Raw genomic sequence first — 115,343 nt, 5'->3', positions numbered from 1 at the left:
GTTTTGAGCTTTTGTGCCATACGAAATACTGCAATGGTATCTTCCCTACTGGCATTAGTGGGAAATTGAAGCAGAATATGGCTGGCTTTTACGATTTCCTGCATGCGGTTATAAGCTTTCATTAGCTCGCCTTCTTGTAGGGAATTCTTAATCAAAAAAGGTCTGATTAGATCTTCTTTGAACATGGAGAATTCCCTGTCAAACTCCTCAGTCTGGTCAAGTCCTCTATTTTCCGCTTCCTTCACCTTAAGTTTGAAATTAACAAAGAGCTCAAAATTCTCTTCGAATACAGATTGATCCAAGAGCCCCTCCTTTTCTTGGAAAGCCCTGTTTTTGGAAAGAATATGAAGAAATTCGTCTGCAAACACCTCTTCATTTCCGATAGTCATCAGAGGAACAGGAGTAGAAGGCTGATTGTCCTCAGGCTGAATGATTGTTTTGGGACTACACGCAAATGCAAAAGCCAAACAGCAGAAATAGAAATATTTGATATTCATATCGATGGCATGCCGAAAATTACAATGCAATGTTACAAATTTATAGGAACAAATATTCGGCTAGAAGCATTAAAGAATGACAAATTAACAATTATTTGGATTTGAGATTTTTAAAAAGTCTGCAAGTGTTTTGAGAACCTATTTTTTCAAATTCAATTTTGTCCATGATTCTTTTGACCAAAATGATGCCTAAGCCTCCTTTTCTTTTGGCTTTCTTCACTTGTGTGATTTCCGGTTCTTTATATTCAATGATATTAAAGCCCTCACCCTGATCTCTAATTTCGATTTTCAAGATACCATTCTCTTTTTCAACTTCCACCTGGATATATTCCTGTGGATTGCAGCCATGGGAGTGGATGATAAGATTGGCACATACTTCATCTACAGCCAAGGTAACTTGATGCTGTTCGATATCAGACAGTGAGGTATCTCTAAGAATATCATTCAAAAAAGCCCTCAGATCTGTTAGCCTTGTGGTATCACAATATAGTTTCAGCTCGTGCTTCATCATATCTCTTGCAAGGCATCTTCTTTATTGGATTTGATAATGATTAATTGATCCAATCCTAAAATTCTAAATACTTGATAGACTCTTTCATTCAGCCCATAGATGACCAAGGAAATATTTTTCTCTTGAAAATCTTCAATATAGGACATAAAAACCCCCAATCCTGCAGATGAAATATACTGAAGCTCAGTGCCATCTACTAGGATATTCTTCTCACCACTTTCCATCAGAGCAATGATGCTTTCGTCTAGTTCCACGGAATTGCTGGCATCCACCTCTCCTATAAGGTGAAGTGTTACGTGATTTGACTCTTTTGTAGTTTCGATCTTAAGCATGTTTTAATATACGCTTTTAAAGCATTGTGGGTTATTGTATAAATTTGATTACGAGTAATGAATAATCATCATCCGGCAAGGTGGACTTTCCAATGTAATCGTAGAGCTCTTCAATAATTTTTTGCTGAAGTTGATCTGCATTGAGATCCTTGTATTTGTTGACTGTTTTTTTCAATCTTTCATAACCAAACTCTTCATTTTGATCATTTTTAGCTTCTACAATTCCATCTGTAAAGAGGATGAGAATATCCCCTATGGAATAGCCGACTTCTTTTTCTTGGACGTATTTTTCATACAGCTTATTCCTGACTATGCCCAAGCCCATCCCATCAATACTTAAGTATTCAGAATTATTTTTCTCAGCATTAAAAAATAGCGTAGGACAATGGCCTGCTCTGGAATACTTAAAGGTTTTTGTTTTGGTGTTGAGGACAAAATAGGAGGTAGTGATGAAGTGATTTTTTTCTAAGCAATGGCTTAAGGCGGCGTTTGCTTTGATCAGAAAATCTCGCGGACTAGGATTGAGCTGAACCAAGCTATGAAATACACCTTTCATTTGAGACATGTTGAACGCTGCTGAAGTTCCTTTACCCGAGACATCTCCTATGATGATGGCAAATTGATTGTCACCTAGCGCTTGAGTTTCGTAGTAATCTCCCCCAACTTCATCGGCAGCTTCAGAAAATCCATGAATTTGAAACGTGCTATCCTTGTGTAGCATGGATGGGAGAAGACTTCTTTGTACTCTTTGGGCGATTTGAAGTTCTTCTTTGTAACGTTCATTTTTGATCGCTTCGTTGAGCAAGCGGTAATTTTCAACTGAGATACAGGCTTGACCAACAAAAGTCGAAATGATGTTGGTCATTTCTTTGTTGAACCCATCTTTGACTTCTTTTAGAAGAAAAATCCTCCCCACAGTATCTTTATTGACTACCAATGGGATAACCATTGCAGATTTGTATTTGAAATCTTGAAGCTTACCTACATAGGTTTTGTTGTCATTAGTATTGATCTCCCATGTAAAATCTGAGAAAGGCTTGGTATCTTGGATGATTTCTTGAACGATCTTCCGCTCTTTGTTATTGATGAATCTTTGATGAATGATATTTTTATTGCCCTCCGTATCTTTCAGTTCTAGCCAAGCGGCATCTACATAAGCCGCGCTCATGCAGGAATCCATCAGGATATCTAATACCTGATTTTCATTTTCCCCGGGTTTTATGGATTGACTGAGACGTTGGAAATTGATGGCCTCTACCAGCTTTTGCTCAAATACAGAGGAGGTTGGTAGATTAAATAGGGTCACCAAGAAACTGAATATCGAATAGATAAATACAAACCCAAATAAGGAAAGTAGAAAAAGATTATCCGTTAAGTTGAGGTAGGGCGTGATGCTACCGCTATAAGAGAGTACTTGTACAAATAGGTATGCGGAAGAAATTTGAATAATCACTAGAAAAAGAATTGATTTCCATTTCTCTTTGAACGTCAAATAAGGAATCCATTTCAGATTGACTGAAAGGGCTGCTCCGAAAATTATCAGTACAGAAAGTCCGAACAAAAAACTATAGTCGAGCGTATTCTGATTGAAAAACACAAAAAACATACTGATTAATAGCCCTATTTCGAATCCTTGCCACTGATTGACTACGCGCTTGGTTCTCTGATATAGAATCAAATGCTTCCACAAGAGCGTGCAGGAAACCAAGAATAAAGTAATAAAGGCAAAGTCTACATGATAAAAGAAGTTTCTCAAAATAGGGTCTGATGCCAATCTGCTATCGCCCAATAGGTAATAGAAAATTGAAATAAAAATAGAAACGCTGGTTGCTACTATACCTGTACTAGCACCTCTCCAGATCAGATCAAGAAAATTACTCTTTTCACTATTATTGATGGAGTAGTTGTAAAAAAGATATACCATGATAAAAAATAAAACCTGTAGGATATAAGATATCTCAGGTGCTATCCCTGACTCCATTTGATTGACTGTGCCAAATAGTCTTGTAATATCAACGAAAAGTAGGGAAAGCCAGGTCATTATCGCGACCAAAAGACTTATCTTGCCGATATTTAAGTTCGGGAGTTTGAACATTTTGTTTTGTAGGTTACAATTATACACAATACAATGCAAATTTCCCGATAGAAAATACCTGCATAAGTATAAATTAATGTTAAAATCTTTAAAGAATATGATGCGATTTACTCTCCGCTTTTCATTGATCACCATGATCATCCTTTCTTCATGTACTGCTGCCGATGTCAATAGGATATTGCAATCAGCAGGTGGGCAAGGACCACTTACGCAAACAGAAGTGTCAGCGGGACTCAAAGAAGCTTTGATCCAGGGGATTAGTAAGGGCGCTGACCAAGCTTCCATGACAGATGGTTTTTTTAAAAATGAGCTTATTAAAATTTTACTTCCTGAAGACGCAAGAAGAGTGGAGTCTACATTGAGACAGATTGGTCTGGGTTCAGAAGTAGATCGTGCACTATTGGCTATCAATAGAGGCGCGGAGAAAGCTGCTCAAGAGGCAAAACCAATTTTCATCAGCGCTATAAGACAACTTACCATCCAAGATGCATTTAATATTTTGAGAGGAGAGCCAGATGCTGCCACGCAGTTTTTAAGAAGAACGACGGAAACACAGCTAATTGAATTGTTTCAACCAAGAATACAAGAATCTCTAAATGAAGTGGGAGCAACAAAATACTACGGAGACATTGCTAGTACTTACAATGCCATTCCGCTGACAAATAGAAAGATCGATCCGGATTTGAATGCTTATGTGACCAATCGAGCAATAGACGGACTCTTCAAATTAATTGCAGAAGAAGAACAAAATATTAGAAAGGACCCCATGGCGAGGACAAGTGCTTTGATGCGCCGGGTTTTTGGTGCTCAAGATTGATGGTTTAACAAAAAATTCTAAAGGTGTGATTAAAGGAATACAATATCTGTAATCACACCTTTTTCAAATTTCTGCTCTATAATTTCTATGATTTTTGATCGATTCATAGACATCTCATTCTTAATAGCGCCTGAAGTAACTTTTACGAAAAGTTTCTTATCCTTGATGTAGACAGAGGTAGTTCTACTGGCCACAGTTTTGCCCATCATCTCAGGCCAAGCTTGTATCAGCATACGCTCGTCATACTTGTCTTTTAATCGATATGTCTTGAGCAACTCCTCAAATGCCTCTTGGAGAGGCGCTATCTCCTTCTTTCTTCCTGAATTGTCTCTGTATTTTTCCATCTTGATCCAAAAGTAAACCTTTTCATCAAATAAACAGAGCACTAGCAATACTATCCGCCAATAGCTTGCCTTTCGCTGTAAGGATCAAACTAGTATTATTTACTTCAAGCAGTTTTTCCTGAATCAATTTTTGGATCATAGATGATTTGACTAGGAACAAGTCCACGTGATAAGTCTGTAAAAGGTAGTGCAGGTCTGTTCCCCAGATGGTTCTCAAAGAGGTAAGTATATACTCATTGACTAAATCTTCGTGGGATAAGTAATCAATCTCAAAAGGAGGTTTGTATGCATTTAGACTCTCAATGTATTTATTGTTATTTGAAATATTGGCACCGCGCTCTTTTCCATCAAAAGAGTGTGCGCTAGGCCCCACACCTAAATAGGGTATTCCTCTCCAGTAATTGGTGTTGTGAATAGCAAAATGTCCTTCTTTTCCAAAATTCGATATTTCATATTGGACATAGCCAGCAGATTGCATTGCAGCCTGTAAAATTTCAAATTGTTCTGCTGCAAAATCCTCTGTAGCAGGGCGAAATTTCCCTTTTGCCACCCAATTTCCCAGAGCTGTTTTTGGTTCTACAGTCAAGCAATAAGAGCTGATATGTCCTGGATCTTGGTTGATTGCTATTTCTAAATCCTTTTCCCACTTCTTATGGTCAGGACTTGGGAAGCCATATATCAGGTCTATAGATAACATAGAAAAGCCAGCGTCTTTTGCTAAGCTTATAGCCTGTAGGGATTCACTAGCTTTGTGTGCTCTATTATAAAACTTTAGAATATCTTCTTGAAAACTCTGAATGCCGATGCTCAATCTATCAAAACCCAAATGTTTCAATGATTTAAGTTTTTCTTGACTCAAATCATCAGGATTAGTCTCAATGGTAAGCTCTTCTATATCCAAAGTGAAATTTTTGTGGATGGTATTCAATACAGAATCAAGCTGTGATTGCGATAGAAGAGATGGCGTCCCTCCTCCAAAATAAATCGATTTGATTGTGTCTTTCTCAGGCAGATAGTCTTTTCTGAGGAGTAGTTCTCTGTTGATCATTTGAATCATCTCCTCGGATCGATTCAAGTTGGTACTAAAGTGGAAATCACAATAGTGGCAAGCCTGCTTGCAAAACGGGATATGAATATAAATACCTGCCAAAGGAAAAAGATTGAGTGGATAAAGATAGAGGAGATGTTCTGAAGTTTCAAAAACTACCTTAATTTTAGCTGATCATATCCAAAAAGGTTTTGACTAAGTACCAAAGTTTCATATTGATTTTCGCCAGCTTATTTTTTGCTTGCTTCCAAAGTCTTGGACAAGATAAAAATAGTATTCTGTCCTATAAGCTGACAGGTGAAATTAGTAAATCTGCCATTCAAATATCAAAAGACAGCTTGTCAAGAGAAGGACAGCTCAATTCGCTATTGGCGGAATTGTATAATGAAGGGTATTTGGGTGCAACCATATATGAGCGTAAATATTCCAATGACACGCTCTATGTGAGCTTTGGAACAGGAGCCAAGTTCAATTGGATAATATTAGATAGAGGTAATGTCGATCCAGTCTTATTGCTCAAAGCTGGATTTGATCAGAGGAGGTTTCAAAATAAACCTTTTCAATATAAAGAAGTCGCAACCCTATTTGAGCAATTGATCGCACAGGCTGAAAATGAGGGTTTCCCTTTTGCATCGGTCAAATTAGATAGTTTGGAAAGAGTAGAAAACGATTTTTCGGGAGTTTTGATGATGGATTTGGGGCCTAAAATTACATTTGATACCCTGAAAATCAGTGGCAATTCTAAAACAAATAGATTGTACCTTGCCCGATTTCTGCAGATTCTTCCTGGCGAGCCTTTTTCACAAAAAAAGATAGAACAAGCTGTAAAACAAATCAAAAATCTTCCTTATCTAAGATGGTCTGGAGAACCCGAGATTAGTTTTCAAAATGAAGAAGCTACACTTTATTTGCCTATCAATGATAGAAAGATCAATACCTTAGATGGGATCATTGGATTCTTGCCAAATGAATTCGAAGAAAGCAGGCTTTTAGTTACAGGTCAGTTTGACTTAGGACTTTTCAATGTAGGTGGTAAGGGTCGAAACTATCAACTCAATTGGCAGCGATTGAGTCAATATTCCCAAAACCTGCGGGTTTCAGCTATTGAGCCGATGGTCTTAGGGTCAATGATTGATGTAGGGGCGAGTTTTTTCTTACTTAAGGAAGACACTACTTTTCTTAACAGAGATTTTAGACTAGATTTTGGGTATAGATTCAAGTCTGATAATTATTTGAAATTTTTTGGGAGAAGACAGGCTGGTGATCTTTTAGCGACTTCGGGCTTTAGAGAAATAGAAACCTTACCTCCTACAGCTGACTTCAGGTTCAATAACTACGGGATTCAATATCAGCTTTTCAAGCTAGATGATATTTTTCTTCCTAGAAGAGGGTACTTTGGTGAGATGGAGTTTGCTATTGGGAACAAGGTAATCTTAGAAAATACAGGACTTCCACCTGTCATTTACGAGGGAGTCGAACTTAGGACTATTCAATATTATATCCGGGGGGAGCTTATGAAGCATATCTACTTCAATTCAAATTGGGGTTTGATGGGAAAAATGTCTGCTGGCATGATGGAAAATAAAAATCTCTTGGTCAACGACCTTTATCGATTAGGAGGCTTGAGAAGCATTCGTGGGTTCAACGAAAATTTCTTTTTTGCAAATAATTACGTCTATATTAATATTGAGCCAAGATTCTATTTTGATACCTATTCATATTTTATGATTTTTGTCGATGGAGGAAGGTTAGAAAATAGGGTTCAGGGTTTGAACACTGACTATCCTTATGCTGCGGGGTTGGGATTCAGTTTGGAAACTGGAAGTGGCATATTTAATTTTATATATGCTATGGGAGGTGCAAATGGTCAAGATTTTGCCCTGAACCTCTCAAAAATCCATTTTGGTTATACAGGAAGATTCTAGATTTATGAAGATATATTTTCAAGTTTTTTTATTCAACATATTTTTAATGTGCTGGAGCTTAGCTGCGCAAGCACAGGTTTTAGAGAATTATCAAAATGATTTAGCTTTTGCCAAGCAAGAAGGTTGGTTCAAGTCTTCAGAAATGATTCAAGCCACTTTGGATGTTTCACTTTTCCCTACTTCAAGTTTTCAATTTGAGTTTCCTGAAGGAGCCACAGTTTTTATTGATGATATACTTTGGTTTTTTGCTTCTCAAGACACCCTTACCACTATAGAGTTATCTGATTTGAAGTCCAAGTTTGGCTTGGAAGGTAAGAGTAGTGTCTTGATATCTGTACTCAATAAAGGTATACAGACTTCAGATGTGAGCATTCGCAAGGGGTACTTTGGTGAGAATACAAATTATTCGATTGTAGTAAAAACTGAGACAGGAATCGAGGAGCGCGAGATCAGCCGATTTTACGATTTTTTCTTTATATCACTGGTCCTTATTTTATTGTTGGTAGGATTGTATAAGCTGATCTATCCATTGGTACTTTACTATATAATTGATCCACAGTCCCTGCTTACCGCTGAAGATTTTTCGGAGACCAATGCGCTTCAGAAATTCTTCTCGTTGGATGTGATTTTTTATGTCATAATAATCAATCTATTATCATCCTTGATAGTAATGGTAGGAATTAAAGTGTTTGATTTTGCCTTATTGAAGCCAATGGTATCTAGTGGACTTAATGGGCTTTTCTTTTACTGGCTAGTTTTGACTTTGATTTTGTTTGGAGTGACTATTTTAAAGTTTCTTTTTATCAAGTTCATGACTTTTGTTTATGATTTGGGGAAAAACGAGTTTTCACATTTCTTTTATTTGCTGAGGATAGTATCCATTCTCTTGGTAGTGATCACTTTATTGATTGCTGTTTTTGCTTTGAATAGACCAGAAAATCTAAATACTATTATGACTTATGCATTCACTGTTTTTTTCTGGGCGTACATCGCAGGTGTATTTTTCCTGATGCTCATCATGATGAAGCGGATGTCATTTAATAATTACCATTTATTTGCTTACATTTGCACCGCGGAATTAGTGCCTTTTTTGATAATTTCGAAATTTATCATGGGGTAGTAAGATTCAAATTCGGATAAATAAAGAATTACAAAAGATGAGTAAATCTACTAAAGACAGATTCAGCCAGGTAAAAAGTATTTTAGTTTCCCAGCCTAAGCCGAGTGACGAAAAATCACCTTATTTTCAATTGGCAGAGAAATACCATCTCAAAATAGACTTTAGACCTTTCATTCAAGTAGAACCAGTTTCTATCAAGGATTTCAGAAAGCAAAAAATTGAGATTCTGAAACATACAGCTGTTATTTTTACTAGCAGAAATGCCATCGACCATTTTTTTACAATTTGCAAAGAACTCAAAATAGAAATGCCAGCTGATATGAAATACTTCTGCATATCTGATCAGACTGCTCACTATTTACAGAAATACATTGTTATCAGAAAGAGAAAGTTATTTGTTGGTACTAAGACAGCCTCAGATTTATTTGATTATTTCAAGAAGCATAAATCCGAAAAATACTTGTTTCCTTGCTCGGATATTAGAAAGGATGAGATTCCAGCATATTTAGCTAAAAACAATATTGAGTATACAGAAGCGGTTATTTATCATACAGTAGCAGCTGATTTATCTGACCTTAAGGATATCAAGTATGATATATTGGCTTTCTTTAGTCCTTCAGGTATCAAGTCATTGATGACAAATTTTCCAGATTTCAAGCAGAATAATACTAGAATTGCGGCATTTGGGCCGACTACAGCAGAAGCTGTGAGAGAGCAAAACTTGATTTTGGATATAGAAGCACCTATGCCAAATGCGCCAAGTATGACAGGTGCTTTGGAGCTATATATTAAGAAGGCAAATAATTTATAATATCTTTTTAATCTTTTGTGGGGTTTTTCAGTTTAAATGTGTAGAATAGGAATTGAAAAGATAAAATCTTTTAATACATGGTTAAGCTGAAAGACTTCACACTTAGATTTTTACCATTTTTGGTTTTGGTTGTTTTGTATAGCCAAGAGACCAAAGCTCAACAAGATGCCCAGTTTACACAATATATGTACAATGGGCTTTTTTATAACCCAGCCTTTGCAGGAAAAGAAAAGGGCTATAATTTCTCAGCGCTACATAGAACACAGTGGGCTAATTATTCTGGCTCCAATGGACCAGCACCGATTACACAATTATTGACAGCATCAGGTTCATTGGATAATACAAACTTGGGTTATGGGCTATCCTTTGTCAATGATAATATCGGCCCGACCACCAATCAAGAAATCAATCTTTCTGTAGGGTATCACTTCAGGCTTCGTAGAGGTGTATTAAGTTTAGGCGCTTCTGGAGGTGTCTTTTCTAGTACGCTGAAATACGACGAATTGAACTTAGTCAATCCTGATCCAGCAGTACCAGCAGCAGGAAGGGAGACACAAATGAACTTGAATGTCGGTTTTGGAGCTATTTATGATCAGAGAAATTTTTATGTAGGTATAAGCTCCAGGCATTTGAACGAGCCGAGCTTTGATTTTGGTGATGGTGCTATAGGTAATCAGTTGAGGAATCACACTTATTTGAATGCAGGATATAGAATAAGAACATTTGCATTTTGGACATTTGAGCCAAGTTTTCTTTTAAAAACAGTTTCTTTTAATAATTTTTCCTATGACCTGAGCGTTATAGCCACACATAATCAAAAAGTAAGTGCAGGTCTTGCGTATAGAGGAGAAGAATCAGTATCATTATTAGTAGGATATAGTCTTTTGAGAGACAATTCATTGAGAATAGGTTATGCATTTGACCTGGTAGTAGGAGGGCTTGAAGCCAAGTCCCCAACTAGTCATGAGTTTATGTTGACCTATAATCTACCACAGGTTTCAAGGGAATTTCAGAGAGCAATACAACGTACACCTAGATTTAGGTTTTAAAGAAAATATGTAAAATTTGACAAATGATTAGTGTTTTTGTCAAATTTTCGTTTAAATTTCGCTTTCGTTGTAAGTAAAAAATTATCAGTTATTTACATAACTTAATTACTGTCATTTATGTATAAAAAAATGATTTCAAGGTTTTTTCCGGTGATTGCGATGCTTTTAACAGCCTCGTTTTTACAAGGTTGTGGACTTTTTGGGAAGAAAGGATCTGCAAGTGAAAAGGACAATAGAAGGGGGGAAGTCACCGGTGTCGCCAAGCGTGTCGGCTGGCAGCAAAATCTTCCGATCGATATGGTAGCTGTTAAGGCAGGGACTTTTTGGATGGGACAGGCGGATGAAGATATCGCCACCACTCAATCAGCCTTCAATAGACAAGTGACCATTTCTGAGTTTTATATGGACAAGTATGAAGTGTCCAATAATAAGTACAGACAATTTGTAGAAGCAGTTAGGCTTGGAGAATATTCTTATTCTACCCCTACTACTTTGAAGGATCCACCACAATTCAATTTGGATGAAGTGCTTCCTGACACTACTGTTTGGACTTCTAGTTTCTCTTATCATTATGGTGACCCATTGATGGAGTTCTATTTTGACCACCCAGCTTTTGACAATTATCCTGTAGTCGGTGTGAGCTGGGAGCAGGCTAATATGTATTGCGAGTGGAGGACTTATCATATGAATGCGAATGATAAATCTAACTACGAGATGCCTCCTTTTAGACTTCCAACAGAAGCTGAATGGGAATATGCTGCCAAAGGAGGAAAAGATGTAGCCAAATATCCTTGGGGTGGTCCTTACCTTAAAAATAAGAGAGGTTGCTTGATGGCAAACTTCAAACCAGGCAGAGGGAATTATATTGATGATGGATTCTCCTATACAGCACCAGTAGATGTATATGCTCCAAATGGCTTTGGTTTGTATAATATGGCAGGTAATGTTTCTGAATGGGTTCTGGATGATTACAGTGAAGTAGGTACCGCTTTGACATGGGATTTGGATCCTAAGTTTACCAAAGAAGGTGAATCAAGAAAAGTAGTAAGAGGTGGTTCTTGGAAAGATATCGCACATTATCTCGAAACAAGCACTAGGACTTATGAATACCAAGATGTGAAAACAGCTCACATTGGTTTTAGAACTACTATGACCTTCATTGGCAGATCAGGTTCCATGAATGTCAGCAATAACAGAAGAAGACAACGCTAATAAACAACTCTAAAATAACTTAATCACGTACAATTACACTTTTAATTAAAATGGAACAGAACAAACAATCATTTAAGTATAAGTTTTATGGCTCTATTATGCCAAAGATTTATGGTATCGGTGCAGCAGTCGTTATCCTTGGTGCGATGTTCAAAATCTTGGATTGGCCTTTTGCAAGTTTGATGATCGGTGTCGGTCTTTCAACAGAAGCTGTTATTTTTTTCCTTTCTGCCTTTGAGCCAAAACATGAAGAGCTAGATTGGACTAAAGTCTACCCAGAATTAGCTGGTGACACTCCAGCAGAGCGTAGGGCAGCAGCTAAAGTTGCCGCTGGTCCTAGCTCTACTCAAAAACTAGATGAAATGCTTGAAAATGCTAAAATTGGACCTGAATTAATCGAAAGCTTAGGTAAGGGAATGCAAAATCTTGCTTCTTCTGCCGAGAAAATGGGTAAGTTGTCTGATGCGGCAGTCGCTACCAATGAATATGCGGAAAATGTAAAAACAGCATCTAAGACCTTGGTTGATATTAATCAATCTTATGGTAAAACAGCTGCTGCCTTGACTGAAATGTCTTCAGCTTCTACAGACGCCAAAGAATATCATACACAAGTAGTAGCAGTAACCAAAAATTTGGCTGCTTTGAATAATGTCTATGAAATGGAGTTGCAAGATGCAAATTCTCACGTGAAGACTTTGAATAAGTTTTATTCAAATATGACTTCTGCTTTGGAAGGTCTGAATGAAGCAGGTAAAGAGACTGAAGCCTTCAAAAATGAATTGGCGAAATTGAATGCCAATGTGAGTTCATTGAATAAAATATATGGTGGTATGTTATCAGCCATGAAAGGTTAAGCCCCATTTTGTATAAAAATGTTTAATCTTTTAGAGAAATAATATGGCCGGAGGTAAAGAAACCCCTAGACAACGGATGATCGGGATGATGTATCTTGTGTTAACGGCATTGTTAGCACTACAGGTATCTAATCAAATCCTACAAAAATTTGTATTGATTAATGATGGTCTAGAAAGAACATCTAAGAACTACATACAAAAGAACGAGTTTGCTGTGCAGTCCATTGCTGGTACTGTAGAGCAACAAGGTAATAATGAAAAGGATGTTCCAAAAGTAAAAGTAGCTCAAGAAATCCGTAAAAAGTCTGCTGAAGTATTCACTTACTTAGAGTCTATGAAGCAAGAATTGATCACTGCGTCCAATGCTGTAGATGATCAAGGACAATTCAAGACTTCTGCATTGAAAAACGTAGATATTCCTGGAAATATATTCAACAATAACCGCAAAGGATATGAAATGCAGGAAATTTTGAATAAGTATCCTGAGGAAGTTTCTGCAATGTTAAAGGAAATAGGTATTGAAATGAATTTTCAGCCAATTGCCAAAGATGCAAAAGAAATAGATTTGTTCAAGAATGACCCTGACGTAAGAACAAAGGACTTTGTGAATTTGACATTCGTCAAGTCTCCGATTGGTGCTGTGTTGACTTTGATTTCTCAGTTTCAAAATGAAGTTTTGAATGTAGAAAGTGAGTCATTAGTAGCAATTACTAACACTATTGGTTCGTTCTATTACAAAGCAGATATCGTTCAAGCAAGAATAGCTGCATTGTCTAATGTAGTAGCCGCTGGGACTAAATTTGAAGCCGATATGTTCATCGCTTCAAGTTCATCATCAGATGTCCCAAAAATGCTTGTGGACGGTAGAGAAGTGCCAGTAACAAACGGTTTCGGTAAGATTGAATTTACAGCTAGCCCTGGATCATACGATGATAGAGGCTTGTCTCGAAGAGTAATCAAGGGTGAAATCATCACCAATGTAGGTGGAGAAGATCAGGTATTGGATATTGAATACGAATATTTCGTTGCTCAGCCAGTTGTAAAAGTAACATCTGAGGTGGTCAATCAGCTCTATGCAGATTGTGCTAATGATTTATTCATTGATGTTCCTGCCTTAGGAAATAGCTATTCACCTTCATTTTCTGTATCTAATGGCACTGCAATTGCAGGCACAAGACCTGGACAAGTTACAATTATCCCTGGACCTTCTGGCAAGACTGTGATCGGTGTAAGTAGTGGAGGCAATAAAATTGATGATGTGAGCTATGATATCAAGCCAGTACCTATGCCAACCATAGTTCCTTCTACCACACAAGGTCCGATAGACATGAGTCAGGGTATCTCTCCGATTCAAAGTATCTTGATTAAAGCTGTAGCTGAGCCTACTTTTGCAAGAACTATGGCAAGAGATGCAAAATTCGAAGTGACTGGTGGAGAGATTACCTTAGTTAGAAGTGAAGTTCCAAGAGGTTCTGTGAGTATAGCTGGTGAAACAGTTAGTATTAGAAACCTAGCAGAGCAAGCTAGACCTGGAGATCGTTTGGTGATCAGAGTAACAGAGATTACCAGAACAAATTTCCAGAATAGAAAAATTAAAACGACTTTGCCTGCTCCACAGATTTCAAATGTTATTATCAAGTAATCATACGCTTCGGCGTGAAACATACAGCATATGAAAAAGCATGCTAAATTAATCGGGTTGTTGGTCTTCTTGGGATTGTATCTCAACACTGATCTGATGGCTCAAGTGCCTACGAGCATGAATCCATCAGGTGGAGGTGACAGGCAATTCAAGAAAGACACCGTATTTTCAATTAGACCAATCCGCGAAGATGATAAAATGTATCAGATTGCGGTTTGGAGACGAATTGATCTAAGAGAGAAGTACAATTTGCCGCTCTACGGTTCTGGGGATGCCAAGTCTAACGGGATCATGACCAATATTTACAAAGCTGTAGTAGAGGACAATGCTTTGGAGGTATTCGCAGATGAGGACTTCACTAAGCCACTATCTATTGCAGAATTCCAGAATAATTTCTGGATTGCAGCAAATGGCGATAGCATCTTTATGAAGAATCTGTATTACTTAGATTTCAGAGAAGATTTTCTATTTGATAGGCATCATTCTCAGACGAAATTTGATGTGAAGTATATAGAGCTTGTAATGCCTTCTGAGACTAATTCAAATGCTGGTCAGAAAACCATTGCTTTCATTAGATTCAAGGATTTCTACAATCATTTCCAAGATCATCCGGAGGCTAAATGGATAAATTTCCAAAATTCATCAAAAGAACTAGGTTATGATCAGGCCTTTGATTTGAGATTGTTCAGGTCAGTGGTTAGGAAGTATGCTAATAAAGATGACGCCTTGATTGTAGATATGGTAAATCCAAATCATCCAAATCAAGAATTACAAGCCTTTTTAGATGCTTTAGATTTTGAATATAGACTTCTCGATTGGGAAAATGCCCTTTGGGAATGGTAAAATAAAAGCGGCGATTGGTTTCAATCGCCGCTTTTTTTATTCAATCCTTTAATCAGAATTGCTGCTTTATTTTTACCGATCAATTGCTCGATTTCTTCTGGCTTAGCTTCATTGATTTTTTTAATTGATTTGAAATGTTTCAAGAGCTTCTCAGCCGTACCAGATCCAATTCCATCTATTTCAGTAAGCTGAGTCCCAAAGGCATGCTTACTTCTTACTTCCCTATGAAAAGTAATTGCAAAACGGTGTGCCTCGTCTCTAATTCTCTGAAGTAGCCTTAGAGATTCTGATTTTTTATCGATATGAATTGGATAGGAATCCTCAGGAAAATAGATTTCCTCTAGCCTTTTGGCTATCCCAATGATAGGGACTTTCCCGTAAATACCTAGAGTTTTTAAAGCCTCAACAGAAGAAGATAACTGACCCTTACCACCATCGATCACAATCAACTTTGGAAGTGGCTTATCTTCCTCCAGTAGTCTTTTGTATCTCCTGCCTACCACTTCTGTCATGGAAGCGAAATCATTGGGCCCTTCTACTGTTTTGATATGGTAATGTCTATATTCCTTATTGGCTGGCTTGCCATTAAGAAAACAAACCATTGAAGCAACAGGGTTGGTCCCTTGAATATTGGAATTGTCAAAACATTCTATGTGGTCGGGAAGCTCCTTGAGTGAGAGATCAGATTGAAGTTGCTTGAGTACCCTGAACTTCTTGTCTTGAACATCTCCTGCAGCCAAAGCCTTTTCTTTCTTATAGTATTTGGCATTTTTCAAAGAAAGATCTACTAGGTGTCTTTTATCTCCTATTTTAGGGACTGCAATATTGAGCCCTTCCACAGCTTCTTCGAATTCAATATTGACGAGAATTTCTGGCGATTCGCTATTGAATTGGTCCCTAAGTCTGATGATGGCTGTAAGGAGTAGTTCAGATTCTGTTTCATCTAGTTTCTTTTTTAACTCTACTGTCTTGGTCAGGTTGATACTACCATTTTTGATTTTCAAAAAGTTAACAAATGCTAGCTTCTCATCAGTGACAATTGTAAAGACATCCAAGTCTCTAATACTTGGATTGACGACCATAGACTTGGCTTGATATTTTTCAAGCAAGTCTAATTTATCCTTGAATCTTTGTGCCTTCTCAAACTCGTACTTTTCTGCAGCCTCCTGCATTCTTTGCTTGAAATAACTCTTGGCAATACCCAGATTACCTTTGAGGATATGTTTGGCTTGTTCTATATCTTTCATGTAAGCATGTTCACCTTGCAGCCCTTCACAAGGGCCAAGGCAGTTGCCAATGTGATACTCTAAACAAACCTTATATTTCTGTTCTGCAATTTTGTAAGGGCTTAGATCAAGCTTACAAGTTCTGATTGTGAATAGTCCCCTAATCAAATCTAAGACATTGTTCATAGCCTTTACACTTGCGAAGGGACCAAAGTATGTTCCTCGCCCTTTGATCATTTTCCTAGTAGGAAAGATTTGTGGGAAATTCTCCTGAGTCAATATCAGGTAAGGGTAGGTCTTATCATCCCTTAATAGGATGTTGTATTTGGGTTGTGTTTTTTTGATTAAGTTATTTTCTAATAGAAGCGCATCAAATTCAGAGTTTACTAGAGTGATTTCAATCTGTCGGATCTCTCTGACCATTCTACGGGTTTTATGATTGACACCTGCGTTTTTGACAAAGTAGCTGGCAACTCTTTTCTTTAAGCTTTTTGCTTTCCCTACATAGATGAGTTCTTTGGAATCATTGTAGTATTTATAGACTCCAGGTTGGTCGGGGAGTAAATTGTATTCTTCAGGAGTGTAAAAAGATGCTTCCATAGATTTACAAATATAAAAAAACAGCCTCACTAGAGGCTGTTAATTTGAATTGCTAAATTATTTATTTTTAGAAGTCGTTCTTCTTAGCATCATAGTCAAAGTCACTGAATCTATTGCTTTGTCTTTCATACTGATCACAGTCGATTTCTATGCTGAGTGGTCTTTCGGGTCTAGGGAAAGGCCCCTTGGTAATTCCCAAAGATTGATCTGCATAGACTTTTTCCATGTACTTTACCCAGATTGGCCTAGCCGTCCTACCGCCTTGCCCATTGACCCAGCTTCTGAAGTGGATGGCTCGATCATCACCACCTACCCATACGCCAGATACTAAGTCTTTGCTGATACCCATGTACCAGCCATCAGATGCATTTTGGGTAGTCCCTGTTTTACCGCCTAGTTCATTTCCTTCACGTAGCGCATAGGGCACGCCCTGTGAGGTACCTTTCTCTTCTTCAAATCCCCCTCTGAGCATATAGACCATCAGATAAGCATGCTCCTCTGACATGGCTGGTCGTTTTCTTGGGGTGAATTGATGAAGTAGGTTTCCATTTTTATCCTCTATTCTATCGATAAAGAAAGGTGTGATGTGCTCTCCCTTATTGACAAATGTGCCAAATGCTCCTATCATTTCATAAATTGAGACATCATTTGTACCCAATGCTAATGCAGGTACTTCTTCTAGATCACTGGTGATTCCAAGTCTTCTAGCAGTTTCCACCACTACTTTTGGACTGAGCTTTTTCATCATATAAGCTGTCACGGAGTTGATGGATTGAGCCATCGCTAGACGGATAGTCATTTTTTCATAGGTAAACTTGCCGTCGGCATTCTTTGGACTCCATGTGGGCTGACCTGGAATGTTGATTTCCACAGGTTGATCGATGACTGAGTAGCATGGGCTGTATCCGTTTTCTATTGCAGCGGCATAAACAAATGGTTTGAAAGTAGAACCAGGCTGTCTTTTCCCTTGTCTTACGTGGTCATATTTGAAGTATTTCTGATTGATACCACCAACCCATGCTTTGATATGGCCAGTCTCTGGATCCATGGATACAAAGCCAGTCTGAAGGTGCTTTTTATAATGTCGAAGTGAATCCATGGTGCTCATCAAGGTGTCTATTTCACCTTTTTCCCAAGAGAAGATCCTCATTCTTTTCTTTTCATTCAGCTTAATTTGAATTGAGTCTGGGTGTGATTCAAATCGACGCGCGAGGTTTCTATACGCTTCTGTTCTTTTGACTTGTGTCTCAAGGAAGTTTGGAATTACTCGTCCATTTTCATCAATCCAAGGGTCTCTATTGCCCATTTCTTGTTCGAATCTTTTTTGAAGATCTCGCATGTGTTCGTCTACAGCCTCTTCGGCGTAGCGCTGCATCCGACTATCTATGGTTACATATATTTTCAGCCCATCACCATAGAGATCATAGCTAGTCCCATCTGGTTTGAGATTTTCTTTGGTCCATTTGATCAACTCAGCTTTGGCAACTTCTCTGAAGTATTGAGCCATACCTTCATTGTGGCTTTGGACTTTGTAATTCAATTCTATAGGTAGTGCCCTTAAGGAATCAAATTCAGCTTTGTTGATGAAATCGTACTTTTCCATCTGTGCCAAAACCGTATTCCTTCTTCTTAAAGAATTTTCTGGATTAAATACAGGGCTGTAATAGGTGGGTGCCTTAAAAAGGCCGACTAAAACAGCAGATTCCTGAATATTGAGATCATTAGGTGTTTTGTCAAAAAACGTCTTTGCAGCTGTTTTGATCCCATAGGCATTGCTACCAAACTCGGAGGTATTGAGGTAAAGGGTTAATATTTCATTTTTAGTGTAAGCTCTTTCCAACTTGGCCGCAACTATCCATTCCTTGGTCTTGATGATCAACATGCGTAAGCCAGGAACTCTGCTGAGTAGCCCTTGGGACTCTGAAGTCCTCGTTTTGAATAGGTTTTTAGCAGTCTGTTGGGAAAGTGTACTACCACCTCCGGCACCTTGTCTTAGGATAATAGATTTGAAAAGTACTCTCCCCATACTTTGGAAATCGATTCCCGAATGCTCCTTAAAACGAATGTCTTCAGTAGCTATTAGCGCATTGATCAAGCTGGGAGCTAGGTCATTGTAAGTTACAGGACTTCGGTTTTCTCTAAAATATGTCCCTAGGAGAACCCCATCTGCTGAATATAGCTCTGAGGCTAGCTCGCTTTGAGGGTTTTCAAGAGATTTGAAATTTGGGAGTTCGCCATAAAGACCTAGGAAATTGATACTCACAGACCATACAAAAATGATAAAGCCTAAGAGGCTAGCTGCAAATATGATCCAGATATACTTAATTAATTTTTGGGTCATTATTCAATAAAATGAAGGTGTTTACTTTTATTTGTATGTTTTCTTGTAGAAGTTTCTATACTCTTCTATGTTTTTTCTTTTGTTGAGCTCTTGGAAGTTTTCGATTGATATCAAGAAACTATTTGCCTTATCTTCATTATTAATAGATTCAGTGGAGAAGACTTCCATGAATTTATCTCTGTATTCCAAGGCTTTTTCGGCATTGTTGAATGGACTCACGATGTAAATGGCATTTTCCCGATTCAAGTTCATATTGCCAGTTCTAAGTCTTGAATTGGAGAAATTGCTGTTATGAAAGCTTTCTAAGTCGCCAAGTAGACTCTTGGCATCTCGAGACTTTTCTGGTTCTAAGACGATCACAAAGATATGTGTTTGATTAGGATTTTCTTTGTATGGTGACTCTCCGGCTTCATCATCTTCTTCTGAATCAGGCTCAGCAATAGGCTCGGTTTCGGAATCGAGGTCTTCAGCTTCTTTCTCTACTTCTGGTTTTTCTCCAGTAAGTGCTATTAGCATATTTCTTGCCATTTTTGACAGCTCCGGATTTTCTGTATTTTGAATGTAGTTTTCGAGCCTAGTTTTATATCTGTCCCTATCATCGAGCTTTCCAGAAATCATCACATCTAATAAAAGAATTTTATCAGTATTTCTAGTGAGCGGGTATTCTTCTAAAGTACTGCGAAGGATTTTTCTAGCTTCAGTATAATTTCTATTCTGGTACAATTCATAGGCGATTTTATACTGATTGGAAGAGGCTATGTAAGCTCTATTTCCAGACACTCGGTCGGGGTTATTGACCGAGAAAGTAAATGGTGACTCTGGGAATTCACGGTTGAGTCTTTGGCTATAGAGTTCAGGATTTCCTCTCCCTTCTTTTTGCGCTAGATAGAGTATATAATATGCCTCTGGCTTCTTGATTGTGTTGGGATAACTGGTAATCAAGCTTTCGAGATTTTCAATTGAAAATTCAGGTTCTTTGAAATCAAAAAATAGTAGCTTACCAAGCTCAAAGTAGGCTATTTCCAGCTCATTGTTGAGTCTGTTAATGTCTTCCTCAGAGTTTGGGATTTGTCCGAGTAAGGCTTCTTTTGTAGGAATTTGCTCAAAGATGCTCTCTTCTGTGCTCTCCTCTTCGGCTATCTCAGGGTCTTCCTCTACCTCACCACTGCTTGTGGCAAAACTTTGGTTACTCCTCCTCCAGTTATCCTGGAGGGGACGATTGCCCCAGTTGCGGGTAAAGTCAATTGCTCCTTGTTGCATAGCGACGGCATTGTCAAAGTAGAAGCTTTCCCCACTACCTCGACCGCCAAATGCCAATAAATTATCAAAAATCCCGCTGTTACTTTTGCTTTTTTCTTTTGCTGCGGCTTCTTTCATCAGTCTTTCTTCTTCTGACTTGATAAAATTGGTTGCTATCAGATCTTGTTCCTCTGGACTGAGTTTACTGATTCTGATCAGACTATCATTTTTAGTGATTGTCTCAAAATGGGTGACATAATCATCTAAAATGCCTTTTTGAGCTTGAATTTGATCAAAGGCAGAATCTATTGGCCTGAAATTCATCAAGGCACTATCCAGATAGTACTTAGCCGCTCTATAATCCTTGTCAAAGTCCAAGCTGATTTCAGCCAATTTTTGATAGATATAGCCTTTCTGAATAGGGTTGTTTCCTTGCTCTTGAGCTGCTCTAATCAGTAGGTTGACAGCCTCTTCTTTTTCATCCTGCTTCAACTCAAATAGTGCTTTTTCATAAAGCACCACATCTTTTAGCTCTTTGTTTTTACTATCCTTATAAAGGTCATCATAATAGCTTCTCACTCTCCGTACATCTTTCGAGCGGTTGAGTTCGGCTACTTGTTGGGCATACAGTTGCGCAAAGAAACTTCTTTCATAAGGTGGATTTCCTTTTTGAGCTTCATTGTAGAGATTATATGCTTGAGCATCCAACCCTTCTCTTTGATAAAGTTGCGCAAGGATAAAATTGATTCTAGATTTTTCCTTTTTGTCTTTGGTATAATTCAAAGCCCTATCTAAAGCACCAATTTTTCCTTCCACGTCTTGTTGACTATCATAGTAATAAGCCAGAGTTTTGAAGAGGTGAAATCTATTTTCTTTGTTGATTCTTGATTCTTTGGAAAGGTAATCGATGACGAATACCACATCATCATAGCTTTTGAGATCGATAAAAATCCGCATCAACTGGATCAAACTGCGATGTCTCAAGTTCCTGTCTTTACTGTTGACATTGAGGTATTTGAAAGTATTGATAGCATCATCAAAATCAGCTTGATAATAATCTACCATGCCAATGAGGAAATAATTGTCATCTACCCATTTGCTTATCCTATGCCAATCAATGGCTTTTGAGGATAGTTCCCTTGCGTCTTTTAATAGTTCTCTATGCTGATCAACGGTAGCACTATCTATAGGATAAAAAATTGGCAGGACTTGACTGAAATCTTCTTTGTGATTTTTCTTGATTATATTTTCCAACTCTTGAATTTTAAGATTCGAGAGGTAGTATGCATTGTATCTTGAAGTAGTATTATGATAAAGCCTATTAGTAAAAGTATTTTTTTCAGAGGAACATGCCGAAAAAAGCAGGGTCAAAAATAAAATAATGCAGGCGAATTGCGTTTTCATTGCTGAGATCTCAAATATAAGTGTCCAAAATAAAGGATTTGGATCAATTTATTAAACGGTTTAGATTAATATTATATTTTTGGGAATTCGAATTACTTCAAAAGAGTTTTGGCAATCTATAGATTGCAGGCAGTTTTTGCCTCGTAAAATCCATTTGAAGATCTAATTTCAATCATCATAATATTCAAAAGTTGGGACTAAGAGAAAAAGCAAAGAGTTGGATAGACACGAAATTTCTTTTTGTAATCAGAAAAGAGGAGGATTTTTCTGTGATTACATCGTTGAGTATAACCAAGCTGAAAATTGGATTGATATTCATTTTGTTCCTGTTTTTTTGTTTTGCACTATCTTTATTTGCTTCGAGAACTTTTCTCAGAGCCTGGTTTGATCCAGAGTATTTGGAAACGGAGAACACTGCTCGAATTTTAGAATTATCGGATAGTATTGACTCCCTTATATTGGAAGTAAGACAGAGAGATCTGTATGTTCGAAATATTCAGATGGTCATCGCTGGAGAGACTGAGACGGGTATTACAGTCGATGATTCTGTTACATTAGAGAGCGGGGGAGGAAGGGAAATTGACCTGTTCAAGAAGAGTGAATCCACCAAAGCCATCGAGGAAGAGTTTAGAGGAGTACCTATGGATTTTTCAAGTCCGACAGTGATGATGTCAAATACTTTTACGGAAACTTATTTTTTCCCACCTATCAAAGGAGTAGTAGTAGCTGTATTTGAGCCAAATGCCAACCATTTTGGTGTAGATATAGTTGCTCTAGAAAACGAACCTGTCAAAGCTATTGCTGATGGTACAGTTATCATGTCTTCATGGACGCTTGAAACAGGTTATGTAATAGGGATACAGCATTCTAATGAATTGGTTTCCTTTTATAAGCATAATTCCGTATTATTGAAATCTGTGGGTGAACTGATCAGAGGAGGTGAGATAATATCAATCATCGGAAATACGGGTGAATTAACCACAGGTCAGCATTTGCATTTCGAGCTTTGGTATAAAGGAAGCCCACTAAATCCCCAAGAATTTATAACGTTTAATTAGTATGTTCAAAAAACAAGACGACAAATCCGTGGTGGAGATGGTCAATTCCAGCAATGTGATTTCCAAAGAGACCGTCATCAAAGGTGATATCAAAGCACAAGGTAATATCAGAATTGAAGGTAAGGTAGAAGGTATAGTAGATTCCAAAAACAAAATTGTCATTGGGGATTCAGCCTTGCTCGTCGGGAATCTCCTAGCTGTGGAAGCTGAGATTTCGGGAAAGATAGAAGGCGAAGTTCATTGCTCAGGTGTGCTATTTTTGAAAAAATCAGCAATTATTGATGGAGATATCTATACCCAAAAACTTGTGGTAGAAAGTGGAGCTACTTTCAATGGCAGATGTCAGATGGGGGAGCAAACAAAAGGATTGAACGGAAAAGCTAAAAGTGCAGCATCTGAAAAAGAAGTCATCGCAGGATAGTTATCCTACCTATATTAAATACATTGGATTATCCTTTCAGCTCTTTGCCGTAATTGGCCTAGGTACTTGGTTAGGATGGTATATCCAAGGTAAGAGCCAGCTGATATTTCCAGTCTGGCTTTTGCTTTTTTGTTTCTTATCTATCATCCTAGCTTTCTATCAACTTTTTCAATCACTTAAAAATGATGAGAAGGTAGAAGATAAAAGAAAAAAACCTTAATTTTGCGCCTTCATTTGAACGGCATGTCCAGCATAAAAATATTTACGATAAGAATTCTTCTTCTGACCTTAGTTTTGGCAGGTGTAATCTATATGTTTCAAAATTACATACAACCCGCTTGGATTCATGACTCCATTTGGAAGATTCTTTCTTTTTTTGCTTTATTGACGTGGGTCACAGGAACTTTTGTTCATTATTTAATAAAATTAAGCAAAGAAAATTCTCCAAATATTCTATTGGGAGCTACAGCCATTAGATTTTTGGCAAGCTTAGGCTTTATAGTCATCTATCTATTCTTAGATGTTGAGAATATAATTCTGTTTGTAATAAATTTCTTTATCATTTATTTGTTCTACTTAATATTTGATATCTACGGGTTAATAGCTAATTTGCGCCCGCATTCAAAATAGGTCATAAAAATACGATTTGATGTTCCGTAAGTTTCTTTGCTTAAGTGTTTTATTTTCAGCGTTTTTGCTGACATTCTCCACCCCTACTTTCGCGGCAGGTGATGAAGAAGATAAGACTGGTTTTATCATGCATCACATTAAGGATTCCTACGAGTGGCATTTCGCTACCTTAGGTCATACCCATGTGACGCTTCCTTTGCCGGTGATTTTGTATTCATCTGATAGAGGACTTGAATTTTTTATGTCATCAGATTTTCAGGACCCTGAGACTCACAAATTTGGTGAGGCTTTTGGCCAAGATGTGTATTACATAGATGATCACGAACACCTTCACAGAGCAGATGGGGGAAGTTTTATAGATTTTTCCATCACTAAAAACGTAGCTATGTTATTTTTGGTTGTGATTGTAATGGGGTATTTGGTGCTTTCTGCTGCATCCCACTACAAAAAGAATGGTGTAAGTGCACCAAAAGGTATCGCCTCCTTCCTAGAACCAATTATAATCTTTGTAAGAGACGAAATAGCGCAGAAGTCTATAGGTCCTAAATACAAAAAATTTGTTCCTTATTTGTTGACGCTATTCTTCTTCATTTGGATAGGCAACTTGATGGGCTTGTTGCCAGGTGCAGCCAACTTGACAGGTAACATTGCTGTCACAGCTACACTTGCTGTATTGACATTCATCATTGTCAATGTCAATGGAAATAAAGAATACTGGAAGCACGTATTCATGACACCTGGTGTGCCTGTGCCTCTACTTCTTGTAATTGTACCAGTGGAAATCATTGGTTTGTTTACAAAGCCATTTGCTTTGATGGTCCGTCTCTTCGTGGCGATCACAGCGGGTCACATTGTGATCTTGGCATTCATTGCATTAGTATTCATCTTTGAGTCTTATGCAATAGGCGTAGTAAGTACCTTGATGGTGACCTTCTTGAATGTAATAGAACTCTTGGTAGCTACTATTCAGGCTTATGTATTTACACTCTTCACCGCGATGTATATCGGTGGAGCCGTAGCAGAGCACGAGCATCATTAATTAGAAATTTCTTTGTTCAATTTATAAATAATACACACGTATGTTAACTTCATTATTATTGTCTGCTGGATTGGCACTTATGGGTGCAGGTATCGGTGCTGGAATTGTAGCGATAGGCGCAGGTCTAGGTATCGGTAGAATTGGTGGTCAGGCTATGGAATCTATTGCTCGTCAGCCTGAGGCTGCTGGTAAAGTTCAGACTGCCATGTTGATCATTGCAGCTCTTATTGAAGTAGTATCCCTGTTTGCAGTAGTAGTTTGTCTACTTATTGCTTTGAACGCAGGTGGTCTTACTTTCTAAGAACAACAGAAAAGAGGGATTGGCGCTAGGCCAGTCCCTTCTCTTGATTTGAACAAACACGAAATTATAACACCTACATATAATGGATCTTATACTACCTAGTTCTGGGCTTATATTTTGGCAACTGATTGGATTCCTTGCCTTGTTGTATATTTTGATCAAATTTGCTTGGAAGCCAATTCTTAGCTCTTTGGAAGAAAGGGAAAACAGCATTGATAGTGCCTTGAAGGCAGCCGAACAGGCAAAAGCTGAAATGGCTAACTTGAAAGCTGAGAATGAGAAATTACTTCAAGAGGCAAGATTAGAAAGAGATAATATCTTAAAGACTGCCAATGAAGCATCTGCAAAAATGATTGAGGATGCAAAGCAAGCCGCAATCTCCGAAGGTGCTAAAATGATCGAAGCTGCTAAAGCAGTGATCGAGAATGAGAAGAAAGCAGCCTTGACTGAGGTTAAAAACCAAGTTGCTCAGTTGACATTAGAAGTAACTGACAAATTATTGAGGAAAAATCTTTCATCTGATGCTGCTCAAAAGGCATTAGTAGATGAAATGGTCAAAGATATTAACCTGAACTAAGATGTCTGAATTCAGAGTTTCAACCAGATATGCCAAGTCTATTCTAGAGCTCTCTATAGAAAAAGGAGTCCTAGAAGAAGTATTGGTCGACATGAAGCAACTTTCGGTAATTGCAGCGACTAATCATGAATTGGTTCTTTGTTTGAAGAGTCCAATCATCACCTTCGATAAGAAGCTAAAAGTGATGAAGGCTTTGTTTGATAAAACAGGCAATGCATTGACACTTGCTTTTTTCGAGATTGTTGCTCGTAAAAACAGGGCGGATCTTTTGGTGGATATTGCAAGAGAATTTCAAAAGCAATATAACCTGCATATGGGAATCCAAGTAGCCGATGTAACTACAACTTTCCCAATTACAGATGAAATGAGAAATAAGTTTATATCAGTTGTCAAAGATATCTCAGGCTTGGACAAAGTTGAACTCAATGAGAAAATCGATGCTGATATCATAGGAGGTTTTGTGCTGAAAGTAAATGATCGACAGTTGGACGAATCACTCAGCAGTAAGCTAAGGGCCTTGAAGCTTGAGTTTTCTTATAATCATTACGAAAGTAAAATCTAAATCAAAGCAATAACATTTAATCATATTCAATAATGGCAGAAGTAAGACCTGACGAAGTTTCGGCAATATTGAGAGAGCAACTCTCTGGTGTCAGAACTGAGGCTGAATTGGAAGAAGTGGGAACCGTCCTTCAAGTAGGTGATGGTGTAGCCCGTATCTATGGACTTTCTAAAGCTCAGGCTGGTGAATTGTTAGAGTTCGAAAACGGACTTAAAGCAATGGTGCTTAACCTGGAAGAAGATAATGTGGGTGCCGTATTGTTCGGTGACTCCAAAGAAGTAAAAGAAGGCGATACTGTTAAGAGAACCAAGAAAATTGCTTCTATCAATGTGGGTGAAGGCATGCTTGGTCGCGTTGTGGATACTTTGGGTAACCCAATCGATGGTAAAGGTCCTTTGGTAGGTGAGCTTTACAATATGCCATTGGAGAGAAAAGCTCCTGGTGTTATCTATAGACAGCCTGTAAACGAGCCACTTCAGACAGGTATCAAGTCTATTGACTCCATGATTCCAATCGGTAGAGGTCAGCGTGAATTGGTGATCGGTGACCGACAGACTGGAAAGACTGCCGTTGTAATTGATACGATTATCAATCAAAAAGAATTCTATGATAGAGGAGAGCCTGTTTTCTGTATCTATGTAGCGATCGGACAGAAAGCTTCTACAGTAGCTGGTGTTGTTGCTGCTTTGGAAAAAGGTGGTGCCTTGCCATACACTGTTGTGGTATCTGCTTCTGCTGCTGATCCAGCGCCAATGCAGTTCTTTGCTCCATTTACTGGTGCAGCTATTGGTGAATTTTTCCGAGATACTGGACGCCCTGCTTTGGTAGTTTATGATGATTTGTCTAAACAAGCTGTTGCTTACCGTGAAGTTTCTCTTCTATTGAGAAGACCTCCAGGACGTGAGGCTTATCCAGGGGATGTATTCTACTTGCACTCTAGATTGTTAGAAAGAGCTGCAAAAATCAATGCATCAGATAAGATTGCAAGTGAAATGAATGACCTTCCGGACTCTATCAAGCATTTGGTAAAAGGTGGTGGGTCTTTGACTGCACTTCCAATCATTGAGACACAAGCATCTGATGTTTCAGCTTATATCCCTACTAACGTGATTTCTATTACGGATGGTCAGATCTTCTTGGAGACTAATCTCTTCAACTCAGGTATCAGACCTGCGATCAACGTCGGTATCTCCGTATCTAGAGTAGGTGGTTCTGCGCAGATCAAGTCTATGAAGAAAGTAGCAGGTACCTTAAAGTTAGATCAAGCTCAATTCCGTGAATTGGAGGCTTTCTCTAAATTTGGATCTGACTTAGATGCTTCTACTAAGAGAACAATCGAAAGAGGTAGAAGAAACCAAGAAATCTTGAAGCAAGCGCAATATGCTCCAGTGGCAGTAGAAAATCAAGTAGCGATCATCTATGCTTCCACCAAAGGTTTGATGGATGCTGTTCCTGTAGAAAGAGCTAGGGAGTTTGAAAAAGAATTCTACCTACTTCTTGCAGCTAGCTACCCAGAGGCGCTTACAGCGATCAAGAAAGGTGATCTAGACGCAGCTGGTAAATTGCTTGAAGCAGCAGCTAAGGAATTGTCTCCTAAATACGCTAAATAATTATTGATTTATCATCAATCTTGGAGGCTTCTGTCTCCAAGATTGTGCTTATAAATAATACCCCTCCATATCAATCTAAAGTATGGCTAACTTAAAGGAAGTAAAGGAAAGAATCAACTCGGTAGTCTCTACCCAGCAAATCACCAAAGCCATGAAAATGGTGGCTGCGGCGAAGTTGAGAAGAGCACAGGACAAAATCACTCAGATGCGTCCTTATTCTCAAAAGCTGACTACAATTTTGAATAATGTATCTGCTGCTAGTGAAGGACAAGCTGACATCGTATTCGCAGAAAAGCGCGAGGTGAAGCATGTCTTGGTGGTAGCTGTTACTTCTGACAAAGGGCTTTGTGGTGCTTTCAATACCAATGTATTGAAGGCGGCTAGTCATGCTATCTCAAATGATTTTGCTGGGCTGAATGTGACTGTACTTCCTTTGGGTAAAAAAGCTTATGAATTTTTTAAGAAGAGAGAACAAAATGTTATTGCTGATTATTACCAAGTTTTCTCTGATGTGAGTTTTGACAATGTCAAATTTGCGGCTGAATTCGCAATGAATGCGTTTGTGGATGGCACCTTTGATAAGGTAGTATTGGTATATAACCAATTCAAAAACGTAGCTACGCAGGAAGTGATGACGGAACAGTTTCTTCCTATGACTTCTGAAGAGCTAGAAAATGGAGCGAAGAAGTCCGAGATTGATTATATTCTTGAGCCTTCTAGAGCTTATATCATTGAAGAGTTGGTACCTACGTCCTTGAAGATCCAATTCTACAAAGCAATTCTTGAATCCAATGCCTCAGAACATGGGGCAAGGATGACAGCCATGGACAAAGCGACTGAAAACGCTGGTGAGCTTTTGAAAGATCTAAGATTGATGTACAACAGAACACGTCAAGCTGCTATTACCAATGAAATCCTTGAGATCGTAGCCGGTGCAAATGCACTAGGAGGGAAGTAATTTCAGAATTAAGATCTAAGATTTTAGATTTACAGATATAAAAAACCACAAGCTGCGAAGTTTGTGGTTTTTTTGTGGTTAGCCATCTTCTTTTGCTGGAGGATTGGAAAAATTCATCAGCTTTAGAGGCTATAGCCAAAGAGTAGGAGGTAATAATAAATCCATATAAAACCATATTTTATGAATTATTTAAAAGTAAATATTAATTTTTGAGCGTAATTTTCAAAAATAAATTTAAATTTTTTAACTAAAAATTTGCTTCTTTCTTTCTTTCTTGGTATTACCTTAATTAGTAGGGATACATTTTAAGGTATTTTCATTATTCACAACAAAACCAAAAACACAATGAAAAACCAATTCAAAACAAGTAAAGTGGTACGTTTGGTAGCAACAGGTGCATTAAGTTTAATGCTGGTACTAAATGTTATGATTAGTCTGGAATTCGATAAGGATAATATCCTCCCATCTATTGCCTTAATTGAATTAGGAAATAAAGCAATGGCAATTGGGGAAGGAGAGCCTGATGGAGGTGGACTTTATAAAGAATGTTGGGTAACAATAACATCTGTGAAGGGTTATCCTGCTAGGTATTGCGGGACGTGTACCTGGATTGCAAATAGTAAGGGGTCAGGCCAGGGTGTTTGTCAAGAAGATCCAGTTATAGAGTAATTTTATTTGCTTATTACAAATTACCTGCTTTGTGATTGAATTCCCAAAGCAGGTGTTTTATTCGAATTTAAACTTTTAATATCCTTCAAATGAATAAAATCAAATACGGATCAATCTTATTATTAATACTTTTCATTAGTTGTAATACTAGTAATGAATTGGACAGAACGAGATTTATGGTGTTAGATTCTGTTGTCTACGCAACCGAATTTCCGAATGAATTTATTCTTGAATATAAGATAGAGACAGGTCTCGATATAGTAGGAGCATGGAGTTTTACAATTCAAGATAGTATGATGATTTTTTCGACTAGAAACAATAAAGGGTTATGGAAGTTCATTTCATTACCTGAACAAATTGAATTAGGAAATTTTTTAAATTTGGGGGAGGGTCCTTTAGAATTTTCTTCTACCCTGAGTGTGTCTGATAATGTAAGGTTTGTTAAATCTGATGGAGTGTTGTATTCCTATATCTATCATTTTGAAAATGGCAAATTATTAAAACTAAATATCACCGAATCTTTGAAAGCTAAGGAAACTATTGTCTCTGTTATTGATGATTCTTTACCTAAATTTCTATTTGATTTTGTTATGCTTGATAGTGGTAAGTATTTCTATCGGGAAATTTCAGACACGGAGACACAGCAATTGAGATATCTAGAAAAGCATGGAGATATATCTGTAAATTCAAATATGGCAAAGCTTAATGAAGCAGCTTTATTGGAAGGTGGTGATTTCGGTATAATGGCAACTATGACAAGATATAATGATCGTCATGATAAGATTGTTGAAATGAATTTTGGGCTAAACTATATCAACTTATATTCAGTCAATAATGATTTTGGCAAAACTATTTGTGTTGAATCCAAATTAGATGATATTGGACAGATTGAAAGTAAAGAAAATGTTGACAGAATATTTCGATTCAGTGCCGTAAGAGTATATGATGATTTTTTTGGAGTATTATATGTTAACGAGAAAAATGAAACATATTTTACATCAAGAGAAAAATATCCAGAGATTCTGTTGTTCGATTGGGGGGGAAATCCATTGGCTAATATTAAACTTCAAAGCCACATTACATCATTCGATATTGATTTCATTAGTAAAGAACTTTACAGTTTTGATAGTAGGACTGATGAATTTGCTAAATATGATATTGGAGAAATACTGTCAGTGATACAAAAATAGAAGCTGCCTAACCAAGACAGCTTCTATTTGATTTAACATCTTCAAAATCAATTTTACTACTTCATCCCAACCAACTTCACATCCAAGGTCACCTCATCATAGATCAACCTATCAGCAAGATTTTCGAAATAGTTTCCAGATCTGTACTTGATATCATATTTGGTTCTATCAAAAGTGATCTTGCCTGTCGCAATGACTTTATTTCCCTCTTCTGATACAGTTACTGGGAAAGTGACAGGGTTGCTGATACCCTTGATGATCAGATTAGCTTTGATTTCGTAATCCTTACCATTGCTGGTTTTGGCTTCAGTGATGGTCATGGATGATTTGTTGAATTTTTCTACCGAGAAGAAATCATCCGATTTCAAATGATCTACCAGCCTCTTGTTCGAGTTGGCATCTTTGATGTCTTCTACTGTGATGGTAGTCATGTTAATCTCAAAGCTACCACCTTGTATTCTGCCGTTTTCATAATCTAATTTTGCATCGGAAATAGAGACTTTTCCCCAATGCTCTCCTGTAACTTTGGCAGCTTTCCAGCCAACCGAACTTTCTGTTTTGCTGATATTGAGTAGTTCTCTTTCAGCTTCACTTACACTAGTGGTCCATAGCATTCCGACCAGCCCTAGTACTGTCATGATTATTTTCATAAGAAATGGTTTGTTTGAATGCTATTTAGACCTCTTTTTTGCTCAAGTGTTTAATCCAGCGCATGACTTTTGTATAAGCGGTAAAAAATCAAAGTTTTTTAGCTTCTTCCCAATATACATCCATTTCGGCTAAGCTCATATCTTCGATTTTCTTGCCTGCTTTTTTGGCAGCAGTTTCCAAGTATTGAAATCTTTTGATGAATTTTAGATTGGTTTTTTCCAACGCTTCCTCAGGATTGATTTCGATGAATCGAGCGTAATTGATCAGCGAAAACAACAGATCACCAAACTCTCCGGTGGCCTTCTCTTTGTCAATACTTTCCTCACTACTTGCATTAAATTCAGCTTTGAATTCTTGCATCTCTTCTTCTACTTTTTCCCAAACCTGTTGCTTTTCCTCCCAGTCAAAACCCACACCTCTTGCTTTTTCTTGGATGCGCATGGCTTTGATCAATGCAGGCAGAGACTTAGGCACACCTCCAAGTACAGAAGTATTGCCTTTTTCTTGGAGTTTGATTTTCTCCCAGTTTTGCTTCACAGCTTCTTCATCATCTGCTACTGTGTTACCATAGATATGAGGATGTCTCCTGATCAATTTCTCACATAAGCTATCGATAACAGCACTGATGTCAAAAGCCTCTTTTTCCGAGCCGATTTTGGCGTAAAAAACAATATGAAGCAGGATATCACCGAGTTCTTTTTTGATTTCCTCCATGTCATTTTCCAAGATGGCATCCGAGAGTTCAAAGGTCTCCTCAATAGTCAGGTGCCTGAGGCTTTCGATGGTCTGTTTCCTGTCCCAAGGGCACTGTTCACGCAATTCGTCCATGATGGTCAAAAGTCTATCAAATGCATCTAATTGGGTTTTTCTATTCGGCGATTCGGACATGTCAGGGAAACTAATTAGAATGTGTGGACGTTTGGAAAGTAATCTGTAAATTTGTGCAAATTAATTTGATATGGCAACTCTGTATTTAACATTAGGTTTCATCGCATTATTCTTTATCATGATGTCTGTGAGGCTGATATTTCTAAAAAACGGCGAATTCAAAGGTACCTGTGCTTCGCAAAACCCATACCTTAACAAAGATGGTGGAACATGTACTTACTGTGGTAAAACTGTAGATGCCAACAGCAGCTGCGGTAATCCAGACAACGAGGTAGATAAGGTACTTGCCAAATTCAAATAAACTTAGAAAAAAGTTTTTCACTCCCGGTTTAGCCGGGATTTTTATATACTAACTAAAAACATTCCCAGTGGCTTTAATTAAATCAATTTCTGGTATTCGTGGTACCATTGGAGGCAAACCAGGTGAAGGACTGACTCCATTGGATGTTGTTAAATTCACTTCAGCATATGGAGCCTGGGTGGTACAAAACACTGGCAATCCAAAAATTATTATTGGTAGAGATGCAAGGATCTCAGGGGAGATGGTGTCCAAATTGGTTGCAGCTACTTTGCAAGGTCTGGGTATTGACGTCATTGATCTAGGTTTGAGCACGACGCCTACCGTAGAGTTGGCTGTTCCATTGGAGCAAGCTGGCGGAGGAATTATCCTCACTGCAAGTCACAATCCTATTCAGTGGAATGCTTTGAAGCTACTCAATAGCAAAGGTGAATTTATCTCTGATTCAGAAGGCAAGGACGTACTTTTGCGTGCAGAGAATGATGATTACAGCTTCGCCGAAGTTAAAAAGCTTGGCTCTTATACGGTGATTGATGATTACATTGATAGGCATGTAGAGCATGTATTGGGATTAGAATTGGTAGATAGAGCAGCCATTGCAGCAAGGGACTTCAAAGTAGTGATAGATTGTGTCAATTCTACAGGAGGGATTGCTCTACCAAAATTACTCAGAGCTTTGGGTGTGGAGCATATTGAAGAAATGTATTGTACCCCTGATGGGCACTTCCCGCACAATCCAGAGCCACTCCCTGAGAATTTGAGAGATATCTCCGAAAAGCTCAAAAAGGGAAAATATGATCTTGGAATCGTAGTAGATCCAGATGTAGATAGACTTTGTTTTATGAATGAGGATGGTTCTCCATTTGGAGAAGAGTATACCTTGGTGGCTGTAGCAGACTATGTACTTTCCAAGACTCCTGGCAATACTGTTTCCAATCTCAGCTCTACAAGAGCATTGAGAGATGTGACAGAAAAGCGCAAAGGACAATATCAAGCAGCCGCAGTAGGGGAGGTGAATGTTGTCAATAAGATGAAGGAAACCAATGCTGTCATTGGAGGAGAAGGTAATGGAGGTGTGATCTATCCTGAGTCACATTATGGAAGAGATGCCTTGGTTGGCATAGGATTGTTTTTGACACATTTGGCTAAATTCGGGAAGTCTATCTCTATGTTGAGAGCGACCTATCCAAACTATCATATTTCCAAAAATAAAATTGAGCTTACCCCGGATATCAATGTGGACCAGGTCCTGGAGGCTATCAAAAAGAAATACGCCAAGCAGCCTATCAATGACATCGATGGAGTAAAGATTGAATTTGATAAAGAGTGGGTTCACCTGCGCAAGTCAAATACAGAACCGATCATTAGAATCTATTCTGAATCTGAAAGCTTGGCTACTGCTGAGCATTTGGCCAATAAGATCATCACAGATATCAAAGAAGTAGTGACTGCTTCCTAAATCTAGGCTCAGCCCTGACTGATCCTATTTATATTTTCAAACCCAGCCCAAATATTAACAAAGATCATGAGAGTTTACTTCGACAATGCGGCCACTACGGCGATGGATGACAGGGTGATAGCAGCCATGTTGCCATTTATGAAAGAGCATTATGGTAATCCATCTTCCGTACACAGTCATGGACGTGAAGTTCGTACCGCCATTGAGCGATCGAGGAAAAAGGTAGCGGAGCTTTTGAATGCTACTCCTGCTGAGATTTTTTTCACGTCTGGAGGAACTGAAGCAGATAATACGGCCATCGTTTGCGGTATTCAGACTCATGGGATTCAGCATGCGATTACCTCTCCACTTGAGCATCATGCAGTTTTGCATACACTAGAAGAATGTGCTAAAAAGGGAATGGTCAAGCTAAGTCTACTGGAAGTAAATGACCAAGGAGATATCAACTTAGATCACTTACAAGACCTTCTCAGAGCGAACCCAAAAAGCTTGGTCTCTGTCATGCATGCCAATAATGAAATCGGGAACATCAATGACCTCACAGCAATCGGTAATCTCGCAAGGGAGTATGATGCGTTTTTTCATTCTGACACCGTTCAGACCATGGGACATTATGTGCATGATCTCAAAAACTTACCTGTAGATGCGATAGTCGCTGGCGGACACAAGTTTCATGGACCAAAAGGCTCTGGATTTCTTTATGTCAAAAAGGACAAGAAAATCACCCCATTCATCTATGGAGGTGCTCAGGAGCGTAACATGCGTGGGGGTACTGAAAATGTCATTGGTATCATAGGAATAGCCAAGGCATTAGAGATTGCTTATGAGGACATGGATGGACATCGCAAGCATGTAGAAGATATCAAAAGTAGGTTTATCGAAAAGTTGAAAGCTGACATTCCTGGGGTGGAGTTCAATGGCCTTTCTGCTGAAATGGATAAGAGTCTCTATACGGTCTTGAATGTGAGCCTTCCTCCATCAGAGGAAAATGGAGGTATGCTACTCTTCAATTTGGATCTTCATGGTATTTCTGCCTCTGGAGGATCTGCTTGTAGCAGTGGTGCTACGGTAGGTTCACATGTACTCAGAGCTATTGGAGCCAAGGCTGACCGTGACTCGGTCAGGTTTTCATTCAGCAGGTTCAATACAGTAGAAGAAGTAGACTACACGGTTGAGAAATTGAAGGAACTCTACGGGGTGATAGCTTAGATTAGCCTTTTAAAAACCTGACAGGTTCTGTGTTATAACCCTTATAATCAAAATATTGGTTATTTGATTATACGCTCATTTGTCAGAAGTCAATTTATTGGTTTAATGGTCTGTTATTGGTCAATATCAATTAGTATCTAATATCTATTAATATCAGAGTTAAGTTAATAGAGATTTTTACTCAAAAAGTCAGTATTAATTCCCAGCATAAATAATAAAGACCGTAGGGATTTTGTGAAGGTCGATTTTAGACTTTTTCCAATCCTGAATAGTTTTTGTGACAATGACCTCATCGCTAGCGGTTAGGTTTTTTGCTATACAAAGCTTGGTGTTTGGGTGAAGTTGAGTCTTGAGGTCTTCAAGTACCTGATTGTTTCTAAAGGGTGTTTCCATAAAAATCTGCGTTCTATTCATCTTGGCAGATTCAGCTTCCAGGTTTTTGATGGCTTGTGCTCTGTCCTTTTTGTCTATGGGCAGATAGCCGTGAAAAGCGAATGATTGCCCATTGAACCCTGAGCCCATCAAGGCTAAAAACATGGAGCTAGGCCCAGAAAGGGGGACTACTTGGATGCCTTTTTCATGGGCCCAAGCTACGGCCACTGCTCCTGGGTCTGCGATTCCGGGACATCCTGCTTCGGAAATGATTCCCATATCCTCACCATTTAGAATGGGCTGCATGAGTTGTTGGAGTTGAGCAGTGCGGGTTTTTTTATTCAAAATCTCAAAGTGTAAGTCCTCGATTACTAATCCTAACTTCAAACTACTGATGTATCTTCTGGCAGTTCGAAGTTCTTCTACGAGATAGTATTTGGTGTTTTTCACCACTTCCTTGATCTGTGGAGACATGATGGTCAAAGAGGTATCAGCTGCAAGAATGGAGGGGATCAAATAAAGTTTGCCTTTCATGCCTCAAAGATGGCTATAATATAGTCAGCGGTCAACTTTAACTTCAAAGCAATGGCTATGATTCAATGTTTGGGATTTCTAAAAGTTAAGAGCGTAAAGGTCGGTACTATTGGCTGATAAAAAAATACAAAATAGCAGTCAACTGCTCCAGTAATTATCTCCTGTCCGTTGACTGCTGATGTTTCCTACCTAAAAGTGTACCTCAAGCCTATACCAGCTCTAAAGTAAGTCCCGTATTCAGTTGGGAAAATCGGCGATGCCTCCATTAAGAAGCCAAAGTTTCTGGTATTGGCAAATGGCTTTACCAAAACGCCAAGTGGTACGCCCAAGTACAGCCCATCTCTATTGCCTTCTGTACCCAAATGGAAACCACTGTAGAAGTTGACCTCTTCTTTCTGCACAAAATTGTACCCGAAGGTGCCTTCTATTCCTACTCGCCCTCCTGTGGATACACGCGCTTCACCAAAGATTTTGTTGTCTGGATCAGAGCCGATTGAAGCAAAAGTTGCGGAACTCAATCTGTACACTCCTGCGCTGATTTGTGCTTGTGATTCCATCACTACTGCGAAAAAAAGCAGCATCGAAAATAGCATTAACTTTTTCATAATATTTGAATAGTTGGTTTCCCCTCACTTTTCAAATACTTTGCCAAAATCAATGTAGAAGGATTCTTTGACCAGTTTTATTGCTTTCAAAGGCTGCCTCTATGATTTGTAGGACCACTATGGCTTCTTCCATCTTTACCGAGAGTGGAGCTTCATCAAGGATGGACTTACCTACATTTTCATAAAACTCCCTGTAATCTCCTCTTTCGGTTGGATACTTTTGGATTTTGTCAGCGAGGTAGACTGTACCCCAGCTTCCTGCTGCTTCCAAACCCCAATCATCTCCTACTGGAAGTGTATCAGCTTTCAAAGCCTTTTCTTGAACATCTAGGCCATACTTGCTATATGAACCTTGCTCTCCCATGAGCAAAAATTTAGGCACGGGCGCATTGCTCATTATTGATGCTGTCAATCTAACGTAAGGTTTGTCATAACCCAAGATGATATCGAAAAAATCGTCTGCAAGCGCTCCCTTCCTTTGTTTGAGGATATTGGCTTGTACCCACTTGGGCTTACCGAAGAGTACCAATGCCTGATCGATCAAATGTGTTCCCAAATCATAGGTGATGCCATTACCTGGTACAACCTTTTCCCTCCAATTATCCGTGATCTCAGGTCTAAATCGATCAAAGTGTGATTCAAAATGTGCTAACTCCCCCAGGATACCTTCTTTCAGAATTTTTTCAACCGTTCTGAAATCCCCATCCAATCGCCTATTTTGAAATACAGTCAGCATCAAGCCCTTTTCCTCTGCAAGTGCTTTGAGCTGTTCTGCTTCATCACTGTGTATGGTGATCGGCTTATCTACAACCACGTGTTTGCCATGCTCCAGGCAGAGTTTGGCCTGCGCAAAGTGGTATTCATTGGGTGTGACGATCACAATCAGCTCAGCAGCATCAGCGGCGAGTAGTGCCTCAAGACTTTTGTATACGGAGACTGACGGGTACTTTTCTTTTGAATGCTCTCTGTGGCGTTCTACCACTGCCGTCAACTCTAAATATGGGCAAACATGGATGAGTGGGGCGTGGGTTTTTTCTCCTACATTCCCATAGCCTACGAGAGCTGTTCTGATCTTTTTCATGCTAGTTTAAAAATTAAAGCTTCATTTCTATGGCTCGCTTGACCAATTCTATGGCAGAGCTGACCCCTAGTTTAGAATGGATTTTCTTACGGTGTGATTCTACCGTCAATTGACTCAGGTGCAATTCTTCGGCTATCTCCCTATTGATTTTTCCATTTTTGATCATGGTCAAGATTTGTAGTTCACGTTTGGAAAGCTTATACCTGTCTTTGAAGCCATCATGAGCATAATCATCATTACTCTGCTGTATGGCTTTCTGAAAACTCATGACATGTACACCTTCATGAACTTCTCTGATGGTATAAATCAATTCATCAGGATCGGCATCTTTGAGCACATAGGCATCTGCGCCGAGTTGTTGACACTTTTTGAAGATGGATTCTTCATCATACATGGAGAGGACGATGACTTTGGTATCTTCTTTTCCTTTTTTGATAGCTTTGATGACCCCTTCTCCATCTACCACAGGCATATTCATGTCTGTGATGACTACATCTACATGTTTTTTCGAAATAAATGCTAGGAGGTCCTGACCATTAGTGAATACATCAAGTACATCGAAATCCTCTTCTTCAGAGAGCATTCCTTCGATTCCTTTTGCGAATAATTTATGATCGTCAGCGAGGGCTATTTTAATCTTAGGTGGCATAATCATCCAAAAGATAGCTTATGCAATCGAATTAGGCAAAATAAGTTTGACCAAGGTGCCTTTGCCTAACTCAGAAGTGATTGAAATAGAACCACCTATTGTCTGCATTCTTTTCTGCAAATTATACATGCCAGAGCCATTGGAGGCCTTTTCGGTATCAAAACCTACTCCATCATCCTCAATATGGACTTCAAGATGCTGTGGATTTTGCACCAAGTTGATGCCAAGCCTTTTGGGCTTGGCATGCTTGATGACATTATTGAGACACTCTTGGATTACTCGAATCAGAACCAGTTTTTTGGATTGGTCAACCCCTTCTGGCTCGCCGATTCTCTCAAATTCAATTTGGCAAAAATTCAAGTCTTCTAGCTTTGAAAGCTCTCTTTTGATAAAAGCTTCCAAGTCGATGGCGTTGACCCAATCTAGGTTTAGGTCTTTGGAAAGGGTACGAACTTCCTTGATCACTTGGTTGACAAGTTGCCTGCCTTCTTGGATTTTCTCTGGCTTGCTACTATTCAGGGTGAGCTTCGTGAGTGAGAGAAGCTGACCGATATTGTCATGCAGCTCTCGCCCTACATGGGAGAGTGTTTCTTCTTGGATTTCTTTTTCTGCATTGAGGATGGTTTTGTCAAACTCCGCCTGTAATGCTTCTAGTCTCTGTTTGTTTTCGATCTGACGCTTACGATGAAGCAGGACCATCAAGATGATAAAAGAACCCATCAAGAGCATCAAAATAAATCCAGAGAGGATTATCACAAAAACGCTAGGCGTATCTTGAACCATATACAGTTGATCTTAAAAGCGCTGTGAATATACAGAATTTTGTCAAGGGGCTTGGCTATAAGAAACTGAAATGTGTCTAAAAAATTGTTTCAAGCTTTCGGTGTATTTTTAGTAAGAAAGGGAAGATAAAAAGCCAATCCCATTCCGAGATACATGAATATGGACATGGTTCTTTTTAAGGAGCCTAAAATTAAAATTAGATTTCGATCTAAATCAGTTACAAATGTTATTGAAGAAAAGTAAAGGAAAGTGCTCGTGTAAAATAAAAATATGCAGGTAGTAATCCAAAACAGAGGATTCAAAGGCAGTTTTTCATCAATAAACCAGTCTTTTAAGAAAATAGAAATAAAGAAATAGATACAGCATAGAATAATCATAAAGCTCCCTAAAGAAAAAGAATAGGTATGAAAAGTATATAAGTCTTCGATGAAAAGGGTATAGATAACTCCCCAAACCAGAAATAAAAGGGAGGCGATTTTGATCAGGAGTTTTGCCTTTTTAGATTCAAAAAAACTTTCGAAAAGCCATAGGATCAATAAAGTCTCTAAATAAACGAAGAATATGTTGTAGACATCAATGTTATTTATTTTTCTTGGAACTGTATAGGATCCATATGACTCAAGACTGAATGCTAGTAGTAAAATAATAAATGTGATAAGATGTTGTTTCTTAAAGCTATTTTTTAAAAAAAAGAGAGGTACGCTTAAAAGCAACCCCAATAGAATAAATCCAGTATACCAATTAAGTATCTCCATTCTTTTGTTTGTCAACAACTAGGAGGGCAAATTCTTCCTCCATTCCATGCATCTTCCTCATCTTCATCAGAATCATCAGAATCTGATGCGCTACCGATATCTTTTGGTCCTGCTTTGGTCATATCAGCAGGAACCAAAACTAATGAAATTCTTCTAATATATTCTTTCCAAATTAACTATGGTGAATGGAAATGAAATAACCATCTAAATCTTTTGCTCTGATCTATAGAGATAAGGAACATAGAAGGCAAGCCCCATGATCAAATACATAACTACTGCTAATATTCGTTTAAAATCTCCTAGAATAGTAATTAGAGACATATCTAGATCAAAAAGTAAATCAAAAAAAGAAAAATAAAGAAATGTAGTTGTATAGAATAGGAATATACTTGTTATAATCCAAAAGATAGGATTAATCACTAAGTTTTCTCCTAAGTAATTATCTTTTAAAATTATTGAAAGGAAAAAATAAATACTACAAATAATAATAATAAGACTTCCTAAAGAAAAGGAAGATGTGTGAAAAGTTTCCATACTTTGAAAAAAGAGGCAAATAATACTACCATAAATTAGAAATGAAATTGAAGCTATTTTGAGTAATAATTTTATTTTTTTCTCTTTAAAAATAATGTAAAATAAACTAAGTATAAGAAGTGTTTCAACGTAAACAAAAAATATGTTATAAGCTAAATTATTGTTTATTTTTCTCAAATAGGTGTAAGTCCCGTATAGCTCAAGCAGGCAAGCTGTCAATAGAATAATAAAAGTAACCAAATGTTGACTTTTGAATGTCTTTGATAAAAAAAAGTGGGGAATGCTCAAAATAAACCCCACCAATATTATTCCATTGTACCAATCTAGTAGATTCATATAATTTAATGTCAGCATTCAGGAGGACAAATTCTACCTCCATTCCAACCATCTTCCTCCTCTTCATCAGAATCATCAGAATCTGATGCGCTACCGATATCTTTTGGTCCTGCTTTGGTCATATCAGCAGGAACCAAAACTAATGAAATTCTTCCAATATATTCTTCTTTTTCTGGCCGCTCCTTAGGTAACATTGATATGGTTTCTTTATCATATTGTCCGATGTACATTTTCAGTCCACCAACCTTTCCATCGGCGTCAGCTTTTTTTAAAGCCTCTTCTATGGTCTCTCTGTCAAACCAAACCCAGTCGGTTTGTTTTTCGATTGGATTGTTATCCTTATCCCGACCTGGAATGTGGATTTGTCCATGTTTGCTGTAGTACGCTCTGAATTTTTTGATTAATCCTTTTTTCATGTTACGCTTGGTTAGGTGGTTATATTTAGTAAGCTTGTGAAGCTCTTTTATTAATAAACAAAGGGATAAAAAATGAAAGTCCAAAAGTCAAATACATGAGGCCTGCAAGAAATCGGTTGAAGGAAAAAAAGATGTCCACATGAGTCACTACGACACTGGGATAAAACTGATAAGTTCCAAACAGAACGATGGCCTCAGCATAAAAAAATAGAATAGAGCAGGTGATCCAGAAGTGTGGGATTTGCACTAGATTTTTATCAGGATAAAGTTTGAGATTGAGAATTCTATATAAAAATAATCCTGTCAGGCCAATGATAAATAGCGCAAAGGGTAAGAATGAGAAATATTGGAATGTGTTGGTCATGTCCTGGTAAAGGAAAGAATTGAGAATACCCCAAAGAAAAATCAATACAGTCATCCATCTGATACCTGTTTTTAATTGTTGACTTTGCTCCAAAGAGTAGAAGTACAGAATCAGCAAAAGTGATTCTAAGTACACCCAGCCAATATTATAGAGTAAAGCATTGTTGATCCGCCTGGCAGCAGTGTAAGATCCTGCCGACTCCATACCAAAAACTAAGAGAAGAATCAGTAAGATGATTCCGTGACTTTTGATCTGAGGCTTGTTTTTGATCCCCCAATAAATCAGAGATGCAAAAAGTCCCAACCCTATAGAAATCAAATAAAAATCTGCGCTCATGTTGCCAATTTTGATTACAACAAAGCTAAAGCATTAAAAACCTCTAAAAAATACCCTGTTGAGGGTATTTTTTGGGGTTATATTTCTACTTCATCGAACTTAGCCAATGCCACTTGAAGATGCTTAAAAGTTTCCTCCCGAAGAATTACGACTTACATTATGAAAAGAGCCTGATATGTAGAGCTAGACCCAATATTCCCGAAGGGAATAAATATAATTAACCCTACGTGCCAATGTGGAAAAAAGGTATGCCCCACTCCACAACACCGAAGGTGTTGAATTTCTATTCTTTGTAAACTTGAAGTTATAGGAAATAAAAGGCAAGGATGATCGACCCCAAAATGGTAACCCCTGTAAAGATAATTTTACTTTTCTTGATACTACCATCTTTATGTTTAACAAAAAACGCCGAAATAGCGACTAATAATATGAATCCAAGTAAGGACCATTGAACCAAAATCGATTCATTCAACTTTCCTTTCAAACTCATATAAAAAAGGAGTAAGATGAATGTCAAAGCACTTAATGATTTGTGAAGCTTCATTTGATAGGATTTGATTTTCTTTATAAGGTAATATATTAAATGCACAAAAAAAGGGAGTCGATTGCTCAACTCCCTTTTTGAAATTCAAATTAACTTTTCATTATCAAGCAGGCTTCTTCGCCGTTTCAGTAGACTCGCTTTCAATCTCACGCTTCATTAAGTCCACCACAATTGGAGTAGCGATGTAGATGGAAGAATAAGTACCAACCAATACACCTATAAGCAATGCGAAAGAAAATCCTCTCAGTACCTCTCCACCAAAGATCAACAACACCAAGACCACTATCAAAGTAGTGAAGGATGTAATCAAGGTTCTAGCCATTGTTTGGTTGATTGCATCGTTGAACATTTTCACTAGCTTAGAAGTACCTCTATTTTCAATATTTTCTCTGATTCTATCAAACACAATCACGGTATCATTGATAGAGTAACCAACCACAGTCAAGACTGCGGCAATGAATACCTGATCGATTTCAAATGTAGCACCCAAAGCACTCGCAATAGCAAAAGCTGCGATCACAAAGAAAACGTCATGCACCAATGCAATGATGGAACCAAGTGAGAACTGCCACTTGCGGAATCTCAATAGAATGTACAAGAAGATAGCGACTAAGGCAAAGAACATCGCCTCTGCTGATGAAGTCTTGATATCGTCTGCCACAGTCGCACCAACTTTAGATGTACCAGTGATGGCAAACTGTCCTTCTTTCATATTCTCAGCATCCCTCGTAAATTCTAAGCCAGTTACTGATGCAATTCCTTCTTTTACCTTTTGTTCAACCTCTGCATTAGAAGTATCATCGTCTTCAGTAATTAAGTAGGATGTTGTCACTTTAAGGACATTATTTGCACCGAAAGTTTTAACTTCTACAGATCCGTCAAACTCACCATCAAGTCCTACTTTCAAGTCCGAAGTAGCTATTGGCTGAGTGAACTGTACGATATAAGATCTACCACCGGTAAAGTCCACTCCGAATTTAAGACCATTGATTGCAGCAACTCCAAGACCGATTATAATGATACCAGTTGAGAATAAATAAGCTACTTTTCTCTTGCTCAAGAAGTCTATATTCAATTCGCTCAATACATTTTTTGCAAGTGGAGAAGAGAATGAAATGCTCGCCTTATCACCTTTTTTCTTGCTCATCCAGTACACTATCACTCTGGTAATGAATACCGCTGAGAAGAAAGATGAAGCAATACCAATCATCAATACGATTGCAAAACCTTTTACTGGTCCCTGACCTAATGCATAAAGAATGGCACCTGTCAAGAATGTGGTCACATTGGAGTCAAGGATAGCAGAGAATGCTTTTCCATAACCTTCATTGATAGCAGCAAGTAATCCAGAACCATTTCTGAGTTCCTCTTTGATCCTTTCAAAAATCAAGACGTTGGCATCGATAGACATACCAATGGTCAAGACGATACCAGCGATACCAGGCAAGGTCAATGCAGCACCCAGCTGAGCCAAGATTCCCAAGATAAAGAAGATGTTGAACACCAATGCAGCGATTGCTACAAATCCACCTTTGGAATAATATGCTACCATGAACAATACTACCAATACCAAACCTGCGATCATGGAAATCACACCTTGATTGCTCGCTTCTTTACCTAATGTAGGACCAACAAACGCCTCTTCTACGATTTTGGTTGGAGCTGGAAGGCTACCTGATTTCAGGATGTTTGCCAAATCTTTAGCTTCTTCTAAAGAGAAGTTACCTGTGATTTCAGACTGACCAGAAGGAATTTCACCTTGTACGGTAGGAGCAGTATACACATAGTCATCAAGTACCACAGCGATTCGCTTACCAATATTTTCACCAGTTACTTTTCTCCATTTTCTGGCACCGTCTGCATTCATCTGCATGCTCACAGCAGGTCTTGATGTTTGATCCAAAGTCTGTCTTGCATCAGTCACTACATCACCTTCTAATAATGCTTGGTCTGAGTTTCTGGTCAATTTAATACCATAAAGCTCAAGCAATTCCATATTGTCGACTTTTTGTGGTTTCACTGACCACAAAAACTTCACATCTCTTGGAAGTAAAGACCTAATATCTTCTCTTGCAAAAATCCTGTTGATGGTAACAGTATCTCTGATTTCATATACCAAACCGTAGTTAGCTTTGGTCAATGCGAAAATTGGGGATACTTCAGAGGAGAAGTCATCACCTTCGCCATCCGCTAACTGTCTCTCAAGGTCTGTTGACTCTTCTTCTTCTTCCGTGGTATCTGCATCTGCAGGAGTGGTTTCACCTTTTTTAGCCTTAGCTTCTGATACTAGAAGTGCATTTATAGCTTCTAACTCACCTAAGTAATCATTGACCTCTGCTACTTCCCAGAATTGTAGCTTAGCTACACCTTGCAGAAGGTTTCTAACACGCTCCTGATTATCTACACCAGGAACTTCGATCTGAATTCTTCCAGAACCTTGGATTCTTTGAATATTAGGCTGAGATGTACCAAATCTATCCACCCTTGTTCTTAAGATATTGAAAGAACGTTCGATGGCGTTCTCGATTTCAGTATCGATAATACCAAGAATATCCGCATCTGATGACTCCAGAGAGATTCTTCCTCTGTTGGCTGCTGTTGCAAAAATGGTATTTAAGTTTTTACCACCTGCTTTTGACTGCCAAGCAGCGTAGAATAAGTCTACGAATTTTTGGTTTGAAGTCTTTGCAGCTTGAGTGGCATCTTCCAACGCAGCATTGAACATAGGGTCTTTGCTATTGCCAGATAGCCCTTTGACAATTTCTATTGGAGACACCTCCAAAGTCACGTGCATACCTCCTTGTAAATCAAGACCAAGACCCAGTTCAGTTTCTTTGATTTCTTTGTAGGTAAACTTAGCACCCAAAAAGTTGTATACTGGCTCTCTGTAAATAGAGTCCAAATATGCTTGCTTCTTACCGAAGTCTACATTGCCTACTTCGTCAGTGGCATATTCAACAGCCTTCTGCTGAATGTTGTTTGATACAAATGTGAATGACAGATAGTACAGACATAGCGCTGTAACAATCACCGTCAAAAACACAATAACACCTTGGTTACGCATAGTAATTGTATATTATAAATTGATTTTTTGAAATGGATAAATGATAAAGCCAATGCAGATTGGCATTTGATTCAATGTACTAATGGAGAAGATTGTCGGTTAGGGAGCGTTGGTCGAAATGATTCTTTCAAAAAGTATTTCCCTAAATTCAAGGTTGCTTAAGAGTTGAAAACTGCTCTTGAATGTTGTGATTCTTTCAAAATCGAATATTTCATAGATGATGTAAAAAGTGGATTGCGCTACAGTAGTAATAAATGGAACCACTGCGTCTACTGCTACATCTAAGAAAGTTTGGTTTTGGTTAGTTCCTTCCTTATCTGTCTGAGCTTCTTTATTGGTAGTTTGATCAAGTTCAGGTTGAGGGAAATATTCTACACCAGACACGAGCATACAAAAAAACATCACCATCACTAGTGTGATGCGTTGTTTGATGATGTTATATCGTCCTTCGTGTTTTCTCATGGCTGGCAAATATAGAAATATTTGTAGATTTCCCCTACTTCAATAGGGAAAATTGAAAATGAAAGTAAGCTAAGCTGCTGTGTGCGATTAGATTCTGGCTCTCAAATACGTTTTGATCACATCTAAAGCTTTGTCAAAATTGCGATTATTAGGCACAATCAGATCTGCGTCGTGTTTGAATGGTTCTATATACTTTTCATAAGTAGGCATCACATGACTTTCATAGCGATAAAGTACATCGTCGAGGTCATAGCCTCTTTCCACTTTATCCCTGACGATTCTTCTTTTCAGTTTGATGTATTCCTTGGCATCAATGAAAATCTTCAAATCTAGCAAATTAGCCAGTTCAGGATAATACAAAACAAAAATACCTTCTACCACGACAACTGGAGAAGGAGCAAATTCTAAGATTTTTGGTTTTTTATTGGGATTATTGAAGGTGTATTCTTGTCGATAGACCGTTTCTCCAGCTTGAAGTTTTTGGATGTCTAAGGCGTATTGTTCGAAATCAATGGAGTTAGGTGTGTCAAAATTATGAACGCCTTTATCATCTATCGGCTGCAAGTGTCTGGGCTTGTAGTAGTTGTCCTGAGAAATTAGACAAACTTGATGTGGTTCAAAAGAATGGAGGAGTTTATCTAGAAACAAAGTTTTTCCAGAAGCACTTCCACCGGTAATTCCAATGATAAATGGCTTGCTCATGGGGGACAAAATTAGTGATTTATTCCAAAAAACTGGACAAGAGCTCTTACAGCTTTGCCGCGATGACTGATTTTGTTTTTCTCCTCCATACTGAGTTCAGCAAAAGTTTGATGATAACCTTCTGGTCTGAAAATAGGATCATATCCAAATCCTCCTGTTCCAGTTTTTGCTTCTAGAATCTCTCCTTTGGCCACTCCTTCGAAGCTATGCTCCTGGCCTTCTAGGATGAGCGCAATGACCGTTCTAAACCTCGCTTTTCTATTTTTCTTACCTTCAAGCTTATTCAAAAGTAAATCTATATTTCTCTCGTCGCTTCTTGGTTCTCCTGCAAACCTACCTGAGTAGACTCCTGGTGCGCCTTCCAAAGCCTCCACTTCCAGACCAGTATCATCAGCAAAACAGTCAACGCCATAATTATCTTTTACATAACGTGCTTTCTGAAATGCATTGTGATCTAGGGTGTCCCCAGTTTCTGGGAGCTCTTCTTTACAGCCGATTTCTTCCAATGATACTATCGTAAAATCCTTCCCAAGAGCAGCTTTTACCTCTTCGATTTTCTTTTTGTTGTTCGTCGCAAAGCAAATTTTCATACGACAAAAGTAAGGGATTTTATTGAGGGTTGGAAAACTGAAAAATTGAGGATTGGAAGTTTTGTTGGAGAGGTTAAAGTTATAAAGTTAACGCTTGGCGAGAGACATGATGTAACAATCCCTAATTCCCTCAAAACTTATATTGATTGAACCCTGATTCTAAATTACTTGCAAAGTTAGTGGGCTTGTAATTTTCGAGAAAAAAATTCCCGGTCAACAAAATCTCTAAACTCCTAATCTCTTACTAATCAACCCAATTTGCTTAACTTTTTAACTTCCCCAACCTTACAACCTTCCAACTCCTTTTTCCTAACTTTGGACAAAATAAAAATAGAATGAAGAAGATAACAGTTTATTGTGGATCTAATAAAGGGAAGAATCCTATCTATGCTTCAGCAGCCCAAGATTTGGCTACCGAAATGATACGAAGGGATATGGCTTTGGTTTATGGTGCAGGAAATGTAGGGTTGATGGGAGTGATTGCGGACAGCATGCTTTCAGCTGGTAAAGAAGTCTATGGAATCATACCACAGAAGCTAGTCGATATAGAAGTGGCGCACCAAGGTTGTACAGAACTGACGGTAGTAGAGACCATGCGAGACAGGAAATGGCTGATGGCTGAGCGTGGTGATGGATTTATCGCTATGCCAGGTGGGATTGGGACTTTCGAAGAGCTTTTTGAGATCATGACCTTGAATCAACTTGGTTACATTCAAAAGCCATTAGCGCTCTATAATGTGAATGGATATTATGACAAGTTAATAGACTTTTTGCAGCATAGCGCTGAGCAAGGGTTTCTTCATCAAGCTCAACTAAATCTTTTGATTATAGCTAGTGATCCTATAGTCTTACTTGATAAAATGTCAGTTTTTAAACCCAAGCATATCGATAAGTGGGAAGTCAAATAGGTTATAAAGCTCGCATCCCAAATACTTTCAAAAATGCTTATCCTGAAGCTTCCATTCAGGTTATTTACCATGATAACTTCGAGGAGTTTATTCTCTAATCGCATAATTTATATAAAATTGGCGATCGTAATCGCTGAATTTATATAAATTTTGCGATTATAATGTCTTTTCTAGAATCTGCATTAACCTTTCCAAGTATTCTTGGTCTATTTCATCAAAATCAGCCAGTTGGTCGGAGTCTACGTCTAGCACGCCGGCCACTTTTCCATTTTTTGAAAAAGGAACGACAATTTCTGATTTAGAAGCTGAGCTACAAGCAATATGCCCAGGGAAGGCGTCTACGTCTGGGACAAGTTGAGTTTTATTCTCTTTCCAAGCTGTTCCACAAACCCCTTTTCCTAGATTAATTCTCGTACATGCGATTGGGCCTTGAAATGGTCCAAGTACCAATTGATCACCTTTTACCAAATAGAATCCGACCCAAAAAAAGCCGAAAGATTCTCTCAAAACGGCTGAGATATTGGCCAAGTTGGCGGTCAAATCAGATTCGTCTGTGATAAGCGCCTCTATCTGAGGTAGGATTGCTTCGTATTTACTTGCTTTGTCGGCGTCTGTTGGAATATATAGTGATTCTGCCATTGTATTGTTAGTCTTTTTGCCAAAACTCAAGTTTGTCACCTAAGATATCGATCTCTTCTTGAAGTCTTCCCTTGAATTTAGGTGCTGATATGCCTGTTCCGAAATTAGTTTGCCCAGTAAACACCCTTGCTTCGTCCCAAAGTTCAGCGTTGATGATTTTATTGAGTAAAAAAGTGCCTCCTTCTACGATGACACTTTGAATTTTTAATTCGTAGAGTTTTTCGAATACCTGCTGTATTTCAAAGTCTGGATTTAGTTTGATAAATTCCAGATTATCGTATTTTTCTTCCTTGATGATATTGAAGCAAATGGTCTTTTGGCTCCTATCGAAGAGCGATAGGCTTGGATCAAGCTGAAGCATTCTATCTATGACTATGCGGATAGGATTTTTTCCAGACCATTCCCTCGTATTGAGTTTGGGATTGTCATAGCGAGCGGTATTGGTTCCGACCATGATCCCGTCTTCTTCTGTTCGCCAACGATGGACAAGCTGTCTGCTATAGGAGTTACTGATCCACTTTGAATCAAAATTATCCCTGGCAACAAAGCCATCCCTTGTCTGTGCCCACTTGAGGATCACATAAGGCCTTTTTTTCTCGATAAACGTAAAAAACCTGCAATTCTGTTTTCTAATTTCGCTTTCCAGAATACCATTAATCACCTCAATCCCAGCTTTTCTTAAAATGGATATTCCTTTCCCACCTACCAAGGGATTGGTGTCTACCGCGCCGATGACTACCTTTTTGATATTTTTATCAACCAAAAGGTTGGCACATGGAGGTGTTTTTCCGAAATGTGCGCATGGCTCTAAGGTAACATAAACGGTACTCTCTTTTAGCAGCGATTGATCCACTACGCGAGTAATAGCGTTAGGCTCGGCATGTGGACCACCATAATATTCATGGTAACCTTCTCCGATAATTTCATCATTATTTACGATCACGCAACCCACCATAGGATTGGGGCTGACCTTGCCTCTCCCCAATTCGGCAAGCTCCATGGCTCTCTGCATATAAAGATGATGATGATCCATTATCAAGGTTCTTGTCTTGGGCGAAGGGTGATATTTCCTAGTTGAGTTCTTTGTTGACTTTGTACGATTACAGTTCGGATCGTGTCGGGAAGGTATTCAGTATTTTTTGGGATAATAAAAATCGTATAGGTGCCCTCCAAACCTCTAAAAACGAATTCTCCGTTGGCTCTCACATTCACCCCAGTTGTAATCGTATCATTTTGTTGGATAGCATAGAGAAATGCGCGTTCGGTACCAGGTCTTAGGCTTCCTGAGATTTCACCAGTTGCAGCTTTGGAGAATCCTCTAAGGCTTGGACGAAATGTAAAATCTCTAGGGCCATTTTGAATTAAGGATTTGAGCAAGTCAAAGTCAATATAAATATCATGGGATATGCCGGGTCTCAAAGAGAAATCGACATTGATATTGAGTCCTGATTCATTTGGAGTACTTAGATTGAGGTTTGTTCTGACATCATTTTTGATGACATAGTTGTCATTGCCTAGACTCAACCTCATTTTAGACAACCTTCCAGAAGGTACGATACCCCTGCCTATAAGTAGTTCTTGATTTCCTACTAATTGTGCTATGTCTACCATCTTGATTCCTGATTCATATTCCAAAAATTTGGAAAATGGACTCGTAGAACCTGCTTCGCTTTCGACCTCTACATCTACTCCTAAAAGTTCCACCCAAAGCGCATCTACATCTGCAGGTGCATCCACCAAGAAGATATTAATTAATGAATTGCTCCGCTCTTCCTCAGTAGCACAAGAAAAGAGAGAACTTACGAAAAGAGTTATGATGAAGTATTTTTTCACAGTCCAAAATTATAAAAAGATAAATGAATCAAGAATCTTAATTTAGGTGAAGGTAAAAAAATAACCCGAAGCCTTAGGCCTCGGGTTCGAAAAAATCAGGGAGTTTTTTAGTCATCACCGTCTCCATCACCGTCTCCATCGCCATCACCGTCTCCATCATCTTCAGGAACTAATTCTAATTCAATAGTGCCTACATTGGTAACTTGACCAAGTGTAGTCTCTACATCTTCTACCAATAATTCTTGGTATTCTTCATTTGGCGTTACAAAAAGGCTGTAATTTCCAGCTCTTAGACCCCGGATCATAAATGAACCATTGTCAGAAGTAAAGGTAGAAACTGTATCTTCTCCTATGATAGCTGCTACATTAACAGGTCCAGCCTCAAGTGGCAATACAGCACCTTCAATCGTCGCGGATTCCTCAGCAATAGCCCTCAAAACAGGTTTTAATATATATTGTCCCGAATTACCTGCTTTTACAACTGACCTTCCTGCATCAAAATCAATGACTAAGTCGTAAGAAATACCTGCCTGTAGTGGCTTATCAACTTTAATTTTTAGACCGCTTTGTTGAGCACTTGGTGTTTTGAGTTCGATTTGATTATCACCTTGTATTAAATAATTATTGTCTCCAAGGAGTAATCTAATCTGTGAAATCTCACCAGCTGGCACTTCCACTTCACCTAGGTTAGCAGAATTACCTCCAGTAAGCTCCAAAAGGTTGATCATGTTGTCTTCAGAAGCTTCATTGGCAAGGTTGATCCATGCCGAACCATTATCTTCATTTTCACCTTTAGGGAGAATTTCTACCCCAAGTACCTCTACCCACACTGCATCATAATCTGCAGGGGCATCTACTAGAAATACATTGACTCTTGCCATTCCTTCTGAGATACTGGCATTGTCGTCTTCCATGCTACAAGAGAATGCAAATATTGCTAGAATCGCTAGCCATAGAGCATTAAGAGTTTTAAGTTTAGTTTTCATGATATTTGTTGGTTAATTATTTTCTTTCGCAAATTTTTCAATGATTATGCCAAAATGGATTCATTTGGTGGATTTTAACAGAAAGCAAGGGTTGAATTACCTGATTTTGTTGAATTGATTGTATTTTTGACCATGATGCAATGGGAAAAACTACTAACCTCCGGGAGATTTGATCCGAAAATATCTGGACAGCAGACTGATAATCAATTCAGGAGTGAGTCTGAAAGGGATTATGATAGAATTATTTTTTCAGCTCCATTTCGGAATCTTCAAGATAAAACACAAGTATTCCCTTTGCCTGAGCATGATTTTGTTCATACGAGATTGACGCATAGTTTAGAGGTATCTTCTGTAGGAAGGACGCTGGGTAAGTCAGCGGGAGACTTTCTTATTAAAAAATATGCGCACCTAGGAGAAAAAGGTATTACAGCTTCTGAAATTGGAGCCATTGTAGCTGCCGCTGCACTGACACATGATATTGGTAATCCACCTTTTGGACATGCTGGAGAGACGGCTATTTCAGATTTTTTTAGGTTCCACGAGTATGGACAAGTGTGGCAGAAACATATCACTCCAGAGCAATGGGAAGACCTCTGCAATTTTGAGGGAAATGCCCAAGGATTCAGGATGCTTGTAGCTCAGAACAATGGATTGAAGTTGTCCTATGCTACTTTAGCGGCTTTCACAAAATATCCGAGACCTGCTTACATTTTTGAAAAAGAGCCTGGCAGGAGAAGTCAAAAGAAGTTCGGGTACTATTCAGATCAATCTAAAGATTACAAGCAGCTAGCCATGATTCTTGGAATTGAAAAGGCGACAAATGGCTGCTGGTTGAGGCATCCTTTGGCTTTTTTAGTAGAAGCTGCAGATGATATTTGTTATAGTATTATTGATTTGGAGGATGGCTGTACTTTAGGTCTGGTAAACATTGAAGAGACGATTATACTTTTTGGAGCAATTTTAAAAGATAGATTGGATAGAGAAAAGCTAGATTCCTATCCTACACAAGCACAAAAGCTCGCGATCCTCCGTGCTATGGCGATTAATCAATTGATACAAGAGACTGTGGAAGCTTTTGAGCTACATGAAGAAGCTATGTTAAGTGGGGATTTTGATCAAGCTTTGACAGAAGTGATTCCTTCAGCTGATGCACTTGAGAATATTTCCAAGATTTCTGTCAAAAAGATCTATCGTTCCAAACCTGTACTTGAAAAAGAAGCAGCGGGCTACCAGGTTTTGGAAGGGCTACTGGAGGTATTTTCTCGTGCTCTCAATCACAAATATTATCAGACAGACCTATATTCAGGTAAGGATAAAAGTATTCTGAGATTGCTGCCTGAAGATTTTCCATTGGCTGGTCTAGACGCTAGTGTCAATCCATATCCTATGTTGAGGGTTTTGATGGATTTCATCTCTGGCATGACGGACAAATATGCTTTGAGTCTCTACAGAAGAGTGAAAGGAATTGCATTGCCTGGGGCTTGATGCTTTCTGATCTATAGTTCCAGCATAATTCTCTTTTACTTTACTTCCTCTTGGACTTCCTTGTTTCTGCAATCAATTCAAATATTAAAAACTTTTCATTCTTGAAAAGCGTTTGCATGATTTTTTAAGATATTTTATTTGTTTTTGAAAAACTCCTCCATCCAAGCTAAACTTAAATTTGGCCATTGAGCCACATTACCATGCATATCGGGATTACCCATACCATAGCCATGCCCGCCTTTTTCAAATAGAAGAAGCTCTACTTTGATGCCTTCAGCTGCTAGGGCTTTTGCATAGATTATCGAATTCTCAACCACCACTGACTTATCATCCCAACTATGAACCATAAATGCAGGTGGAGTACTTGGCTTTACCTGTTTTTCATTGGAATGGAAGATTTCCCATTCACTATTTAATTTGCTTCCAAGTAATAATTTCCGAGAACCTTGGTGAGCTAATCCATTTTCCATAGTGATGACTGGATAAATCAGAATGCTAAAGTTTGGCTGGGTTCCTTCTTCTTTGCTTCCATGAACTGCTAGCGATGAAGCCAAATGGCCCCCAGCAGAAAATCCTAGCGCTCCAATTTTTTCTGGGTCAATTTTCCAACTTTTTGCATTTTTTCGCATCACTTGGATAGCCTGTTTGGCATCAATTAAGGGCACAATCCATGGTTCATCCATGTATGCAGGATCTGGCAATCGGTATTTCAAAACCGCTACTACATAGCCATGGCTGCTGTAGAATTCCCCAATTTGATTCCCTTCATGATTGAATGCCAAATTTGAATATCCACCACCCGGCATTACCAAAAGTGCTCTTCCATTTGCTTTATTTTCAAGAGGAAAATGAACTATAATTTCCGGATGAGCTACTGTCTGTACGTTATTTCGCGCATTATAAATATCAACATCTATTTGTTTGATAGTCATAGGGGCTTGTTCTTCCCAAAGTCTAAGTGTTTCGATTTTTTGAGCAAAAGCTGAAGAGCAGAATGCTAAACCTATTAAAATGATTAATTTTTTCATTGATATGACTTTTGAAAATAAGTTGATTTTTAGGGTTGATTCAACTTTTTGATCATACCCCAAACTGTTTCAGATGATGATCTAAATGCTTCCAGACAAACCTACCCCAATAATAATGATTCAGCGAACCAAAGACAGGATGGCCGCCTTGAAGCTTTTTGTTTAAATTCTTGAATTTTTCTACAAGTTCAAAGTACTTCGTTTTTTCAGTATCAAATGCAACTTGATCGATCTGGCCTTTGACATCAAATCTTTTTGCGGCTCTAGCTCCCTTTGGAAAGTCCTTTTTGATGTGAAAAAATGTAAGCTTCAATATGCGCTGCTTGAAAGTTGGTTTTTTTGAGGACTTAGGGGCATTCAAGATAGCCTCGTTGGCAAGGTTACAATGATGTAGCATTTCAGTGGCATTCATACTTCCCCAATAGGGGATTTGATCCGGGCTCAGCCTCTGAACCCGACGGATCAATGCATCTACTGCACCATATTTGTAGATTGATTTTGCCATATTTTTTTCCTTTGATTTATCTAAATATAAGCTATTTGGACAAGAATAGGTGATCAAGTATTGACTTATAGATAGGAAATTCGAATTCTACAATAAATTATCTCTATTCCTGCAAAATCTCTTAACTTTGCGCCTGAATTATAAAACGGAATGAATCGATCTCTTGTACTTGATGCATTACTTTCCTTAGTGGAAAGTTTCTGTTTTAATAGGGGTTTATGAATATTCCCCAAATCAATTAAGATCAAATTTGTGGTGTACAGTACCACGTCAAACCCATAGGAATACGGTGAAAAAATATCAGGAGTTCAAACAAGTAGATTACCCACAAATAGGGGAGAGTGTACTTCAGTACTGGAAAGAGAATCAAATATTCAATAAATCTGTAGCTAATAGAGAGGGTGCAGAAACCTTTACTTTTTTTGAAGGACCACCTTCAGCCAATGGCACACCTGGCATCCACCACGTGATGGCGCGGACGCTCAAAGATATTTTCTGTAGATACAAAACGCTCAAAGGCTTTCAGGTAAAAAGAAAAGGTGGTTGGGATACCCATGGTCTTCCTGTTGAACTTCAGGTGGAAAAGGAACTTGGAATTACCAAAGAGGATATCGGAAAGAAAATCACCGTAGAGGAATATAATCGCAAATGCCGTGAAACGGTCATGCGATTCAAGGATGAATGGGATGATTTGACAGAAAAAATCGGCTATTGGGTTGATTTAGATGATCCTTATATCACTTTCGATGCGAAATATATAGAGACACTTTGGCATTTGTTGAAGAGACTCTATGACAAAGATTTACTGTATAAAGGGTATACAATTCAGCCCTACTCTCCTGCTGCGGGTACAGGTCTGAGTTCCCACGAACTCAATCAACCGGGCTGCTACAGAGATGTGAAGGACACTTCCATCACAGCACAGTTTAAGCTTAAAGGAGAAGAGAATACATACATTTTGGCATGGACCACCACTCCTTGGACCCTGCCTTCTAACTCCGCTTTGGCAATTGGAGAAAAATTGGATTACGTGAAAGTGAGGACTTTCAATCCCTATACTTTTGAGCCACAACAAGTGATTTTGGCGAAAGCTAGAATTGGTTCTTACTTCAATGCAAAAGCACAAGATTTAGCTATAGCTGATTATACAGCAGGGGATAAATTGATTCCTTACGAAGTTGTCGAGGAGATGAAAGGAGCGGATTTGCTTGGATTGGAATATGAACAGCTCTTCCCAATAGCTGATTTGAGTCTTCCAAATCCTGCTTTTACTGTCATTTCTGGGGATTATGTGACCACTGAAGATGGCACAGGAATCGTCCATCTTGCAAAAGCTTTCGGCGCAGACGATTTTAGAACTTTGGTTCAGAATAATATCCCTGGAGTATTTGTGCAGGACGAAAAAGGGAATGAAATCCCTGTGGTAGATAAGCAAGGTAAATTCTTGCCGGTGGTAGGAAAATACCTAACAGCCAAAATGAAAGAGCATGGAATCACAGCTCATAAAGAGTTTGGTGAAGATGATTTCTTTGTAAAAAATTACACCAATGATGATGAGGAGAGCAAGGATTACAAAAACACGGATATCATCATCACCATTATTTTAAAGAATGAAAATAAGGCCTTCAAGGTCGAAAAATACGAACATAGCTATCCACATTGCTGGAGAACTGACAAGCCTATCCTCTATTATCCATTAGAAAGCTGGTTTATCAAAACTACCGCTTACAAGGATAGAATGGTAGAATTGAACAAAACGATCAACTGGAAGCCTGAGGCAACTGGAATCGGTCGTTTTGGAAATTGGTTAGAGAATTTGGTGGATTGGAACTTGAGTAGATCGCGTTTCTGGGGTACTCCACTTCCAATTTGGAGAACAAAAGATGGGTCTGAAGAAATCTGTATCGGATCTATTGATGAGTTGAAATCAGAAATCAAGAAATCTATTGAAGCTGGATTGATGGAAACTTCTCCAATCAATGAAGAAGAAATTGATTTGCACAGACCTTATGTAGATGATGTGGTTTTGGTTTCTCCAAAAGGTGAAGCCATGTATCGTGAGCCAGATTTGATTGATGTTTGGTTTGATTCGGGAGCGATGCCTTATGCACAATGGCACTATCCATTCGAGAACGAAGAAATTTTCAATGCGAATTATCCTGCTGATTACATTGCTGAAGGAGTAGATCAGACTAGAGGTTGGTTCTTCACATTGCATGCATTGGCTGTGATGTTATTTGATTCAGTTTCTTTCAAAAATGTCATAGCCAACGGTTTGGTTTTGGACAAAAACGGCAACAAAATGTCCAAGAGATTGGGCAATGCTGTAGATCCATTCAAGACTTTGAAAGAATATGGACCAGATGCTTTGCGTTGGTACATGTTGAGCAATGCCAACCCTTGGGACAATTTGAAATTCAATTTGGAAGGGGTAGCAGAAGTGCAGAGAAGATTCTTTGGGACATTGCAAAATACTTACAACTTCTTTGCCCTATATGCAAATTTAGATGCTTTCGCTTACAACAAGGAGCAGAGTATCAACATCTCAGAAAGGGCAGAGCTTGACCAATGGATCATTTCTAAGCTTCAATCTTTGATCGTAGAGGTAGAGACTTCTATGGACAATTACGATGCCACCAAGGCAACTCGTGCTATCATGAATTTCACAGTGGATCATTTGTCAAACTGGTATGTGAGGTTAGCTAGAAAAAGGTTCTGGAGAGGAGAAATGAATCCAGATAAGCAGGCTGCGTATGAGACGCTGTATGAATGCTTGATGACCTTATCACAGCTAATGTCTTCATTTGCTCCGTTTTATGCTGATTGGATGTACAAGAACCTGACAGCCTCTAATGCAACAGCTGCTGAATCAATTCACTTGACAGACTGGGTTCATGCTGACCACAATTTGATCAATATAGATTTGGAAGAAAGTATGGATATGGCACAGCGTATTTCTTCCTTGGTACATTCACTTAGAAAAAACCCAAAGATTGGCATCAAAGTAAGACAACCCCTGCAGCGAATACTCGTTCCCGTATTGAATGAAAAAGCACGCGCTCAGATTCAGCATGTGGAAGATCTTATTAAGTCAGAAGTAAATATTAAATCAATAGAGTATATAGATGATGCTTCTGACGTCTTGGTGAAAAGTGTCAAGCCTAATCTTCCCCTCTTAGGTAAAAAACTAGGTCCAAAAATGCGATTTGTGGTAGCTGCAATCAATTCTTGGGGTAAGGAGCAGATTTCAGAAATAGAGCGCAACGGTAAAATCAATGTTGATTTAGATGGTGAGAATTTAGAGTTATTGCTTGAGGAAGTTTTGATCAGTTCACAAGATATCCCAGGATGGTCTGTGGCTACAGATCAAGGTCTCACAGTTGCTTTGGACGTGACATTGACTGAAGAGTTGAGGCAGGAAGGGATTGCAAGGGATTTGGTAAATAGAATACAAAATCTCCGAAAAGACATGGGGCTAGAAGTTCAGGATAAAATCCAGATTGAAATAGCCAGGTATGATGAATTGACAAGTGCCGCTTTCGAGAATTTTGGTACATATATCAAGACAGAAACGCAAGCCACATCCTTGACTGTAAGAGGATCATTAGATGATGCTAAAGTATTGGATATGGATGATTTTGAATTGTCTGTAAAAGTAACCAAAGTATAGACCTGATAAAAAATAACAGCCACAGATGGGAAGATTAGTAAAAATTCCTTAAATCTGTGGCTTTAATATGACTCAATGAAATATCTAAAATATTTTGGAATAGCCCTAGCGGTAATCATTCTGGATCAAATCGTCAAAATGCTCGTCCATTATCAAATGGATTTTGGCACCCCTGGTCAGATCAAGATCTTCGGAGATTGGTTCAAATTACACTATACCACTAATCCAGGGATGGCTTTTGGGATGCAATTGGGATCGGAGTATGGAAAGCTAATTTTGACTTCTTTTAGACTAGTGGCGATGTTTGGTATTGGTTATTACCTCTATTACATCATTCAGAAAAAAATGCACGTGGGATACATCATCTGTATTTCAATGATTTTGGGTGGTGCAATAGGGAATTTAATTGATTCTGTTTTTTATGGAGTATGGCTCAACAATGCGCCTTACAATGCCCCTACTCCTTGGCTTCATGGTCAAGTTGTAGATATGTTTTACATTGATATTTGGGAAGGCTATATTCCTGATTGGGTTCCACTTTGGGGAGGAAGCTATACTGCACTATGGCCAATTTTCAACATAGCAGATGCATCGATTTTTGTAGGTGTAGCTATTATTTTGATCTTCCAAGGGAGGTTCTTCAAAGAAGATAAAGCAGAGGAAGAAGATGAAATTCAAAAACAGTTTCTACAAGAAGGTGAGTGATATTTAGATAAATTTCTAAGAAAGAAAAAATAATCGCTTAATTCGTTCCATGGATTTTGAATGGCTACTTGAAAGTATTTTAGCTGGAATTGCAGAACTCTCTTTATTGGAAGTTGTTGCTGTATTTTTTGGAATAGCTAGTGTGATTTATTCTATCAAGAAAAACATACTTGTTTTTCCTACTGGAATTATCAGTACGATCATTTATATCTATATCTGCCTGAAATATAAGCTTTATGCTGACATGGGGATCAATGTTTATTACACGGCCATGTCTATTTACGGCTGGTATCTTTGGAGTAGACCTGCTGCAAGCAATGGAGAATTACCTGTCACTTGGCTGAGTAGTTCTGGAATTATTAAGTCCATTGCCCTATTACTTTCTTCTTACTTGGCGCTTTACTTTACCTTATCCAACTTTACAGATTCTGATGTACCTTATTGGGATTCTTTTACCACAGCTTCTGCGTTTGTTGGGATGTGGTTGATGGCGAAAAAGAAGGTGGAGAATTGGATTGCTTGGATCATAACAGACTTGGTCTCTGTGCCTTTATACTGGTACAAAGGTTTGCCACTTACGTCGTTTCAGTTCTTATTTTTCACTGTACTTGCGACAGTCGGTTTGTTTTCTTGGATAAAATCAGCGAAGAAATCTACTGCTTATGTCAATTAAAAGGATCGTAGTCATTGGGCCTGAATCTACAGGAAAAAGCACACTTTCACAGGCATTGGCGGCAGCTTTTGACGAGCCATGGGTTATGGAATTTGCAAGAGTTTATATAGAGCGTCTGGAAAGGCCTTATCAATATGAAGACCTATTGGAAATAGCCAAGGGGCAGTTGAGGGAAGAGGATGCTAAAAGTAAGCGAGCTAAGAAAATGCTTTTTATAGATACAGACTTACATGTACTCAAGGTTTGGAGCGAGCATAAGTATGGAAAAACAGACCCATGGATCATAGGCCAGATAGCTCAAAGAAAATATGACCTCTATTTGTTGACGGATGTAGACCTACCTTGGGAAGAGGACTCGCAAAGAGAGCATCCTCAACCGGAAATGCGCGCGTATTTATTTGAACAATACCATCAATTGATCAAGGATTCTGGAGTTCCGTATGCCATAATTAAGGGGAAGTATGACGAAAGATTTGTGAATGCTTTGCGAAAAGTGAGGGAAATGTTAGCTTAAGACTAAAATCTTGTAGACTTGTTAAATTACCTTAAATCAATGCTTTATTCTAGTTGAATATTAAAAAAACCTTTGAAGTCCGATATTTTGCTGTAACTTTATTGCAAGAAGAGAAATAAAATCACCCAGCGTTTTAATTTTTTTTCGAGTTCATTACCAAATTAATCAAATTACATGCGTCCCCCTCGATTTAGTGCCGCATCCTCCTTCCATTCAGATTTGAAGTTGAGGATCAAAAATTACTTCACAGAGAAAAATCTCAACCCAACAGGAAATTTCACTCTTTATTCAAAAGCCATCATATTAGTTGCTGCTTATATCGCAACCTATGTGATATTGGTATTCTTCACCCCCCATTGGTCTTTAGCAATCTTGGGTGCAATCCTTCTTGGAGGCTTAGCAGCTACGATTGGTTTCAATGTCATGCATGATGGAGCTCATGGAAGCTTCAGCAAGAAAAAGTGGGTCAATGAATTAGCAGGTGTCTCCATCAACTTCCTTGGGGCCAATGTATTCATGTGGAAAACCAAACATAATGTAGTACATCACTCTTTTACTAATATTGATGAGGTAGATGACGATATGAATGCCAGACCTTTCTTGAGACTTTGTCCAAATCAGCGATTTTACAAAATCCATAAGTATCAGCATAAATACTTCTTATTTGTGTACTCTTTGCTTTATTTATATTGGGTATTTGTGACTGATTATAAAAAATATGCAACCAAGAAAGTGGGGATTATCCCCATCCAAAAGATGAATGCAATTGATCATATTTCATTTTGGGGTTTTAAGGCGATCCATATTTTACTTTTTGTAGTAGTTCCTATCATGATGGTAGGTTGGTTGCCTTGGTTGATAGGTTTTGTGATTTATGGCTTGGCAACAGGGGTTATTCTCAGTGTAGTATTCCAACTGGCACATGCTGTAGAAGAGGCTGCTTTTCCTCTGCCCAATACTGACACCAATCAACTAGAAGACGACTGGGCTATTCATCAACTCAAAACCACTTCAAACTTTGCCACACATAATAAAGTTCTATCCTGGTTTGTTGGAGGATTAAATTTTCAAGTGGAACATCATTTATTTCCTAATGTATCCCATATTCATTATCCGGCGATTAGTAAAATCATTCGTGAAACTTGTCAAGAATATGGAATCCCCTACTTAGAGCATCCGAAATTTAGATTGGCTTTTGCTTCTCATGTCAATCATTTGAGAGGCCTTGGAAGACCTTAAAAAATTGTTCATAATTTTATATTATCAGAAATAAGAGGCTGTTGCATCGTGCATCAGCCTCTTATTTTTAAAACGGGAGTTTCCCGAGATCAACATTTCCTCCACTGAGAATGATTCCCACTTTTTGACCTTGGAATCGGTTTTTATTTTTGAGTAAGGCTGCTAAGGGTACAGCACAACTAGGCTCAATCACGATTTTCATTCTTTCATAGATCAAGCGCATCGCAGCAATGATTTCTTCATCATTGACCGTAAGAATATCATCGACGTATTCCATAATGATCTGGAAATTCAGTAAGCCTAAGGATGTGAGTAAGCCATCTGCGATGGTATTTGGCTTTTCCATAGGAATCAGTTTTTTGGCTTGGAATGAGCGATAAGCATCATCTGCACCCTCTGGTTCTCCTGCGATGATTTTTACTTGAGGTGAGATATACTTACTTGTCAAGGCAGTGCCTCCTAGTAAACCCCCACCCCCCACTGGCGCCATTATGGTATCAAATTCAATTCCTGAATTCCACATTTCTAAAGCGCAAGTAGCTTGCCCTTCTACCACATCAAAAAAATCATAAGGTGGAATGAAAGTAGCGCCTGTTCTGTCTACTACTTCTTGCAGGGTTGTTTCTCTAGCCTTTAAATTGGGCTCGCATTCTATGATTTCACCTCCATATGATTTGACAGCCTTCTTTTTGATCTCTGGCGCAGAAGAAGGCATGACAATGTAAGATTTAATTCCTGCTACAGTTGCTGCTCTGGCTAGTGCTGCGGCATGATTGCCAGAAGAGTGTGTAGCGACACCGTTTCTCTTTTGTTCTTCAGTGAGTTTGGCCACAGCATTGGCTGCGCCACGGGCTTTGAAGGCTCCGACTTTCTGGAAGTTTTCACACTTAAAAAAGATCTCACAACCTGCCATTTCGTTGATAGCAGCTGATTTCATGATTGGGGTATGGTGTATAAAAGGCTGAATGCGTGCATGCGCATTCTTGATTTCTTCTAAAGTAGGAAAAGGAAGCATGATCTATGTTTATTATGAACTTTCAATTTATGAACTTTTGAATGAGTTAGGAATTGATTTACCATGAAATTACATGATTGGAGAAGTATCTCCATTAAGGTTTAATAATTTCAAAGACCCTCTTATATTTGATTTTGATATGGATTTAAAAAAATTGTTACTCACAGAGGATATTTTTCCTTTGATGGGGATTAAGCTTGACGAAAGCAATACATTGAGAATGGATTTTTCTCCATCTAACCTAGCATTGGAGACTGTTGATATCAGTAATACAGATGATTTCAACACCTATGTGTTCGATATGCTTAAGTTGAAAGATAAAGCTTATGGTATTGGAGGTTATTTTGAACATAGGGCGATTTACAGCAGAAGTGCTGTTTTTGAAACAGGCCTTGAAGATTTTAGAGACATTCATTTGGGAGTGGATATTTGGGCGAAAGCTGGCCATGCAGTTCATGCGCCAATAGAAGGTATAGTGCATAGTTTTCAAGACAATGCTGGTTTTGGTAATTATGGACCGACTATTATTTTAGAACATCATTTTGGAGGTCAGACACTTTATAGTTTATATGGTCATCTGGCGCTCAAGGATTTGGAGGCTTTGGAGGTAGGTCAGCAGATCAAAAAAGGGGAGTTGTTTTGTCATCTTGGCCCCTATCCTGAAAACGGAGATTGGCCTCCCCATCTTCATTTTCAATTGATGTGGGAAATGCTTGGTAATTCTGGAGATTTTCCTGGTGTATGTTCACATAGAGATAGAGAGAAGTTTCAGCAAATCTGCCCTGACCCTCACATTATTATCGGTTTTTGAGATTAGCTCGTGTGATCAAGCGGATACCTTCCAAGGTCAAATAGCGATCTACTTCGTCAAAGGTATTTTGGAGATTTGACAGAATACTTGAAAGTCCGCCTGTGGCTATGATTTTCATTGGTAGCTGGATTTCGGCTTGGATGGTCTCTAGCATGCCATTGACCAAACCTGTGTAACCATGTAGTATTCCAGCTTGAATCGACTCTATAGTATTTTTTCCGATTGCTGATTTGGGAAATTTAAGATCAACTTCTGGTAGCTTGGAGGTATGAGCAAACAATGCCCTCACAGCAGTCTTCAACCCTGGAACAATATTGACTCCGAGTACTTTCCCCTGGTCATCTACCACTGTAAAAGTCAAGGCTGTTCCAAAATCCACGATTATGGTTGCTTGAGAAAACCTTTCAAAAGCAGCGGTGACATTGCACATCAAATCGGTACCGATTCCATTGGGCTTTGTAGTGGATACTTCCAATGCTTGGTAGCTCTTACCATTGATGAAGTAACAGGATTTCCCTAAAAATTCCTTGCAAAACTGTGCCAATATGGGGTTTAGCTCCGGGACTACTGAACTAATTCCTACTTGAGAGACCATTTCTATTTTGAGGTCATTCTCAAGAAAAAATAGATGGAGGTCTTTTTCTAATTTTAAGAGGGAGAGATTTTCTTTTGTAGAAATCCTGAATTCATGCTTCCATTTCTCTTGCTCATCATCAAAAAAGCCAATGGTGATGTTGGTGTTACCTGCGTCAATAGATAGAAACATAAAAGATGGGTTAGTCAGAACCAGTTAGAGTCTAGCACTTCCAAATATAAAAATTGATTTTAAGCTTTTTTAATTTTTGCCTACTTTCGGGAATGTACACGATTAGAAAAGGAGAAAAAACAGATTTACCCAGAGTTTTGGAATTGGTTAAGGAATTGGCTTTATACGAGAAAGCTCCAGAGCAAGTGACCAATACAGTAGCATTGATGGAGAAGGATGGTTTTGGTGAGCATCCTATCTTCGGATTCTTTGTAGCTATTAAAGAGAGTACACAAGAGATTGTAGGTATTTCCATTTATTACTACAGATATAGCACTTGGAAGGGGCGAAGACTCTATTTAGAAGATATTGTAGTCACTGAATCCGAAAGGGGAAATGGTGCAGGCAAACTCTTGTTTGATAGAACCATGCTCAAGTGTCTGGAGGATAGCTGTACTGGAATGATGTGGCAAGTCCTAGATTGGAACGAGCCTGCTATCAATTTTTATAAAAAATATGGTGCGGATTTAGACGGCGAGTGGATCAATTGTAACCTTCAAGCAGATGAAATCAAAGGACTTCTTGGGAAAAAGTAATTAAGTGGATTAGGGAATTTATAATCAGTAAATTATCAGACCCTTGACCAGTTATTATAACTTTCGATAGAACTGAATCAACCAGAATTAGAATTTATTGAACATTCCCTTATACTATCACCTTTTGATTACTAATAACTAATCACGCATAACATTTTACTACTTTAGGATGAACATCTCTTTATTAAATCATAGAATACTTGTCACTGGTGCCTCACGTGGAATTGGGCGAGGTATAGCAGAGCAATTGTCAGCATCAGGCGCGGAGGTCTTGATTCATTTCAATAAGAATTTGGAAGAAGCCCAGTCACTTCAAAAAAATCTTCCAAACCCATCCCACTTGACTGCATGTGATCTATCAGATTTGGAAGCAGTCAAGGGATGGATTCCAGAATTGATTAGGACCTATGGAGCCATCGATGCGATAGTCAATAATGCCGGCATAGCGATTTCTGTGGCTGATGATACAGCAACTGGTGAATGGACTGACGCATGGCTCAAAACCATGGATGTCAATATCAATGCACTGGCCATTATCAGTAAGGAGTTTATTGAGCATGCTAGAGTTAGGAAGCAAGGTAGGATAATCAATATTTCTTCCCGAGCTGCATTCAGAGGAGATACTCCAGATTACCTGGCTTATGCTGCTTCTAAAGCTGCCATTGTGAGTTATACCCGATCTTTAGCGCGGTATTATGGAAAGGAAGGGATCAAGGCCTTTATCATTGCTCCTGGATTTACTAGAACAGATATGGCTCAGGATTTTATGGATCAATATGGTGAGGCATATGCACTCAATGACATTGCACTTACGGAGTTGACAGAACCTAAGGATATTGCTCCTATGGTGACTTTACTCTGTTCGGGACTTGCTGATCATGCAACTGGCGCTACCATTGATATCAATGCTGGTTCTTATGTGCATTGATTAGACCAAACACCAACTTTTAGAAGCTATCGCTGTTATTAAGGTAAGACTGAATTAGATTCAATTTCACAGGTTCCAAAAATCAATTGACAGCATGCCTAAAAATGACAGCTTATCACCTGAGATGCTCAAGATCCTTAAGATTTTTGGATTGGGTTCGCTTTTTATTGTTTTGGTATTGTCGTTTTTTGACGGTAGGAGAGCCAATAATTCAGGGAAGGAGATTTCAATCCTGAGCATCACTGATGCGGAGCGTTTGTACTTTAAAAATGTCCGAGGTATCTATTATGATCAAGAGATTCGTGCAGATGCCAAGATGATGGTCTACCGATTTGGAAAAAGGATAGCAGATGCCAAACATCCTGTCCTGAACCTATCTATACTGATCAATAGGGTGAAAAATGAAGCCTATATCTATTTGGAGCCATCTTGGGGCTTAGCTAATTTCAAGCTTAAAGTTGAAGTAGATCAAAAGGTAGACACCTTGATTTTTTCACAAGGAGATAAGTTTTCACATTTTGAGTTTGTTCAACAACTTTATCCGTATTTGAGTGAAAATTCGTACTTTACTTTATGGGATGGGTCAGACTGGATTCCAATTTTACAAGACGATAAAGAAAGAGATGCCTTGCGGATTCCAATTAAAGACTTTCTAAGATTGATAAATATTGAAGCAGATGGACTTGAAAAGGATTGATAATTTGTGGAGATTTTTGTGTCTCAAAAACAACCTGACACCTCAGCATCAGGTAGGATTAAAGGTGAGTTATGCCGTGCGAAAAGGAACACAAAGGTTGATCCATCAATTCAATCCTAAATTGCTTTTGGACTCGAGTCTCTACCTAGAAGATGTCAAATTTCAGGAGAATCTGGTTCATAGAACTTATCAAGCCCAAAGGAGGCGATTTGGTATCAAACAGAAGACTTTTTCACCTGCATCCACCGCAGTTTTTTTTCCAAATGAACTACTCAAACTTGGTTTGAAGTTTGACTTGGAAGTCAGGCAAGATAGGCATGAACATTATTCCATTCGCATAGGTCCTTTTAATCCCAAAAACATTTACGATATCCTCGATACTGTAAATCTTATCAGTAGGACTTTTTGGGTAAAGAATTTTTTTGCCGAAGGGATAAGGAATTGATTAATTCAGGCTTGAAGTGATCATGGTGTCAAATATCAATTAAAATTAGGTTTATGCAGGATATATTCTGCTAATCTATTTGATATGAGATAGTCTTAACATAAATTAACCCGTCAAATACAAAAGTAGGTTTTAATATCGTTTGGTACTTTATAAATTGCAACGTCTTGAAAAAAGTCAAATTCAATCTTTTCTTGTTTTCCGTGCTGCTATGCAGCTTAAGCCTCTTGGCTTTGGTAGATGTAAAGGCGCAGCAATTCGAATTCGGAGGGGGATTGGGAGTGGCTACCTACTCAGGTGACATTGTCCGCAGATTGGATAAGGGGAATCTGGGTGCTCAAGGAACGTTATTTGGCAGACGAAATTTTGACAATGTATGGTCACTCCGACTGGGGCTTTCCTATGGAAGGCTTAGTGCTGCGGATATCATCAATCCTATCGACGCGATGGCGGAGTTCAGAGATGCTTATTTCAAAGGCAATCTCTTTGAAGTGTCAGCTGTGATGGAGTACCATTTTCTTGATTATCTCCATCCTCAATCAGCACACAGGTTTTCTCCCTATGGTTTCTTTGGTTTAGGTTTTTCTTACTTCAATGGTTCTGGGGCTTTTGGGTTTGATCCGAGTAATCCAGACAGAGGAGGATACAGCTTGGCCACTCCAGTGATCCCATTTGGTATAGGAGTGAAGTATAAGCTGAACAACAATTGGGGCTTGGCTTTAGAAATGGGGTTCAGGGCAACTTTCTCTGATCTGATAGACCGCATAGACAGTCAAGCGAGGTTCAGTAGAAATGATAATGGCCAAGTAGATCCCTTGGAGCAAATCAGGTTTACTTATTATGGCAATCCTAGCGATAGGGACTGGTATTATTTTTTGGGTTTGACGGTGAGTTATTCTATTACGACGGTAAAATGCTACGCTTATTAATTAATTGACCGTTAGGTTAGAATTATGGAAAAGAAATAGCATTTTTGTACCTCCAAAAAAATACCGTAATAGGAATTGAACGGAATGAAGGAATCGATAGACAGTACAAAAATCCCTCAACACGTAGCGATAATCATGGATGGCAATGGGCGTTGGGCCCAGAAAAAAGGTGCCATGAGAGTTTTTGGCCACAAGCATGCTTTGGCTGCAGTAAGAGACACTATAGAAGCTGCTGATGACTTAGGAATCAAGGTCGTGACTTTATACGCTTTTTCTACTGAGAACTGGTCTAGACCAGCAGATGAAGTCAGTGCGCTGATGGAGATTATGATCAATAGTTTTATATCCGAACTTCCTCGTATGCTACAAAATAATGTACGCCTGACAGCTATCGGAGATATTGATAGTCTGCCGAGAGGCATGCAAGAAAATCTTGCCAATACCGTAGAAAAAACCAAAAACAATACGGGTGTTAGAGTGAATTTGGCTTTGAGCTATAGTGGGAGATGGGAGATAGAGCAAGCTGTAAAAAACATTGCCAAAAAAGTAGTCGATGGTCAGATGACCGTAGAAGATATCACACAGGAAGCGATTGCTTCCCATTTGAATACGAATGATATGCCAGATCCTGAGCTTTTGATCAGGACGAGTGGAGAGCTGAGGATCAGTAATTTCCTCCTCTGGCAGTTGGCTTATACTGAGCTGTACTTTACAGATGTGTTATGGCCTGACTTCAGAAGACAGCATTTGGAAGAGGCTGTTCTGGATTATCAAAAGCGTGAGAGGAGGTTTGGAAAAACCGGTTCTCAGATTAAATCTTAAAAGAATTGATGAAGAAGTACTTTATTATCCTAGCTTTTCTCCTGCTTGCAGGCTCGATCCAAGCCCAGATTCGTTTGGGTCAAAGTCGTTATACCTCTGCCAAGCCGGTGAATATTTTAGAATTGGATTATTCAAAACCGCAAAAGTTTAGGATAGCAGAAATCAAGGCAGTAGGACTTGCTACATTGGACGAGATTGCCATTATCTCCCTCTCAGGTCTGAGGGTGGATGATGAGATCAGCGTACCAGGTGATGCTATTTCAAATGCTTTGAAGAAACTCTGGGGACAGGGGATCATTGGTGATGTAAAAATCCTCGTGACCAAGATTGAAGATAATGACATTTACTTGTTATTGGACTTGACTGAGCGTCCGAGATTTAGCCGAGTGGAGTTCAGTGGTGTCAATAAGACGCAAGAATCAGAGCTGAAAGATAAGGTCAAAATTCGTGGTCGTGTGGTCAGAGATGATGTCTTGAGTACCTCTCAGCGTAACATCAGACAATACTTCGTGGACAAGGGCTTCCTCAATACTGAGGTGAAGGTCATTCAGGAAAGAGATACTACTTTGCCCAATAGTGTGAAGCTTAAGTTTGAAGTGGACACCAAGTCTAAGGTCAAGATCAACGAAGTCATCGTAGAAGGAAATGAGGATATTTCCGATAGGAAGATCAAAGGCAAACTGAAAGGCACCAAGGAGCACCCAAGAATGCACTTTGTAAGAGAGGTGTTCTCTAGATTGACCAATACCACGCCTAAATCTGCTAAGGAAGCGATTGTCTATAGGAATCCCGTGAGCGATGAAGATGTGATTACATATATGAATAAAAACTTCAAGCTCAATTTCTTCAATGCTTCCAAGTTTGTAGCAAAAGACTTCAGAGATGATAAGAAAAAGGTCATAGATTTTTATAACTCTAGGGGTTTTAGAGATGCTGAGGTCGTATCTGATACTTTGTACAAATACTCTGAGAACACTGTAAATGTTGGTATCAAAATAGAAGAGGGGAATAAGTATTATTATAGGAATATCAATTTTGTAGGGAATTACATCTATGCTGATAGTGTGCTTCAGGCCAAGTTGGGTATTGTGAAGGGAGATGTTTACAATAAAGAAAAACTGGAAAAACGCCTGAATTATGATCCACAAAGAGGAGATGATGTTTCTTCACTTTATCAGGATGATGGCTATTTGTTCTTTAATATAGATCCAGTAGAGGTCAATGTACAAAATGATTCTATTGATATTGAGCTTAGAATCATGGAAGGACCTCAAGTAACCGTAAATTCCGTTTCTATAGAAGGAAATGAGCGGACTTCCGATCACGTGGTCATGCGAGAGATCAGGATTTTACCTGGACAGAAATTCAATAGAAGTTTGTTGGTGAGAACTATCCGGGAGCTTTCACAACTTGGGTATTTTGATCCAGAAAATATTGAGCCGGACATGCGCCCTAATTTTGAGGATGCCACTGTGGATATTGTCTTCAAATTAGAAGAGCGTCCAAATGACCAGGTAGAACTCTCTGGAGGTTGGGGTGGATTCTTTGGCTTTGTCGGTACAGTAGGTTTGGTGTTCAATAACTTCTCCATGAAGAATATCAGGAACTTCGATAAGTGGAGACCACTACCAGTAGGTGATGGGCAGAAGCTTTCACTAAGAGTACAAGCCAATGGTCGATCTTTCCAAAACTACAGTGTGTCCTTGACCGAGCCATGGTTTGGTGGCAAGAAGCCAAATGCATTGAGCTTTAGTTTCAATCACTCTGTACAAAGACAGCTTGATTTCTTCAATAGGGTAAATCCAATGCGAGAAATTGGGTCATTCAAAATAACAGGAGCAACCATAGGTTTAGCCAAAAGAGTGACTTGGCCTGATGATTACTTCATGATCAGCAACACGCTTCAGTATCAAATTTATGAATTTGACGAATTTGGTAGGAGTTTTGGATTGAGTTATGCCAGTGGTAGATCCCAAAGTGTGACATTCAATACGACTATTTCTAGAAATAACGTAGATAACCCAATCTACCCAAGATTAGGTTCTAACATTTCCTTGGCCACTTCTTTTACCCCTCCATATTCTTCTTTGAATAGAAATATTGATAGAGAATCACCAGATGAGGAAAGGTTCAAGTGGTTGGAATATCATAAGTGGATGTTTGACGGGACTTTCTATACCCCTGTATTTGGGTCTAACAAATGGGTGCTTAGTGCTAGAACGCACATGGGTTTCCTTGGATCTTACGGCAATAGAATCGGTATTATTCCACTAGAGCGATTTGTATTGGGTGGAGATGGTATGAACTTCAATAACTTTGCTTTGGGTCAGGAAATCATAGGCTTGAGAGGTTATGAAAATCAGACGCTGACTCCAGGAGCAGAAGATAGGTTTAATCCAGAATCTAATAAGCCATATGGTGGTATCGTGTACAATAAACATGTGATGGAATTGAGATTCTTGGTTTCTCCAAACCCATCAGCGACCATATTCTTGCTCGGATTTGCAGAGGCAGGAAATAACTGGGGATCCTATGCAGAATACAATCCGTTTACTTTGTATAAGTCAGCAGGTGTAGGTGCGAGGATATTTATGCCGGCATTCGGTCTTTTGGGTATTGACTGGGGATATGGATTTGATGACTCTCCTACTACTGGTCAGCGAAGTGGCCCACAATTCCACTTTACTATCGGACAACAATTCAGATAATCATGGAAAAATTCATGAAATTGTTACTTTTGTCGGGCATATTGGTCATGTTGACCAGCGTGAATCATGCCTTTGCTCAGAAGTGGGGGTATATTGATACAGAATTTATTCTGAATAAACACCCTGATTATAAGCTTGTTCAGCAGGAATTGGAGACTCTGAGTAGTCAGTGGAAAAAAGAGGCACAAAATTTGGATCGAGAGATCAAAGAAATGCTGAATACCCTAAAAGCAGAAGAAGTCTTGCTTACCGAAGAAATGTACCAAGAAAGAATGCAGGCTATAGAAGAAAAGCAAAAACAAGCTGTCGCATTCAATAACAGAACCTTTGGAGTGAACGGGCAGTATTACCAAAAGCAAACTGAACTGATGCAGCCATTGCAATCCAAGATTTATGATGCCATAGATCGGGTAGCGAAGAGAAATGGTTTGGCGGGTTTGTTTGACAAAGCGGCCGGTTTAGGCTTGATCTACACGGATCCGAGGCATGATTACTCAGAGTTTGTGTTGGAAGAATTGGGGATCGAGAATAAATGACGGTCGACTGACGCCAAGCCACTGTCGATAGCCTATAGAAAATTGATAGAAGTATTGGTATTTCGAGGTAGTGAATTGTATTGTATTTAAAAAAACAAAATAAAATAAATTATAATTAAGATGATGAAAGCAAAATTTATCCTTTCTGCAATTGCGATCTTTTGCGTGGGATTTGTAGCACAGGCCCAGGATATCAAGATTGGGTATACCAATGTAGAGTTGATCATGGATTTGATGCCTGAGATGGAGCAGATCGGAGCCGATATTCAAGATTATCAGCAGCAGCTTCAGATGAATATTCAGACAAAAGGCGAAAGCTTCCAAAGACAAGTACAAGCTTATCAGCAGGCAGCAGCTACGATGACTGAAGATGCGAGAGCAGCAAAAGAAAACGACTTGACTAAGCTGAGAGATGAATTACAGAAATTTGAGCAAGATGCACAGGTGTCTTATCAGAGAAAATTGCAGCAATTGCTTGAGCCTGTACAGACTAAGGTGTTCAATGCGATCAATGCAGTAGCAGCAGAAAATAACTACACCCATATTTTCTCTGATTCAGCAGGCAATTCTCCAATCTTGTTGTACACTAGAGATGATGACAAGTTTACTGAATTGGTATTGAAGAAATTGGGTATTGAGATCCCAGAAGGTGGTCTTTCAGGAGATCAGCAATAATAACTGATAACTTAAAATTATATGAAATCCCGCTCTTGTAAAAGAGTGGGATTTTTTGTTTTTTGAGTGAATTATTTCATCTAGCAAAGAAGGTTAAGGAGCATAGGATTTCGGAGAAAAATTAGAGGGAAATCGAAAAATCCGTATGCCTCCAATTTAATTTTGAGTCATTTGAAACTTTTTGAAGATTAGGAAATCTTCCGTCTCAGGATTTGGATCCAAATATTCTATCAATAAGCCTTCCCGTGTTACCAGCATATTCATATGATTCCAGTTCTCTGATAATCCGATTTGTTTTTCGGTCAGGATATTGAATTTTGCATCATAGATGATGATGACTATAGGCTTTGCAGATAGGTCGGTATGTTCTCCAGAGTCAGCGATTCCTTTCAAGCTAACCCTGTAGTAGACATTGTTGTATGGGTCATATTTGAATCCTTGATAAATATCCGATACGATCAAATGCCTGAGCATTTCTTCTATAGCTGGATTTTTGGTTGAATGAGGTTTTGCAGATTGCAAGTCATTTGTATTAGCTACTTCTTGAAGTATTGACCCTTCTTGTAGTGAGGCAGTAAAAATGCTGCTGGAGATTGGAAAGCTATATACCATCTTCTCTTCTTTGGGATTCCAATCATAATATACAGTAGTGTAAAAGGGGTCATTCCAATCAAATTCACTTCCAAAATTGGATTTGGGATAAGTATGGTAGTGCTTTTGGTTTCCTGTTTTGATGTTGTAGGCGACAGTGAACTTGAATGTATCCAATATTCTATCAGGAATCGCCCAGATATAAGAACCTGCAAAAATAAGCTCGTCTTTGTGTCGAATCATTCCAGTAACTGTTTTTGGGAATAGAAAGGGATATTTGTATGTCCAGTTCCCATCAGACGAAGGCTCGTCACCAATCAAAGAATTTTCACTAATTTTCCTTCCTTGCTGATTGATCAAAACTAGTTTTTGTCTATTCATATCATAGACAAAGATGGAGTCTTGGTTGATGATATGGTAGCCTACGGCTCTTTGTATGGCATTTTCACCTTCAGTTACCAAGGGTGTTTTTGGTAAATACTCAGCCCTGTCAAGGTCATACCAATAGATGGAGTTATTTAAGACATTGTAAAAAGTCAATAAGCTGTCTTCTTGATTTGTTCCTTTGATGAGTTGGACAAAAGGAGGCTTCGAAGGAGTCAAGCTGTCAAGTGAAATGTATAATTCCCCAGCTTCAATCAATTCATACCCTGCGCTAGAGTTGTTTAGGTCCTTGTTTTTTGTATCGCACGAAAACAGAAAGATAAATAAGACTGAGAAGGAAATTAACGTAGTTTTTACCATGGTTGTATAAAAGTTCATTTTCATAAAGATATAGTTTTGAGGCATAAAACCCTCTTAGTCAAAATTGATTTAATGTTTTTTAAGATTCGGTTGAATTGTATTATTTCTCTAGCTATTGAGTAGGAAGAGTGGCTCGGTTTTTCACTTTGATTTTTATTCTGGATTATATTTATTTCTATCAAGAATTTCATTAATCCTTCAAATCGTCTACATTTGCACGCAAGATCATGAGGGGTGCCTTAACAAAACGGGCTGAGATCATACCCACAATACCTGATCCGGGTAGTGCCGGCGAAGGGAAATGAGTAACCATTACCAAAGTCATTAATTTCAAAAGGATGAGTCCACCGAGTTTATCGGTATTGCATGCAAGCGAATTTGATATTTGGAAATGGGAATAGGGTAAACAAATCAAAGAAAATCATCCCCTTGGTTTTCTGATGTTTAACCATCCGCAGATGCGGACAAGCAGTAAATAACATGAAAAAGTATGGATTATCATTAGCGATCTTGCTAATGAGTTTTGTGGCGGTGGCACAGAACAGAATCAGTGGCTCTGTCAAGGATTCCCAAACAGGTGAACACTTAGTAGGTGCCAATGTAGTATTGGAAGGAACTGGCCGTGGTGCGACAGTAGACCTTTCGGGGAAGTTTGAAATTAGAAATATCCCTTCAGGGTCTTATGTGCTCAGGGTTTCTTTCTTGGGTTACGAGACCTTGAAAAACTCCATCAATGTGCCTTTGAACGAGGTCTTGGAGTTGAGCTTGGATCAAAGTAGTATTTTCACGGAGGAGTTTATCGTCTATGGGACAAGAGCTACAGATGTGACGCCGACCACATTTCAAAACATCAAAAAGGAGGATATTGCCAAGCTTAACTTGGGTCAGGATATTCCTATGCTCCTGAACTACACACCTTCTGTGGTGAGTTTTTCAGATGCTGGCGCTGGGGTAGGCTATACTGGACTTCGCATCAGAGGATCTGATCAGACGAGGATCAATGTCACCGTGAATGGTATTCCGCTCAATGACGCAGAGTCGCATGGGGTTTTCTGGGTGAATATGCCTGATTTTGCCTCTTCGGTAGACAATATGCAGATACAACGAGGTGTGGGAACGTCTACTAATGGGGCAGCCACCTTTGGTGCGAGCATCAATATCCAAACAGATACACGTCAAGATGAAGCTTACGGAGAGGTAGATAATTCATTTGGTTCTTTCAATACCAGAAGGCATACTGTCAAGGCAGGTACGGGCTTGATCAATGATCGTTGGGCATTTGATGCTAGGCTATCACAAATCACCTCTGATGGCTATATTGATCGGGCGTTTTCTGATTTGAGGTCTTATTTTGTCAGTGGAGGATACTATGGTGACAAGCATGTAGTGAAGGTGAATATTTTCTCTGGAGCAGAGCAAACTTATCAGGCCTGGGAAGGTGTCCCAGAGGCCTTGCTAGCCACAAACAGGACTTTCAATCGATACACATACGATAATCAAACTGACAATTACCAGCAGGATCATTACCAATTGATCTATACTGGAGCATTGAGTCCTAACTGGAAGGCTAATGCTGCCTTGCATTATACCTATGGCCGGGGTTACTACGAGCAGTTTAGACCAAATGATCGTTTGAGTAATTATAGTCTTTCTCCGGTAGTCATTGGTGAGACTTCGATTGCTAGAATGGACATCATTCGTAGAAGATGGTTGGACAATGATTTTTATGGAGGGGTATTCTCTTTCAATTATATCTCTGATGATGCCAAGTGGGATGTGGTCTTGGGCGGAGGAGCCAATCGTTATGATGGGGATCACTTTGGAGAGCTCATCTGGATGCAGTTTGCCAATGATGTAAATATCAGAGACACGTATTATGACAATGTCGCGGTAAAAGATGACAGGAATATTTACCTGAAAGGTACCTATGAGGCTATTGAAGGATTATTCCTTTTTGGAGATTTGCAATATCGAGGAATAGATTATCGATTTGATGGAATCAATAATGATCTGCGTGATATCAGTGGACAGGTAAGTTACAATTTCTTCAACCCTAAATTTGGATTGACATATCAGACTAGTACAGGTAAATCTTGGTATGCTTCCTATGCGGTGGCTAATCGTGAACCAGTAAGAAGAGATTTTACTGACTCTCCAATTGTAGATAGAGCCCCGCAAGCTGAAAACTTACAGAATATTGAAGCTGGTATCAAGGTCAATAAAAGTAGGTATACTTACAATGCTAATCTTTATTATATGAAGTACAACAATCAGTTGGTGCTGACTGGACAATTGAATGATGTTGGGGCTTATGTAAGGGACAATGTAGCAGATTCTTATCGAGCAGGGATAGAGCTAGATGGTGCATATCAGCTTTCTTCGAAGTTTAGCTTAGGAGGTAACTTGGCGATCAGTAGGAATAAGATTGCTGAATTTACTGAATATTTGGATGATTACTCGGCAGCAGTATTTTTCCAAGAAGAGATTACCTATACTAATACAGATATTGCTTTCTCTCCAAATGTAGTGGGATCAGCGATTTTGGATTATAGACCTTTCAAAAACCTTGAGTTGAGTCTATTGAACAAGTACGTAGGTAGTCAGTATATGGATAACACCATGAATGAAAATAGAAAGCTAGATGCCTTCTGGACAACTGACCTGCGGTTGAATTATGCTATGAGACCAAGGTTTGTAAATAACCTTGAGTTTACCTTGATGGTATACAATATTTTTAATCAACTCTATGAGCCCAATGGCTATACCTTCTCGTACTTCTTGCCGGGAGAAGGAGAGACAGGGAGACAATTGGTTACTGAGAACTTTTACTATCCAATGGCAGGAACCAATTTCCTTGCTGGTGTGAAGGTAAGATTCTAGCAGCGCTTATTCTTAGTTGAAGAATCTAAAAAAGGAGGGGAAGTCCCCTCCTTTTTTTAAACCTTCTATCTCTGTAAAATCTTATTCACTGACGACCATTTTGAAACCTTCGCCATGGATGGTGATGATTTGTACTTTGGGATCTTCTTTGAGGAGTTTTCGGATTTTGCTTAGATAAACATCCATACTTCTAGCATTGAAGTAGCTGTCATCTCCCCAGATTTGCTTGAGTGCATGGCTTCGGTTGACCAGTTTATTGACTTCTGAAGCAAGCAGTCGGAGTAATTCATTTTCTTTGGAGGTCAGCTTATGTTTGCCACTAGGGCTTTCGAGCTGTTGCTCGTCATAGTGCAGTGTAAAGTCTCCAAACTTGAGTATTTTTAGTCCTTCGTGCATTTCGCTCTTTTGTGTTCTTTTGAGAATTGCGGCAATTCGGAGTAGCAGTTCTTCCATGCTAAAAGGTTTGGTGATGTAATCATCCGCACCGATTTTCAACCCTTCGATGACATCTTCCTTCAGGTTTTTGGCTGAAAGGTAGATGATGGGTAGGTCTTCCTGTACCTTTTTGATCTCTTTGCCCAGTGTAAAGCCATCTTTTTTTGGCATCATGATATCAAGGATGCAAAGGTTGAATTTATCCTTTTTGAACTTAGACCAACCTTCATCTCCATCTCGGCACAGTGTGGTCTCGTAACCTTTCATAGTAAGGTATTCATTGAGGATATCCCCTAAGTTAGGATCATCTTCTACGATCAAAAGTCTTGGCTTGCTCATTGTTTTTTGGGTAGTTTGAGAGTAAATATACTTCCTTTTCCTGGTTCGCTGCTTACTTGAATTTCGCCACGATGCGCTTCCAGCATGGTTTTGACATAGGAAAGTCCAAGTCCAAAACCTTTGACATCGTGTAGGTTTCCCGTAGGTACACGGTAGAATTTATCGAAAATTTTCTTCACAGCCTCTTTAGACATGCCTATTCCATTGTCTTCAATGGATATGTAGACATGGTCTTGATCATCCCAAGCCTGTATCTTGATGATAGGCTTGGCTTGTGAGTATTTGATGGCATTGTCAAGGAGGTTGTTGACCATGTGAGAAAGGTGGAACCTATCAGCAGTGATCATTGAGTCTTTTAGTTTGGGATTTAAACTGATAGTACCTCCTTTATTTTCCACCTGCAATTCGACTTGCTTCTTGGCAGTTGAGATTAATTCTTTAAAGTCGACTGGTTCTAGTTTGAGTTTGAAATCCTTCTTATCTAATGCTGCGGATTGCAGTACTTTTTCCACCTGAGATCCAAGTCTTTTGTTCTCGTCTTTGATGATGCTGAGGTAACGATTTCTGAAAGCATCTTGATTGGCGAGTTCTTGATCTTGGAGTGCCTCTACAGCTAGACTGACAGTAGCGATGGGTGTTTTGAACTCATGCGTCATGTTATTGATGAAATCATTTTTGATTTCGGACAGATTTTTTTGTCTGATGATGACCTTGATGGCGTAGATGAAGCAGATGATGATGATTGCTATGAATATCATGGAGCTCAAGACAGGAAGCCATACTTGTTGAATAACAAAGAGTTTTTTACTGGGAAAATAGATGGAGAGGTAATTTTCTTTGCCTACGATATCACTAGGGAAAAGTCGGGCTTGTTGTCCATCACGGATTAGTTTCAATGCATCAGATACAGGAGTGATTGGAATCAGACTGCCTTTGTCATTGATGACTGCAAGATCAAATTTCTGATTGATACCTCTTTCGCTGAGGACATTGGCCAAAAATTGCCTTACAAAACTGGTGTCCATTCGGCTCAAGATGTCTTTTTGACCTTCGAGAAGTTCTTCCCAAGCCCTATTCATCAATTCGATTTTCTCGTTGGCTCTTCTGATTTTTTCCAAGTCTTCTGGGGGAATATTGTATTCCCTCTCTACTTCTACATCTCTTCGGGCATTGAATCTACCTCTGTATGATAGTTCTATTTGATCGAGATATGCATATTGTCTTTCCCTTTCCTGAAGTAGTACTTGTAATTCATCAGGTGTGAAAATGGTCGATGCCATTTCTGCAGTTAGCTTGTTGAGGAAATTGTCTAAATCTGCAAGAACATTGATGTCAAAACCAGAGGCTTCTATGATTCTTTGGAATCGTTGGCTGAATTGTGGAATGGGGAATTGCATCACGGAATCAGTCACGGATGGTCTTCTTCTATTCACAGGTCTTTGTCTGACTTGAATCTCAATGGGTTCAATGGGTTCAAAAAGTGATTGTTGTAAGGTAGTGTCTTTGGCGAGGTAATTTAAAAAAATGTCACTGGTCTCTCCTTTTTCTATATGGGCTACTGTAGCGGTGAGAGATTGGTAGACGTTCTGCTCAAATCGCTCTTCGTTGATCCGTAAAGCATTGCTGATCCAATAGAACTGGAACCCTAGTAAGCCAAAGCTTGCTAGGGACATCAATACAATCATCAACTTCATTCTGGATTTGGACATGCTACAAATTTATAGGTTAATATGAACCAAGAGAGCTGCTTAACATTATTTAACAGCAAAAGGAAGCATGTTTGACTTTTAAATTATCAAACCTTTCGTACTTTTGACCGTTGTTTAATTGTTTCTTAAAATAGCGAATAGCTAGTATAATACCGAAAAGGAAGGCCTAGGTCTTCCTTTTTTATTGTGCATCAATCCTTATCTTTGCGACTCAATTCAAAATCATGGAGTTAATCAATCAAACCTATCGGATACAAGGCCTAGCCCTAACCGAGATAGCATCAAAATATGGCACACCAGTTTATGTGTATGATGGCGCCAAAATCAAATCTCAAGTTAAGTTACTTCAAAATGCTTTTGCTAGTGTAGATCTCAAAATCAAATATGCCACCAAGGCACTTTCCAATATCAATATTTTGAAACTACTCAAGGCATCTGGTACTGGTATCGATGCGGTGTCCATTGAAGAGGTCATGTTAGGAATGCATGCAGGTTTCGAGGCTCAGGATATCATGTACACGCCTAATTGTGTTGCTTTTTCCGAGATCCAAGAAGCGGTCGACTTGGGTGTGATGATCAATATAGACAATGTACCTATGTTGGAGCATTTCGGGAAGCATTATGGAAATACTGTTCCTGTATGTATTCGTCTGAATCCACATATCATGGCAGGAGGAAATGCCAAAATCTCAGTTGGCCATATTGACAGTAAGTTTGGTATCTCTATTCTACAATTGAAAAATATACTGAAAGTAGTGGAGGAGTACCAATTGGAAGTTACTGGTTTGCATGTACATACTGGTTCCGATATTTTGGAAGCAGAGGTGTTCTTGAAAGGTGCAGAGATTCTTTTTGATGCGGCAAGGCAGTTTCCTGATTTGAAGTTTTTGGATTTCGGTGGAGGATTCAAGGTGGGCTACAAAGAAGGAGATATCACTACGGATATCATGCAGGTGGGAGAAAAGGTTTCTGCTGCATTCCAGAATTTTTGCCAAGAGTATGGAAGGAAATTGGAAATTTGGTTTGAGCCGGGCAAATTCATAGTAAGTGAGGCTGGATACCTGCTTGTCAGATCCAATGTGATCAAATCCACACCTGTGAGTACATTTGTAGGTGTTGATTCGGGTTTGAATCACCTCATTAGACCGATGATGTATGATGCATACCATGGCGTAGTCAATGTATCCAATACTTCTGGCGAGGAACATATTTATACGGTAGTGGGCTATATCTGCGAAACAGACACCATTGCTGCAGACAGAAAGCTGCATACAGTATCGGAAGGGGATATTCTGGCCATCAAAAATGCAGGGGCTTATGGTTACAGTATGGCATCAAATTATAATTCCAGACTAAGACCTGCAGAGGTGTTGATCTTAGATGGTAAAGATTACCTAATTCGTGCAAGGGAGACTTTTGAAGATATACTGAAGCATCAGGTTGATATTGGGATTTGACCTAAGCTATTTAGCATCAGATTATTAATCGTTTAATTTGTCGTTAGTTTTTGAACAGATTTTATTTAGTTGTATATTTGATAAGGGCAAAAATCCTAGATAGATATTCCCTAGTAGTAGTAATTATTTTAATAAAGACCCGGTCTCCATTACCGGGTTTTTTTGCTTTTTGATCATTTAAGAAAATAAAACAGAACTTTCTACTGATTTAAGCCTCAATTCAAAAAGCCTACATTTCTGAAAAATGAATCTTTCAGGAATGATTTTACTCGTATTTTCTGAAAATTATGTTGATGAACAGGTAGATTATTAACTTTTTTAAAAAAAATCAAAAATTTTTTAAAATATTTTTTCTGGTGCTTATCTCTCGATTTTGCTTTTAGAAACAGGAAAAAAGCAACTCCTCCCTAGTTATTTGAACATGGTATTATAGGGTGAAAAATAGCATTTTTTTAAGTGATCTATATCACAAAAATATCTCGTATCTGATTTTGGAAATCTATAAAATATTCTATTAATTAATCAAAACGAGTGAAATAAAAGAATTTCATTTTGGTATTTGTGAAAAGCATAAAATAATGTTTCAAATAGTGAAAATCAAAATTATGCATTTAAAGAGCAAAATATCAGGGTGAAATTCAAAGCAAAGTTTAAAACCTAGATCCCTACCACGGTGAAAGCTTTCGGAATAAAATATGGCAAATTTTTCTTTTTCCTTCTCCTTCTTGGAGTGGGAAGCCTTCTTGCCGTGTCCAATGCTCAGACCAAGGAAAACTCACTTCAAAATGCTAAAGTGGCTGCGACCACTGGCAATCAGATGATGGGTAAAATAGAGGTAAATGTATCTGGGAAGTTGGCACTTTGTTCTCACGCAGAGAAGGGACATATCATTTTAGATGTTTTCGGTGGCACAGCCCCTTACACTTTTAGATGGAACAATAATGCCACAGAGCAAAATCGATACAATTTATTTGCTGGTACTTATACTGTATTTATCACTGATGCCAAAGGCTTGCAGCACTCAGAGCAAATCGTGGTTCAGCCTCCTTTTCCACTCATAGTAGATTTGGTAGAAACCAAGAATGCCTCTTGTGGTAGCAGCCCTAATGGATCTGCAAAAATCAATGTAAGAGTTGGTAGAGGTGAGCCTTATCGTGTGGAATGGAGTCATGGATTGAAAGATAAGATGGAGGCTACCAATCTTCCGGCTGGAGATTACACAGCAACAGTATATGATATTTTTAATTGTAGCACAACCATAGCATTTTCTATAGGGTCCAATGGCCCGGCAATCACTGTAGCTGAAAATGTACAAGGTGTATCCTGTGCTGATGATCAGAATGGAGCGATTAGCTTGCAAGTTTCAGGTGGTCAAGCTCCTTTTACTTATAAGTGGTCTAATGGTAAAACTACCAAGGATATTTCTGGTCTGAGCGCTGGAAACTATCAAGTATTGATTGAAGATGCTGCGGGATGTTCTTTGAGCAAATCTTTTGAAATCAAGGCAGCAACTGCCATGGAATTAGAAGCAGTGAAAATCACAGACATTACTTGCGCAGGAGATGATAATGGCACAATAGAGCTAGGCATCACTGGAGGTCAAGCCCCATTCACTTACGAGTGGAGCAATGGTGCAAAGACAGCAAAGATTACTAACCTAAAAGCGGGTAGCTATTCAGTTAAAGTTAATGATGCCGTAGGTTGTTCAGTCAATGGAGTTTTTGAAGTGAAAGCAGGGGAAGAGGCTGTAGGATTGAAGTTGGTTGGTGTAGAGCAGATTACTTGTCATGGCAGCGAGGATGGAGCTATTGAAGTGGAAATTGTGGGTGGTGTAGCTCCATTCTCTGTGCTATGGTCTGATGGTGTCAAAGACAGCTTGAAAAGGACAGGCCTTAAAGCAGGTGCTTACACAGTGCGAGTAAGTGATGCTGGTGGATGTAATACTGAGCAAGTTGTCAATATCACTGCACCACAAGCTTTGAATGCAAGGTTAGACAATACTTTGGATGTGAATTGTGCTACAGGTGAGGTGATCGGAGTGGCTTGGGTCAATATTACTGGAGGACAAGCACCTTATACGATCAAATGGAATTCAGGTGCAGAAAATACAAGAGAGATCAATTTCAATAGTAGTACTGAAATCAGTATAGAAATCAGTGATGCTAATGGCTGCACTACATCTGACAAAATGCGTGTCAGTTTCCCTGAGGTGACAGGCAATGCCAGATTACACTTTGAATACAGAAAGCTGGAAATCACCTCAGAGCCAGAGGTATTTATTAATGATCCATTACAATTTGAAAGTTACATCGCTCCAGAGTACATCACATGGGAGTGGGACTTTGGAGATGGTAGTGTATGCCAAGACAAGGACCCTGTACATACCTACAAAAAAGCTGGAGAATATGAAGTGAAGTTGACGGCTTATGATATCTATGGCTGCTCTGCCGTGGAAATCAATCACGTGCAGGTATTGGCCAATGGCGAAATAGTAGTCATGCCCAATGCTTTTTCTCCAAATGGAGATGGGCTCAATGATACTTTAAAGCCTGTAACCAAAGGCATTTCTGCATTCCAGATGGATATTTTCAACCATTGGGGAGAGCATCTCTATTCCGAAAATGGCCTAGAAGTGAATGGCTGGGATGGAACATTCAAAGGTAGACTTTTGCCTCCAGGTAACTATGTCTACAAAATAACCTATAAGACCTCCGAAGGTCAAGAGTTCAACAAGACCGGAGGCGTAACCCTAATCAGATAATGTCATGAAGAAATTATGGACAATTATCGCCCTTCTCCTTATCACCTTTTCCCTGAAAGGTCAGGATATGCAGTATTCTCAATTCTATGCTGCACCCCTATACTTAAATCCAGCTTTTGCTGGAGCATCTGAAATGACCAGAATCGGTGTGAATTACAGAAATCAATGGCCTGGTCTAGGTCAGACATTGAATTCTTATTCTGCTTATATCGATCATTATCTTTTCAATTTGAATAGTGGTGTAGGCTTGATCGTAAATGGCACCCAGGAGTCAATGGCAAACTTGAGCACCATGGAAGTAGGTGCTGTGTATTCTTACAGATTACAATTGGGCTTCAGAAGTTTTTTGAGGTTTGGTGGGCAGGCAAGTTTTGTTTCTAGAGATGCCAATTTTAGCAATATGGTCTTCGGAAGTCAGATTGATGTCAATGGTAATATCGGAGATTTCAGTGGAGAAAACCTTGGGGCAGATGCCAGATATAGGTTTATGGATTACAATTTCGGTGTGCTCTACAATAATGAGCATGTGTGGTTAGGCTTGTCAGCTCATCACATCACACAGCCGAATATTTCCTTTGTGGAAGATGGCATTGCTAAGCTTCCGATGAGATTGTCGGCACATGGTGGGGTGAAATTTGACCTTTCGAGTGGCATGGTGCAGAACTTTTATAACAACACCATGGGAGCTAGAGAGTTGGTTTTGGCATTCAACTACAAGCATCAGGATCCATTCAATCAACTTGATTTAGGTGCTCAAATCAATCTTCAGCCTATCGTATTCGGCTTGTGGTATAGAGGTCTACCGACTTTCAGCGAAGCACTGCCTAATAATGAATCTTTGATCGGATTGGTAGGGATTTCACTTGGCAATGGAATGGATATAGGCTATAGCTATGATTACACACTTTCTCAGTTGGGTCAGGCCAATTCAGGAGGAGCACATGAAATCTCCATCAGATTTTCCTTCCTGGCTGGAGACTCCAATCAGAAGGGCAGAAAAGTTAGCATGATGCCATGCTTTAAGTATTAATATTTGGTTAGGGATCTTTTTAAACTCAGATGGTTGCCTCTGCTGTTCATTCAGTGGAGGCATTTTTTTTATGTTTAGCCGTAGAATTGCACGTGGATTAACAAAGGGCATTACAGTTTTGAGGATACACGTCGACGGACGACAACTCGTGCGCTGTGGCGTAGCCCATAGTCAACCGAACTTGAAATCGTAGATTCAACTATTGATTGTTCGGCTACGTGCAATTAAGGGGATATACATAATATATTTTCTCTAAAACAATATGGCCCAAAACGCACTTTTTAAATTATAAGATTAAAGGAGATGGCGAAGACTTTACGTTTGATTTTGGGAGATCAGTTGAATCAAAAGCACAGTTGGTTTGATAGGTTAGATTCGGATGTGACTTACCTGCTGATGGAATTGAAGCAGGAGACAGGATATGTCAGGCATCATATCCAAAAGGTGGTTGGATTTTTTCTTGCCATGCGACACTTTTCTGATTGGTTAGGAGAGAACGGGCATCAGGTGGTGTATTATCGCTTAGATGATCAAGAGAATAAGCAATCACTCTCGGAGAACATCAAATGGCTCATTGCTGAACATAGATTTGAGAGATTTGAGTATCAGTTGCCTGATGAATATAGGTTAGATCAGCAATTACGTGATTTGAGTAAGGAGCTTGAAGTGGATGTAAAGGCCTTTGATGCGGAGCATTTCCTTACTGAGAGGGGATATTTGAAGGATTTTTTTAAAGGGAAAAAGACGTACTTGATGGAGACTTTTTATCGTGCCATGCGCAAGCAGTACAATATCTTGATGGATGGGGATGAGCCCTTGACGGGAAAGTGGAATTATGATCATGAAAATAGAAATAAATTCAAAGACCCTTTACTTCTGGTTCCGCCAAAAGTCAATTATAAGGATGTAAGTGAAATCGTAGCCTTGCTTCAAGATATGGAGGTTGAGACCATTGGGAAGATAGATGAGAAGCAATTCTCATGGCCAGTGACGAGAGCTGAATCCCTTGGCTTGATTACTTATTTCTGTGAGAAGTTGCTTCCCTATTTTGGAGTTTATCAGGATGCCATGTATACAGGAGATGCTTTCTTATTTCATAGTCGACTCAGTTTTGCAATGAATACAAAAATGCTCAGTCCGCTCGAGGTGGTAGAGCAGGTAGAGCAATATTGGTATAGTCATCAAGAGGAAGTTTCTATAGCGCAAGTGGAGGGATTTATCAGGCAAATCATTGGTTGGCGTGAGTATATGCGAGGTGTATACTGGGCTAAGATGCCTGATTATGCGAGCTTGAATTTTTTTGATCATCAGCGAAAGTTGCCGAACTATTATTGGACAGGGAAGACCAAGATGAATTGCCTCAAGCATGCCATAGGTCAATCTTTAGACCATTCCTACGCGCATCATATTCAGCGTCTGATGGTGACTGGAAATTTTGCACTCTTAGCTGGGATCCATCCTGATGAGGTAGATACATGGTATTTGGGAATTTATATTGATGCGATAGAGTGGGTTGAGATCACCAATACTAGAGGAATGAGCCAGTTTGCTGATGGAGGGATTGTAGGGACAAAGCCTTATGTTTCCTCTGCGAATTACATTGATAAGATGAGCAATTATTGTGAGGGTTGCTTTTATAAAAAGAACTTGAAAGTAGGTGAAAAGGCTTGCCCATTCAATAGTCTATATTGGCATTTTTACGCCAGGAACGAAGCTCAATTAGCTAAAAATCCACGAATAGGCATGGCCTATCGCACACTTGCCAAGATGAAAGATAAGGAAGCTATCCTCAAGCAGGCTGATTATTATCTTGATCATTTAGATGATTTATGATGGGTAGATTTGGAAAATAGGGAGGTGGAAATAGGGTTGAAATAGAGAAAAAATATGGATTAGAAGCACTAGTCTGACATGGCTGTTTGAAAAACTAGGAAATTACAGGGTCGGGAAGTCGAGAATGGTTAAAAGTTGTTTTTGAGCTATTGGGAGGAGTGTTTAGTTAAAATATTATTGGTTGATTTGTATCCTGATGCAAAGGTGAAAGCTTTTTTTGGTCATGGTTTTTTAGTGTTTTAAGATTTCTAGTACTTTTTCTTTAGGTAAAGCTTTGACTGTTCTGCCTCCTTTTCCAGTCATTTCTTCGGCGGCGAATAGAGCATTGATGATAGCCTCCTCTGTGGCTTCGATGGTTGCGAGAAAAAGTGCTGTCATGTCGTCATTTCTTAGCTCTACTTTTTCTGAAAGACTAAGGGCCTTTTGTTGATGTGGGATTAAATTATTTTGATTATTTGCAAAAGCAATGACATAATCACCTGAACCATTGGAGGCAATGCCGCCTGTTTTGGCTAGGCCCATCATTGCTCTCTGGGCAATTCTTTTTAAGTTTCTTTCGCCTACCGGTGCATCCGTAGCCACCACAATCATGCAAGAGCCATCTGCTGATTCCAGTTGATTTTTGAAAGTATATTGCTCAAGTTCTTTTCCCACTTGAGCACCATTGATTTGCAAGACACCTCCAAAGTTGGTTTGAACCAAAACGCCTACAGTGAAGCCTCCTAGTGATTCGGGGAGTTTACGGGATGCTGTTCCAATTCCACCTTTGAATCCAAAACATACTGTACCGGTACCAGCACCGACATTGCCTTCTTTGACCTGGCCAAAAGAAGCATTTTCTATGGCCGCTACTACATCCTCAGCACTGATGTGCATGCCCCTGATGTCATTCAGTAGTCCATCGTTGGTTTCTCCCACGATTGCATTGACAGATTGGACGTTTTCATTGCCAGGCTGTGCTAGCGTGTATTTGATTACTCCTTCAATCCCAGCAGCCACACTAAGGGTGTTGGTCAGAATAATGGGAGATTCTATATTCCCTAACTCTTCGATTTGCGTGGTTCCAGCCAGTTTTCCAAAACCATTTCCTACAAAAACTGCTGCTGGAACTTTCTTTTGGAATAAGTTTCCTTGATGTGGTATGATGGCAGTTACTCCAGTTCGGATATCACTTTCTTCTATTTTTGTTAGGTGTCCTACACTAACTCCAGCTACATCCGTGATGGAATTAGTAGCTCCAGTTGACATGACTCCTATAGTGATTCCTAGATCTCTAGCACGAGATTGACCATGGGCATTTGATAAGAAAAGTAGGAGAGCAATTAGTGATAAACAGCTTTTTTTCATCTATTGGGATTGATTTTGGAAAATTAAGTTAAAACCATTTCAATAATAGTTGTGTGATTTTTTTACCTGTGATACCATATGGCGGATAAAGGGGTTTGGTGGCAGTCAACCCAATTCTTTGTTTGAGTACAGCTTTTTCATTGCTGAATGCAAGGAATCCAAAATGTCCATGAGCTTTGCCCATGCCAGAGTTGTTCACTCCTCCAAAGGGAAGTTCATTTTGTAGAAAATGGAGTACACAGTCATTGGCAACCGTCGCTCCAGATGATGTGGATGTATTGACTTGGTCGATGACATCTGATGACTTAGAAAACACATATAGTGCAAGTGGTTTAGGGTTTTGGTTGATGTAGGCAATGGCTTCGTTCAAAGTTTGATATTCCATCACTGGAAGTATTGGCCCGAATATTTCCTCTTGCATGATCTCCATATCTGCTGTCAAATCGGTTAAGATAGTCGGCTCAAAATATTTTTCTGCTGCATGAATTTGACCTCCAAAATACGTGTATGCTCCTTTAATACTGGCATCCGAAAGTAGATGCTGAAGGCGTTTTAAGTGTTTTTCATTTACTAAGCGGGCATAGTCTTTAGATGCTTCGATTCCTTTTCCTTTAGCGTCATACATGTTTTTCAAAGCTTGAACCAATGTTTCTAAGAAGGCTGATTTGACATCACTTTGTACCAGTATGTAATCAGGGGCTATGCAGGTTTGTCCACAGTTGACAAATTTGCCCCATACGATCTTTTCAGCAGCGTCTTTGAGGTTAGCTCGGCTGTCAATGATAGCGGGGGATTTACCTCCCAATTCCAAGGTGATAGAGCTCAAATGCTCAGCAGCAGCTTTCATGATGATCTTTCCCACTGCCGGACTTCCTGTAAAAAAGATGTGGTCAAAAGGCTTACTGAGCAAGTATTGTGCGGTGTCTATTTCTCCCTCGAATACGGCTACATGCTGTGGTTCAAAGGTTTCTTCGACTAATCGCCGAATCAATGCAGAAGTATGTGGCGTCATTTCTGAGGGTTTGATGATCGCCGTGCAGCCGGCGGCAATTGCAGAAACCAATGGCCCTAAAGCCAAATTGAAGGGATAATTCCAAGGTGCAATGATCAGCGTAACGCCTTTTGGTTCATAATGGATAAAAGAACTGCTGCCAAGCATGGTAAGTGGAGTAGACACTTTTTTGGGTGTCATCCAATCACCCAAATGCTTCATGGCATGCTTGATTTCTGAAGTCACCACGAAGATCTCGGAAACATCAATTTCAGGATATGGCTTCTTAAAATCAGCGTGAATGGCTTTGCGGATATCCTCTTGATGCTTGTTGATCCATCTTAGCAGGTCTTCTAGTTTCTTGATTCTTTGAACTTTACTACTGCGCCTCAGTTTCAAAGCCTCCTCTTTTTGTAAGTTGAAGACTTGATCTATATTGCTTTCCTTATTCATCATCTCCTTGGGATCTTTTTCAAAATATAGGAAAATTATCAGCGATATCTAAATTTAGAACAAAATGGAAAAGACTTCCGTTTTATAACTATCACCTACAATTAAATATTATGCAGTGGAGTTTGGAAAGGATTATTCCCCAGAAGTTTTTGGGAGATAATCAAAGAATGAGATTGATTAAGGAGTACCTGAAAAGGTTGAAATCAGAAAAACAAAATCAAACACAAAGAGGCTGAAAGGTCTCTTTTTTTTTGTGCCCAAATGCTTCATTTTAAATCATTTTTTAGATACAGTTTTTCTTCCATTTTTCATCCCTTTATTTAGATAATTTCAAAATAAATATAGCAAAATGCTTTTTATATACAAAAAAATGTATCACGTTTACAGTTCGCCGTGACTTATAATTTCACAAAAAGTCAACATCCCAAGCTGCCATGAAAACTTTAACCTTACCATTTTTACTTGTGGCACTACTTATAAGCGGCTGCGCCAAGAGAAACCTTACCTATTTTAGTGATATAGAACCAAATTCTAATTATTCGATTGCAGTAAGGGAGGTGTCTGAAATCAGAATTAAACCTTTTGATAGAGTAAGAATTACAGTCAATAGTCCCAGTACGGAGGCAAATTTACTTTTTAATAGGGGGAAAGTTGCAGAAAATATTGAGACCATCAATGGCCTTGAAATAAGGCAAGAAAGTACTGATCAGAATATCTATTTAGTAGGCAAAGAAGGGTTCATTGAATTTCCAATTTTAGGACAAATAAAGCTTCAAGGTCTGACTTTACATGAGGCTCGGGAAGAGTTGAAATTTTTACTCAAATCTCAAGTGAAAGAACCTAGCGTGAACCTCATCATTACAAATTTTAAAGTAACAGTCATAGGAGAAGTCAATAGGCCCTCAAATTTTCTGGTCGGATCTGAAAGGATAAATATTTTCGAAGCTATAGGATTGGCTGGAGACCTTACGCTCTATGGCAAAAGAGAAAATGTGCTCATCATGCGGGATATTGAAGGTGTAAGAAACGTGTACAGAGTCAATTTGAATAATAAGGATATCTTAAATTCCCCCTACTATTATTTACAGCAAAATGATATCATCTATGTAGAGCCTCACGGGCAAAAAGAAAAAGATGCTAAAAACAACTCCACTTTGATTACTGTGCTTTCGGTCGCTTCATCTGTCTTGGTTGCAATAATCTTCAATTATCAAAATTTATTCAACTAACATGAAAAATTCGGATGTATTGCTCGATGGATTTGGACTAGAAGGAAAAGGCCTGAATAATAGAAGAACGATCAGGAGTTACTTGAAGTATAAATGGATTTTTATTTCTGGCATATTGCTCGCCATTTTGTTAGCTGGAATTTACATGTTCTATACTGTACCTCAATACTTGATATCAAGCAAAATAGTGATAAAGGATAGGGAGAAAGGTGTAGATTTTTCTGACAACCCCTTGATGAAAGAATTGGATAGTTATAGGTCTTCAAAAATCATTGACAATGAAATAGAGGTGTTTAAATCAGTTCAGTTGATGGAAAGTGTATTGGAAGACTTAGATATTTTGACCTCTGTCTTTGCAATAGATAAACTTGGGAGACAAAAGGAGTTTTATAAATCTGATAGCCCCTTATTGATAGACTGGCCTGACAGAGAGTGGCAGTATGAACTAAAGGATGATGAATATAAAATAGAAATTCTTGATCAAAATAGGTTCAAGCTAACGGTAGATAAAGACGTCCGAATGCACCGTTTCGGTAGTCTTGTATCTGGACACTATGGGCAGTTTACCATTACTCTGAGAGAGGGAGTGTTGATTGATTCTCTTGAGAGCAAAGTGTATAGTGTCTTTTTCAATAGTGCGGAAGCATTGGCAAGAAATTATAGCGCTGCTCTCAAAGTGGAGCCAACTAATAAGCAATCCAGTGTACTTGAAATATCCAGTTTGGATAATCTTCCCAAGCGTGGCATAGCCATAATTGATAATCTCATTCTAAAATATAATTCACAGACCGAAGATGAGAAAAATCAATCTGCATCTACAGTTGTTTCTTTTTTGTCTTTGCAGTTGAATACACTAGCCAATGAAATTGATGCTATAGAGGGTGACATAGAGCGATTGAAAAATCAGAATCAAATAAGTGATATCGAAACTGAAGCAAGACTATATCTAGAAGGATCAAATCAAAACCGGAATCAAATTTCGGAATATAGAACTCAAATTCAAGTTATAGAGTCCATTCTCAATTTACTCCGCAATAGCAAGGAAGACAATACGAGTACTATTCCATCGGCATTGACATTGAATGACGCAGCACTTGTAAACGCCGTAGAAAGTTATAACTCATTGCAAAGGGATAAGGAAAGGCTATTGAGAGATGTCCAAGTGTCAAGTCCCTTAGTAGTAGCAATCAATGATAGGATATCAAGCCAAAAAACCTCGATAAATGAGAATTTGAATAATCTAAAGTCAAGTCTTCAAATAGCGATAAGGAACTTGGAAGTCAATTCATCTAGGTATGAAGGTAGATCTTCAAGAATTCCTCAGATAGAGAGGGAGCTTCAGGAGATTACGAGACTCCGACTGACCAAATTAGAGCAGTTTCAAGATTTGAATAGAAAGAATGAAGAAGCTCAAATGTCTTTGGCTGCTACCACAAATTCTTTTTTGAGGATTGTTGATACTGCTAAAGCTTCATACAACCCAGTGAAGCCCAATGTAGTAATTATCATGGCTTTTGCTATTATTATGGGCTTTGGTATTCCATTTTTAATTGTTTTTGCAAGAAATTTTTTCAACAATAAAATAGAAACCAAGGCGGAGGCTGAGCAATTGACCAACCTACCTGTGGTGGCTGAGATTTCTGTAGATGAATATGGCGAAAACCTCGTTTTTTCAAACAGGTTCAAGTCACCAGTAGCTGAACAGTTTCGTTTATTGAGAGCTAATATCTTTGCTTTCAATCAAGCTAAAAAGAAAGCGGTGATTTTGGTAACATCTAGTGTTTCCGGAGAGGGTAAGACTTTTTGCAGTATCAACATAGGCGCTAGTTTGAATTTGATAGGCAAAAAAGTAGTGGTTTTAGAGTTTGATTTAAGAAAACCCACCTTACTCAAAAGCCTGAAAATGCCTAAGGAAGCAGAGGGGATCATTGAATATCTCAGCGGTGAAAATGATGACCTTCATGGTTTAATCAAAAAACATCCCAATCAAGAGAATTTTTATTACATAGGTTCTGGTCATATAGTATCTAATCCTGCAGAGATCATGAGCTTACCCCGAATGGGGAATTTGATGAAAGAGCTCAAGTCAATGTTTGATTATGTAATCATAGATACTTCCCCTATTGGGATGGTGCCAGATGCTTTGTCATTGTGCAAGTATGCTGATATAACCTTGTACATTCTGAAATCAAACTACACTACGACGGATCATTTGAGTTTTCTTTCCAATTATGGAGTACTGGAAAGAATGAACCATCCCATGCTGATTCTCAATGGAGTGAATGTAGTCAATGGATATGGCTACGGCTATGACTATGCTCCAGTGCTAACTTAAAATTAATTTGAGATGATAGAGAAGTTTAGATCAGGTTACCAAAAAATATCAACCTATCTAAACGATGGACAAGAAAGGAGTGTCAAAGCCAAAAAGAATATTCTAGGGGCTCTTTTGATCAAAGGGACAAGCATCATGATCAGTTTAGCTATGGTCCCTTTGACTATTGATTATGTCAATCCTTCCAGATATGGGATTTGGCTTACCCTTAGCTCCATTGTGGGCTGGTTTGCATTTTTTGATATAGGGTTGACACAGGGACTCAGGAATAAATTTGCAGAAGCTCTGACTGATGGAAACAAGGAGCAAGCAAGAATATATGTCTCTACTACTTATGCCACGCTGACTCTGATCTTTTTCTTGGTTTGGATTGTGTTTTTGGTGACCAACAGCTTTTTGGACTGGACGGCCATATTGAAAGTGGATTCAGCCATGGTTTCTGAGCTTTCAATTTTGGTTGTTATCGTATTTACTTATTTCTGCCTACAATTTATACTCAAGACCGTCACGTCAATATTGACAGCAGATCAACAGCCTGCACAAGCAAGTCTAATTGAACTTATCGGTCAATTTATTTCTTTACTTTCCATCATTTTTTTGGTTGTCTTCACTGAAGGTTCGCTGATCAATTTAGGTTTGGCACTTTGCATTAGCCCAATAGTAGTATTGTTATTTGCCAACCTTATTTTGTTTAAAGGGAAGTATCGTGATTTCCGTCCGAGTATGGCCAAAGTGGATTTCAAGCATGCCAAATCTTTATTTCAACTAGGAGGTAAGTTTTTTGTAATTCAAATTGCTTCAATTGTCCAATATGAATCTGCAAATATCATCATAGCCAGGAATTTTTCTACCACCGATGTGACAGCTTTTAATGTAGTTCATCGCTATTTTGGAGTGCTCAACATGGCCTTTGCTATATTCTTGACACCCTTTTGGTCGGCATCGACGGAGGCTTTCTTAAGGAAAGATTTTCAATGGATCAAAAGCAGTATCAAAAAATACAATAAACTGAATTTGTTGTTATTTTTTGTCGGATTGGTGATGTTGTATTTTGCTCAGGATATCTATGACTTATGGCTTGGTCAAGGCACCATACAGATTGATTTTCAGCTTTCGATGTGGGGATTTATATTTTTTATCCTTTTCGTTTTTGGGAGTAAGTATGTGTCATTTCTCAATGGAATCAGTGCTTTGAGGATTCAATTTTGGTCTAGCATGTTTAGTCCAATACTCTACATTTTAATAGCAATCACATTGATTGGGCCATTTCAGATGGGAGTTAGTGCCTTATTTATAGCAGCGATTTTTGCGAATGTAAACGGGGTAGTGCTTGCACCTCTTCAGTATTATATGGTCGTGGACAGAAAAAAACAGGGGGTTTGGTTAAAATAAATTTAAAGCATTATGAATGTACTACATCTTCAATACGGATCATCTTCCTCTGGTAACTACACCATTACTCTTCATGAACTTATGCTCGCAAATGGGATTAATTCTTCTGTACTTTCCTTGTTCAGTAATTTTATCCCCAAAGATCCAAGCATCAAATGGCTTGGGAAAATACCCAATTTTAAAGCTGGAATAGATTTCAAAATTCAAAAATACCTCAATAGAAAAAACCATGTAGAATATGGGGATTTTAGCTATCCAATTTTTGGCTCGGACATTTCCAACCATGTATCTGTATCCAGTGCTGATGTAATCTATGTGCACTGGATTTTAAATGGCTTTTTGAATCTCAAAAGTTTATCAAGATTAGCAGAACTAGGCAAACCTATGGTATTCGTATTGCATGATATGTGGACTTTTACAGGAGGTTGTCATCATAGCTTTTCTTGTGAGAAGTTTACTGCATCTTGTGGCAATTGCCCGGTATTGGATGGTCAGAAAGAGAAAGATAGATCTTATAAACTATTCAAGAGGAAGGAGAAATTCTTCCTTAATAAGCCTCATTTGTATTTTGTAGCCCCGAGTGAATGGATGTTGGATAGAGCGAAGGCTTCTAACCTACTGAAAGGAAAAGATATCAGAAATATTTTCAACTCTGTTTCCGAGCATATAAAGGAAAAAAAGGGAAGGTCAGGGAAATTTATTCCTATAGGCTATTCAAAAAGGATAATCGGTTTTGGGGCGAATGACTTAATGAGTCCATATAAAGGATTTACATTTTTATTGGAAGCACTTCAGATCCTCAATCGAACTGAAGGGTTGGAGGATTGTGAAGTTTTGGTCTTTGGGGGGAATGTGCCTATGAATGTCACTCAAGCAATTCCTTTCAAGGTCAATTTTACAGGTTTTTTGACTTCCGAGCATGATATTAATGAAGCATTCAATTCAATGGATGTCTTTATAATTCCATCTCTTGCTGATAATTTACCTACAACCGTTCTCGAAAGCTTAAAGTGTGGAGTTCCTGTAGTTGGATTTCAAACTGGAGGGATACCAGAGATAATTGATCACTTAAAGAATGGGTACTTAGTCCCTAAATATGACGCTCAAGGATTGGCTGAAGGGATCTTATATTGCCTGAATAGTAAGATCAGAGGATATTTAAAATCGGAGTTTGCTTCTTCCACAATAATAAAAGGTCATAAGTCACTTCTCAGTCAAATCTTATCCAAAGCCTTATGAAAGCGCTCACGTCTAGACATATCCGAATAGCGTTTTTGAATCAACTCAGTTTAAGTGAGACAAAACGAATCAATTTATTTTTTTTAGGCTTTATTTTATATTCTTTAGGCTTTGCATTAGCTGCGACGGGGCTGATTAATTATATCGTGTGCAGTTCTATTCAAGTCGTGGGTGTTTTTCTTTTTTTTCCTGCTATCATCTCATTAATCAATTTCAGAATTGAGAACGGGTACTTGAGGATTCTTTTTTATTTATACCTCTGCTATCTCATCACCATAATTTTTAGAGGTTTTATTTTCGAGTATTTTTTGATGCGAAATCTTTTGATTGATGCCTGGTATGGCTTGTTTATTTATGCAACTCCTTTGGTTTTTCTATTCCCGATGAAGCTTGGGTTTTTTAAAAAATTAATTGATGCGACAAAATTGTTTGCTATACTTTCATTACTGATTTTCTTACTTTTTTCGGCTTACATACTACTCAAGTCTAGTGACCAAGCCATCGTGATGACAGAGATATTTTCTAGATCACTAGGGCTTGCAGCAGGCTTTGTTTTGTTCACATTTCCCTATCATTCTTGGAAGACAAACACATTATCTTTTACTGTAATCATCAGTATATTCATGTTGGCGACCTTTCATGGGAGAAGGGGATTGATGCTCTATATGGGATTGATCTTGATGATTGCAGGATTGATTTACTTGAGTAGAGGAGAAAACCGACTTCTTATGGGAGTAATACTTTTGATGCTCTTCTCCTCTGTGGTACTTGTAGGAGCAGAGGCATTAGATAAATCAAGTCTTTTTTCTACTGTAATGGACCGCGGGTTAGAAGATACAAGATCTACAGTTGCGATCTGTTTTTATGAAGACATGAGTGATAGAGATTGGCTGATTGGAAAGGGACTGATGGGCCAATACTTCTGCCCTGGGATAGACTGGGATGATACTACTTTGTATAGGAGTGTCATCGAGACAGGATTCCTTCAAATCATCCTTAAAGGAGGAGTGATTAGTTTAGCCTTGTTATTATTGATCATGATTCCAGCAGCTTTTTTGGGTATTTTCTTTTCTGAGAATTTGATATCAAGGGCATTTGGTTTATGGATTTTTGTAGGCATTGTAAATATGTATCCATCTTCTGTCGACACCTTTACCTTGAACTACCTGATGATGTGGATTGGAGTAGCGGTTTGTTACAGCAGTGAAATTAGGAATCTAAATGACGCTACTGTCATGCAATATTTAAAGAAGTTATAGATGAAAAAATCCCAAAGAATACTTGTTTTGAATCAGCCGTTTGACAATCAAACAGGTGGAGGAGTCACGCTTTCCAACTTATTTGCAGGTGTAGATCCAGATCAAATCGCGGTAGTCTGTGGAGCACAACTCATCAATGAATATACTGATTTTGGTAAAAGTCATCACTATTATCAGCTCGGTTCACTAGAGCAACGATGGACTTTTCCGTTTAATCAGTTGAGCTCAAAAAACTTCTCTGGTGAGATGGAAGCGAATGGGGGAATAACAGGAAGTAAGGGGTCTGTCTTGAAGAAGGATTCTTGGAAGGGCGCATTAGTCAATGAAATGGTTTTTCCAATGATCAAATACCTAGGGATTTATCAAGCTTACTTTGTCATTAAACCTTCAGAAAGTTTATTAGTCTGGATAGATCGGTTTGAGCCAACCCTTGTCTATGCTCAAGCAAATAATATCCAACAGCTGAGGTTTTGTCAAGAAATTTTAGAGGCGCTTGACATACCTTTTGTTTTTCACATGATGGATGATTGGGTTTCTTTAGGAGGCCAATCCGTGCTATCGAAAATAATTTGGAAAAAATCAACTGAAGGGCTGTTAAGAAAACTATTCGGAAGCTGTGATCAAGTGCTTACAGTGAGTGATTATATGTCAGAAGAATATCTATCGAGATATGGGATAGCATCGGAAGTATTTCACAATCCAGTAGATGATGAATTCTGGTCAATGAATCAAAAAACTAATTTGGAGCTAGCAATTCGGCCAACAATATTATATGCAGGCAGGACAGGGCTTGGAATTGACGCATCACTGGTATTGATGGCTAGAGCGGTGTCAACGCTTAATGAAAGCTTGAAGCAAAAGATAAGCTTCGTAGTTCAAACCCAAAATAGACCAGATTGGATTGGTGATTTTGAACATGTGACTTATAAAGAGCAAGCACCTTATGGTGATTTGCCTCGCATTTTTGCAAATGCAGATTTGTTATTTCTACCTTATGATTTTTCGGAAGCCTCGCTGCAATTTATCAAATATTCCATGCCAACAAAGGCTTCTGAATATATGGTATGCGGCACACCAATCCTGATCATGGCACCAAAGGATACAGCTGTGGTGAAAAGTGCATTGAAGTTAGGATGGGGATATGTCTTGAATGACAATCGGGTTGAAAAGCTAGTGGAATCATTAAAAATAATGCTTTTTGATCCAATAGCAAGGTTAAGATTATCTGAGTCGGCAAGGAATGTTGCGAGAAATTATCATACCAAATCAATTGTCCAAGCTAGGTTCTTTAAGACCTTGGATCGTTGTACTAAACAACAGTAAAATGGATAGGCTTTTCTTTTACCCGAAAGTGGATTTCACAAAAGTTGATTCTCCGAATCCATATATCATGAACCTTGAAGCGGAACTCTCCAAGCATTTCACCATAATTAATGAAAATGATAATAGGGGTGGGGTTTTGGAGTTTTTTGAGAATCTGAGACAAACAGATGTGTATTTATTCAATTGGGTGGAAAATTTCCCAATTTATCGCTTTGGAAAATTTCAAGTATTGTTCTTTATTTTTTTCACAAGAATTGCCAAGGTGATGGGTAAGAAGATGATCTGGATACTACATAATAAGTATTCTCATGCAACAGAGAAGAATTTTTGGACAGATTTGATGTATAAGATTTTGATTCAAAAGTCAGATTTGATCATTACCCACTCCAAAGAAGGGGTTCGGTTTGTCGCTGAGGAGTTTGCTGGGATGGAAGGGAAGGTTCACTATTTTCCACACCCTACCAAGTCAAAGTTCAAAAATATAGACCACCCTTCAAAGGAATATGATTTACTTATTTGGGGCGCTCTGCACCCCTACAAGGGAATAGCTGAGTTTTTAGAATTTTTGGATTGTGACAAAAGTAAAGGGCAAGCTGTAAAGGTATTGGTTATCGGAAAATGCTTTGATGAAGCCTACCTCAGCAGGTTGAATGAATGTCTAGGAGTGAATGTAGCTCATATCAATGAATTCAAGACACTTGAACAGATCTCGGTTTATGCAGAGAAGGTAAAGTATGTTTTTTTTCCATACAATTCTCCTTCCCTATTGAGCTCAGGAACCTTGATGGACTCATTGAGGATGAATACAAAAATTCTCGGTCCTAAGATCGGTGCATTTAAGGATCTTTCTTATCTAAACATCATTGAAAATTATGATGCTTTTGAGGATGTGAGGGAAATACTAAGCAGTTATAAGGAAGTTCAAACTGAAGATAAGCTTCAATTGGATGGATTTTTTGAAGAAAATACTTGGGAGCAATTCGGCTTTGAACTAACCAAGTTATATGATGGGTTGGGCAAAAAAGAACATGAATTCATAAAAGAATAGCGCTATGTGTGGAATAAATGGATTCGTGGATTTGCAAAATGATTTGTCTGAGACAAGGGCTGGGATTCTCAGTTCCAAGCTCAAGAAAATGAATCAGTTGACCGCTCATCGGGGTCCTGATTCTGATGGTTTTTTCTTCAAGGATAAAGTTGGGTTTGCATTCAATAGATTGAGTATTATAGATCTATCCAGTAATGCTGATCAACCCATGGCCAATGAAGCCTTAGGTTTGGCCATTATTTTCAATGGTGAAATTTATAATTACTTGGAACTAAAAGTAGAACTCCAAAATAAGGGATATACTTTTCAGAATGAATCTGATACTGAAGTGATTCTCCTAGCATACAAGGAATATGGAGAGTTTTGCGTCCATCACTTCAATGGTATGTGGGCATTTGCCATTTATGATTTTCGGACAAAAAAAATATTTTGTTCAAGAGATCGTTTTGGAGTCAAGCCATTTTATTATGCGGTAAGTGTTGGGGTGATGTTCTTTTCAAGCGAATTGAAGGCTATCCACTCGGCATGTGGCTTAAATAAAGCCAACTTCGGGAAAGTCTATGAATATTTGGCATATGGCTACAGGGTAAATGATGGCGAAACTTTTTTTGAGGATTGCTCTGAATTACTTCCCGGCACAAACCTTATCATTGAATCAGCTCAGATTGAAACGCATAGGTATTGGCAATTGGGGGAAAACCACACAAAGCACGATCTGAAGGTTAGTTATGAAGAAGCATATCTAGCACTTTTTGAGGATGCTGTTAAAATCAGGTTTAGAAGTGATGTGTCAGTGGCTATTATGCTTAGTGGAGGTTTAGATTCTACAGCTATAGCCAAAGTTGCCGATCGGCTGATTGAATCAGGTTGTTTACATGATAATATCTTGCATGCATATACTGCCTCGTTTCCAGACTTTGAGGATGATGAGACAGCCTTGGTTCGGGAGTTTGTGGCTACCTGTGATCACATTAAGCTTCATGAAATGCGGATTGAAAAAGAGGAATTGGTATTGGACTTTGAAAAATCACTTGCAGAATTAGATCAACCTTTGGGTTCTTTTGCTTCAATAGCTCATAATAAGATTATGAAGCTCTGTAAAAAAGAGGGAATCAAAGTGGTGCTCAATGGACAAGGAAGTGATGAGGCTTTTGCAGGTTATATTCAGTACATAGCAGGTGTTTTTCTAGTTTCAAAACTCTTTAAAGGTCCAGTTGAGTTTTGGAAAGAATATATGGCTCTAAGAAGAATCAATGGTTATTCCAATATCTTCCTTATTTCTCAGATGTTCAAGGCAGTTCTTAATCAATCCACTGCGTCCTATTTACGTGCAAAGTATCGAGAAAAAACACTTGATATTTTAAATCCTGAATTTGTAAAAAAGAATAAGACACATTTTAAGCAATTCTATAAGTTTTCATTTGGAGCAGATAGTTTTAATAAATACCTCCTTCATCAGATTAATTATCAAGGAATCAATACAATACTTCAATATGAAGATAGTTCGTCAATGAATCAATCCATAGAAATAAGATCCCCATTTATGGATTATAGATTGATGGAATTTGCTTTTTCAATTCCAGTGGAAATGAAATTTTCGAAAGGGATAACAAAGAAAATTCAAAGGGATACTATTGGGAAGGATTTACCTTCATCTATTTCTAGAAATAGGAAAAAGATCGGATTTAGGACACCATTTCTGATTTATTTAGAAGACAATGATGATTTCAAAAAACTAATTTTTTCTATTTTGGATAGGGATAGTTTTAAATCTAGAAAGATTTGGGATGCATTAGCAATCAAGGAGAAGTTTGCCAATGTAAAAGAAAATAAGGAATTCCCTTTTTGGAGAATTATTAATCTAGAAATATGGGCTAAGGCTTATGGAATCAATAACCTCTAAATCCTCCTATCATGAAAAAAGTAACTATCATATATAGAACCATTCCGCAATACAGGGTCGAGTTTTATAACCAGCTTAAGGCATTTCTATTAAAGCAAAATATTCAGCTTCAGCTGATTTATGGGGATAATGGATTTCAGGGGAGAAATGATTCGGTGGATTTACCTTGGGCTACTTTTATAAAAAATAGTTCAGTTCAGATAGGAGATATAGCCTTGATATGGCAGCCTTGTCTGAGTCTTCTTAGAAATTCAGATTTAGTAATTGTGGAGCAAGCCAATATGCTATTGATCAATTATCTTTTGATTTTGAGAAGAGTATTCTTCCAAAGGAAATTTGCTTTTTGGGGACATGGACAAAACCTACAAGTGGCCAAGGATGGTCTCTATAATAAGTTCAAGATGACATACATTAATCAATCTTCTTGGTGGTTTCCTTATACAGAAGGTGTAAAGAGATTTTTGATTGAAAAAGGTGTCAAAATGGAAAAAATCACTGTAGTTCAAAATGCGATCGACACCCATACATTAAGGGCTCAATACCTCTCTTTTGCGGATGAAGAGATCGCTCAACTGAGATTAGATTTAGGGATAGACTTGGATGAAAAAGTATTGATTTACTGTGGTGCACTTTCCAGAGAAAAGAACTTGTCTTTCCTACTAGAATCTATTATCAAACTCAGAAAGCTTTATTCAAAGAGTTTTAAGCTTTTGATATTGGGCAGTGGGCCTGAGCAACTTGCTATAGAAAACTTTGTGAAAAACATTGAATATATCACATATCTAGGGCCGAAGTATGGAATTGAAAAAGCCAAGTATTTTAGGCTAGCAGATATTTTTGTTTTACCAGGAGCTATGGGCTTGGCTGTTTTGGATGCATTTGCATATGAGACCCCCATAGTTACTATAGAATTTCCCTTCCATGGCCCTGAGATCGAATATATCAAGAATCATCATAATGGCTTTATAGCCAAGAATGATATATGCGATTTCAATGACAAAGTCCTTCAGCTGATGCAAAACACCGATTTGAGATATGCCTTCAAAGCTCAGGGACTTGAAGCATTGAAAACATTGAACATTGAAACTATGGTGCAGAATTTCGGCAATGGAATACTTGCATGTCTTTCCAAAAATTAAACCCAAATATTATGAAGAAAATACTTTTGATAAACTCTTATTCCTTTGATAAAATCTATGAAGATTGGGTAGAAGGTAGAAGTCCTGGACATTTTCTATTTGGCAAAATAGACTTAGAAAAACTTGAGGGTTTTGAAGTTGATATCCTGCCATTTGAAAAGTATCCGCTACTCAATCGAATAGGTAGGTTTTTCAGAATCAACTTCCTTGATCAACAGTTGAGGACATTCCTTTTAAGAAAAAATTATGATATCATCTATGCCCCTTTTCCATTGAGTAATACAAGGCTTTTGACTATATTGAAATATTTGGGGATTTTCAAAAAACCAATTGTAGCCTTAGGTCATCAAAACTTGTATTCCCCGCCTTTGGAGGGGCAAAAACACGGGATCAAAAGAAAGCTTTTATTACAATATGACCGAATAGGGTTTTTGAGTAGCGAATTACTGAAGAAAACTAGTTTGGATCTCGCGATTGACCCTGATACAATTCAAAATCAATTTACTCATTTAAATTGGGGTGCAGAGAAAAGCTTCTATGAAGGCAAAGATCAATCAATCCCCTCAGAAGAGTCAAGTTTTGCAATCTGTGCAGGTGCTACAGACCGGGATTTTGAACTGATTATTGAAGTTTTCAGAGAGATTGAATTTCCTTTAGAGATTTATTGTACTCCTGCCACGATTCCAAAAGTTGTAGACCTTCCAGCACATATTACCATCAATGCTAATTTCATTCCCTATATAGAACTCTTAGAAAGGTATAGAAAGTCACGACTTATTCTTATTCCAATCAAGAAAGAGACGATCAACTCTGGGAGGACTTTAGGGCTTACAGTTTTGCTAGATGCTATGGCTATTGGTAAGCCGGTGGTAATGACAGCCAATAAATATGTTGATATTAATCCCAGTTTAGCCGGTTTTGGAGTTACGATTCAAAGTCACGAAGTGGAGGCTTGGAAACCAGTTTTGCTCGAATTGCTTTACAATCATCAGAAACTAAATCAAATGGGGAAAAAAGCCAAAAGTCTATTTGAAGAGAAATATAATTCCAAATTATTCGGGGACGAACTCGCAAGTTTATTTAGGAATCTATAACTAAAGTGAATGAATATTTTTTGACTAAGCAAGTGAAATTCACTAGTTTAATTTTTTTTGAAAGTGTAGTGTCCTATGATTTTTTTGTTTTTTGACTATTATTCTAACATTGGATCTACTTTTTGCATGAGGATGCAAGATTAATTTTTCACAAAAATATTAGATTCATATTTTCATTTGACCAAGCTTTAGCGCTCACACCTCAAGTCTTTTTCTTTGTTGGTGCACTGGTATAATTTACTATATTCTTTTGGGAAAAACATACCCAATGAAGGGTGGATGAACCTTAAGTACGAAATATGGAATTCATAGCTCCTAGTTTTATGTTTTATTAAACTTTTTTTGGGTAATAATTCCTATTTCTTTATTCTAAAAATTATTTTAAAACAATAAAAATGTATTTTAAATACAAATAAATGTTGTTTAATAATAAAAAATCCTTAACTTCAGATATGGTATTTTAAACACTGGAGAAATGGAAGGAGATGATAAAATCAAAGTTGGATTAGTTGGTACAGGTTGGATTATCAGAGGATTGGTCAAGCTTTTATCAGGCAATAAGGAAATGACTATTTCTGGTGTTTTAACCCGAAGACAAGGAGTTATCAATGGTTTAGAGATTGCTAAAGAACTTGTATTTCAATCACCTGAGAAATTTTTTTCTAAATCAGACATAATTGTGGTCAGTACAGGAGATCCTATTTATAGTACAGCTGTCATTTTTGAAGCATTCAAATATAATTTACCAGTAGTGACAATGGATGCTGATACGATGGTGACTACTGGTACATGGCTTTCAAAGCAGGGTTTGATCACGGAATCCAATGGTGATCAGCCTGGTTGTTTGGCTATTCTCAGGAAAGAAATCATGGAAATGGGCTTTGAGCCTCTTGTCTATGGTAATATAAAGGGGTTTAGAAACCTGAACCCTACAGCAGATGACATGAGTTATTGGGCACTAAAGCAAGGCTACTCTTTGAATTCTGTCACCTCATTCACAGATGGAACAAAGGTTCAGATCGAACAAGCATTAGTAGCTAATGCATTTGATGCTGGGATTTCAAAACAAGGTATGGAAGGTTTTGAAACTGAAGATTTTGTCAACTCAGGTTTTATGTTGGCTGATTTAGCTAGCCAATCAGGGTTGGTGATTAGTGATTATATTTTATCTAAAAGTGCGCCACCGGGTGTATTCATTGTTTCAACCCATAGAGAATCTATGAGGACCGAATTGCAAACTTACAAAATGGGTGATGGGCCTTATTATCATCATTACAAACCCGCACATCTTTGTTTTTTTGAAATTCCAGGAACCATAAAGAGACTCTTGGAAACCAAGGAAGTCTTGATCAACAATGGTCAGCACCCCAGCATCAGTGTAGCAGCCATTGCAAAAAGGAAGCTAGACAAGGGTGATTTTATTTTGAACGGAATAGGGAGTTTTGATATTCGAGGTGAGGCAGTCCGGATATGTGAAGAACCTAATCATGTTCCGGTAGGGCTCATGCAGAATGTAGTAATCAAAGAAAACGTCGAAGCAGGCCAAATCATTACTTTCTCTGATATAGACATTCCTCGTTCCATGGCCTTGACAGCTTGGAATGAGACCTTAAAAGATCAAAAAGTGAATATAGAATTTGACTTGATAGTCGAAAAACTAAATAATCAGCCATGAAAACAATTAATGTAATCCTATCTGGAGGAGTAGGAAGTAGGCTCTGGCCACTATCTCGTAAATCACGTCCTAAGCAGTATTTGCCTTTATTTGATGGCAAGTCACTTTTTGAATTGGCAGTGGAAAGAAATAAGAAAATCTGCGACAAAATCTGTGTAGTAGGAGGTATCGATAACTACATGCTTTCAAGAAATATTTTGAAGAAGTTAAAAGTAAAACCCTATTCGGAAATTGTAGAAGCTTTGCCTCGCAATACAGCTGCTGCGATTGCATTTGCGGCGTTTGAAGCTGATTCGGATGACATTTTGGTAGTGACTCCATCAGATCATTTGATCAATAATGAGCAAGAGTATCAAAAAGCCTTGAATAAAGCCATAGCCAAAGCAAAACAAAATTTCATTGTCACTTTTGGACTAAAGCCCAAAAGTGCAGAGACTGGTTTTGGATATATTGAATTTGTCGATCATGATGTGATCTCCTTTAGAGAAAAGCCCAATAAAGAACAAGCAGCTTCTTATTTAAAGTCAGGAAATTTTCTTTGGAATAGTGGTTGTTTTTGTTTCAAGGCAGGTGTTTACTTAGAGGAGTTGAGTAAGTATGAGCCAGAAGTATATGAAACTAGCAGAAGGGCTTTTTTCAAAAGTAATGGAATTTTCTTGAATGAAATTCTTTCTCAAAAGATTCCTTCTATTAGTGTTGATTATGCTGTAATGGAAAGGACAACCAAGGTTAAAGTGATCCCTTCCTTTTTTGAGTGGTCTGATATGGGAAGTTTTATGGCAATATACGACACTATTCCCGCCGAAGATGCAAGGAAGTCTACAACTAACCTTTCCTTGAATACCAAAAAACTCGTAGAGTTTGTAGGGGTTGATAACTTAATTTTGGTTGAGACAAAAGATGCCATTTTGGTTCTCAATAAACACAATGCTCAAGATGTCAAAAAAGTCTATGAAAGACTTGAGATAGAAAACCCTACCTACTTAAGATGACGTCATGATTTCAAAAGATTCAAGAATATATATTGCTGGACATAGAGGCATGGTTGGTTCTGCCGTGTGGGATTTGCTGCTAGCCAATGGTTATTCAAACCTCCTTGGACGAAACAGTCAAGATATTGATTTGAAAAACCAACTGGAAACAGAGTATTTTTTTGCAAGTGAAAAACCTATTGTAGTTATTGATGCCGCGGCTAAGGTTGGTGGAATTATGGCAAATAAGGATCATCCCTATCAATTTTTGATGGAGAATATGAGGATACAAAATAACTTGATAGAATATGCTCTCGAGAATGATTGTAAGAAATTCATTTTTCTAGGAAGTTCGTGTATTTATCCAAAACTCTCCCCTCAGCCCATCAAAGAAAGCTATTTGCTTAGCTCACAATTGGAGTCTACGAATGAGGGATATGCCTTGGCAAAGATAACGGGCGTGAAAGCTTGTGAATACATAAGAAGGCAGTTTGGCAAGGATTACAACAGCTTAATGCCAACCAACCTTTATGGCCCAAAGGATAATTTTGACTCAGAGACCTCACATGTTTTGCCTGCAATGCTTACAAAGTTTCATCAAGCTAAGATGAATGATCATGAAAATGTAACACTTTGGGGTACAGGATTCCCCAAAAGGGAATTTCTACACGTGGATGATTTGGCAAAAGCTGTTTTGTTTGCTTTAGAAAACAAGCTCCCTGAAAACCTTTATAATATTGGAACAGGCGAAGAGATCTCGATTTCAGATTTAGCATTGATGATTCAGGAAATTGTGGGGCATAAAGGCCAAATCTTATGGGATTCACAAAAACCAGATGGTACACCACGCAAATTATTGGATGTTTCAAAAATGACAGCATTAGGCTGGTCGGCAAAGATTAAACTCAAAGATGGTATCAAGTCAACCTATCAATGGTATTTAGAAAATTCATATAATCTGAAGCAAGTTAAAATCAATACATAGTCCCTGAATAACACAAAATGAAAACATCTAAGATAAAAAAAACAGCTCTGATTACTGGGATTACCGGACAGGATGGAGCTTATCTATCTGAATTATTGCTATCTAAAGGGTATATGGTTCACGGGATCAAAAGGAGAACATCTCTTTTCAATACAAATAGAATTGACCATTTGTACCAAGACCCTCAATCAGATAATTGTAATTTCAAGCTGCATTTTGGTGATATGACGGACTCTATGAATCTGACTAAGATCATACAAGAAACACAGCCAGATGAAATCTATAATCTTGCGGCTATGAGTCATGTCAAAGTAAGTTTTGATATTCCTGAATATACCGCAAATGCAGATGGAATAGGAACATTAAGATTACTGGAAGCTGTAAGATTACTTGGAATGGAGAAAAAGACAAAAATTTATCAGGCGTCTACCTCTGAACTTTATGGAATGGTTCAGGCTGTCCCTCAGTCAGAGAACACCCCTTTTTATCCTAGATCTCCTTATGCAGTCGCCAAAATATATGCTTACTGGATTACTGTAAATTACAGAGAAGCATATGGAATGTTTGCATGCAATGGGATTCTTTTCAACCATGAATCGCCATTAAGAGGGGAAACTTTTGTCACTCGCAAGATCACTAGGGCCGTTTCCAAAATAGCACTGGGTTTGCAGTCTGTACTATACATGGGAAATCTCAATGCCCGCAGAGATTGGGGTCATGCAAAAGATTATGTCGAAGCCATGTATTTGATCTTACAGCAAGAAAAGCCTTCTGATTTTGTAATTGCCACCGGAATTACTACTAAAGTTCGAGACTTTGTAGCTTTAGCTTTCGAAGAAGTAGGATTCCTCCTGAGATTTGAAGGAGAAGGGATAGAGGAAGTCGGGATTTTGCATGCTATAAATCATGAGGTGGCATTCCAAGCATTGGGAGACCTGAGTTTTCATGTGAAGGAAGGCGATGTTCTCGTGGAAATTGATTCTTCCTATTTCAGACCCACTGAGGTAGATTTATTGATAGGAGACCCTAGTAAATCAAATAGTGAATTGGGTTGGAAACCAAAATACAATTTGGAGAGCCTTATTAAAGAGATGGTTCATGCCGATATAGCTCTATTCAAAAAAGACATAGCACTGATCAAATCTGGCCATGCTGTTTTATTGCAAGAGGAATAGTATTGGCATCTCTAAACTATTGATCAGTTAGGGATGCGCTGTCTAACCCAAAATTTGCTTTATAATTTCTGAGCCACGGAATATATGTTAATACGAATTCATCCGGCAGGGCGAAAATAATCAATCGCTTCACTGTATTTAGCTCACTGACCATAAAAGTGCCTGTGCTTCATTCGCTAAATATTTTGTTTTTTTGTGTTTTACTTCTTCAAGAAAGTCACAGTAATAGGCTACTACAATCTCTCATGTATAATTTTTGCTTAATTTTTCATGATGAATTTTTTGGTAATGACAATCTCTCCACCATAATGAATCCGAAGAAGATACAGGCCTGGGCTAAGTCCTAGCAAATCTAAAGTCACTTCATTTTCTGACAATTCAAAAGCAAAATTCTTGGTGGTTCTACCATCTAAAGAAACTACTTCGGCTGTCATTTGATAAGTAGTTTCTATGGTATTAAATATTAAATTGAGGTATTGGCTGGTAGGATTTGGACCTATTTTGAAGTCATTGATATTCAGGTCCCTATTGAGTTTGTTTTCTTTTAAAAAGATGCTGACTAATCTTTCATCTGTGGTATTGACTCCGTTGATGTCTGTTGCGACAGCAGTGAGCAGTAAATCTCCAACCACGTCAGCTTTCCAATTGAAGGTAAAATCCCCGTTGGTACGACTGCCTAGTAGTATATCATTTTTATAATAAGATACTTTCGAGATTTCTGTAGACTCTTCTAATATTTCAATATCTAATTTTAAAATATCGCCTTCGATGAATTGAGGGTCCTTCTTTGGCAATATCAATCGGATCTTTGGATTTTTAGGTCTTTGCTTTACTTGTATTTGAATCACATCTGATGTTGTAACAGCTCCATGATTGTCTGTCGCTCTGGCAGTAATGTTGTGTTTTCCATTTCCAGCATTGCCCCAATTGTAGTTGTATGGAGATTCGTAGTCTGTTCCTATCAGAGTATTTCCGATATAGAATTCCACTTTCGAAATTGTCCCATCGCTGTCTTCAGCAATTGCTTTGATACTAATCACATCCCCTTGAGTAAATTCTGCATTGTTTCCTGGTGATATGATAGTTACAGTAGGTGGTATATTTTTTACCTCAATCACTTTGATGGTGATCGTTTCTGTTGTTCCTTCTGATCCATCTGAGTTTGTTGCTTTTGCTGATAGATTATATACCCCTAATGGTAAGTTTGGAACTGTAATTTGATAAGGTGCATTATTTACAGTGCCAACAACATTATTATTGATTGAAAAATCAATTTTTACAATATTTTGTTTCTCATTTTCACTAATAACAGATAGTTTGATTGGGTCAGACACAAAAAAAAAGTCATTAGGGGCTGGTGTCAACCAACTGATAGTAGGGCTTATAGCTTCTTTTTCAACATTTACTTGTATAGGAGTAGAGGTTGTCTCCTGACCATGTTGATCTATTGCTTTGGCTTTGATTAGATAGATTCCTGTGTTTTCAAATATATGATCATGTGTATATGGTATTTTATCTAAAGTCTTCAGCAGTTTGTCATTCAAGTAAATCTCGACTTGCTTGATTTCTGAATGTTCACTTTTTGCGTCAATATTGATACTCACTTTGTTCCCTTGTTTTATTTCTGCATTTGGTTTAGGATTTAGAATTGTTACTGTTGGAGGTTGTGGAGTTTTTTCTTCATCATTACTCACCTTAATCAGCGCAATAGCGGAGAATGGAGGAATGTCAATTGAACCAGAATGGGGTATGTTGTATGCATCCACATAATTTCCGCTTATATTTTGTTTTTGAGAAGTTCCGGTAGCATTGTAAGCGAAGAATAGATAATCTTCAGGTTCATTATAGGCTATATTAGCTTCAATAATTTCAAAATCATCAATGGAGAAATTGAAATTATCTACTCCTGATTTCATGATCAAGTTTGCTTTTTCTGCTCCAACCTTATTGAAAAAAGGAATTTCAAAGGCAGTAATTTTATCATTGATTTCTACGCCTTTGGACCCTGAGAGCGTTTTCCATGGTGTTTGAGCTTCTCTGATAAATATTTCTAAATTGCCCAGCGTACTTCCTTTGATTTTGAATTTAAGCATATAGCTTGTTTCTGGTTTCATTTTACCTAAGCTGAAGTTGATTTCAGCGTCTTTCTCGGTATTGACAGCTATGTGACCATCTTGGAAATCACCGGTATTTTTCCAAAGTATGGAACAGTTTTTACAGAAAGTATTATTGCCATTGGAATCAAATTTTCCATTTGGGAAAAGATTACTCCCAATTTCCGTATAGGCGCTATAAGCTTGGTGATTGATAGGGCTGAGTTTCCCATTAGGGTCTTTATTCCAGCTTTTCAGATTAGATAATTGGGACTTCATTTCCCAAGTTTGTTGATTGAGATACTTAGTAAGGAATCCAAAATCATTTTCAAAAGGTCTGATGTAAAAATTACTGTTGAAAGAGCCCATTTCAGCTTCATCTTCTTTGATGGAGGAGGTGTTGATGAAATTTGCCCCTTCTGTGATAGAAAAGATTCGATTTCGTTCTATTATAATATCCCTGACTGGGTCGCCATATTGATCGTGATTGAGGTAGATTCCTTCAAATGCGTTATAAAATAAATTATCTAGAATCTTAATATTTCTCGCATTGTGTAGGTATATCCCGTGTTTTGAAATATTGGTAATGGTGTTATTTTGGATCAGTACACCTGAAGTGTTATCATCAATATAGATTCCTTCTACAGGTATAGGGTCTATTAGCCCATGTTTGTTTGTTCCATTACTGTATCCCAGTCCGTTGACAATGATATTATCCTCTATGATTCTTCCTGAGGAGTTTTTATTATCCCATCCTTCCCAGATATAGATCCCCCCTCCATCAGTTTTATGAATGCAAAAGTCTTTAATATAATTTTTGCGAGCTACAGAATTATCACCACCAAAATTGATTCCAATGTACCCCGTATTGAATACTTTGTTGTTCTCGATTAGTCCATTATGAGACCTGTTGCTTGTGTAGATGGCTTGTCCATTGAGGTCCCCGCTATTGGCCATTCCTATAAATGGATAAGTGTTAGTGATGAGGTTATTTTTAAATGTTATGTTTTGGCTCGTATTTTCGGCATACAAGGCGTTATTTAAAGAAAAGTCTATTTCGCAGTTTTCCACAGTTAGGTGGTTAGAAATTATTCCCCTGACAGCATATTCACCCATATATTTGATAGTGGAATTTTTGACCTGTACATGTGTACCTTCATTGATTAGGATACCTGTTCCATTTGCACCTCGCATTTCCAATTCGTTGAATTCAATGTGGCTTACTTTCCAAGTCAATTCGATTAAATTGCTTTTTGTACTGATGTCAACTTCGGGGAAGTTAGTTTGATTTCCAAAAAATACATAAAGCTTCTTGTTGTTTATATCATAGTACCACTCTCCATATTGATCCAAAGTTTTGATATGGTTTTGGATGAAAAATCCATAACCATTGGTAACTGGGTACTTGCTTTGAATATCTGTGAAGTTGATGTTCCCGGAATTATTGTTTGTAATCACATGCCTATCATGTACCCAAGGATTTTTCCTGATGATTATTTCAGCACCTGTCCAGTTTTCATTGTTTCCAAAATCAGAAGAAGAAAGTTGTGTACTTGAACTTGATGAATTGATTATTTTGAATCCCTTATTACTATCATTGAAATTGGGAAATCTTCCCATCTCTTGAATTTGACTATCTACGGTGACGACATTTACCCTCCCTTCTACAGAAGTTTCTAGGTTAGAAACAAATATGCCATTACCAACTGAAGTCCATTTTGATATGCTTTGCATGCCTGTAAGTACTGGTTTTGTTCCGGAACCATATGCTCCAAATACAATAGGCAGTGTTGAGCTTCCAGATTTTGTAATCTTGATAGTCCCAAAAAATACTTCACCCCTTTTAAAAAGAATTTGATCTCCTGGAGATAGACTCCCCATTATGTTGTTCAGTTTTTCTATCGATCGCCAAGGTGTATTTTCATTTTGGGCTTGGACTGCTGTCCTTGAGTCATCTCCTTGTAGACTTGAAAAATAGTATGTCGCTGCCTCAACTCTAAACAGAGCTAAGACAAAACTGAGTATAATCAATGTTCCCCTCGCTTTCATAATTCCCACCCTTTCCTGTAATTATTAATTTTACTCCCACTGGCCTCTAACTCCTTGATAAATGAACATTGGGATTATTTTGATTACACTTAAACTGCACTTCAACTATCAATTTTTGGTAATTGAGGTTTTGAATATTCGATAATGTATTTAAAACAACATTTTTATGTCTTGATTTTGACTAAATCACTTCGATAATTAAGCTCATAAACTATTAATAATCAAAATATTATGAAGATTTATTTTTAAGTAAGTTTCACGTATTTTCAATAAAAAATGACATTTTTTTTTAGCGTAATAGAGTTTTTGATTGTAATACTAAGTTTTATCTTCTTCAATGCGGATTTCAACCTTTAGAATGAATTGTTTCCTGAAGAAATAAGATCAATTTCAGTTGTTTTATTCCGTATAGAATTAATTTTTCAATATTCTTTGATCAGGTTGATTTTACTCATCTTAGGATAAGTCTAAAGGGGTTTAATATTATTTATAAATACATAAAAATGTTATTAGAATAATAAAAATTGTTTTTCATATATTATATCTATCTTTATATAGGAATGAAATAAAGAATTAAACTCCTACTAAACCAACGACTTATGGACCAGATACTTCTTCAAAAATACAAAACTGTTGACCTTTTGGGTTTTTCTATTTTTTGTGATCCTTTAAGCAGAATTGATTTCAATAGAAGAACAGTTATCAATACCATTAATCCTCACTCTTATCATATTACATTACAAGATGAAACCTTTCGTAGGTCTCTCGAAGTTTCTGATATTTTATTACCTGATGGAATTGGGATTGTAATTGCTAATAAGTTGATCAACAAAACCAAAATTCAGAAGATTGCAGGATTTGATTTATTCATGCATATTTTAGAAAGTAAGAAAAGTGAACCCATCAAGTGTTTTTTTCTGGGGTCATCCTCACAAACATTAAAGAAAATAGGTGCTAGGCTTAGTAGGGAGTATCCAAATGTAGTATTTGCAAGTTTCTCACCACCATTTACCAAAGATTTCACAGATGAAGACAACGATGAGATAGTGGGCTATATCAATAGTTTTAACCCTGATTTTTTGTTTGTAGGAATGACTGCACCTAAGCAAGAGAAATGGACAAATTCCAATTTAAAAAATTTGAATGTCAATGTTATTTGTAATATAGGAGCAGTCTTTGACTTTTATGCTGGTACGACTAAAAGAGCCCCTAGCTATATGGTCAATAATGGCTTAGAGTGGTTACATAGATCTTTGCATAGTACTAGACTTCTTAGAAGGACCTTGACTACTAGTCCGTTATTTCTTCACTATATTTTTTTAGAATATATGCGTCAGCTTGTAGGTTCTCGTGGTTCAAATGTCAATGAAGCGGATACTCATAGCGCTCATGGATTTCAAGGTAAAAGCTGAATCTATAACTTTTGAATAATGATTATAGATTTCTTTGTGGTTTTACTGGGCACCATGTTCAGTGAAACTATAATGAATATTGATATTTCTAAATATGTATTTATGATAATTTTGACGATTGTTTCATCAGCTCTTATATCTTTTGGAATGAGTATTCTTTTCCTTCCTTCTGTGATTTCTTTCTTGATTTACAAGAAAATTGGTGATCGGTTGGATAGCAGGAGAATGCATACAGTGTTTACCCCAACTGCTGGTGGATTAGGCGTGCTTATTCCATTTTTTATTACTGTATTTTTGTTTTCTATCCCAATATTTTCATTTGAATTACTACTCTTGTGTAGCTGTATTATTTTGGTGTTTTTTACAGGTTTAATCGACGATTTATATAATTTAAGCGCTAAAATCAAGCTTTTTATTATTGGGTTCTTGGCCATTCTTGTGATGGCTTTTACAGGCTTGAAAATAGACAGCTTCTATGGTTTATTTGGTATTGGGGCTTTATCAAACATTTCGAGCTATATTTTGACTTTACTGGTGATAGTTTTCTTGACCAACGCTTTTAATTTAATTGATGGGATAGATGGTTTGCTCAGTACGATATCCTCTTTTATTTTGATGGTATTTGGAGCATGGTTCTTTTTAATTGGTGAGCAGACCTACGCTTTGATCGCGCTAGCTTTATTGGGTGCCATAGCTGGTTTTCTGATGTTCAATTGGTTTCCTGCGAGAATTTTTATGGGAGATACAGGTTCATTAAGTATTGGTTTTACCATAGCGGTACTATCTATTGCGTTTTTGAAAACTAATCAGGGGCTAGCAATAGATCATTTTTACAAAATTTCCTCACCAGTTGCTTTAATCATTTCCCTTTTAGTATTTCCAATATTTGACACATTTAGGGTTTTTATCTTGAGAATTATCAATAAATCCTCGCCATTTTTAGCGGACAAAAGACATATTCATCATTATTTATTTAGCTTGAAACTTGGCCCTCGCAAAGTTGTGGCACTCTTGCTTTCTTTTGACGTAATACTATTTTTTACTATTCTATTTTTTAATAGATTTTCTGACACTTTACTTGTTACTTCTCTTATTGTTTTTCTTTTAATATCTAGTTTTGGTATGCACCTCTTTAAAGTAAGTTACTTTAATATGATCGCAATACCAGCTATTCAAGAGCTAGAACTTGAGGTAAATTAACTTTTTGAACTAGATATCTAAGTAAGAAAAAGCTTCATTACTTTAAATTTAAGCACTTAAAAGCTTTTTGAAATGATTTATAAGAGTTTGAAAATGTATTTTACAATAAAAAAAATGTATTTAAAAATAAAATATCTGTAGTTTTATTTGGATATGAAATACAAAAAAATGTATTTTTACAGCAAATAAAATTATTTGATAAGTTTTAAACTCATTTAAAGGTTTGAATTTATCAAGATTAGGGACTTAAATATTACAGGTATGGGACAAAGTTTTATCAAAACAAGCTATTTAGCATGGTTTAAGAACCTTTTAGGATTCTTAATGGTAATCTCGAATTGTAGATCGATTCAGATTTTTAATGAAAGTATCAAAACCAGTATTCAGAGATTTTTTGGTCTGACCACAGCTTCTGATGTTAATTCAGGTTTTCAAATCAGCAATTTTCAAGTTCTTGTAATTACCGTTGAGGAAACTCATTCGGGTGCTACACTTAAATCCTAAGATGATGAAAGGGATTTTTAAAATAACAATGATGACAATGCTGATGGCCATGATGGCCATCGGCGGAGTCGAATCACAGCAGCTGCCACAGTTCAGCCA

At 38.2% G+C, this 115,343-nt stretch carries 98 protein-coding genes and 1 riboswitch (1 of these 99 running past the window's edge); of the genes, 61 read left to right on the top strand and 37 right to left on the bottom strand.

The genetic code is table 11. The features are described from left to right. The 4 genes from CHB66_RS04115 to CHB66_RS04100 all read right to left on the bottom strand — a co-directional run. Positions 1–527: the beginning of a peptidylprolyl isomerase gene (locus tag CHB66_RS04115; protein ID WP_245812665.1), read on the bottom strand. It extends 1,510 nt beyond the left edge of the window; the window shows 527 of its 2,037 coding nt (coding positions 1–527); it begins with the start codon at positions 525–527; its stop codon lies off the left edge, out of view. Positions 528–588: 61 nt separating this feature from the next. Then, a complete protein-coding gene (locus tag CHB66_RS04110; RefSeq protein ID WP_089238585.1) occupies positions 589–1,005 on the bottom strand; it encodes an ATP-binding protein in 417 nt (138 codons plus the stop codon). Further along, a complete protein-coding gene (locus CHB66_RS04105) occupies positions 1,005–1,340 on the bottom strand; it encodes an STAS domain-containing protein (protein WP_089238271.1) in 336 nt (111 codons plus the stop codon). The genes CHB66_RS04110 and CHB66_RS04105 overlap by 1 nt, the downstream gene beginning before the upstream one ends. Before the next feature lie 31 nt (positions 1,341–1,371). Then, positions 1,372–3,435, bottom strand: a complete 2,064-nt coding sequence (locus tag CHB66_RS04100; protein WP_089238269.1) for a PP2C family protein-serine/threonine phosphatase — start codon at positions 3,433–3,435, stop codon at positions 1,372–1,374. A 100-nt stretch (positions 3,436–3,535) separates the two neighbouring features. On the opposite strand from CHB66_RS04100, the gene CHB66_RS04095 reads away from it, so the two are divergent. Then, positions 3,536–4,252: a DUF4197 domain-containing protein gene (locus CHB66_RS04095; protein ID WP_089238583.1), complete on the top strand. Its 717-nt coding sequence runs from the start codon at positions 3,536–3,538 to the stop codon at positions 4,250–4,252. A 29-nt stretch (positions 4,253–4,281) separates the two neighbouring features. Here the strand turns inward: CHB66_RS04095 and CHB66_RS04090 are convergent, their stop codons facing one another. Further along, on the bottom strand, positions 4,282–4,596 hold the full coding sequence (locus CHB66_RS04090; protein ID WP_089238267.1) for a DUF721 domain-containing protein: 315 nt from the start codon (positions 4,594–4,596) through the stop codon (positions 4,282–4,284). Between the two features lie 25 nt (positions 4,597–4,621). Continuing rightward, complete coding sequence (gene hemW / locus CHB66_RS04085; RefSeq protein ID WP_089238265.1) at positions 4,622–5,746, bottom strand: radical SAM family heme chaperone HemW; 1,125 nt, start codon at positions 5,744–5,746, stop codon at positions 4,622–4,624. Between the two features lie 89 nt (positions 5,747–5,835). On the opposite strand from hemW, the gene CHB66_RS04080 reads away from it, so the two are divergent. The 8 genes from CHB66_RS04080 (at position 5,836) to porN (ending at position 15,100) form a co-directional block, all read left to right on the top strand. After that, on the top strand, positions 5,836–7,569 hold the full coding sequence (locus CHB66_RS04080; protein WP_245812664.1) for a POTRA domain-containing protein: 1,734 nt from the start codon (positions 5,836–5,838) through the stop codon (positions 7,567–7,569). Between the two features lie 46 nt (positions 7,570–7,615). Next, positions 7,616–8,689, top strand: a complete 1,074-nt coding sequence (locus CHB66_RS04075; RefSeq protein ID WP_170932426.1) for a DUF4271 domain-containing protein — start codon at positions 7,616–7,618, stop codon at positions 8,687–8,689. Between the two features lie 37 nt (positions 8,690–8,726). Then, a complete protein-coding gene (locus CHB66_RS04070) occupies positions 8,727–9,500 on the top strand; it encodes a uroporphyrinogen-III synthase (RefSeq protein ID WP_089238261.1) in 774 nt (257 codons plus the stop codon). A gap of 77 nt (positions 9,501–9,577) precedes the next feature. Then, positions 9,578–10,549, top strand: a complete 972-nt coding sequence (locus tag CHB66_RS04065) for a PorP/SprF family type IX secretion system membrane protein (protein WP_089238259.1) — start codon at positions 9,578–9,580, stop codon at positions 10,547–10,549. 117 nt (positions 10,550–10,666) lie between these two features. Next, positions 10,667–11,761, top strand: a complete 1,095-nt coding sequence (gene porK / locus CHB66_RS04060) for a T9SS ring complex lipoprotein PorK/GldK (protein WP_089238257.1) — start codon at positions 10,667–10,669, stop codon at positions 11,759–11,761. Between the two features lie 50 nt (positions 11,762–11,811). Continuing rightward, positions 11,812–12,615, top strand: coding sequence for a type IX secretion system motor protein PorL/GldL (porL, locus tag CHB66_RS04055; protein WP_089238255.1), 804 nt, complete (start codon positions 11,812–11,814; stop codon positions 12,613–12,615). Positions 12,616–12,658: 43 nt separating this feature from the next. Then, complete coding sequence (porM, locus tag CHB66_RS04050; protein WP_089238253.1) at positions 12,659–14,257, top strand: type IX secretion system motor protein PorM/GldM; 1,599 nt, start codon at positions 12,659–12,661, stop codon at positions 14,255–14,257. Positions 14,258–14,287: 30 nt separating this feature from the next. Next, the gene (porN, locus tag CHB66_RS04045; RefSeq protein ID WP_089238251.1) at positions 14,288–15,100 is read left to right on the top strand and encodes a type IX secretion system ring subunit PorN/GldN; all 813 of its coding nucleotides are present in this window, start codon (positions 14,288–14,290) and stop codon (positions 15,098–15,100) included. A 20-nt stretch (positions 15,101–15,120) separates the two neighbouring features. Here porN and uvrC read toward each other — a convergent pair whose 3' ends face one another. From uvrC to porW, 3 genes are all read right to left on the bottom strand, one after another. Then, the gene (gene uvrC / locus CHB66_RS04040; RefSeq protein WP_089238249.1) at positions 15,121–16,926 is read right to left on the bottom strand and encodes an excinuclease ABC subunit UvrC; all 1,806 of its coding nucleotides are present in this window, start codon (positions 16,924–16,926) and stop codon (positions 15,121–15,123) included. A gap of 67 nt (positions 16,927–16,993) precedes the next feature. Further along, the gene (locus tag CHB66_RS04035; RefSeq protein ID WP_089238247.1) at positions 16,994–19,267 is read right to left on the bottom strand and encodes a penicillin-binding protein 1A; all 2,274 of its coding nucleotides are present in this window, start codon (positions 19,265–19,267) and stop codon (positions 16,994–16,996) included. Between the two features lie 27 nt (positions 19,268–19,294). Then, positions 19,295–21,910 (bottom strand): type IX secretion system periplasmic lipoprotein PorW/SprE, encoded by a 2,616-nt coding sequence (porW, locus tag CHB66_RS04030; protein WP_089238245.1) that lies wholly within the window; start codon positions 21,908–21,910, stop codon positions 19,295–19,297. 191 nt (positions 21,911–22,101) lie between these two features. Here porW and CHB66_RS04025 point away from each other — a divergent pair, with 191 nt between their 5' ends. The 11 genes from CHB66_RS04025 to CHB66_RS03970 all read left to right on the top strand — a co-directional run bounded on the left by CHB66_RS04025 (position 22,102) and on the right by CHB66_RS03970 (position 30,925). Further along, entirely contained in the window at positions 22,102–22,968 is an 867-nt protein-coding gene (locus tag CHB66_RS04025; protein WP_089238243.1) for a M23 family metallopeptidase, read from the top strand. Between the two features lies 1 nt (position 22,969). Further along, positions 22,970–23,389: a bactofilin family protein gene (locus CHB66_RS04020; RefSeq protein WP_212668437.1), complete on the top strand. Its 420-nt coding sequence runs from the start codon at positions 22,970–22,972 to the stop codon at positions 23,387–23,389. Continuing rightward, entirely contained in the window at positions 23,355–23,609 is a 255-nt protein-coding gene (locus CHB66_RS04015; protein ID WP_089238240.1) for an AtpZ/AtpI family protein, read from the top strand. Before CHB66_RS04020 ends, CHB66_RS04015 begins: the two co-directional genes overlap by 35 nt. A gap of 429 nt (positions 23,610–24,038) precedes the next feature. Further along, a complete protein-coding gene (gene atpB / locus CHB66_RS04005) occupies positions 24,039–25,058 on the top strand; it encodes a F0F1 ATP synthase subunit A (protein WP_089238238.1) in 1,020 nt (339 codons plus the stop codon). Between the two features lie 40 nt (positions 25,059–25,098). Further along, positions 25,099–25,359 (top strand): ATP synthase F0 subunit C, encoded by a 261-nt coding sequence (atpE, locus tag CHB66_RS04000; RefSeq protein ID WP_014771320.1) that lies wholly within the window; start codon positions 25,099–25,101, stop codon positions 25,357–25,359. Positions 25,360–25,441: 82 nt separating this feature from the next. Further along, positions 25,442–25,936: a F0F1 ATP synthase subunit B gene (locus tag CHB66_RS03995; protein WP_089238236.1), complete on the top strand. Its 495-nt coding sequence runs from the start codon at positions 25,442–25,444 to the stop codon at positions 25,934–25,936. Between the two features lies 1 nt (position 25,937). Then, the gene (atpH, locus tag CHB66_RS03990) at positions 25,938–26,498 is read left to right on the top strand and encodes an ATP synthase F1 subunit delta (protein ID WP_089238234.1); all 561 of its coding nucleotides are present in this window, start codon (positions 25,938–25,940) and stop codon (positions 26,496–26,498) included. A 32-nt stretch (positions 26,499–26,530) separates the two neighbouring features. After that, on the top strand, positions 26,531–28,108 hold the full coding sequence (gene atpA, locus CHB66_RS03985; RefSeq protein WP_089238232.1) for a F0F1 ATP synthase subunit alpha: 1,578 nt from the start codon (positions 26,531–26,533) through the stop codon (positions 28,106–28,108). An 82-nt stretch (positions 28,109–28,190) separates the two neighbouring features. Beyond that, positions 28,191–29,066 carry an ATP synthase F1 subunit gamma gene (gene atpG, locus CHB66_RS03980; RefSeq protein WP_089238230.1) on the top strand — a complete coding sequence of 292 codons (876 nt, stop codon included), beginning with the start codon at positions 28,191–28,193 and terminating at the stop codon, positions 29,064–29,066. A gap of 345 nt (positions 29,067–29,411) precedes the next feature. Beyond that, on the top strand, positions 29,412–29,735 hold the full coding sequence (locus CHB66_RS03975) for a hypothetical protein (protein ID WP_089238228.1): 324 nt from the start codon (positions 29,412–29,414) through the stop codon (positions 29,733–29,735). 89 nt (positions 29,736–29,824) lie between these two features. After that, a complete protein-coding gene (locus CHB66_RS03970; RefSeq protein ID WP_141107366.1) occupies positions 29,825–30,925 on the top strand; it encodes a TolB-like 6-bladed beta-propeller domain-containing protein in 1,101 nt (366 codons plus the stop codon). A 56-nt stretch (positions 30,926–30,981) separates the two neighbouring features. Here CHB66_RS03970 and CHB66_RS03965 read toward each other — a convergent pair whose 3' ends face one another. Then, positions 30,982–31,575, bottom strand: coding sequence for a YceI family protein (locus CHB66_RS03965; RefSeq protein WP_089238224.1), 594 nt, complete (start codon positions 31,573–31,575; stop codon positions 30,982–30,984). Between the two features lie 88 nt (positions 31,576–31,663). Continuing rightward, on the bottom strand, positions 31,664–32,464 hold the full coding sequence (gene mazG, locus CHB66_RS03960) for a nucleoside triphosphate pyrophosphohydrolase (RefSeq protein ID WP_089238222.1): 801 nt from the start codon (positions 32,462–32,464) through the stop codon (positions 31,664–31,666). A 70-nt stretch (positions 32,465–32,534) separates the two neighbouring features. On the opposite strand from mazG, the gene CHB66_RS03955 reads away from it, so the two are divergent. The 3 genes from CHB66_RS03955 (at position 32,535) to CHB66_RS03945 (ending at position 35,430) form a co-directional block, all read left to right on the top strand. Beyond that, complete coding sequence (locus CHB66_RS03955; RefSeq protein WP_076497691.1) at positions 32,535–32,765, top strand: hypothetical protein; 231 nt, start codon at positions 32,535–32,537, stop codon at positions 32,763–32,765. Between the two features lie 67 nt (positions 32,766–32,832). Further along, positions 32,833–34,221 (top strand): phosphoglucosamine mutase, encoded by a 1,389-nt coding sequence (gene glmM, locus CHB66_RS03950; protein ID WP_089238220.1) that lies wholly within the window; start codon positions 32,833–32,835, stop codon positions 34,219–34,221. A 66-nt stretch (positions 34,222–34,287) separates the two neighbouring features. Next, positions 34,288–35,430 (top strand): cysteine desulfurase family protein, encoded by a 1,143-nt coding sequence (locus CHB66_RS03945; protein WP_089238218.1) that lies wholly within the window; start codon positions 34,288–34,290, stop codon positions 35,428–35,430. 195 nt (positions 35,431–35,625) lie between these two features. Here CHB66_RS03945 and CHB66_RS03940 read toward each other — a convergent pair whose 3' ends face one another. From CHB66_RS03940 to CHB66_RS03875, 11 genes are all read right to left on the bottom strand, one after another. After that, the gene (locus tag CHB66_RS03940) at positions 35,626–36,336 is read right to left on the bottom strand and encodes an SAM-dependent methyltransferase (protein WP_089238216.1); all 711 of its coding nucleotides are present in this window, start codon (positions 36,334–36,336) and stop codon (positions 35,626–35,628) included. 185 nt (positions 36,337–36,521) lie between these two features. Continuing rightward, the gene (locus CHB66_RS03935; RefSeq protein ID WP_089238214.1) at positions 36,522–36,941 is read right to left on the bottom strand and encodes an outer membrane insertion C- signal; all 420 of its coding nucleotides are present in this window, start codon (positions 36,939–36,941) and stop codon (positions 36,522–36,524) included. 49 nt (positions 36,942–36,990) lie between these two features. Continuing rightward, positions 36,991–38,022 carry a Gfo/Idh/MocA family oxidoreductase gene (locus tag CHB66_RS03930; RefSeq protein WP_089238212.1) on the bottom strand — a complete coding sequence of 344 codons (1,032 nt, stop codon included), beginning with the start codon at positions 38,020–38,022 and terminating at the stop codon, positions 36,991–36,993. Between the two features lie 13 nt (positions 38,023–38,035). After that, positions 38,036–38,677 (bottom strand): response regulator, encoded by a 642-nt coding sequence (locus CHB66_RS03925; RefSeq protein ID WP_317045578.1) that lies wholly within the window; start codon positions 38,675–38,677, stop codon positions 38,036–38,038. Between the two features lie 12 nt (positions 38,678–38,689). Beyond that, the gene (locus tag CHB66_RS03920; protein WP_089238208.1) at positions 38,690–39,454 is read right to left on the bottom strand and encodes a sensor histidine kinase; all 765 of its coding nucleotides are present in this window, start codon (positions 39,452–39,454) and stop codon (positions 38,690–38,692) included. A 1,636-nt stretch (positions 39,455–41,090) separates the two neighbouring features. After that, complete coding sequence (locus CHB66_RS03905) at positions 41,091–41,495, bottom strand: hypothetical protein (protein WP_089238204.1); 405 nt, start codon at positions 41,493–41,495, stop codon at positions 41,091–41,093. A 25-nt stretch (positions 41,496–41,520) separates the two neighbouring features. Then, positions 41,521–42,195 carry a hypothetical protein gene (locus CHB66_RS03900; RefSeq protein ID WP_089238202.1) on the bottom strand — a complete coding sequence of 225 codons (675 nt, stop codon included), beginning with the start codon at positions 42,193–42,195 and terminating at the stop codon, positions 41,521–41,523. Positions 42,196–42,842: 647 nt separating this feature from the next. Further along, a complete protein-coding gene (gene secDF / locus CHB66_RS03890) occupies positions 42,843–45,803 on the bottom strand; it encodes a protein translocase subunit SecDF (RefSeq protein WP_089238198.1) in 2,961 nt (986 codons plus the stop codon). Between the two features lie 99 nt (positions 45,804–45,902). After that, a complete protein-coding gene (locus CHB66_RS03885; RefSeq protein WP_089238196.1) occupies positions 45,903–46,265 on the bottom strand; it encodes a hypothetical protein in 363 nt (120 codons plus the stop codon). Between the two features lie 87 nt (positions 46,266–46,352). Next, on the bottom strand, positions 46,353–46,967 hold the full coding sequence (gene udk, locus CHB66_RS03880; RefSeq protein WP_089238194.1) for a uridine kinase: 615 nt from the start codon (positions 46,965–46,967) through the stop codon (positions 46,353–46,355). An 11-nt stretch (positions 46,968–46,978) separates the two neighbouring features. Further along, positions 46,979–47,557: a non-canonical purine NTP diphosphatase gene (locus CHB66_RS03875; RefSeq protein WP_089238193.1), complete on the bottom strand. Its 579-nt coding sequence runs from the start codon at positions 47,555–47,557 to the stop codon at positions 46,979–46,981. Positions 47,558–47,892: 335 nt separating this feature from the next. Here CHB66_RS03875 and CHB66_RS03870 point away from each other — a divergent pair, with 335 nt between their 5' ends. Continuing rightward, the gene (locus tag CHB66_RS03870) at positions 47,893–48,465 is read left to right on the top strand and encodes an LOG family protein (protein WP_089238192.1); all 573 of its coding nucleotides are present in this window, start codon (positions 47,893–47,895) and stop codon (positions 48,463–48,465) included. A gap of 156 nt (positions 48,466–48,621) precedes the next feature. Here the strand turns inward: CHB66_RS03870 and CHB66_RS03865 are convergent, their stop codons facing one another. From CHB66_RS03865 to CHB66_RS03850, 4 genes are all read right to left on the bottom strand, one after another. Further along, entirely contained in the window at positions 48,622–49,104 is a 483-nt protein-coding gene (locus tag CHB66_RS03865) for a GAF domain-containing protein (protein WP_089238191.1), read from the bottom strand. Between the two features lie 7 nt (positions 49,105–49,111). Beyond that, positions 49,112–50,137: a bifunctional diaminohydroxyphosphoribosylaminopyrimidine deaminase/5-amino-6-(5-phosphoribosylamino)uracil reductase RibD gene (gene ribD / locus CHB66_RS03860; RefSeq protein ID WP_089238190.1), complete on the bottom strand. Its 1,026-nt coding sequence runs from the start codon at positions 50,135–50,137 to the stop codon at positions 49,112–49,114. A gap of 2 nt (positions 50,138–50,139) precedes the next feature. Then, the gene (locus CHB66_RS03855; RefSeq protein WP_089238189.1) at positions 50,140–50,937 is read right to left on the bottom strand and encodes a DUF4382 domain-containing protein; all 798 of its coding nucleotides are present in this window, start codon (positions 50,935–50,937) and stop codon (positions 50,140–50,142) included. Positions 50,938–51,044: 107 nt separating this feature from the next. Next, positions 51,045–51,923, bottom strand: coding sequence for a DUF4382 domain-containing protein (locus CHB66_RS03850; protein ID WP_089238188.1), 879 nt, complete (start codon positions 51,921–51,923; stop codon positions 51,045–51,047). Positions 51,924–52,055: 132 nt separating this feature from the next. Here CHB66_RS03850 and dgt point away from each other — a divergent pair, with 132 nt between their 5' ends. After that, entirely contained in the window at positions 52,056–53,408 is a 1,353-nt protein-coding gene (dgt, locus tag CHB66_RS03845) for a dGTP triphosphohydrolase (RefSeq protein ID WP_089238187.1), read from the top strand. A 134-nt stretch (positions 53,409–53,542) separates the two neighbouring features. Here dgt and CHB66_RS03840 read toward each other — a convergent pair whose 3' ends face one another. Beyond that, positions 53,543–54,436, bottom strand: a complete 894-nt coding sequence (locus CHB66_RS03840) for an alpha/beta hydrolase (protein WP_141107365.1) — start codon at positions 54,434–54,436, stop codon at positions 53,543–53,545. A gap of 52 nt (positions 54,437–54,488) precedes the next feature. Next, on the bottom strand, positions 54,489–54,941 hold the full coding sequence (locus CHB66_RS03835) for a DUF1569 domain-containing protein (protein ID WP_089238184.1): 453 nt from the start codon (positions 54,939–54,941) through the stop codon (positions 54,489–54,491). 289 nt (positions 54,942–55,230) lie between these two features. On the opposite strand from CHB66_RS03835, the gene ileS reads away from it, so the two are divergent. From ileS to CHB66_RS03810, 5 genes are all read left to right on the top strand, one after another. Continuing rightward, on the top strand, positions 55,231–58,611 hold the full coding sequence (gene ileS / locus CHB66_RS03830; RefSeq protein ID WP_089238182.1) for an isoleucine--tRNA ligase: 3,381 nt from the start codon (positions 55,231–55,233) through the stop codon (positions 58,609–58,611). Between the two features lie 75 nt (positions 58,612–58,686). After that, positions 58,687–59,316: a lipoprotein signal peptidase gene (locus CHB66_RS03825; protein ID WP_089238180.1), complete on the top strand. Its 630-nt coding sequence runs from the start codon at positions 58,687–58,689 to the stop codon at positions 59,314–59,316. Positions 59,317–59,365: 49 nt separating this feature from the next. Beyond that, the gene (gene pnuC / locus CHB66_RS03820; RefSeq protein WP_089238178.1) at positions 59,366–59,989 is read left to right on the top strand and encodes a nicotinamide riboside transporter PnuC; all 624 of its coding nucleotides are present in this window, start codon (positions 59,366–59,368) and stop codon (positions 59,987–59,989) included. Continuing rightward, positions 59,979–60,503 carry an AAA family ATPase gene (locus tag CHB66_RS03815; RefSeq protein ID WP_089238176.1) on the top strand — a complete coding sequence of 175 codons (525 nt, stop codon included), beginning with the start codon at positions 59,979–59,981 and terminating at the stop codon, positions 60,501–60,503. The genes pnuC and CHB66_RS03815 overlap by 11 nt, the downstream gene beginning before the upstream one ends. Positions 60,504–60,677: 174 nt before the next feature. Continuing rightward, on the top strand, positions 60,678–61,742 hold the full coding sequence (locus CHB66_RS03810) for a fatty acid desaturase family protein (protein WP_089238174.1): 1,065 nt from the start codon (positions 60,678–60,680) through the stop codon (positions 61,740–61,742). Positions 61,743–61,809: 67 nt separating this feature from the next. Here the strand turns inward: CHB66_RS03810 and CHB66_RS03805 are convergent, their stop codons facing one another. Then, positions 61,810–62,757 (bottom strand): pyridoxal-phosphate dependent enzyme, encoded by a 948-nt coding sequence (locus CHB66_RS03805; RefSeq protein ID WP_089238172.1) that lies wholly within the window; start codon positions 62,755–62,757, stop codon positions 61,810–61,812. 73 nt (positions 62,758–62,830) lie between these two features. Here CHB66_RS03805 and CHB66_RS03800 point away from each other — a divergent pair, with 73 nt between their 5' ends. Then, a complete protein-coding gene (locus CHB66_RS03800) occupies positions 62,831–63,568 on the top strand; it encodes a peptidoglycan DD-metalloendopeptidase family protein (protein ID WP_317045577.1) in 738 nt (245 codons plus the stop codon). Here CHB66_RS03800 and CHB66_RS03795 read toward each other — a convergent pair. Continuing rightward, positions 63,555–64,334: a type III pantothenate kinase gene (locus CHB66_RS03795; RefSeq protein ID WP_089238170.1), complete on the bottom strand. Its 780-nt coding sequence runs from the start codon at positions 64,332–64,334 to the stop codon at positions 63,555–63,557. The two genes, CHB66_RS03800 and CHB66_RS03795, sit on opposite strands and share 14 nt — an antisense overlap. Positions 64,335–64,426: 92 nt before the next feature. Here CHB66_RS03795 and CHB66_RS03790 point away from each other — a divergent pair, with 92 nt between their 5' ends. The 9 genes from CHB66_RS03790 (at position 64,427) to CHB66_RS03750 (ending at position 72,649) form a co-directional block, all read left to right on the top strand. Next, positions 64,427–64,909 carry a GNAT family N-acetyltransferase gene (locus CHB66_RS03790; RefSeq protein WP_089238168.1) on the top strand — a complete coding sequence of 161 codons (483 nt, stop codon included), beginning with the start codon at positions 64,427–64,429 and terminating at the stop codon, positions 64,907–64,909. Positions 64,910–65,078: 169 nt separating this feature from the next. Next, positions 65,079–65,837, top strand: a complete 759-nt coding sequence (locus tag CHB66_RS03785) for an SDR family NAD(P)-dependent oxidoreductase (protein ID WP_089238166.1) — start codon at positions 65,079–65,081, stop codon at positions 65,835–65,837. Between the two features lie 94 nt (positions 65,838–65,931). Next, complete coding sequence (locus tag CHB66_RS03780; protein ID WP_089238164.1) at positions 65,932–66,534, top strand: hypothetical protein; 603 nt, start codon at positions 65,932–65,934, stop codon at positions 66,532–66,534. Further along, entirely contained in the window at positions 66,515–66,979 is a 465-nt protein-coding gene (locus tag CHB66_RS03775) for a hypothetical protein (RefSeq protein ID WP_089238162.1), read from the top strand. The genes CHB66_RS03780 and CHB66_RS03775 overlap by 20 nt, the downstream gene beginning before the upstream one ends. A gap of 167 nt (positions 66,980–67,146) precedes the next feature. Beyond that, complete coding sequence (gene porG, locus CHB66_RS03770) at positions 67,147–67,908, top strand: type IX secretion system protein PorG (protein WP_089238160.1); 762 nt, start codon at positions 67,147–67,149, stop codon at positions 67,906–67,908. Between the two features lie 84 nt (positions 67,909–67,992). Then, the gene (locus CHB66_RS03765; RefSeq protein WP_089238157.1) at positions 67,993–68,730 is read left to right on the top strand and encodes an isoprenyl transferase; all 738 of its coding nucleotides are present in this window, start codon (positions 67,993–67,995) and stop codon (positions 68,728–68,730) included. 8 nt (positions 68,731–68,738) lie between these two features. After that, positions 68,739–71,438 (top strand): BamA/OMP85 family outer membrane protein, encoded by a 2,700-nt coding sequence (locus CHB66_RS03760; RefSeq protein ID WP_089238155.1) that lies wholly within the window; start codon positions 68,739–68,741, stop codon positions 71,436–71,438. 2 nt (positions 71,439–71,440) lie between these two features. Next, positions 71,441–71,974 (top strand): OmpH family outer membrane protein, encoded by a 534-nt coding sequence (locus tag CHB66_RS03755; RefSeq protein WP_076497622.1) that lies wholly within the window; start codon positions 71,441–71,443, stop codon positions 71,972–71,974. 120 nt (positions 71,975–72,094) lie between these two features. Next, on the top strand, positions 72,095–72,649 hold the full coding sequence (locus CHB66_RS03750) for an OmpH family outer membrane protein (protein ID WP_089238153.1): 555 nt from the start codon (positions 72,095–72,097) through the stop codon (positions 72,647–72,649). 156 nt (positions 72,650–72,805) lie between these two features. Here CHB66_RS03750 and CHB66_RS03745 read toward each other — a convergent pair whose 3' ends face one another. Next, a complete protein-coding gene (locus CHB66_RS03745) occupies positions 72,806–74,008 on the bottom strand; it encodes a DUF4221 family protein (RefSeq protein WP_170932425.1) in 1,203 nt (400 codons plus the stop codon). Positions 74,009–74,204: 196 nt separating this feature from the next. Further along, positions 74,205–74,301: riboswitch (TPP riboswitch) on the top strand. Positions 74,302–74,464: 163 nt separating this feature from the next. On the opposite strand from CHB66_RS03745, the gene CHB66_RS03740 reads away from it, so the two are divergent. Continuing rightward, positions 74,465–76,864: a TonB-dependent receptor gene (locus CHB66_RS03740; RefSeq protein ID WP_089238149.1), complete on the top strand. Its 2,400-nt coding sequence runs from the start codon at positions 74,465–74,467 to the stop codon at positions 76,862–76,864. A gap of 81 nt (positions 76,865–76,945) precedes the next feature. On the opposite strand, the gene CHB66_RS03735 is transcribed toward CHB66_RS03740, so the two are convergent. Next, a complete protein-coding gene (locus CHB66_RS03735; RefSeq protein WP_089238147.1) occupies positions 76,946–77,638 on the bottom strand; it encodes a response regulator transcription factor in 693 nt (230 codons plus the stop codon). Further along, entirely contained in the window at positions 77,635–79,347 is a 1,713-nt protein-coding gene (locus CHB66_RS03730) for a sensor histidine kinase (protein ID WP_089238145.1), read from the bottom strand. The genes CHB66_RS03735 and CHB66_RS03730 overlap by 4 nt, the downstream gene beginning before the upstream one ends. A gap of 224 nt (positions 79,348–79,571) precedes the next feature. On the opposite strand from CHB66_RS03730, the gene lysA reads away from it, so the two are divergent. The 4 genes from lysA to CHB66_RS03710 all read left to right on the top strand — a co-directional run bounded on the left by lysA (position 79,572) and on the right by CHB66_RS03710 (position 86,428). Beyond that, positions 79,572–80,804, top strand: coding sequence for a diaminopimelate decarboxylase (gene lysA / locus CHB66_RS03725; protein WP_089238143.1), 1,233 nt, complete (start codon positions 79,572–79,574; stop codon positions 80,802–80,804). A gap of 673 nt (positions 80,805–81,477) precedes the next feature. After that, positions 81,478–83,565, top strand: a complete 2,088-nt coding sequence (locus CHB66_RS03720) for a T9SS type B sorting domain-containing protein (protein ID WP_245812663.1) — start codon at positions 81,478–81,480, stop codon at positions 83,563–83,565. 4 nt (positions 83,566–83,569) lie between these two features. Then, the gene (locus CHB66_RS03715) at positions 83,570–84,595 is read left to right on the top strand and encodes a PorP/SprF family type IX secretion system membrane protein (RefSeq protein ID WP_089238141.1); all 1,026 of its coding nucleotides are present in this window, start codon (positions 83,570–83,572) and stop codon (positions 84,593–84,595) included. A 303-nt stretch (positions 84,596–84,898) separates the two neighbouring features. Beyond that, a complete protein-coding gene (locus tag CHB66_RS03710) occupies positions 84,899–86,428 on the top strand; it encodes a cryptochrome/photolyase family protein (RefSeq protein ID WP_089238139.1) in 1,530 nt (509 codons plus the stop codon). A gap of 231 nt (positions 86,429–86,659) precedes the next feature. Here the strand turns inward: CHB66_RS03710 and CHB66_RS03705 are convergent, their stop codons facing one another. Together CHB66_RS03705 and CHB66_RS03700 are read right to left on the bottom strand one after the other, a co-directional pair. Beyond that, entirely contained in the window at positions 86,660–87,775 is a 1,116-nt protein-coding gene (locus tag CHB66_RS03705) for a P1 family peptidase (RefSeq protein WP_089238137.1), read from the bottom strand. A 28-nt stretch (positions 87,776–87,803) separates the two neighbouring features. Continuing rightward, entirely contained in the window at positions 87,804–89,219 is a 1,416-nt protein-coding gene (locus CHB66_RS03700) for an aldehyde dehydrogenase family protein (RefSeq protein ID WP_089238135.1), read from the bottom strand. Positions 89,220–89,653: 434 nt separating this feature from the next. On the opposite strand from CHB66_RS03700, the gene CHB66_RS03695 reads away from it, so the two are divergent. The 14 genes from CHB66_RS03695 (at position 89,654) to gmd (ending at position 107,986) form a co-directional block, all read left to right on the top strand. After that, positions 89,654–90,448, top strand: coding sequence for a polysaccharide biosynthesis/export family protein (locus CHB66_RS03695; protein ID WP_089238133.1), 795 nt, complete (start codon positions 89,654–89,656; stop codon positions 90,446–90,448). Between the two features lies 1 nt (position 90,449). Next, positions 90,450–92,783, top strand: coding sequence for a GumC family protein (locus tag CHB66_RS03690; protein WP_089238131.1), 2,334 nt, complete (start codon positions 90,450–90,452; stop codon positions 92,781–92,783). Between the two features lie 12 nt (positions 92,784–92,795). Next, complete coding sequence (locus CHB66_RS03685; protein WP_089238129.1) at positions 92,796–94,175, top strand: MATE family efflux transporter; 1,380 nt, start codon at positions 92,796–92,798, stop codon at positions 94,173–94,175. Positions 94,176–94,187: 12 nt separating this feature from the next. Beyond that, positions 94,188–95,414, top strand: a complete 1,227-nt coding sequence (locus CHB66_RS03680) for a glycosyltransferase (RefSeq protein ID WP_089238127.1) — start codon at positions 94,188–94,190, stop codon at positions 95,412–95,414. Continuing rightward, positions 95,411–96,673, top strand: a complete 1,263-nt coding sequence (locus CHB66_RS03675) for a hypothetical protein (RefSeq protein ID WP_089238125.1) — start codon at positions 95,411–95,413, stop codon at positions 96,671–96,673. Before CHB66_RS03680 ends, CHB66_RS03675 begins: the two co-directional genes overlap by 4 nt. Continuing rightward, positions 96,674–97,996: a glycosyltransferase gene (locus tag CHB66_RS03670; protein WP_089238123.1), complete on the top strand. Its 1,323-nt coding sequence runs from the start codon at positions 96,674–96,676 to the stop codon at positions 97,994–97,996. 1 nt (position 97,997) lies between these two features. After that, a complete protein-coding gene (locus CHB66_RS03665) occupies positions 97,998–99,044 on the top strand; it encodes a glycosyltransferase family protein (RefSeq protein ID WP_089238121.1) in 1,047 nt (348 codons plus the stop codon). Between the two features lie 4 nt (positions 99,045–99,048). After that, positions 99,049–100,947: an asparagine synthase (glutamine-hydrolyzing) gene (gene asnB, locus CHB66_RS03660; protein WP_089238119.1), complete on the top strand. Its 1,899-nt coding sequence runs from the start codon at positions 99,049–99,051 to the stop codon at positions 100,945–100,947. An 11-nt stretch (positions 100,948–100,958) separates the two neighbouring features. Further along, a complete protein-coding gene (locus CHB66_RS03655; RefSeq protein WP_089238117.1) occupies positions 100,959–102,086 on the top strand; it encodes a glycosyltransferase family 4 protein in 1,128 nt (375 codons plus the stop codon). 11 nt (positions 102,087–102,097) lie between these two features. Continuing rightward, positions 102,098–103,180, top strand: coding sequence for a glycosyltransferase family protein (locus CHB66_RS03650; protein WP_141107364.1), 1,083 nt, complete (start codon positions 102,098–102,100; stop codon positions 103,178–103,180). Between the two features lie 475 nt (positions 103,181–103,655). Beyond that, positions 103,656–104,855, top strand: coding sequence for an NAD(P)-dependent oxidoreductase (locus CHB66_RS03645; protein ID WP_089238113.1), 1,200 nt, complete (start codon positions 103,656–103,658; stop codon positions 104,853–104,855). Beyond that, on the top strand, positions 104,852–105,847 hold the full coding sequence (locus CHB66_RS03640) for a mannose-1-phosphate guanylyltransferase (RefSeq protein ID WP_089238111.1): 996 nt from the start codon (positions 104,852–104,854) through the stop codon (positions 105,845–105,847). Before CHB66_RS03645 ends, CHB66_RS03640 begins: the two co-directional genes overlap by 4 nt. Positions 105,848–105,851: 4 nt before the next feature. Next, positions 105,852–106,811 (top strand): GDP-L-fucose synthase family protein, encoded by a 960-nt coding sequence (locus tag CHB66_RS03635; RefSeq protein WP_089238109.1) that lies wholly within the window; start codon positions 105,852–105,854, stop codon positions 106,809–106,811. A gap of 17 nt (positions 106,812–106,828) precedes the next feature. After that, complete coding sequence (gene gmd, locus CHB66_RS03630) at positions 106,829–107,986, top strand: GDP-mannose 4,6-dehydratase (protein ID WP_089238107.1); 1,158 nt, start codon at positions 106,829–106,831, stop codon at positions 107,984–107,986. A 260-nt stretch (positions 107,987–108,246) separates the two neighbouring features. On the opposite strand, the gene CHB66_RS03625 is transcribed toward gmd, so the two are convergent. Next, a complete protein-coding gene (locus tag CHB66_RS03625) occupies positions 108,247–112,128 on the bottom strand; it encodes an Ig-like domain-containing protein (RefSeq protein WP_089238105.1) in 3,882 nt (1,293 codons plus the stop codon). 599 nt (positions 112,129–112,727) lie between these two features. Between CHB66_RS03625 and CHB66_RS03620 the strand changes: the two genes are divergently transcribed. Next, positions 112,728–113,540 (top strand): WecB/TagA/CpsF family glycosyltransferase, encoded by an 813-nt coding sequence (locus CHB66_RS03620; protein ID WP_089238103.1) that lies wholly within the window; start codon positions 112,728–112,730, stop codon positions 113,538–113,540. Between the two features lie 147 nt (positions 113,541–113,687). Next, complete coding sequence (locus CHB66_RS03615; protein WP_170932423.1) at positions 113,688–114,740, top strand: MraY family glycosyltransferase; 1,053 nt, start codon at positions 113,688–113,690, stop codon at positions 114,738–114,740. A gap of 423 nt (positions 114,741–115,163) precedes the next feature. On the opposite strand, the gene CHB66_RS16870 is transcribed toward CHB66_RS03615, so the two are convergent. Beyond that, positions 115,164–115,343 (bottom strand): hypothetical protein (locus CHB66_RS16870; protein ID WP_170932422.1); only part of this gene is annotated, 180 nt, incomplete at its 5' end.

The organism is Belliella buryatensis, from assembly GCF_900188245.1.
GTDB classification, from domain to species: Bacteria; Bacteroidota; Bacteroidia; order Cytophagales; family Cyclobacteriaceae; genus Belliella; species Belliella buryatensis.
This window is presented reverse-complemented; position numbering and strand designations above follow the sequence as displayed.

Coding starts and splice junctions, on each gene's coding strand:
- CHB66_RS04110 (WP_089238585.1), bottom strand. CDS start 1,005: ATGAAGCACGAGCTGAAACTATATTGTGATACCACAAGGCTAACAGAT.
- CHB66_RS04105 (WP_089238271.1), bottom strand. CDS start 1,340: ATGCTTAAGATCGAAACTACAAAAGAGTCAAATCACGTAACACTTCAC.
- CHB66_RS04100 (WP_089238269.1), bottom strand. CDS start 3,435: ATGTTCAAACTCCCGAACTTAAATATCGGCAAGATAAGTCTTTTGGTC.
- CHB66_RS04095 (WP_089238583.1), top strand. CDS start 3,536: ATGCGATTTACTCTCCGCTTTTCATTGATCACCATGATCATCCTTTCT.
- CHB66_RS04090 (WP_089238267.1), bottom strand. CDS start 4,596: ATGGAAAAATACAGAGACAATTCAGGAAGAAAGAAGGAGATAGCGCCT.
- CHB66_RS04075 (WP_170932426.1), top strand. CDS start 7,616: ATGTGCTGGAGCTTAGCTGCGCAAGCACAGGTTTTAGAGAATTATCAA.
- CHB66_RS04070 (WP_089238261.1), top strand. CDS start 8,727: ATGAGTAAATCTACTAAAGACAGATTCAGCCAGGTAAAAAGTATTTTA.
- CHB66_RS04065 (WP_089238259.1), top strand. CDS start 9,578: ATGGTTAAGCTGAAAGACTTCACACTTAGATTTTTACCATTTTTGGTT.
- porK (WP_089238257.1), top strand. CDS start 10,667: ATGTATAAAAAAATGATTTCAAGGTTTTTTCCGGTGATTGCGATGCTT.
- porL (WP_089238255.1), top strand. CDS start 11,812: ATGGAACAGAACAAACAATCATTTAAGTATAAGTTTTATGGCTCTATT.
- porM (WP_089238253.1), top strand. CDS start 12,659: ATGGCCGGAGGTAAAGAAACCCCTAGACAACGGATGATCGGGATGATG.
- porN (WP_089238251.1), top strand. CDS start 14,288: ATGAAAAAGCATGCTAAATTAATCGGGTTGTTGGTCTTCTTGGGATTG.
- uvrC (WP_089238249.1), bottom strand. CDS start 16,926: ATGGAAGCATCTTTTTACACTCCTGAAGAATACAATTTACTCCCCGAC.
- CHB66_RS04035 (WP_089238247.1), bottom strand. CDS start 19,267: ATGACCCAAAAATTAATTAAGTATATCTGGATCATATTTGCAGCTAGC.
- porW (WP_089238245.1), bottom strand. CDS start 21,910: ATGAAAACGCAATTCGCCTGCATTATTTTATTTTTGACCCTGCTTTTT.
- CHB66_RS04020 (WP_212668437.1), top strand. CDS start 22,970: ATGTTCAAAAAACAAGACGACAAATCCGTGGTGGAGATGGTCAATTCC.
- atpB (WP_089238238.1), top strand. CDS start 24,039: ATGTTCCGTAAGTTTCTTTGCTTAAGTGTTTTATTTTCAGCGTTTTTG.
- atpE (WP_014771320.1), top strand. CDS start 25,099: ATGTTAACTTCATTATTATTGTCTGCTGGATTGGCACTTATGGGTGCA.
- CHB66_RS03995 (WP_089238236.1), top strand. CDS start 25,442: ATGGATCTTATACTACCTAGTTCTGGGCTTATATTTTGGCAACTGATT.
- atpH (WP_089238234.1), top strand. CDS start 25,938: ATGTCTGAATTCAGAGTTTCAACCAGATATGCCAAGTCTATTCTAGAG.
- atpA (WP_089238232.1), top strand. CDS start 26,531: ATGGCAGAAGTAAGACCTGACGAAGTTTCGGCAATATTGAGAGAGCAA.
- atpG (WP_089238230.1), top strand. CDS start 28,191: ATGGCTAACTTAAAGGAAGTAAAGGAAAGAATCAACTCGGTAGTCTCT.
- CHB66_RS03975 (WP_089238228.1), top strand. CDS start 29,412: ATGAAAAACCAATTCAAAACAAGTAAAGTGGTACGTTTGGTAGCAACA.
- CHB66_RS03970 (WP_141107366.1), top strand. CDS start 29,825: ATGAATAAAATCAAATACGGATCAATCTTATTATTAATACTTTTCATT.
- CHB66_RS03965 (WP_089238224.1), bottom strand. CDS start 31,575: ATGAAAATAATCATGACAGTACTAGGGCTGGTCGGAATGCTATGGACC.
- mazG (WP_089238222.1), bottom strand. CDS start 32,464: ATGTCCGAATCGCCGAATAGAAAAACCCAATTAGATGCATTTGATAGA.
- CHB66_RS03955 (WP_076497691.1), top strand. CDS start 32,535: ATGGCAACTCTGTATTTAACATTAGGTTTCATCGCATTATTCTTTATC.
- CHB66_RS03945 (WP_089238218.1), top strand. CDS start 34,288: ATGAGAGTTTACTTCGACAATGCGGCCACTACGGCGATGGATGACAGG.
- CHB66_RS03940 (WP_089238216.1), bottom strand. CDS start 36,336: ATGAAAGGCAAACTTTATTTGATCCCCTCCATTCTTGCAGCTGATACC.
- CHB66_RS03935 (WP_089238214.1), bottom strand. CDS start 36,941: ATGAAAAAGTTAATGCTATTTTCGATGCTGCTTTTTTTCGCAGTAGTG.
- CHB66_RS03930 (WP_089238212.1), bottom strand. CDS start 38,022: ATGAAAAAGATCAGAACAGCTCTCGTAGGCTATGGGAATGTAGGAGAA.
- CHB66_RS03925 (WP_317045578.1), bottom strand. CDS start 38,677: ATGATTATGCCACCTAAGATTAAAATAGCCCTCGCTGACGATCATAAA.
- CHB66_RS03920 (WP_089238208.1), bottom strand. CDS start 39,454: ATGGTTCAAGATACGCCTAGCGTTTTTGTGATAATCCTCTCTGGATTT.
- CHB66_RS03905 (WP_089238204.1), bottom strand. CDS start 41,495: ATGAAAAAAGGATTAATCAAAAAATTCAGAGCGTACTACAGCAAACAT.
- CHB66_RS03900 (WP_089238202.1), bottom strand. CDS start 42,195: ATGAGCGCAGATTTTTATTTGATTTCTATAGGGTTGGGACTTTTTGCA.
- secDF (WP_089238198.1), bottom strand. CDS start 45,803: ATGCGTAACCAAGGTGTTATTGTGTTTTTGACGGTGATTGTTACAGCG.
- CHB66_RS03885 (WP_089238196.1), bottom strand. CDS start 46,265: ATGAGAAAACACGAAGGACGATATAACATCATCAAACAACGCATCACA.
- udk (WP_089238194.1), bottom strand. CDS start 46,967: ATGAGCAAGCCATTTATCATTGGAATTACCGGTGGAAGTGCTTCTGGA.
- CHB66_RS03875 (WP_089238193.1), bottom strand. CDS start 47,557: ATGAAAATTTGCTTTGCGACGAACAACAAAAAGAAAATCGAAGAGGTA.
- CHB66_RS03870 (WP_089238192.1), top strand. CDS start 47,893: ATGAAGAAGATAACAGTTTATTGTGGATCTAATAAAGGGAAGAATCCT.
- CHB66_RS03865 (WP_089238191.1), bottom strand. CDS start 49,104: ATGGCAGAATCACTATATATTCCAACAGACGCCGACAAAGCAAGTAAA.
- ribD (WP_089238190.1), bottom strand. CDS start 50,137: ATGGATCATCATCATCTTTATATGCAGAGAGCCATGGAGCTTGCCGAA.
- CHB66_RS03850 (WP_089238188.1), bottom strand. CDS start 51,923: ATGAAAACTAAACTTAAAACTCTTAATGCTCTATGGCTAGCGATTCTA.
- dgt (WP_089238187.1), top strand. CDS start 52,056: ATGATGCAATGGGAAAAACTACTAACCTCCGGGAGATTTGATCCGAAA.
- CHB66_RS03840 (WP_141107365.1), bottom strand. CDS start 54,436: ATGAAAAAATTAATCATTTTAATAGGTTTAGCATTCTGCTCTTCAGCT.
- CHB66_RS03835 (WP_089238184.1), bottom strand. CDS start 54,941: ATGGCAAAATCAATCTACAAATATGGTGCAGTAGATGCATTGATCCGT.
- CHB66_RS03825 (WP_089238180.1), top strand. CDS start 58,687: ATGAAATATCTAAAATATTTTGGAATAGCCCTAGCGGTAATCATTCTG.
- pnuC (WP_089238178.1), top strand. CDS start 59,366: ATGGATTTTGAATGGCTACTTGAAAGTATTTTAGCTGGAATTGCAGAA.
- CHB66_RS03815 (WP_089238176.1), top strand. CDS start 59,979: ATGTCAATTAAAAGGATCGTAGTCATTGGGCCTGAATCTACAGGAAAA.
- CHB66_RS03810 (WP_089238174.1), top strand. CDS start 60,678: ATGCGTCCCCCTCGATTTAGTGCCGCATCCTCCTTCCATTCAGATTTG.
- CHB66_RS03805 (WP_089238172.1), bottom strand. CDS start 62,757: ATGCTTCCTTTTCCTACTTTAGAAGAAATCAAGAATGCGCATGCACGC.
- CHB66_RS03800 (WP_317045577.1), top strand. CDS start 62,831: ATGATTGGAGAAGTATCTCCATTAAGGTTTAATAATTTCAAAGACCCT.
- CHB66_RS03795 (WP_089238170.1), bottom strand. CDS start 64,334: ATGTTTCTATCTATTGACGCAGGTAACACCAACATCACCATTGGCTTT.
- CHB66_RS03790 (WP_089238168.1), top strand. CDS start 64,427: ATGTACACGATTAGAAAAGGAGAAAAAACAGATTTACCCAGAGTTTTG.
- CHB66_RS03785 (WP_089238166.1), top strand. CDS start 65,079: ATGAACATCTCTTTATTAAATCATAGAATACTTGTCACTGGTGCCTCA.
- CHB66_RS03780 (WP_089238164.1), top strand. CDS start 65,932: ATGCCTAAAAATGACAGCTTATCACCTGAGATGCTCAAGATCCTTAAG.
- CHB66_RS03775 (WP_089238162.1), top strand. CDS start 66,515: ATGGACTTGAAAAGGATTGATAATTTGTGGAGATTTTTGTGTCTCAAA.
- CHB66_RS03765 (WP_089238157.1), top strand. CDS start 67,993: ATGAAGGAATCGATAGACAGTACAAAAATCCCTCAACACGTAGCGATA.
- CHB66_RS03760 (WP_089238155.1), top strand. CDS start 68,739: ATGAAGAAGTACTTTATTATCCTAGCTTTTCTCCTGCTTGCAGGCTCG.
- CHB66_RS03755 (WP_076497622.1), top strand. CDS start 71,441: ATGGAAAAATTCATGAAATTGTTACTTTTGTCGGGCATATTGGTCATG.
- CHB66_RS03750 (WP_089238153.1), top strand. CDS start 72,095: ATGATGAAAGCAAAATTTATCCTTTCTGCAATTGCGATCTTTTGCGTG.
- CHB66_RS03745 (WP_170932425.1), bottom strand. CDS start 74,008: ATGAAAATGAACTTTTATACAACCATGGTAAAAACTACGTTAATTTCC.
- CHB66_RS03740 (WP_089238149.1), top strand. CDS start 74,465: ATGAAAAAGTATGGATTATCATTAGCGATCTTGCTAATGAGTTTTGTG.
- CHB66_RS03735 (WP_089238147.1), bottom strand. CDS start 77,638: ATGAGCAAGCCAAGACTTTTGATCGTAGAAGATGATCCTAACTTAGGG.
- CHB66_RS03730 (WP_089238145.1), bottom strand. CDS start 79,347: ATGTCCAAATCCAGAATGAAGTTGATGATTGTATTGATGTCCCTAGCA.
- lysA (WP_089238143.1), top strand. CDS start 79,572: ATGGAGTTAATCAATCAAACCTATCGGATACAAGGCCTAGCCCTAACC.
- CHB66_RS03715 (WP_089238141.1), top strand. CDS start 83,570: ATGAAGAAATTATGGACAATTATCGCCCTTCTCCTTATCACCTTTTCC.
- CHB66_RS03710 (WP_089238139.1), top strand. CDS start 84,899: ATGGCGAAGACTTTACGTTTGATTTTGGGAGATCAGTTGAATCAAAAG.
- CHB66_RS03705 (WP_089238137.1), bottom strand. CDS start 87,775: ATGAAAAAAAGCTGTTTATCACTAATTGCTCTCCTACTTTTCTTATCA.
- CHB66_RS03700 (WP_089238135.1), bottom strand. CDS start 89,219: ATGAATAAGGAAAGCAATATAGATCAAGTCTTCAACTTACAAAAAGAG.
- CHB66_RS03695 (WP_089238133.1), top strand. CDS start 89,654: ATGAAAACTTTAACCTTACCATTTTTACTTGTGGCACTACTTATAAGC.
- CHB66_RS03690 (WP_089238131.1), top strand. CDS start 90,450: ATGAAAAATTCGGATGTATTGCTCGATGGATTTGGACTAGAAGGAAAA.
- CHB66_RS03685 (WP_089238129.1), top strand. CDS start 92,796: ATGATAGAGAAGTTTAGATCAGGTTACCAAAAAATATCAACCTATCTA.
- CHB66_RS03680 (WP_089238127.1), top strand. CDS start 94,188: ATGAATGTACTACATCTTCAATACGGATCATCTTCCTCTGGTAACTAC.
- CHB66_RS03675 (WP_089238125.1), top strand. CDS start 95,411: ATGAAAGCGCTCACGTCTAGACATATCCGAATAGCGTTTTTGAATCAA.
- CHB66_RS03670 (WP_089238123.1), top strand. CDS start 96,674: ATGAAAAAATCCCAAAGAATACTTGTTTTGAATCAGCCGTTTGACAAT.
- CHB66_RS03665 (WP_089238121.1), top strand. CDS start 97,998: ATGGATAGGCTTTTCTTTTACCCGAAAGTGGATTTCACAAAAGTTGAT.
- asnB (WP_089238119.1), top strand. CDS start 99,049: ATGTGTGGAATAAATGGATTCGTGGATTTGCAAAATGATTTGTCTGAG.
- CHB66_RS03655 (WP_089238117.1), top strand. CDS start 100,959: ATGAAAAAAGTAACTATCATATATAGAACCATTCCGCAATACAGGGTC.
- CHB66_RS03650 (WP_141107364.1), top strand. CDS start 102,098: ATGAAGAAAATACTTTTGATAAACTCTTATTCCTTTGATAAAATCTAT.
- CHB66_RS03645 (WP_089238113.1), top strand. CDS start 103,656: ATGGAAGGAGATGATAAAATCAAAGTTGGATTAGTTGGTACAGGTTGG.
- CHB66_RS03640 (WP_089238111.1), top strand. CDS start 104,852: ATGAAAACAATTAATGTAATCCTATCTGGAGGAGTAGGAAGTAGGCTC.
- CHB66_RS03635 (WP_089238109.1), top strand. CDS start 105,852: ATGATTTCAAAAGATTCAAGAATATATATTGCTGGACATAGAGGCATG.
- gmd (WP_089238107.1), top strand. CDS start 106,829: ATGAAAACATCTAAGATAAAAAAAACAGCTCTGATTACTGGGATTACC.
- CHB66_RS03625 (WP_089238105.1), bottom strand. CDS start 112,128: ATGAAAGCGAGGGGAACATTGATTATACTCAGTTTTGTCTTAGCTCTG.
- CHB66_RS03620 (WP_089238103.1), top strand. CDS start 112,728: ATGGACCAGATACTTCTTCAAAAATACAAAACTGTTGACCTTTTGGGT.
- CHB66_RS03615 (WP_170932423.1), top strand. CDS start 113,688: ATGAGTATTCTTTTCCTTCCTTCTGTGATTTCTTTCTTGATTTACAAG.